Below are 115,343 nucleotides of genomic sequence, written 5' to 3'. Positions count from 1 at the left end.
CTCACTCGATCGCGTGCCCCGTTCGACGGTGCGCGCCAGGCCCGAGGAGCCTCCATGGCGAACCCCGCCCCTCCCCCCGACACCGCGTCCTACCAGTCGCTCGCCGCACTGGAGCGGACCGCGCCCTTCTCCGTACACCACATCGGACCGGACGCCGATGAGCTGTCGGAGCTGCTCTCCCACCGCGGCTTCGGTGCGCGGGACGAACTGATCGACGCCGCGGTGCCCGGTTCACAGTGCGACCGCCATGGGCTGCGGCTTCCCGCCACGGCGTCCGAGTCCCGGACCGAAGCCGAGCTGCGCGCCCTGTCCGAACGCAACCGGCAGACCCTCTCCATGATCGGGCTGGGGCACCACTGCACGATCCCGCTCGGGGCGGGCACCATGAAGCTCAACGCCCGCACAGAGCAGCCGCCCTTCACCTGGCCGCGGTGCGCTCAACTGCACCCGTCCTCAACGCGCTGCCGGGTCCGGCCAAGCCGGGGGAGTGCGGCGGCGACCTCAGTCGCCCCAACTCGCACTGGACGTTCGGGGGCGACAGCCCGCCGCTCAACGCGCCCCGCACGGCCCAGAGGCCGGCACGCGACGGAGGGCGCTCCTACAGCCGGAACACGGCGCCGTACCCGCTGACGGCGGCCGACCACAAGAAGCACTGGCCCCGCGTCCGCCGTGTCGACGGCGCGCACGGCGACCGCAGTCTCGTATGCACCGGCCCGTTGATCGAAGCCTACGAGGGCTGAGCGCCGTGCAAGGTCAGCGGTGAGTCGCTCCGCGACCACCGCCCTGCTTCCCTGCCCCAGTCCCCACACCTGCCTGAGCGGCACCGGAGCCGAACTGTCCGGCACGCCCAACGACCCACGGAGGATGGCGTGGCCATCAGCGTATTCGACCTCTTCTCCATCGGTATCGGACCGTCCAGTTCCCATACGGTCGGCCCGATGCGCGCCGCCCGGATGTTCGTGCTCGGTCTCGAACGCGACGGCCTCCTCCCGCGCACTGCCTGCGTACGCGCCGAACTCTTCGGTTCGCTGGGCGCAACAGGGCACGGACACGGCACGCCGAAGGCCGTCCTGCTGGGGCTGGAAGGGCACTCCCCGCGCAGCGTGGAGGTGGAACGTGCCGATGACGAGGTGGAGCGCATCCGCACCACCAAGCGGCTGCGACTGCTGGGCACGGAGACGGGCACCGATCACGAGATCGACTTCAATGAGTCGACCGAGCTGATCCTGCACCGGCGCCGGGCCCTGCCCCACCACGCCAACGGCATGACCCTCTTCGCCTACGACACCGCGGGCGCCCCGCTGCTGGAGAAGACGTACTACTCGGTGGGCGGCGGCTTCGTCGTGGACGAGGACGCGCTCGGCGAGGACCGCATCAAGCTCGACGACACCGTGCTGAAGTACCCCTTCCGTACCGGCGACGAGCTGCTGCGCCTGTCCGCGGAGACCGGCCTGTCCATCTCCGCGCTGATGCTGGAGAACGAGAAGGCCTGGCGCACCGAGGAGGAGATCCGGGCCGGGCTGCTGGAGATCTGGCACGTCATGCAGGCGTGTGTGACCCGGGGCATGTCCCGTGAGGGGATCCTGCCCGGTGGTCTGAAGGTGCGGCGGCGGGCCGCCACCGCCGCCCGGACCCTGCGCTCCGAGGGTGACGCGGCCGCGCGCGCCATGGAGTGGACCACCCTCTACGCCATGGCTGTGAACGAGGAGAATGCGGCCGGCGGACGGGTGGTGACCGCCCCCACCAACGGCGCGGCCGGCATCATCCCGGCGGTCCTGCACTACTACCTCAACTTTGTGCCGGGCGCGGATGAGGACGGCGTCGTCCGCTTCCTGCTCGCGGCCGGCGCCATCGGCATGCTCTTCAAGGAGAACGCCTCCATCTCCGGCGCCGAGGTCGGCTGCCAGGGCGAAGTCGGCTCCGCCTGTTCCATGGCCGCCGGCGGTCTGGCGGAGGTGCTGGGCGGCTCGGTGGAGCAGGTCGAGAACGCCGCCGAGATCGGTATGGAGCACAACCTGGGCCTGACCTGCGACCCCGTCGGCGGCCTCGTCCAGATCCCGTGCATCGAGCGCAACGGCATGGCCGCCGTCAAGGCCGTCACCGCCGCCCGCATGGCCCTGCGCGGCGACGGCCGCCACCACGTCTCCCTCGACAAGGTCATCAAGACCATGAAGGACACCGGCGCCGACATGAAGGTCAAGTACAAGGAGACCGCTCGCGGCGGACTCGCCGTCAACGTCATCGAATGCTGACCCGGCGGACCTCACCGCTCGTTCCGCTCCAGCCGTTGCCGTTTCGTCCCCCCTCCGCTCCTGACGATTCCTTCCGAGAGGAACCACACGCCCATGCCGTCCCCTGCTTCCACCCGTCTTTGTGGCGCCCCACCACCCACGGTCACGGACAATCCCGGAGACCTGCCCCCGCTCACCGACGTGGATCCCGAGGTCGCGGCGGCCATCGCGACGGAACTGACGGAACGACAGCAGTCCTTGGCGATGGTTGCTGTGGGAGAGAGCAATTTCTCCACGTCCCCGGCACAGGCGACCGTCGAACGCATCGCCGTCGGCCGGTCGAAGGCCCTCTTCGGGGGGAAATTCGCCCATGTGCTGCCGACGACGGGAGTCCCGGCTCACGAGGTCGCTCTGATCGCCCTGTTGGCCCCCGGAGACACCGTCCTCTGCCTGGACCACGCCGTTGGCGGCTATGGCGTGCACCGCACACTCGTCGACCTGCCCGGGCGTCCGTACGACGTCGTCCCGTACCCGCTCCGGGCATCCGACGGTCTGGTCGACATGGCGGAAGTGGCCCGCCTTGCCCGGGCCCACCTACCCACGGTGATCGTCGCGGGCGGGGCAGTCCACCCCCGCATCCCGGATCTGGCGCGCTTCCGACGGGTCGCGAACGAGGTCGGCGCCCTGCTGATGGTCGACATGACATGCTTCGCGGGCTTGGTGGCCGCCGGGCTGCAGCCGAGTCCGGTGTCCGGTGCCCACGTCGTCACCGCCGACCTGCGCGGGATCGTGGACGGTTCCGGGGTGGGGGTGCTGCTCACCGACGACAGACATCTCGCCACCCGGCTGACCTCGATCCCTGCCGCACGCCGGGTGGGCGGGCTTCCCGGGCAGTTGCTCGCGGCCTCAGCGGTCGCCCTCCGCGGGGCCGGCTCGTCGGCGTTCCGGGACCGGCAGGAGCGCGCGCTCCGCGGCGCCCGAATCCTCGCCGGGCGGCTCCTCGCCGATGACGTGGCCGAGACCGGGGCCCGGGTCGTCACCGGCTCGACCGAGACGCCCCTCGTGCTGATCGATTTCGTGCATTCCGTGCAGGACGCCGGCCGGGCCGGGAAGCGTCTGCGCTCGCTCGGCATCAGGCCGAACAGCGCGGGGGAGCACGGCCTGTGCCTCGGCACCACGGCACTGGCCGCCCGTGGATTCGGTGACGCGGCCTTCCGCGAGGTCGCCGATGTGATCGCCCGCGCCCTCACGCACGAACCCCACGCCACCGCAGTGGCCGAGCTAAGGGGTCGAGTCACCAATCTGGCGACCCGTCATCCCGGAACACCCGCAAATGCCCGCCCGGAAGAGGAACCCATATGAAGAAGCACTTCGACGTCCTCGTCATCGGCGGCGGACCCGGCGGCTACGTCGCCGCCATCCGCGCCGCCCAGCTCGGCCGCACGGTTGCCCTCGTCGACAAGGAGCGCCCCGGCGGCGTATGTCTCAACTGGGGCTGCATCCCGACCAAGGCCATGCTGCGATCGGCGGAAGTCCTGGAGACCGTCCGCAGCGCCGAGGAGTTCGGCGTGCTGACCGATGGTGTGCAGCTGGACTACTCCGCCGTTCTGAAGCGCAAGGACGGGATCGTCACCCGGCTGACGGAGGGCATCGCGCATCTCCTCAAGGCCAACGGCGTGACCGTGGTGAACGGCCATGCACGGTTCACCGATCCGCATACCGTCGCCGTCCACGAAACGGGCCCCTCACCCCTTGGCGGAGACGGCCCGCTCTACGCCGCACCCCCGACGTCGCAGCCGGCGCGGCAGACCCTCTCCGCGGAAGACATCATCATTGCCACCGGGTCTCAGCCGGTCATGCCGGATCTCCCGGGCTCCGACCTTCCCGGTGTCATCACCTCCGACGGCGCGTTCCTGCTACCGGAGGTCCCGGCGCGGGCCGTCGTGGTCGGAGGCAGCGCGGTCGGCGCGGAATGGGCGAGCCTGTTCCGCACGTTCGGCGCCGAGGTCACCCTCGTCGAGATGATGCCGACGCTCCTGCCGGCCGAGGACGTGGAGATCGGACGCGCGCTCACCCGGTCCTTCACCAAGCAGGGGATCAAGGTTCTGACCCGGCACACCGTCACGGCCATCGAAGGGGAGGGAGAGGGCAACGGCGTTCATCTCCGGGCTCTGGTGGCCGACGCCGACGGCCAACCGGCAGAGAGCTTCCCCGCCGACATCGTCCTCTTCGGTGTCGGACGCCGCCCCAACACTGCCGGCCTCGATCTGGAGAAGGCCGGAGTGCACACCGACGACCGGGGCTACGTCCCGGTCACCGACCAGTTGCGCACCAACGTCCCGCATATCTCGGCGATCGGTGATGTGACGGGCCGCCTCCAGCTCGCCCATGTCGCCTCCCATCAGGCCCTGGTGGCGGCGTCCGTGGTGAGCGGCCACGATGAACGCATCGACTACCGGGCCGTACCGGCAGCCACCTTCACCCGCCCGGAGGTGGCGAGCGTCGGCCTGACGGAGGCTCAAGCACGGGACGAGGGCCATGAGATCGCCACTGCCCGTTTCCCGTTCGCCGCTCTCGGGCGGGCACACGCATACGGCGCTACGGACGGCATGGTCAAGGTGGTCGCCGAGCGGTCGAGCGGCACGGTCCTGGGGGCCCACATCATCGGTCCCGGCGCGAGCGACCTGATAGCCGAGGCGGCGCTCGCCGTGACGCACGGTGTGACGCTGACGGGCCTGGCCGACACCATCCACGCGCACCCGACCCTTGGCGAGGCCACCATGGAGGCGGCCATGGGGGCCCTCGGCCTCCCGCTTCATACCGCGCCCGTTCGCCGCAGAGGATGAGCGGCGGTGGTCCCCTGAGGTAAGGACCGCAACGAGGCCGGGGCAGGATGCTGCCCCGGCCTCGTCTGTCGTACGGTTCAGGTGGCGCTGCAGCTCTCCAGGGAGCGGCCGAGGGTTTCCGGTGCCATGGCGACCGAGACCGTCACGCCGACCGCGGACACCGCTGCGGCCAGCAACATGGTGGGTCCGATACCCCAGTTGTCGAGGGCGATGGGGGTGAGGAAGGTGCCCACGGCTGCCGCGATTCGGCTGAAGCCTGTGCCCACGCCGACGGCTGTGGCCCGGATTTCGGTGGGGAAGAGCTCGTTCGGATAGATCCACTGCAGCAGGGTGGGGCCTCCGATGGCGATCGCGTACACCGCGAAGAGCAGGCCGCTGGCGACCGGGGGCAGACCCGGCAGGAGTCCCAGGAGCAACAGCGGCACGGTGGCGGTGGCGAACGAGGCGATCAGCAGGGGGCGGCGGCCGAATGTGCCGAGTACCGGCAGGAACGCCACGCAGCCGACCATGAAGACCAGGGCGATCGCGGCCGAGCCGAGGTTGCTGCTGCCCTCTCCGGCCAGACCGAGCGCGGTCAGCAGCTGAGGGGCGAAGGCGTAGATGGCGTAGATCGGCATGATCGAGCAGGCCCAGAACAGGGAGACGAAGAAGGTTCGCCTGCCGTACGCGCCGCGGAAGACGGCGGAGAATTTCGCGGGCTGCGTCGGTGCGCCCAGGTCCTCGGCGCTCGCGGACGGACCGAACACCTTCTTCATCACGGCGTCCGCCTCGGCCCGGCGGCCTTGGGACAGCAGCCAGCGCGGGGACTCGGGGGTGCCGAAGCGCAGGAGCACCAGGATCGCTGCGGGGACTGCGGGGCAGGCGAGCAGCCAGCGCCACCCCTCGTCGCCGAAGCCCAGCATCCAGTCGCCGGCGAGGTAGGCGGCTGCGCTGCCGACCGACCACATCACGGTGAGCAGGCCGAGCATGGCGCCGCGGTGCTTGCGCGGGGAGAACTCCGCCAGCAGCGAGGTGGCGATCGGATAGTCCGCGCCCACGGCCACGCCGATCAGGAACCGCAGTATCAGGAGCTGCTCCGGGCCGGTGACGAAGGCCTGGGCGATGGAGAAGACGACGATCGCGGCCAGATCGATGGTGTACATGAGGTGACGGCCGTAGCGGTCGGTGACCCAGCCGAAGACCGTGCCGCCGACCAGTAGTCCGACCAGGGCGGCGGCCGCGAGCAGCCCTTCCCAGGCGCCGCCGAGGCCCCATTGGGGGCCCAGCTGGGTGAGGGCGACGCCGATCACGCTGAGGATCAGGCCGTCGAGGAAGGGGCCGCCGGCGGAGTAGATCGTGAGCCGGCGATGGAATCCGCTGAGTTTGCTGTCTTCGAGCAGGTCGCGGCCGCTACGGGGCGCGGCCTCCGGGGCGAGCGGGGAAGAGGGCATGAGCCACCTCGGGGAGTCGAGAGGGGCCGGGACTGGTGGGGTCGAGAGAGGGCGGATTGCAGGTGGCGGATCTCGACGGCACTCAGGCCAGCAGTGGCGATGAAGCTAGAAATGATTGAACGATCCTGTCAAGGGTGAGGCGAAAATTCCGGCAGTGGACGCTCGATCTTTCGCCTTTTACCTGGACGAACATCCATAAATGGTCCGGCGGAGCTTCTGGCCTCACTATGGATTGATGAACAATCCTGAGGTAGCTTCCTCTCATGTCCGATGAAGAGAACGACGTCGCCGCGCCGCCTCCCTACCTCGCTGCCGAGGCGATCGCCGACCGGTTGCGCGAGGGGATCACCTCCGGTGCGCTCGCTCCCGGAAACCCGCTGCGCGACGCGGCCCTCGCCGAGGAGTTCGGCGTCTCGCGCAATACCCTGCGCGAAGCCGTGCGCCTGCTGGTGCACGAAGGCCTGGCGGTCCACCAGCTCTACAAGGGCGCTGCCGTCAAAGGCCTCGACGTCGCGGACGTCCATGACATCTACGCCGCCCGCCGCGCTCTTGAGCTCCGGGCGGCAGAGCAGAGCTTCACCGCCCCGCAGCAGGCGCTCGACGGCCTTGACCTGCATGTCTCGGCCGCCGAACGGGCGGCCGAGGCCGGTCAATGGAACGAGGCGGCCACCTGTTCCCTGGATTTCCACCGCGGTGTGGTGCACCTGATCGGCAGTGACCGGCTCGACCGCTTCTTCCGCACCACCGTCGCCCAGCTGCGCCTCGCCTTCTCCGAGGTGCCGATCGAAGCGGATTTCCAGAGCCAGTGGGTGCCGCGCGACCGCGAGCTGTGCGATCTGCTCCGCTCGGGCCGGCGCACCGAGGCCGCCGAAGGGCTGGCCCGCTACCTCGACGACTCCGAGCGCCAGGTCGTCGACATCGTGCGCGCGGTCCACAACGCCTGACGACCTCGTAAGACCGACACTCGCCCCCGGCCGCCCGGCCGGTCCCTCCGACCCTCCGCGAAACAGCGGACATGCCAGGAAAGAGAGCGCACAGATGGTCAGCACCGAAGCCGCGTACCAGGCCACCAAAGGCGGCCCCCTCGACGTCGACAAGGCCTTCTACGACCGGGTCGCCGGCAGCTCAGGCGGCCGCCGGCTGGTCGACAGCTTCACCATCCCGATCCGCTCCGGCCGTGCCTGGGAAGTGCCCGCCGGCCACCTGTGCCGCATCGTCACCGTGGACGGGCCGCAGGTCGGTGACTTCAACGTATGGAACCGCCACGACCCGCGCGAACGCCTCTGGGCGGCCCGTACCCGTCAGCTGCAGCGCGCCCACGTCAGCACCTACGACCGCCTGTGGTCCACCCTTCCCTTCCTGCGCCCGCTGCTGACCGTCACCGGCGACACGCTCGCCGACTACGGCACCGACGATGCGGGCGGCAGGGTCCACGACCTGCTGGGCACCCGCTGCGACCCGTACGTCAACCGCATGCTCACCGGCGAGGACTTCGACTACCACTGCCACTCGAACCTGGTCCGTGCCGTCCTGCCGTACGGGCTCACGGAGTTCGACGTACACGACGTCCTCAACGTCTTCCAGTGCACCGGACTCAACGCGGACGACCAGTACTTCATGAAGGCCTGCCCGGCCCGGCCCGGCGACCACTTCGAGTTCTTCGCCGAACTCGACCTGCTGTGCGCGCTGTCCACCTGCCCGGGCGGCGATCTGTCCGTGCCGCTGTGGGGACCGGACGCGGGGGACCCGCTGGAGGTGTGCCACCCGATCGGCATCGAGGTCTACGAGGTCGACAACGAACTCCTCGACGACTGGGCACCCCCGCAGCGCGCCGCCTACCGCAATCTGCACGGGATGCACCTCCCCGCCTGGAAGGCCTGATCATGGCGGCAGCCCTGACCGGCGACCCGGGCCGCGGTTTCGGCCCCGGTACGCTCGCCCTCCGATGAGCCCGGCCCCCGCACGGCCCACGGCCTGCGACATCCGCAGGGTGGGCAGCACGGCGCTGCTCGCGGAACTGGCCAGCCTCGACGACGTGCTCGCACTGCGTGCGGCGATGCAGCAGCGGACCCCGTGCGGTGCAGGGGAATTGGTCGCTGCCGCCCGGACGGCACCGGGTCAATTCTCTACACCGTCCTCACGGGGGCGCCCTGCCCGGCCCGCCTTGACGGTAGGCCCATCGCGATGAACGCCCCCGTCCCGGCGCTCGACGGGCAGCGCCTCGAACTCGGCGTGCCGACTTCGGGGTTGCGCACGTACCTCGCGGTACGCGGAGGACTGGACGTGCCCGACGCACTGGGCTCCCGATCGACGGATGTGCTGTCCAAGCTCGGGCCGCCGCCGCTGACCACCGGCGATGTCCTACCGGTGGCGCCCCCGGTGGGCCAGATACCGGGCGTGGACCTCGCGCCATGCACCGCGCCGCCGCGCACCTTCGTCCTCAGAGTGGTGCCGGGGCCGCGAGACGACTGGTTCGACGAGGCGTCGGTCGCGGCGCTCTACAGCGAGCGCTGGGAAGCCGACAGCCGCAGCAACCGGGTGGGTGTCCGGCTCTCCGGACCCGTCCTGGAACGGCGCAAGGCCGGCGAGATCCCGGCCGAGGGCATGATGCGCGGGGCTCTTCAGGTTCCGCCCAACGGCCAACCGGTGCTGTTCCTCGCTGACCATCCGGTGACCGGTGGCTATCCGGTGATCGGCGTCGTGCACGCGGAAGACCTGTCACTCGTCGGGCAACTGCCACCGGGCGCGGCCGTGCGATTCCGCCGGTACCGGTACCGGGGGCGACGCCGGTGCGCGATGGCCTCGGGTACGGCCGGCGCAGGGCCGTAGCCGCCACCGAGCACGGGTACCAGTCGGAGCCGGCGCACCTCGTATGGCCACCCGAAGGGTTCTTCGGTGGCCAACGTGGAACGCGCACGGGAGCCTCCGGCATTTGCCGTCATGAGACGCGCGAGGCGGGGAACTCGGCGGACGCCAGGGCTTGTTCGACCCAGCTGGTCTTGCCGGTAGGCGTGGAGCGCGTCCCTCATATGTCTGCCATCCGGGCGATGAGGAAGAGGCCGCGGCCGCCTTCGTCGTCGGTCGCGGCATGCCGCAGATGGGGGGAGGCGTGTCCGGTGTCGGAGACCTCGCAGACGAGGGTGGGGTCGGGGATGAGTCGCAGCTGGACCGCGCCGCCGGCGTAGCGGATGGCGTTGGTGACCAGTTCGCTGACGATCAGCTCGGTGGTGAACGACAGCTCCTCCAGGCGCCACACCTGAGCCGCTCGGGGGCCGCGGCCCGGGCGTGGGCGACCTCCGCGGGATCGGCCGGCAGTTCCCGCCCCGAGACCTGGTGCTCCCCGCGTGTGGATCAGGGGTTTTCTCCGGGCGGTGAATGCTGCTCCCACCTCTGTATTCAAGAGGCCGGACTCCAGCGGGACATGACCTTCCGTCCCTCCCGGCACGATGATGTGCGGACGGAAGGGACCCCGTGGGCCAGGCGCGTGCCCGCCTGCTTTCCAGAGTCCGCCTCCGCCGCGCGGTCACGAGGCCTGAGGGTCTCCGGGGAGGATGTGCTCCTTCGGCGCCGCACCTCGGGGGTGTGGACTCTCCCGCGCGGAATCGTCAGCGGTGTCTTCAGTTGTGTGGTCCTTGCCGGGGCCTCCTGTCGAGTGCTTGCTGGTACAGCCTTCCGGCGCGGTAGGAGGACCGGACCAGAGGTCCGGACAGCACTCCGGCGAAACCGATCTCCTCTGCTTCTTCCTCGAGTTCGATGAACTCCTCGGGCCGGACCCACCGGTCCACCGGGTGGTGCCGCGCCGAGGGGCGCAGGTACTGGGTGATGGTGACCAGGTCGCAGCCGGCGGCGTGCAGGTCGGCCAGCGCGGCGGAGATCTCCGCCCGGGTCTCGCCCAGGCCCAGGATCAGGTTCGACTTGGTGACCAGGCCGAACTCCCGCGCGGCGGTGAGCACTCCGAGCGACCGGTCGTAGCGGAACGCGGGCCGGATCCGTTTGAAGATCCGCGGCACCGTCTCCACGTTGTGGGCCAGCACTTCCGGACGCGACTCGAATACCTGGGCCAACAGCTCGGGGACACCGTTGAAGTCCGGGACCAGGTTCTCCACCCCGGTGCCCGGGTTCAGCGCGTGGATCTGTCGGACCGTTTCGGCGTAGAGCCAGGCACCACCGTCGGGCAGGTCGTCGCGGGCCACTCCGGTGATCGTGGCGTACCGCAGTTTCATTTTGGCCACCGACTCCGCCACCCGGCGCGGTTCCTCCCGGTCCAGCGTCTGAGGCTTGCCGGTGTCGATCTGGCAGAAGTCACAGCGCCGGGTGCACTGGTCACCGCCGATGAGGAAGGTGGCTTCGCGGTCCTCCCAGCACTCGAAGATGTTCGGGCAGCCCGCCTCCTGACATACGGTGTGCAACCCTTCGGCCTCCACCTGCGACCGCAACGCGTTGTACTCCGGTCCCATGCGTACCCGTGTCCTCATCCACTCGGGCTTGCGCTCGACCGGCGTCCGGCTGTTGCGCACCTCCAGCCGCAGCAGCCGGCGGCCGTCGGGCGAGGCGGACGAGGTAAGGGCGTCGCTCATGTCACAGCTCCGGGTACAGCGGATGGGCGTCGGCGAGCGCGGCCACGCGAGCCCGCAGCCCGGCGGCGAGGCTCGGGGTGTACCCCGGCTTGAGGGCCTCGGCGATGATGTCGGCGACCGCCGCGAACGCGGCCTCCGCGAAGCCGCGGGCGGCCAGCGCCGGCGTGCCGATCCGCAGTCCCGAGGTCACCATCGGCGGGCGGGGGTCGAACGGTACGGCGTTGCGGTTGACCGTGATGCCGATGTCGTGCAGGCGGTCCTCGCCTGCTGCCCGTCGAGCTCCGAACTCCGCAGGTCGACCAGGACCAGATGGACGTCGGTGCCACCGGACAGCACGGACACGCCCGCGTCCGCGACATCGGGTTCCCGCAGCCGTTCGGCGAGAAACCGGGCACCCGCGAGGGTGCGCTCCTGGCGACGGCGGAACGCCGGCTCGGACGCCATCTTGAACGCGACCGCCTTGGCCGCGATCACATGCTCCAGCGGCCCGCCCTGCTGTCCGGGGAAGACCGCACTGTTGACCTTCTTCGCCACGTCCGCACGGTTGGTCAGCACCACTCCGCCGCGCGGCCCGCCGAGCGTCTTGTGCGTGGTCGTGGTGACCACGTCGGCGTGCGGTACGGGGTTGGGGTGCAGGCCCGCGGCGACCAGACCGGCGAAGTGCGCCATGTCGACCATCAGGTACGCGCCGGCCTGGTCCGCGATCCGCCGGAAGGCGGCGAAGTCCAGTTGTCGGGGGTAGGCCGACCAGCCCGCGATGATCAGCTGCGGCCGGTGCTCCATGGCCAGCCGCTCGACCTCGGCCATGTCGACGCGGTTGTCCTCCGCGGAGACGTGGTAAGCGACGGTGTTGTAGAGCTTGCCGGAGAAGTTGATCCGCATGCCGTGGGTGAGGTGCCCGCCGTGCGCGAGGTCCAGGCCCAGGATGGTGTCTCCCGGTTGGAGGAGCGCCGTCATCGCGGCGGCGTTCGCCTGGGCGCCCGAATGCGGCTGCACATTGGCGAAGGACGCACCGAACAACGCCTTGATCCGGGTGAGGGCGAGCCGCTCGATGACGTCGACATGCTCACATCCTCCGTAGTAGCGGCGGCCCGGGTAGCCCTCGGCGTACTTGTTCGTCAGGACCGAGCCCTGCGCCTCCATGACCGAGACCGGTGCGAAGTTCTCGCTCGCGATCATCTCCAGCGTGCTCTGCTGCCGCTCCAGTTCGGCACGTACGGCAGTGTGCACTTCCGGGTCGAAGTCGGCGAGCCGACGGTCGAGTATCGACATGTCACGCTCCTGCCGTGAGTGCCGCGTAGGCGGCGGCGTCCAGCAGGTCCGGCGTACCGGCGATCCGCATCCGGAACAACCAACCGGCCCCGAACGGGTCGGTGTTGACCAGACCGGGGTCGGCCAGGGCGGCTTCGTTGATCTCGACGACCTCGCCGTCCGCGGGAGCGAACAGGTCGCTCACGGACTTGGTCGACTCGATCTCTCCGCACGTGTCGCCGGCCTTGATCGTCGTGCCGACGGCAGGCAGGTCGAGGTAGACGACGTCGCCGAGCGCGTCGGAGGCGTGTGCGGTGACGCCGACGGTCGACAGGTCGCCCTCGCTCGCGATCCATTCGTGGTCGCCGGTGTACATCAGGTCGGGGGGCAGGCTCATGATCTGTATCTCCTGTGGTGGTCAGGCTCGGCGGCGGTAGAAGGGCAGCTCGACGACCCGGGCGAGCTCCTGGCTGCCCCGGATGTCGACGAGCACCTCGGTGCCGGGTGCGCTCCGGCCGGTCGGCAGGTAGGCCATGGCCACGGGGTGGCCGAGGGTGGGCGACAGAGCGCCCGAGGTGACCTCGCCGATGCGTTCTTCGGTGTCCGGGGCGAGTACGCCACAGCCGGTGCGCGGGGCTCGTCGACCCGTCGAGGCCAGGCCGACCAGCACGTGGGACGAGCCCTGGTCACGTCGGGCGGCAAGAGCGGCCTCGCCGACGAACCCGCCGGGCTTCCCGAACGCCACGACTCGGCCCAGTCCCGCTTCGAACGGCGTGGTGCGGGCGGTGAGCTCCTTCCCGTACAACGGCATCCCGGCCTCCAGGCGCAGCGTGTCACGGCAGGCCAGGCCGCAGGGGAGGAGTCCGTGTCCGATACCCGCCGCGCTGAGGGCCTGCCAGACGGCCACGGCGTCCGTGGGACGGCAGTAGATCTCGAAGCCGTCCTCACCGGTGGAGCCGGTACGAGCGAGCAACACCTCGCGGCCCGCCAACCGCGCCGGGTCGATCGCCTCGTACTTCAGCGACACCACGTCGATGTCGGCCACTTCACCGACGATCGCCGGGGACGTCGGGCCCTGGACCGCGATCAGGGCCCACTGGCCGGACGCGTCCCGGATCGTGGCGGCGTAGCCGTCGATCCGGTCACGCAGTTGGGAGAGCACGACCAGCGCGTTTCCGGCGTTGGCCACGATGAGGTATCTCGCCTCGGCCAGACGGTGGACGACGAGGTCGTCGAGGACGCCGCCGGTCTCGTGGACCAGCATGGAGTAGCGCGCGCGGCCGACGGGGATCTTCGACGGCTGTCCGGCCAGGGCGTAGTCGAGGGCTCGCCCCGCCTCGTGGCCGGAAAGCTCGAGCTCTCCCATGTGGGTGAGGTCGAAGATACCGGCGGTGGTCCGTACCGCGTGGTGCTCGGCCGACTCGGAGGTGTAGCGCAGGGGCATGGACCAGCCGGCGAAGGCGGTGAACGACGCACCGAGCTTTGTGTGAAGGTCGTGCAGGGGTGTTTTCTTCAACATGGTGGTTCCTCTTCGGACCGCGACCGGTCGGGCGTCAGGACACGAACGCTTCGGGAGGCGGGCAGGAGCAGACCAGGTTCCGGTCGCCGTGCGCCTGGTCGATCCGGCCGACCGGTGGCCAGTACTTGTCGGGCGTGACGCCCGCCGGGAAGGCGGCCTGCTGGCGCGAGTAGGCCCGGTTCCACTTGCCGGCGATCGCGGCGGCGGTGTGCGGCGCCTGTCGCAGCGGGCTGTCCTCAAGGCCCCAGACGCCCTTGTCCACCAGGTCGATCTCCACCCGAATCGCGACCATCGCCTCGCAGAAGCGGTCCAGTTCAGCGACGTTTTCGCTCTCCGTCGGCTCGACCATCAGCGTGCCGGGGACCGGAAAGCTCATCGTCGGCGCGTGGAAGCCGTAGTCGATGAGCCGCTTGGCGATGTCATCGACCGTCACACCCGTGGCGGCGGTGAGGGGGCGTACGTCAAGGATGCACTCGTGCGCGACGAGGCCCGACTCCCCGGCGTACAGGACGGGGAAGTATGGCGCGAGGCGACGTGCCACGTAGTTGGCGCTCAGCACGGCCACCCGGGTTGCCTCGGTCAGCCCCTCCGCGCCCATCATCCGGATGTAGGCCCACGGGATCGGCAGGATGCCGGCGCTGCCGAACGGTGCGGCGCTCACCGCCCCGATGCCGTCGCGGCGCCCGGTGTCGGGGTGCAGCGTGTGGGTGGGCAGGTACGGCGCGAGGTGTGCGGCCACCGCGACCGGGCCGACCCCCGGCCCGCCGCCGCCGTGCGGGATGCAGAACGTCTTGTGCAGATTGAGGTGTGACACATCGCCACCGAACTCGCCGGGCTTGGCAACTCCGAGCAGCGCGTTGAGGTTGGCGCCGTCGACGTACACCTGTCCGCCGTGCTCGTGCACCAGCTCGCACAGCCGGGTGATGCCGGCCTCGTAGACGCCGTGCGTGGAGGGATAGGTCACCATGATCGCGGCCAGGTGGTCGGAGTGCTGCGCGCACTTCGCCTCCAGGTCCACGAGATCGACCGTGCCATCGGGCCGCGATGCCACCACGACGACGCGCATCCCGGCCATGGCGGCCGAGGCCGCGTTGGTGCCGTGCGCGCTTGCCGGGATCAGGCACACGTCGCGTCCGGCCTGTCCGTTGCTCTGGTGGTAACGGCGGATCGCCAGCAGGCCGGCGAGCTCGCCCTGCGATCCGGCGTTCGGCTGGAGGGAGACCTTGGCGTACCCGGTGACCTCTGCCAGCCACGTTTCGAGCTGCTCGACCAGGGCCAGGTACCCGGCAGCGTCCGTGAGGGGCGCGAAGGGGTGCAGGTCGGCGAAGCCGGGCCAACTGACCGGCTCCATCTCCGTGGTCGCGTTGAGCTTCATCGTGCAGGACCCGAGCGGGATCATCCCGCGGTCCAGCGCGAAGTCACGGTCGGAGAGCCTGCGCAGGTAACGCAGCATCGCGGTCTCCGACCGGTGCCGGTGGAAGACCGGGTGGGTGAGGAAGGGGGACGTGCGCCGCAGGCCCGGCGGAAGCGCCGCCGAAGCGCCCGCAGTTGGCCCGTCCAGGTCGTGCTCCGTCCGGCCGAAGGCATCGAGCACGAGACGGACGTGGTCTGGCGAGGTGACCTCGGAGCAGGAGATGCCGACGTGGTCACCGTCCACCAGCCGTAGGAGCAGCCCCTTGTCGTGCGCGGTCGCGACGACCTCCTCGGCACGGCCGGGGACCCGCACCAGCAGGGTGTCGAAGAACTCGCGGTGCACCACCGTGACCCCGCTGTTCCGCAGACCCGTGGCGATGAGCGTGGCGTGCCGGTGCGTCCGTTGGGCGATCTCGGTCAGACCGTCGGGGCCGTGGTAGACGGCGTACATCGACGCGACCACGGCGAGCAGGACCTGCGCCGTGCAGATGTTGGAGGTCGCCTTGTCGCGTCGGATGTGCTGCTCGCGGGTCTGTAGTGCGAGGCGGTACGCCGGCCGGCCGGCGTTGTCCACGGAGACGCCCACGAGCCGGCCGGGCAGGTGACGTTCGAGCCCTTCGCGGACCGCGATGTAGCCGGCGTGCGGCCCGCCGTAGAACAGGGGGACACCGAACCGCTGGGACGAGCCCACGACGATATCGGCGCCGTACTCACCCGGTGGCACGAGCAGCGTGAGCGCCAACAGGTCGGCGGTCACCGTGACCAGCGCCCCGCGCGCTCGCGCCGCGGCGGTCACCTCGCGCAGGTCGCGGACGGCTCCCGAGCAGCCGGGGTAGGACAGCACCACCCCGAAGAAGTCGTCCTCCGGCAGCGGCTCGGCGACGTCGATCTCGACGACCTCGATGCCGACCGCGGCTGTACGCGTGCGCAGGACGTCGAGGGTCTGCGGCAGGGTGTCGCGGTCGACCAGGACGCGGGGGCGGCTCTTGCCGGCGACGCGGCGCATGACCGTGACGGCCTCGGCGACCGCCGTAGCCTCGTCGAGCAGCGACGCGTTGGCGGTCGGCAGTCCGGTGAGGTCTCCGACCATGGTCTGGAAGTTGATCAATGCCTCGAGCCGGCCCTGGCTGATCTCCGGCTGGTAGGGCGTGTAGGCGGTGTACCACGACGGGTCTTCCAGCACATTGCGCCGGATCACCGCGGGCGTGGTGGTCGCGTGGTATCCAAGGCCGCTCATCGGAACGGCCACGGTGTTCCTGCTCGCGAGCTCCTGCAGCTCGGCGCGGGCCTCGGCCTCGGTGGCGGCGGCAGGCAGGTTCAGGTCGGAAGTGCTTCGGATACCGCCCGGGACGGCGGCGTCGATGAGGGCGGCCAGCGTCGGGTAACCGACTTCGGCCAGCATCCTGGCGCGGTCGGCGCCGCCGACGCCGATGTGGCGGGTGGCGAACTCACCCGACGCGGAGGACTCGGGGAAGGTCATGGTGGGAGGCTCCCTGTGGGGGCACCGCGAACGCGGCACCGTGGATGGGTGGCCTCCCCGCTCTGTCATCGGTACCTGAGAGCTTCACCACCGGGTCCGGCGGTTTGCACCGTGGGCGCAGGACATGACGTCCCGTCTTTCCAGAGTCGCCTAGCCGAAGCGGTAGTTGGGCCTGAGAGATTCTGGGGAGAGTTGCTCCTTCGGCGCCCCGCCAAGGGTGGGCGAGGGCTCTCCCGCTTCGGTTCGAACAGCGCGATGTGGAGTTGTGGGGCCCGACCGTAAGGCCGGGGGTGTTTCCGGGGAGGATCGGCTCCTTCGGCGCCACGTCGTCACATGACGTGGGCTCTCCCGCGCAGAATCGTCAGCGGTGTAGGTGCTGGCGGATCTTTCCGGAGGCAACGTACGGGCCTCGGAACACAGCCGTCAAGAGTCCGCTCGGTGTACGCGCCGGTAACGGATCGGCCCATGAAGCACGCCGTGAGCTGCACAAACACTGTCCCCCGCGGGCGAGTGCCGTACTACTGAAGGGTAATGTCCAGCGTTCGGTCGGTCCCTTGACCGGTCGCCGATGTGGACCTAACCTCACCGCACATTGCCGTTCACCCCGGAGCGGGAGAGCACTGGATCAGCCAGACCCAGTCGCCGAAGGAGCAAATCCTCCCCGGAAACTCTCAGGCATCCCTACCGCTCGGGCAGGCAACTCTGGAAAGCAGGCGCTGACGCGCCTCGCCCACGGTGCAAGCCGCGCGCTGAGCGCGGCGAAGCTCTCAGGCTCATGACAGAGGGGGAGGCTCACTCGGCCGCGCGGGCTCCTGCCCGTGCTCGACATTCGAGGAGCCCCCCTGATGGCCCTCCCGCCGCCTCTCCCCTGACCGCAATCCGCCTGCCGGCTTTCGGGCTGATCTTCGGTCTTCTCTGCGGGCCCGTTCAGCGTACCGACACCGCTCCGGTCGGCTGCCGCAAGTCCGCGCGCAGCCCCACCCTGCCGCTCGCCCCCCCTGTGGGCGCGTGGTCATTCTCCGAGATACCCCCTGTCCCGTGCCCACACGGGACGTGAGATCCGCGAGGTTTGCCCATGCCTGAACGCAGTGACACCGGCTCGACCACCGCGTCGACCCGACCGGAGGCCGGATCGACGCCCTCGCCCGAGGATGAGCAACACCTCTCCCGCCAATTGTCCAACCGGCACATCCAACTCATCGCGATCGGTGGTGCGATCGGAACCGGCCTGTTCATGGGCTCCGGCAAGACGATCTCGCTGGCCGGGCCCTCGGTGATCTTCGTCTACATGATCATCGGAGTGATGCTCTTCTTCGTGATGCGGGCGATGGGTGAGCTGCTGCTCTCCAACCTGCGCTACAAGTCCTTCGCCGACTTCGCGGCCGACCTGCTGGGGCCGTGGGCCGGCTTCTTCACCGGCTGGACCTACTGGTTCTGCTGGATCGTCACCGGCATCGCCGACGTCATCGCGATCTCCGGATATGTGTCCTACTGGTGGCACGACCTACCGCTGTGGATACCGGCGCTGGCCGCTGTCATCCTGTTGATCGCCTTGAACCTGCCCACCGTGAAGGCGTTCGGCGAGACCGAGTTCTGGTTCGCCCTCATCAAGATCGTCGCCATCGTGGCGCTGATCGTCGTCGGGCTGGTCATGGTGTTCGGTCATTTCCAGGCGCCCGGGGGAGCGGCGGCAAGCTTCTCCAACCTCTGGAACGACGGAGGGTTCTTCCCCACCGGCCCCATGGGGTTCGTCGCGGGATTCCAGATCGCGACCTTCGCCTTCGTCGGCATCGAACTGGTCGGCACCACCGCGGCCGAGGCGGAGAACCCGGAACGGAACCTGCCCAAGGCGATCAACTCGATCCCGGTACGCGTGATGTTGTTCTATGTCGTCGCACTGATCGTGATCATTTCGGTGACGCCCTGGCGCGAGATCAGTCCGGGCCACAGCCCGTTCGTCGTGATGTTCACTCTTGCCGGTCTGGGGATCGCCGCCTCGGTCATCAACTTCGTGGTGCTGACCTCCGCCACCTCGTCCGCGAACTCGGGCATCTACTCCACCTCACGGATGGTGTACGGGTTGGCCCGGGAGGGCGACGCCCCGGCGCGCTTCGGCAGACTCACCTCCAGGAGGGTACCGGCCAACGCCCTACTCCTCTCCGGGGTGTTTCTGCTCGCCGGTGTGGTCATGGTCGCCACGGACAACTCGATCATCGAGGCGTTCACCTTGGTGACCACGGTGTCCGCCGTACTCTTCATCTTCGTCTGGTCGATCATCCTGATCAGCTACCTCGTGTATCGCAAGCGCCGTCCGCACCTGCACGAGGCGTCGAAGTTCAAGATGCCCGGCGGCGTCGTCATGTGTTACGTCGTGCTCGCGTTCTTCGTGTTCCTCATCTGGGCATTGACCCAGGAGCCCGACACGCTGCGGGCCTTGCTGGTGACCCCGGTGTGGTTCGTCATCCTCGGCATCGCGTGGGCGGCGCTCCGCCGTCGCCCACGCCATGTGTCCCGTGAGGCCGCCTTCCGGTCCGAACTCGACCATCCGCAGCAGGACTGACACGGTCACCGGGTCCCTCGACAGGCACCGATCGCGAGCGCCGTTCTCGGCGGAGGGGAACGGCGCTCGCCTTCGGCGTGTTCGCCACTCTCACGGCAGCACACGTCTGACAAGCACTCGGCCCTTCATATGCCGCCGCTGGGTTGCACTTCCACCACGGACGACCGAGGCGAGGTCTGGCTAGGTCGTTCTTTCGGAACGCTGCCAGCTTCATCTGGTCAGTGAGGTGCCCCGAAGGAAACGGCCTGACCTCTGCGAAAGACTTGTCACCCCGGGGCAAAGTGAACTCGCATGCCTCTCGGAGTTCTCAGCCCGCACCGTGCATTCAAGCCCTCCTGGGCCGATGACGGCCCCGGTATGCCGCCGGCGTCATTCGCACCCGGGCCGCTCGTTGGCGGCTCGCGCCCCCGCGGCGGAATTCGTGCATGGGCCCGCGCCCCCCTTCAAGGGTGCCTATTCAGCCATGGCGAACATTTCAGCGACTGATCCTCGTGTTTCTGCGGGAGGCCGAAGGGCAGTCATTTTCATGAAGTTCGGTGGAGAGTTTCGCCGCGCAGAACATTTGTGTCTGTTCGGCCCGGGGGAGCTTGGCTCCAGGGAAGGAATCTGCATGACCACGGGAATCAGGGGCTGCGACAATCAGTCGAACTCCTACGTTTCTTTTGTCAATGAAGAACATTCCGGGGACAGCGAGTCCGTGAGTCCGAGGTCGCACAGTTCTGCCTACGCGTGGATCTCGCAGCACAAGGACAGGCCGCTGAGCGTTCAGACCGGACGGGGCCGGTGCATCATCTGGGACGACGACTGGAAGGTGAAAGGGGAGTGGGACGACGGCAAGGGCGAGTTCATCCTCGCCTCCGTCCGGCACAGCCCGCAGGACTACCAGATGACGGTCAGTATCACGGGTGACATCACGCTGTCCGAGGTCTGATCGAGGAACGGACCGAAAGAGGGGGATCATCGTGCCCATGCAGAATTGGCGTATCACAAACGCCATGGAGAATTTGACGGGAAACTGGGTGTACTACGTGTGCACCGCCGTCGCGGCGTTTGCGAATGTCCATTTCAGTCGCCACGTGGACAATCCGAGCGATGACCATATGGCGACGAATGACGGCGCCTACTATTACTACGGCGTGACCGGCACGTTCAATCAAGCCGCCCAACACGCTGATCAATCCGTCCGGCAGATGCTCGTCGACGCCTGGAACGACTACTTCAAGGTGTAGGGCGACCGTAGGCCGCGCCAGCCGGTCCGGGCCCCGCCTCCCCGCTGGGGCCCGGACCGGCTGGCGCGGCCCCCCATGTCTCCTCTTCGACACCTTGCAGGTGTCAACAGAGGTAGGCGCGTCCGGCGCCGTCCCCGCCTCGTCGGGCTCGGCACGTCTGCACGTGAAAGGCCGGGATACGGCCTGCGGCCTGTCCGTGGGCGGTGCAGAGTGGGGGTATGGGCTTGCGGCGCCGCGTTGCGGATCTGTGGCAGCCATGGCAGACGGGTCACGCGCTCTTGGCGATACCGCTCGGGCTGATCGTTGCGATCACGGTCGTGGACGTTCTGATCCCGGGTGACATCCATCTGGGGCCGCTCCTGATCGTCGCCCCCGCCATCACTCCCTGGTTCGCCGGCCCCTGGCTGACCGGACTGGTCGGCGCGCTCGCCGTGGTGGCCCAGGCGACCATCGGGGTCCTGCGCGACCCGAACGAACTGTTCTCGACCAACCACCAGGTACAGATAGCCGCCCTCGCGGTGCTCTCCCTCGTCATCGTGGTCTTCAGCCGCCAGCGCGAGCGCCGCCTACGCCAGCTGGAACAAGTACGGTCGGTGTCCGAAGCCACACAACGGGTGGTCCTGCCGCCGCTGCCCCATCGCCTGGGTCCACTGCGGATCGCCTCGGCCTACCGAGCAGCCGATGACGAGGCGCTGATCGGCGGGGACCTGTACGCGGCGACCCGGACCGGCAACGGCGCACGTCTGATCATCGGTGACGTCCGCGGCAAAGGTATGACCGCCATCAGCGACGCCTCCGTGATCATGGGGTCCTTCCGCGACGCCGCCCACCGGGCCGCCACCCTCGCGGACCTGGCCGCCGCTCTCGAGGAGAGCATCTGCCGGCACTTGGCCGAGCATGCCCCGCACCCCGAGGCGGACGAACTGTACGAGCAGTTCGTCACCATCCTGATGCTCGATATCCCCGACGAAGATCCTCTGGCTCAGATGATCAATTGCGGGCACCCGCCGCCCCTGTTGCTGCACCATCATCACGTCACCGCCCTCTACCCGCGCCGCGCAGCGCCCCCGCTGGGCATGTGCGATCTGCCCGGAACCGGCCTGACCGTCGACCCGTTCACCTTCGAGGGCGATGACACGCTCCTGCTCTACACCGACGGGATCATCGAGGCCCGCTCCTCCGACGGTTCGTTCTACCCGCTCGCCGAGCGCGTCGCCCAATGGACCGACAGCGGACCCGAAGCGCTGCTGCGCCACATCCGCGGCGACCTTATAGCCCACGTCGGAGGGCAGCTCAACGACGACGCGGCCGCAGTGGCGATCCAACGCTCCCCCAGACTCGCCCCCAGCCACCAGCTCAAGAAGATGGTCCACCTCACCGGCTCACCCGACCAGACCGACTGACCATCCGGCGGGTCTCGGCGACCCGCGGGCGACCGAGCGGCGACCGGAACCTGTCCATGTACTGCGCTGCGTCTTGGGTGAGGACGCATCAGCGTGCGCGCAGGCGTACCGGCACTGCGCGGTCAGTGAACCGCCGACTCTCTGAGTGCGGCGTTACGAAACCAGCGATGGATGCCGTGTGACAGGCAGGACCGACTGATCCTCGACGGTTCGCTCCGCCTGGCTGATCTCGGCCCAGACGGCGTCGAGAGACAGGCCGAGGGTGTCGGCGATCGCTGCGATGGTCGGGAAGGCGGGGGTAGCCACACGGCCGGATTCGATCTTCCGAAGAGTTTCCGGCGAGATGTGCGAAGCGAGCGCCACGTCCAGCATCGAGCGGCAGCCCCGGGCTCGGCGGAGCAGGGCGCCAAGGCGCTGTCCGCGTTCTACCTCGGCGGGGGTGAGCGGCAACCTGACCATGACCCCATTCTAATACCGGTATAGTTAGACCGGGATAGTTATTGGACATACATGAGAGGTCCCCCATGATTGAGATCCTGAACTCCGCGCGGCTTGAGCGGGCGAGGGACACCGGCGCCCTGGTCGGAAACATCCTGCACACGCTGAAGCAGCGCAGCACGGTCGGGACGAACCTGCTGGACATCGACCAGTGGGCCAAGGAGATGATCACCGAGGCGGGAGCGCAGTCCTGCTACGTCGACTACGCGCCTTCCTTCGGGCGCGGCCCGTTCGGGCACTACATCTGCACGGCCGTCAACGACGGAGTGCTCCATGGGCGGCCTCACAACTACACGCTGGCAGACGGGGATCTGCTGACTCTCGACCTCGCCGTAGCCAGGGGCGGGGTGGCCGCGGACGCCGCGATCAGCTTTCTGGTGGGCAAGGCCAGGCCGGCGGAGAGCGTCGCGATGATCGAGACGACCGAACGTGCACTCGCCGCCGGCATCGCCGCCGCCAAGCCTGGGGCGCGCATCGGCGACCTCTCCCACGCCATCGGCACGGTCCTCAGCAAGGCGGGCTACCCGATCAACACCGAGTTCGGAGGCCACGGCATCGGCTCGACCATGCACCAGGACCCACACATCGCGAACACCGGACGGCCAGGCCGCGGATACAAGCTGCGCCCCGGACTGCTGCTCGCCCTGGAGCCCTGGGTCATGGCCGACACCGCCACACTCGTCACCGACGCCGACGGTTGGACGCTGCGCAGCGCGACAGGCTGCCGGACCGCGCACAGCGAGCACACCATCGCCATCACCGACAGCGGAGCCGAAATTCTCACCCGACCGTAAGGGGGGTAGCGCCGAGTCCGCCAGATGCGGCTTGAGCTGGAGCTGCCGTCAGATCCGGCCCACGGTCGACTTCGACAGGCCACTGTGCTGCGCCATCGACGTTCGCACCCAGTAGGTGGCGTTTTTCGGCAGATGTTCCAGCGTGGTGACTACCACCACCTCCACCTGATCAACGCTGATGGTGGGCGGCCGCCCGGCCGGGGCTCGTCGACCAGTCCGTCCAGCCGCTCGGCAAGGGACGTCGCCGCCACTTGCGGACGGTGTTCGCGGTCACCCGCAGATCCCGGGTAACCGCGACACTCGGCGGTACTTCCGGCCCCGCACACGCCAGCACGATCCGGCGCTCGCAGAGCCAGGGCCTGGGCCGATGTCGCCCGACGCGTCCACCGCTCCCACTCAGCCCGCTCGTCATCAGACAGCAGCAACGGCTCCCACTTCGGGCCCCAGGCGGCCTGCGGCCCCAGGCGGGCTGCGGCCCCTGCGCGCCCTGGACGCCACCGACGACTAGGCGGTGTTTCTCGGATCTCCGGACGTGGGTGGGGTGTTGGGGTCAGGCTGGTTCCATGGGTCGTGGGGATTTAACGAATGCGGAGTGGCATCGACTGGAGTCGTTCTTGCCTCGTGGTGGTGCGCGTGGGGGTCGGTGGAGTGATCATCGGCGGGTGATTAACGGGGTGCTGTACCGGGTGCGGACGGGTGTGCAGTGGCGGGATCTTCCCGAGCGGTTCGGGCCGTGGGAGACGGTTTACAAACGTCATCGCCGCTGGTCAGCGGACGGCACGTGGGAGAGGCTGCTGTCCCTTGTCCAGGCTGCCGAGGACGCTCAGGGTCGAATCGACTGGGACGTGTCAGTGGACTCCACCGCGGTGCGGGCTCACCAGCACGCCGCCGGCGCGCGGAAGGTGCCCCGGCCGCGGTTCCTCAAAAGGGGGCCGGGCAGGGGACGAACCGGGTCGAACCGGTGCTGCGGAAACTGGTCGTCCGATTGGAGGAGGTGATCAGATCGGCGAATGCCTGGGACGCTCCCGCGGCGGCTTCACCACCAAAATCCACCTCGCCGCCGAGGGACGATGCCGGCCCCTCGGGCTCGTTCTGACACCCGGGCACTACGGTGACGGCCCCAGCTCGAGCGGGTGCTGGAGCAGGTTTCCGTGCCCCGCATCGGCGTCGGACGGCCCCGCAGCCGACCCGACCACGTCCTGGCGGACAAGGCCTACACCTCCCGCAAGAACCGCCGTTACCTGCGACGACGCGGAATCCGGCACACCATCCCCGAACGCCTCGACCAGCAACGACACCGGCACAACCGCGGCTCCGACGGCGGCCGGCCCACCGGATTCGACAGCGAACGCTACAAGAAACGCAACACTGTCGAGCGAGCCATCAACCGCCTCAAGGGCTTCCGGGCCGTGGCCACCCGCTACGAGAAACGCGCCTACGTCTACCTCGGAACCGTCACGGTCGCGACCCTCATGATCTGGCTCCGAACATGATCCGACGGTGCGCCTCCGCACGGTCATCGGCCAGCCGCTGGCGTCGGCCCTGCCACTCGTCCAGCGGGATGACTCCGAGGCTTCAGCACCCTGTGAAAGCGGGGGCCCAGGTGAGGAGGATCCCGCTGGCCTCAGCGAGTGAGGTCCACCTGGGGTCGGCTGGCTGCTTCTCCAGCACCAGAACAGGACGTACTCGACCGAACTTCTTTGCCAGTTGGAGCTGATGGGCATAGTCGAGGACCTGTCCGATCCCCAGTCGAATCTGCTGATCCTCACTTGCGCCGGTCAAGCTCTTCTCCTCGGCGTGAAGACGTCGTCATCACGCGACCAGCCCGCATCGAATCGAGGAGCATTGCGAGCGTGCCCGCGGTGTTCGATGTTCTGGCCGGACAGGTGGTCGATGAGTGCCGGGCTCTCGTCTTTGCGACCAACGAAGTCCAGCGATGACGGACGATCACGCGTCCACGATCACGCTCCCGATCAGCACGAGCACCGCCACCCGAACATCACACCAGCCCCGCTGACCAGCAAAGACCACGATGGTGGTCTCTCACTGGACGTCCAGCAGCACCTTCCCTTGCGCGCGGCGCTCGTCGAGTTCGAGCAGAGCCTGCGATGCCTGCTCAAGCGGGAAGCGCCGCCCCATCACGGGCTGAAGCTTGCCGGCCCGCAGGAGGGGCAGTAGCGCGGCCCACTGCTCTTGCAGATAGGAAGGCTGCTCCACCCAGAACGCGCCCCAGCCGACTCCTGAGAGGTTGAGGTTGTTGCGCATAAGGCTGTCGACCTTGATCTGGGCAACGTCGCCGCCCGTTGAGCCGACGACCAGAAGGCGGCCCTCGCGCGCGAGGATGCGCAGCGAGCCGGAGACCCGGCCGGCTCCGACCGGGTCCACGACGATGTCAACGCCGCGATTTCCGGTCAGTTCCAGCACCGCGTCCTCGAAGGCGTCGGCCAAGACGACCTCATCGGCGCCGGCAGCCTTCGCCGTATCGATCTTTCCCGGTGCGGACACGACCGCGATCACCCTGGTATCCAGTGCGGCGGCCAGCTGCACCGCGGCGGTGCCGACGCCGCCGGCTGCTCCGTGCACCAAAACCGTCTCACCCGGCTTCAGCTGCGCCCGGCGCACCAGGCCGAAGTGCATGGTCAGATAGTTCATGGGCAGGGCCGCGCCCGCGTCGAAGGACACATTGTCGGGGAGCGGGAAGACCGCCGTCGGCGGGGCGGTCACCGTCTCGGCGTATCCGCCGACCCCGGGGAAGGCCGCGACCCGCTGCCCGGCTGTCAGGCCGCTGTCCGAGGGGGCGGACCTGACGACTCCGGCGACCTCGGTGCCCGGGATGAAGGGAAGGGTCCGCCGCAGGTGGTACTCACCGCGGCTCTGCGAAACCTCCGGAAAGGTCACGCCGGCGACGTGCACGTCGATGACGACCGACTCGGCATCGACCGTCGGTTCATCGACTTCGACGAGCTCTATGGCGTCGGGACCCTTGAGGGTGGTGATGTGCATAGCACGCATGGGGGGGCTCCTGGGATGGGGCAACAGGATGGAACGGCACGGTTACTTCTCGCGCCTCGGTACTCTTTAAGAACCGTGACCAGCGTCGTGTACCAGCCGCATCCCGATCAATAAGGCACTTTTTGGTGTCCCGGTTCTCTGGAGGTAACGATGACCCCGGCTGATAGCCAGTCGCAGCAGGACGCGGGCCGGGCCCGCGTCGTCCTCGGCATGGTCGGGGACAAGTGGTCGCTCCTGGTCGTGTGCCGCCTCGATCCGGGGCCGCGCCGTTTCACCGAACTAAAGCGAACCGTCGACGGAATCAGCCAGCGCATGCTCACCGTGACCCTGCGGAGCCTGGAACGGGACGGCATCCTGATCCGCACCGTCCACAACGTCATGCCGCCTCACGTCACCTACGAGCTCACTCCGATGGGCAGAATGCTCTACGAAGCCACCGCGCCCCTCCGGAAGTGGACCATCGAGCACCTGGCGCATATCGACGACGCCCGCGCGGAATACGACGCCCGCGCCAACGCCCAGCCCGCCGAGGTCCGTTAAGGGTGGGCTGGCGTTCATTGCGGAGGCGGGTGTTGAAGCTGCCATTGAGGTGACATTTAGCCGTTCAGCAACCTGACCGCATCGGCCTCCGCAGCTACTGCGTCCGTTCCCTCCTGCGGAGAGATGCGCTCTCTCGTGCCCTTCCGGCGACGAATTCGCTGATCTTCAGCTTGCCGATTTCGGGGTCCACCTCGATGGCGCTACGCGGTCTCGCCGAACGAAGCAGCGTCCTTGTAGGGAGCGCGGCTTTGTGAGCACTGACTCCTGCGGAAACACCGGAATCCGCATGCGGTGAGCGGCGCACGTGTTGGCTGATCACGGGCAGAATCGCCTGCCAGGTTCTGAGCGATAGTCACCGCCGGTAGCGGGCCCTGGTGTCGGGGCCGTCGGGTATCAAGAAGGGTGCGCTTTCCATGTTCTCCGCGGGAAGCTCGGGGTGCGGGGTGAGCTTCAATGGTCGCGACGGTCGCCGGTTACCCAAACCGGCGATCGTCGGCTGTGAAGATCACTCGGCAGTGCGGTGCGTGGGCCCTGCTCCCTCGCGGGAGTGAGGGACGGCCTTGAACTGTTGGCGGACCCCCACCTTTTGAGCGAGAACGAGGTCGTTTGTTCTATGGGTGCGGGTCTCGTGCTGTCTGCCGTCGGATGGCGTTGATGGCGCCGAGCAGGGACAGTGCTTCGGCGTTGGGGCTGCCGGGTTCGGCGTGGTCGATGACGAGTTGTCGGCCGGGTGCGTCGCGGACGTCGAAGGCTTGGTAGGTGAGAGTGAGCGGACCGACGTCGGGGTGGTTGAGCTGTTTGGCGTCCTGGGTCTTGCCGCGCACGGTGTGGGCCTGCCACAGAGTCGAGAAGGCGGCGCTCCGCTCGGTCAATGTGCCGATGAGCGCGTTCAGCCGGGGGTTGTCGGGATCGATGCCGGCCGCATGACGAAGGGTGGCCACGGTGGCCTGTGCGGTCCAGTCCCAGCGGGTGTAGAAGTCCCGGCCAGCAGGGTCGAGGAAAGTCATGCAGGCGAGATTGTCCGCTGGGTTGAAGGGCGAGTACAAAGCGTCGGCCAGGGCGTTGGTGGCCAGGATGTCCAAGGTGCGGTTGAGGACGAAGGCCGGGGTATTGGGGTGGCCGTCCATGAGCTGGCGCAGTGCCGGGCTGACCACGTTCCGCTGCTGCACTGGGCGGTGATGCGGTGCGGCGCCGGCCAGCCGGTGGAGGTGGGCACGGGCGTCGGTGTCGAGGTGGAGGGCACGGCTGAGGGCGTCAAGGACCTGGGGCGAGGGGCGGCGTTCGCGGCCTTGTTCAAGGCGGGTGTAGTAGTCGACGTTCACTCCGGCCAGAACGGCGACTTCCTCACGACGTAGCCCGGCGACTCTCCGTACGCCGTAGCTCGCCATGCCGACGTCGTCGGGCCGCAGCCTGGAGCGTCGGGCGCGCAGGAAGTCTCCCAGGGCGTTGTCGGACATACCCCCAGGTTGAGCAGGCGATGGTTGCGCTGCCTGGGTGTGTGGCACCCAGGCGGCAAACGTTCTGGTTAGCGGCTTCTGGGGCGTCCAGACTCGGTGGCGAGAGGGACGACATCGGACGGGAGGAGGGCCTCGTGCCGCAGGCGAGTGAGGACAGCGTTGACGTGGTCGGGTGGTGGGTGACCGTGGACGGTGACATCCATCAGGAGCTACGGGCGGACGGTCGCTACGACGAAGCCCGCGGGAAGCGACCGAGCGCGTACACGGGCCGCTACACAGTGACCGGCAACCGTCTGCAGTACGTCGATGACTCCGGATTCACCGCGACCGGTGAGGTGCGTGATGGCGTGCTCTACCACGAGCACCTGGTGCTCCACCGCAAGGAGGAGCACCAGTCATGAGGGGCATCGGCAGCCGGCGGTCGCGAAGGCCGTGGCCCGCTCAGACAGCCGGCCGGCAGGGGCGACATCGACGAGATCGGGGCCGGCCCCGTCGCCAGTGCGCAGCAGCAGCGACCTTGGGCACGGCGGACAGTACGCGTGCGCCCATGGACGCCAGTACAGGCCCTTGAGCGGGAGAACGAAGATGACGACAGACACCGACCGACGCCCCACGCGGGATGGTGACGCCCTGCGTGGCACGGTTGCGGTGGTGACCGGCGCCGCGCGCGGCGTGGGCAGGGCAACCGTGGCGTGGTTGCACGCCCGTGGAGTACGCGTCCTGGCCGAGGACATCCGGCCCGAGGTGGAGGACCTGACCGCGGAGTTCGACGGTGTGACCACCCTGGTCGGCGACGTCTCCCGGGAGGAGACGGCCCTGCGTGCGGTAGAGCTGGCGCAGGAGCGTTTCGGTGGCCTGGACATTCTGGTCAACAACGCGGGGCGGACGCTGAACAAACCCTTCACCGAGACCACGGCAGAAGACTGGGACACCCTGATGGCCGTCAACGCCCGCGGCGCGTTCCTCCATGCCCGGGAGGCGTTCCGCGCCATGCGTGAGCACGGACGAGGCGGGGCGATCGTCAACGTCGGCTCCTACACCTGCACGGTCGCGCTGCCAGCGGGGTCGGCCTACACCGCGTCCAAAGGAGCCCTGGCACAGCTGACCAAGGTCATCGCGCTGGAGGGCGGCCCCCACAACATCCGGGCCAACGTCGTGGCACCGGGCGTGATCGAGACCGACATGCTCGACAACATCCGTGACGACAGCCGCGCCTACCTGCGCTCCTTCGCCGGCGCGCACCCGCTGGGCCGCGTGGCCCAGCCGGAGGAGATCGCCGAGATCATCGGATTCCTCGCCTCGGCGCGCTCCAGCTTCATGACCGGCGCCGTCGTCGCCGCCGACGGCGGCTTCACTGCCGCCTGACCCCACACACCGCCCGCCCCGTTCGAGCGCGGGGCGGTACTGCCCCGGCGAACCACGACCGAGAGAGAGGACGACAGCGCCATGACTGGCCAACGACTTGACGGCAAGGTCGCACTGATCACCGGTGCGACGGGAGGAATCGGCGCAGCGACCGCCAAGCTGTTCGCCCGCGAAGGCGCGCGGCTGGTCGTTACCGATGTCCGCCAGGAGCGCCTCACAGCACTCACGGAGGAGATTGAGGAGACCGGCGCGGAAATCGTCTCCGCTTGCCTGGATGTCTCCTCCGCCCAGCAATGGGACGGGGTGATCACCACCGTCCGCGAGCGGTTCGGCACTCTGGACACCCTCGTCAACCTCGCGGGCATCCTGGACTGGCCGGGCATCGAAGACACCCGGGAAGACGCGTGGAACCGCGTCATCGACGTGAACCAGAAAGGCACTTGGCTGGGGATGAAGGCTGCCCTACCCCTGCTGCGCGCCACCGGCAATGCCTCGGTGATCAATACCTCGTCCGTCCTGGGACTGGTGGGGAGCGGAGCAGCCGCGGCCTACCAGGCATCCAAGGGCGCGGTGCGCCTGCTCAGCAAAACCGCGGCGGTCGAGTACGCCCGCCAGGGAGTACGGGTCAACTCCATCCACCCCGGAGTCATCGCCACGCCGATGATCCAGGAACTCCTGGACGAGCAGGGCGACCAGCAGCCGGACATCGTGCGTACCCCGATGCGCCGCGCGGGCCGCGCCGACGAGATCGCCTCGGCCATGCTCTTCCTCGCCGGCGACGAGTCCTCGTTCGTCACCGGTACCGAGCTGGTGGTCGACGGCGGCCTCACCGCCCACTGACCCCTCCCCACGCGGACGGAGAAGATCAAATAGGTCGCTCACCAGCGACTCCCCGCACCGTCTGACCCCGTCGCCGCGATGCGATGTCGCCCAGCGGAGGTCGAGGAGGGTGTTCATATCCAGCTCGAACCCGCCGTAGGGGTTGACGTGCGCTCGGAACAGCGGGGACGGCGCCCGCCGGTCGGCCTCGGTGAGCTGGTCCGCCCACTGGTGAATCCGTCCGCCGGCATCTTCCTCTGTCCGCACGATGACCCAGACGAAACGGCCTAGCCGTGGAAGGCCGTAGTCGACTCGAGTGGAGCGCGTTCGGTCTTGACTCGATTGACCGGCGCGGTCTCGTCGGCATAGCCGAAGGAGATGCCGACGAGCAACTTCCCTCCGGTGACGCCGAGTTCGGCGCGGACGGTGTCGGCATAGAAGCTCAACAGCCCCTGCGGGCAACTGTCCACGCCGTACGCGGTCATCGCCAGGAGCAGCGTCTGCATGTAGGCGCCGGCATCCGCAGCCAGCCGCGCCTCTCCGTCACCGTGGACGAAGAGGAAAGCCGCGTGTGGCGCGCCGTAGAAGCGCAGGCTTTCCGCGTCGTAGGCCGCACGTGCCGTGTGATCGTCGGGGCCGATGCCCAGCACCCCGTACAGTTCGGCGCCGAACGCGGCCCGACGTGTCTGGTGCACCTGCGCATACATCCCCTCGGAATACGGGAAGTCCACCGAGGTACGCCTCTCGGCGCGGGCCGTCAGCAGGGCATCGGCCAGGCGCTGACGTGCCGCGCCGCTCACCACCTCCACCTGCCACGGTTGTGCGTTGGAGTTGGACGGCGCGGTGCCGGCCAGCGAGAAGATCGTGCGCATCGTGTCCTCGGGTACGCGTTCCGGACGGAACGCGCGGGTCGCGTGCCGGCCGCGTATCAGCTTCTCCGCGCAGCCGCTCAGCTCAGCGGGAACGAACCTGCTCATGGGACTCCTTGGTGACGGAGAGGTCATGTAAACGGTAGCGTTTACATGTGGAGGTCACCCTAGCGCGGCATGGCGAATGAAGTAAACGATTGCGTATACTTTCTTCATGGATGCAACGGTGAGTACGGCGGCCACGGCCTCCCAGCGGCGGGGGCGTGGCGGGCGGGAGCGTATTCTGGCTGCCGCCGCCCGACTGTTCGCGACCCAGGGCATCACCGCAACCGGCATGGAACAGGTCGCGGAGGAAGCTCCGGCGTCCAAGCGGACGCTCTACGCGCACTTTCGCACCAAGAACGATCTGGTCATCGCCCACTTGCAGGGCCTCGCACTGTCGGGGGCCACCCTGGAAGGCGTACTGACCCGCGAGGACATCCCTCCCCGTGACCGGATTCTCAAGTTGTTCGACCAGCCGGTGGCGGACGGCGCTCCGGTGCGCGGATGTCCGTTCATCGATGCTGCCGCTGAGTTCCCCGACCCGGAGAGCGCGGTGCACTCCTACGCCCGGGAGCAGAAGCTGCGCATGGTGCAACTGATCGTTGCCTTGGTGGCGGAGCTGGGCTGCCGCGAACCCCTCTCACTTGCCGAGCAACTGGCCACCCTCGCGGACGGGGCGGCCAGCCGCGCCATGGTGCTGGACGAGGCGGACTACGGCCGGCACGCGCGGGCGGCGGCGGAAGTCCTCCTCGATCAGGCTCTGCCGAGAAAGAGCTGATGAGGAAGATGTCGGGGCAGGCGTGGACGGCCATGGCCAGGGTCATGTGGCGGTGCCGGCCGGGAAAGCGACGGACCTGGTAGTCGTCCAGGCCGCACTCCTGCTTCGCGGTCTGGAAGCACTCCTCAACAGCCCACCGGCTACCCGCAATCGAGATCAGCTGGTCCAGGGTGGTCTCGGCGGGACAGTAGGCGACGTAGTAGGAGATCTCTTCGGGCCGGCTGACACTGCGGCGAGCGATGCCCCAGTGCCGACGGTCTTCGCGATGCCAGGGCGGACCTCGACGCGGGCCCAGTCATAGATCCGCGGGCCATGTGCCCCCTCGCTGCACGAACGGCGCTTCCGCTTCTGTCGTGGCAGGCCGGGGAACAAGTCGTGGACTGGACCAGCTTCCATTCCTGGTGCGGCCTGCTGACGTAGTCCCACTGCACGATCTTCGCGCCGTCAGCCGTGCTCTCCGCATTGACTGACAGCACCTTGCCGCTGTGTACGGCCCGCACGACGTAGTACGCGCCGCTGGTCGCCTGCAGGTTCCACTTCTGGTTGTCCCGCGTCTGGAACACGTACTGGATGACGGCCGCACCGTCGGCCGTTTCCTCCCCGTAAACCGACACCGCCTTGTCTCAGCCGGTGCCGGAGCCGAGCGAGGAGGCCATCGAGATGTTCCGCGCACTGTGCGCGCAGGAACTGGCGGAGTAGCCGCAGGCGGTGCGCGAGCCGCTCATCGAGCACCACCTCGCGCACTGGCGGACCGGCATGCGGGAGATGGAGAACCTCGACGAGGTCGGTAACGGGCTCCGCCACGCGGCGGACGCGCCCCATGCCCCCGACGCCCCCGATGCGCCCCTGATCGTGCTCTCCGCATCGGGCCACGACCCCGCCCGCGCGGCGCAGGTGCCCGCAGACCTCGAACGCGCCATCAACGAGGTCAAGCTCGCCCTGCACGCCGAGCTGGCCGACTCGGCCCCGGACGGACTGCACCGCGTACTCGACGAGGCCGGCCACAACTGGATGCACGTGGACCGCCCGGACGCGGTCCTGCGCGCCATCCACGAGTTGCTCGAACGGCCATGACCGCGAAGATTGACGTTTCTGCAGTTCGCAGCGCCCAAAACTCGCCAGAGGCCAGCCCCCGTCAGCATCCTTCTTTCTCGCTGCCGCACGCTGTCCTCCAGCCGGCATCGGCCTTCGCAGCCGCGGTGATCGAACCCTCCGAGCAGCGGCAGGGCGCTCTGCCTGCTTCACCGTCCCGAGTCCACTCCCTCGTGCCCCACGTCGACGTCTCCCTTTCGGTGAGGACGACCGAGCATCGTCGGCACGCGCACTCCCTGATCAGGTGCGCTCCGTCACTGCTGAGGTACCAACACGTGTTCGGCGGCCAAGGAGGTGCTGGTGGTGTCGGGGTGGAGGGTGAGTTTTCCTCCGGGCCAGAGTGCGACGAGGTCGTTCTGGCGGGCGGGACCACCAAAGGTGCCGGTGGTGGCCAGCAGCACTTCGCGCCAGGGGGACTTGGCAGGCAGCAGCCGGTGTTCGCGTCCGAAGGTTTCTGCGGTGATGTTCTCGTAGGCCGTGACCTCGCCGTCGCTCCAGCGGACGAAGAGGTCCTGGTCTCCCGTTGCGGGGCGGAAGTCGCCGGCTGCGATGCCCCGGGCGTGCGGCCAGGTGATGTTGGGTGGTTTGACGAGCTGCTTCTGGGCGTGCAGGCCCTTGGCGTCGACGTTGGTGTAGAGCGTCACTTCACCGTCGGTCCTGGTGACGATGAGGTCGTCGCTGCGCGTGTTTCCGCCGCCGAAGCGTCCGGCGGTCATGGTGCTCGCGTGGGTCCAGGTGTCGTTGGGGCCTTTGAGCTCCACCTTGTGCCTCAGCTTGGTGCTTTCGTTGACGTCCTTGTAGAGGGTCAGCCTGCCGTCGGTCCAGCGGACCAGGAGGTCGTAGTTCGCGTCACCGGTGAAGTCGCCGGCGGTGATGACCGCGGCCTGCTGCCATGCCTTGTCCTTGACGAGCTGGATGTCCTTGCCGAACCCGTATGCGCCGTTACCCGGGTAGAGGGAGAGCTCGCCGTCGGACCAGCGCACGATCAGGTCACTGACGTCGTCGCGCACAGAGGCGGTATGAAAGCGGCCGGTCGTCATGGCCCTGGCATGAGTCCAGGTGTCGGCGGAGCCCATGGACGCCCCGGTTTTGCCCGGGCCCGGATCCGACGGCATGCCCGTGACGGCCTGCCGGTAGAGCCGGAAGACGTCCTCGTCGAATTGAGAGGTGTAGCTGGTGTGATCGTAGGGGCCGCCGGTCTTGTAACCGCCGATGATGCCGATGAGGTCGCCCCGTCGGCCGTCGAAGTTCTCCAGGAACGGGCCACCGCTGACGCCGGTGCGGAAGCCCTCGCATCGGATTTCCATGAACCGGCCTTGGAAGGCGGTGGTGTCATTGGTGCACTGCAGAGGGATCTTCTGCCCGGGGTAGCCGACGAGCGTGACGGCTTTGCTCGCGAGCTTCGCCGTGGGTACGGAGGTGAGTTCGTTACCGCGTCCGACGGCATCCTCCAGGAGCTGTCCGCGGGCGTTCGGGCCGACGCTGAGGAAGGCGAAGTCGACATCGTCATCGGGAGTCGATGCTCGGTAGCGGGCATCGATCCAGGTTTTCCCCTCCTGGGCCGGGAAGATGCCGTAGGGAGCTTCCCCTGCTCGTCCGGTCGTCGATGTACCGGTGTGGTAGCCGGGCACGAACGCGAAGTTCCGGTGGTGGTTGCCCTGGAGGCAGTGCCCCGCCGTGATGACGAGGCTCTTGGTCGGCGAGGCCACTGCACTGGCGGTGCAGAACTGGTCCGGGGTGGCAGAGCCGTCGGTGGTACGAATCAGGAATACACCGACCGTGGCGATCCCCCCGGGCACCTGGCGGGATGGCTCGTTCACCAGTGAGCGATTCCGCCGCTGTCCAGAGCCCGGCCGCGATGGCGTATCCGTCTTACCGGACTGCGCGGCGTTCACCGGTACGGCAGCGCGAATGCGCTCCGGCGTCCAGTACCGCTGTGCCTCCCGCGCCGTGTCGACCTGCTCCTTGCTCACACCGTGTGCAGGGGCGTGGCCGGTACCTGGTGGAAGGGTGGTGGGGCTCGCGGGGCCGGGCCCGGTTCCGGGTGAACCCGGTCCCTCGTGGGGGAGAGCGGCCGCCGGGGCGGTGACGGCCAGTGATGCGCACAGAGCAATAAGGGTGGTGCGCATCCACGGTATGCGTCTCATGGAGCTTTCCGTTGCGGTGTCGGGACGGGGGAGGAGGGGCGGCCGGGCCGGGCCGGCCGCGTGCCGCGGTGCCGCGTGACGCGGCGGGGAGCTGCCGCTCCCGTCGCACCACGCGGCCTCGGGTCAATTGACGATCTTGATTTCTTCGTGTGTTCCCGAGGCGTCCACACCCGGGTAGAGGCTGACCGACCCGTTGGCCCAAGGGATGATGACATCGTTGGCCCGGTCGTTGGCGGCGTAGGCGCCGCCGGCCATCGCGTTCGTGTTCGTCCAGTAGGACTTCTTCGGGCGTACGTTGGTCTCGCCGTGGAAGCCCGCGGTGTCGACACCCGGGTAGAGGGTGGCCTCGCCGTCCGACCACCGCACCAGCAGGTCCATGGTCTTCGTGCCGGTGAACTCCCCGGCGCTGATATGGGTGGCGTGCGTCCAGGTGGTGTTCTTGTTGACGATCACCTTCTGGGCCTTGTCCGCCACGCCGTTGGTGTCGATGTCGGGGTGGAGGGTGACTCGGCCGTCGTCCCAGGTCACGAGCAGGTCGTCACGCTGCTGGTTGGCCGAGTACCGGCCGGCGGTGATCTGCTGGGCATGCGGCCAGAGGGTGTTCTTGGCCTTGGCGAGCATCTTCTCCCCGTGGAAGCCCTTGGCGTCGACGTGGGTGTACTGCGTCAGCTCACCGTCGCCCCAGCGCACCACCAGCCCGTCCGTACCGCCGCCGAAACTTGCGCCGGTGATCTGCTTGGCGTGCTGCCAGATGGTGGTCTTGCCCGGCTTCGGCGGCTCGGCCAGCTGGTACTCGGCGGCGAAGGGGTGGCGGGGGTCCTTGTCGTCGGAGCCCTGGTAGAGGGTGACTTCCGCGTCGTTCCAGCGCACGATCATGTCCATGTGCCGGGAACCGCCGGCCGAGCCGCCGGTGAAGTAGCCCGACGCGATGTGAGTGGCCTTCTCCCACGGCGCGGCGGCGAAGACCGGACGGTAGCGGACGTTCTGCACCCAGAGATTCAGGTTGTCCACGCGAGTGCTGGTCGCGTCCCTGCGTGTCTCGGCCGCGTCGGCACCGAAGCAGCCCGCCTGCCAGGAGGTGCTGTTGAGGGCGACCAGTTCCGGCCGTCCTGACACCGTCCGGAAAGCGGGGCCGCCGGTGTCGCCCGCGCAGATGGCGGCATTGGCGGGATCCGCCCCGCCAATCTTCAGCAAGGTGGTGTCCGCCGCCTTCACCGTGAACTCGGCGGAGTGCAGGCGCTCGGGTGCCCATTCGTCCTCGGTGCGACCGTAGCCCGTGACCCGCAACGTCTCGCCCTGCGCGGCGGCATTGGTCGCGACCGTCACGGGTGTGATCCCGGTGACCGGCTTGGCCAGCCTGGCCATGACGACATCCCGGTCCGCGCGGGGCACGAGTTCCACGATGTCCGCGGTCTGCCCCTCGTCACCGCTCATGTCGGTACGGCCGATGGTGGCGACGGTCTTCAACTTCGGGGCGCCGGGCTCGACTTCGGTGCTCTGATCGGGCCGGTCGGCGAAACACCGGGCGGCGGTTATCACCCATTGCGGGTCGACCAGTGCTCCGGTGCAGCTGCGCTGGCCACCGATGTCGAGCTGCGCGGTAAAGGCGTACTCACCGTCCTTGGCCGCCGGGCCGACCACGGCGTGGGCCGGTGCCGCGGTGAGCAGACCTGCCGCGATGCCGGTGGTGAGGACCCCGGTTAACCACGCCGAGCGTGGCTTCGTGCCGAACATCTCTGTCTCCCTCGGGAGTTGTGGGGTTGCAGCGAAAACTGCCGGGCAGGCAGCGGCGAACCGTGCCTGTTTCCGTCGGATCGGTACTGCGGGGCGTCACTCACCTGGTGGCGACGAGTTCCAGCAAGATGTGGTCACGGTGGGTGGGGTCCGCGGTCTCGCCCACCGGGGTCCAGGCGTTCTTCGTGATGTCGAAGGACGCCTCGCGGTTGTTCACCGTCATGTTGGCGCGGAGCTTGTAGCCGTTGCCCTTGACGCCGTAGACCCGCGGAAGCTCCATGCTCAGATAGCCCTTCTTCCCGGTGACGCGGAAGCAGAATCTCCCCGAGTCGCGGGAGAACACCTCGACCAGACCGGGACGGCTGTCGCAGGTGGCGAGCACGATGTGCCCGTCGCCGCGCTTGAGGAGGATGCCCTTCTCCTTGAAGATCTTGTCGGCCTGCGGATAGGCGAAGTCCTCGACCGCCGAAGGTTCCGCCGTGGTTCCCGGGTCGTCTGGCTGGTCTGCGGCCGTCGCCACGGCTGCGCCGTGCAGCACCGCGGCAGCGGCCACAATGCCGGCGGCCAGCAGTCGGGAAGATCGCTTCATGGTTCCTCGCCCTCATCACACAGTGCATGGAGATGCCGCACACGAGACACGTATGCGGGGCCCGACGCCGGGAACTCAGGAGCACGCTCCCGCGTCGCCGACCAAGTGACGGAAGGCGAACTCCTCGACCAATCAGGCTAATTCGGCCTATTGATATCACCCGGATCTACTCTCCATGACGCCTGCCAAGTGTGGCATGGGCCACACATTGCGACCGTGTTGCTGATTTCGGGTCCGAAGTATTCCGATCTGCTCCAATATCCGACTCCTGCTGATTACATTGCCGACGCCGCTTCGTTGCCTACTCGTGATGAGTCGTCTTACTTGGCTGGATCATCCGCAGATGATTCCTCTCGTCCCATTAGCTGTGGGAACATACGCGACCGCGACGCTTGGCGTCGGAAGACGGGCCCGTCGATGGGCCCTGCACAGTCTTGAGGGGATATGCGAAGACAGAGAGCTCGATTACTCAGAGCGGGCGGTACGCGATCCGCGGTGGTGATCGCCACGGTTCTGGCCCTCTGTACAGGGGCGTTGGGCACGTCCACGGCCATTGCGGCGCCGCCCTCGGCGGCGGCCGCCGAGGACCAGCCTCCCCTCAGCGAACGAGGCCGAGCGGTCGAGGCATGGCGGACGGGCGGCCGGGCCACCAGGGAGGCCGCGGAGCGGGCCCTGACCGGCTCCGACGCGGACATCACGGCGTTTCTCGGCGAAGGCCGGCGGCTCGCAGCCGAGGAGGACGACCGGCTGACGGTGCTGCGCATGCTGAACTCCAGCGGCAAGGGGGTGCGCGACGCCGCGCAGGAGGCGCTGAAGACGCCTGAAGCCACCCGGGAGTTTCTGGCCTCGGGGATTCGGAAGCCTTTCACCGACGACCAGCGGGTCGCCGTGCTGCAAGCCATGAACGACGGCGCCAAGGCGGTGAACGAGGCCGGGCAGAAGGCCCTCGACGACGGTTCCGCAAATGCGCTCGCGGGGTTCCTGGCCTCCGGGCAGTACAAGGCTCAGCGCGAGGACGACCGTGTCGAGACTCTGAAGATCCTGCACGACGGCGGACCCGAGGTGAAGAAGGCCGCCCAGGCGGCACTGGACGGCTCGGCCGAGGACATCAAGGAGTTCCTGGACAACGGCCAGCACGTGGCGCGCTCCCGCGATCAGGAGACACTGACCGTGGCTCAGCTCGCGGAAGCGGCGGCGGAAGCCGGGAAGCGGGCCAAGCGGGAAACCGATGCCGCCAAGGAGGCCGCCTCCCGCGCTGAGGACGCCGCGCGCCAGGCCAAGGAGGCCGCACAGCGCGCGGCCAGGGAAACCGCCGCGGCCAAGGACGATTCCCAGCGCGCGGCGGGAGCCGCGGGCCGGGCGGCGGATGCGGCGGACGCGGCCGCGAATGCCTCACGCACCGCCATTCAGGCGGCCAACACCGCCACTTCCGCGGCCCGCACAGCCGCGAACGCCGCTTCCGCGGCGGCCTCGGCAGCAGCCGCCGCCGGGCAGGCGGCGTCGCGCGCCTACCAGTCGGCGAACGCCGCGGCCCAGTACGCGAGCCAGGCGTCGACCGCCCGGAAGGCGGCCCAGGAAGCCCGTGCCGCCGCCTCCGGCGCACGCACCGCCGCGGATGCCGCGCTCAACGCGATGAAGGCCGTCTTCAACGCCGTCAACTCCGCGCAGTCGGCGGCCAGCGCCGGCACCCACGCGGCAGCGGCAGCGACGGCGGCGGCCGAGGCAGGGACCTATTCGGCGACGGCCGGTGCGGAGGCACACCGCGCAGCGGCGGCCGCGGCCAGAGCCCGCCGGGCAGCGGCCACCGCGACCCGGGCCGCCAACGCGGCCGAAACGCTGGCCAATACAGCCGCCGCTGCGGCGAAGGAAGCCCACAGCGCCGCGGACAGCGCCGCCAAGCACGCCGACGCGGCCGCCGACGCGGCCGAGGACGCCGCACAACACGCCGGTCAGGCCGACCGCTGGGCGGACAAGGCCAAGAAGTGCGCCACCGCGGCGATCGGCGCGGCCAACGACGCCGTCAAGGCGGCGCAGCAGGCTCGTACCGTCGAGCAGACCGCGCGCAAGGCTGAAGCCGCCCAGCTGGCCGCCGACAAGGAAGAGGCCGTCCAGTCCGCCGAGGACCTCAAGGACAAGGACAAGGAGCAGGACGAGGACCTCTCCTGGGAGCGGGCCGAATCGGCCCGGCGGGACAAGGAGACCGAACAGCTCCTCACCGAGGCGACAGCGAAGGACACGGACACCGGTACAGCCGTCGCCAAGGGCCGCCGGGCCGCCATGCGGCTGATGGTCGCCGGCGGCCCCTGGACGCAGCAGGCCGCGGCCGATGCGCTGTCCGGTGCCGGCGCCGACGTCCAGCAGTGGTTACTCACCGGCCGCAGGACCGCGGCCGAGCAGGACGATCGTGCCCGGGTCGGTCACCTGGCGGACTCCGACAGGCCGAAGCTGAAGAAGGCGGCACTGGCTGCCCTGTCCGGATCGCCCGCCGAGATCGAGGAGTTCCTCACCACCGGTCAGCACACGGCACAGGCCGACGACTACCGTGTCGAGGTCCTGCGGCTCATGCAGGACGGTGGGTCGTCGGTCAACAGGCAGGGCAGCGCGGCCATCGAGGCCGGGACCACCGACCGGCTGCGGGACTTCCTCGAAGTGGGCCAGTACGCCGCTCGCGAGGTGGACGACCGCGCCGAAACCTTAACGATCATGAACCAGGGCGGCGCCCATGTGAAGGCAGCGGCCGAGGTCGCGCTGGCCGGTCCGCCGTCCATGCTTCGGGACTTCGTCGGCGTCGCCCACTTCAAGGCGGCCAAGCAGGATTTCGACGCCGCGGTCCACTTGGCGGAGGTCAACCGCCTGGTCGCCAACGCGCAGCGTTCCGCCGCCACGGCCAAGCGGAATGCCGCGCAGGCAGCCGAAGCCGAAGCCAGGGCCCGGCATGTGGCGGACGAGGCGGACAAGTACGCCAAGCAGGCACGGGACTCGGCCACCGAGGCCCAGGGGTATGCCGACGACGCGAAGAAGTCGGCGCACGACGCCGATGTGTCCGCCGAAAGCGCCGCCGACTCCGCCCGCAAGGCCAAGCAGGCCGCCGCATCCGCGGGCAGGGCGGCAGTTGCCGCCACTGCGTCCGCCAACCGGGCGTCGTCGTCCGCGGCTCAGGCCCGCACCTACGCGGACCTGGCCTACGCCTCGGCGGAGTCGGCCCGCAAGTCCGCCCGCGACGCGAACAAGGACGCCGCCGAAGCGGCCAAGGCCGCCACTGAAGCCGTCGAAATCGCGGCCGAGAAGTGGCGTAAGGAAGACGCGGAACGGCGCAAGGACACCTCCGAGCCTTCCGGCGGCAAGGGTGCCGGAACCGTGGACGCCCTCAAGGGCTATGAGAACGGCTCGGCTCTGCTGTCCTTCGACGGCACCTGTTACCTCAACGGCGTCCCGCTCCCCGACAAGCTGGGCATCGGCTCCTGCGAGGCGCTGGCCGCGGACTTCGACAGGTGGATGGGGGACAACGCCGACCACCTCAGGATCGACACCTTCAAGGACCGCGACGACGCGGCCGCGATGCTCCTGGCCGGGTACTGCTCGTGGACGAGCAACAGCATCTTCTCCGACGCGGGCAACAGCGACAAATGCGGCCCGGAGCTGATGAAGCAGCTCCAGAACACCCCGGCCGTCGAGCCGTACCTGGAAGGCGGTATCGGGTCCGGGCTGGCCAAACTTTTCAAGCCGCTCGGCAGGAAGTTTGGTTGGAAGTGGCTCGCCGGCGAGTTGCGCCCCATGGACCAGCTGGCGCACAACCGATTCCTGCACGAGCAGTACAAGGCGATCCTCCGTTCTGAAATGTCCAAGCCGCTCGTTTCCGATCCTGATTTGGCACGCCAGGTGGATAAAATGTTCCGGCCGAACGCCGTAGTGGGAAATGGAAGCACTGCGGCCGCTGCACGTTGGGAGATTCTCACCAATGGTAAGGTGGGCGGTCGAGGGCATCTGCAAAAGGCCCAGGACAACATCAACTTTCTGCGGAAGTGGATGCGCGCCAACCCAGACGAAAAGTTGCCCGACTACAAGGTCGCTACCGACCTGCTTCGGGACCTGGAAAACGCTCTAGAGGGAAAGCCGTGACTGTGATGCCCGAACCCCAATGGTGGACCTCCCTGCTGGACATCAGTCCGGAGCTCGCAGCGGAGGACGTGCAGAGCCAGGCCAGATGGCGACGCCTCGCCTCGCATCAGGAGGAAGAACAACCGCTCACCATCCGACTGGGCGACCTCGGGCAGGCGTTCGTCACGAATTTCGCGAGCATTTCTCCCGACCAGCGGCGCCGCATTCTCTCGATATTGGAGGATGTGCAGGCCTCTGGAAGCGAACAGGAAGGTACGGCCGTGGCGACCGGCTTCTTCGAAGCGGTACTCGGGGCCTGGGACGAGGGCTTCGACCTCCGGGCCATATGGGAAGACATGGGCCTCGAATCGCGCACGTACTGCATTTCGTTGAATGAGTTTCACGGAGTGAAAACTCCGGACTGGATGAACAGGAAGTAGGAGAGTCGCGAGCGGGCTCGGGGAGTGGGGTGTTGCCCGCGCGGTAGCATCCCACTTTTGCCGTGGAACGTGATCCGCGAGCGAGCCGCCGAATTCACGGGAGGGCAAGCCCTGATGTCCACACCTGCCTGGTGGAGTGAACTGCTCGGCGCGAGCGAGGTGCTCGCCGAGAGCGACCGCGAGGAAGTCCGCGAGTGGCAGAACGAACCTGATAATGAAGACCCGGTTAGTCCCACGGAGCGGGACGAGGAGGACGTTCCGCCACTGACCGCACGCCTGGGTTTGCTCGCCGGCGCATTCCGTAGAAATGTTCCCACGATGCCCGCAGAGGAGCGCAGGGAAGCCCTCGGAGTCCTGGAACGCATTATGGCCACCGAAGGTCACGCGGACCGCACCGCGGTGGGAACCGGATTCCTTGAGCCGCTGCTGATGGCTTGGGACAGAGGCTTTGATCTTCACCTGATCTGGGGGGAACTGGGCCGGGAATCCCGTTCTTTCTGCCTGGCACTCAACGAGTTCTGGGGCGTGAAATCGCCCGACTGGATGCGCGGGGAGTAACCCTCCGCGCAACGGAATGACCCCTTCGTATCTGCCCGCTGCACCTCGACAAAGGCACGCTCCGCATGCCTTTGCAAGCGCTGTACCTCCGATGGAAGTCCCCATGGCTCGTGCATACCGCTCACCACCCTCTGCAGCCGTTGCATGCTCGTCATGGCAGTAACCAGCCTGCTCGCAGCCGCCAAGGGGGGCCTACCGAAGGGGGCTCTTCTTGGACGGTGTGCTCCAGCACCCCGCCCGGACGGCCTCGCTGATCGGCCCCTACCTCGTGCACCAGCACGACCACCGGATCGCGGGGAAGAAGAAGGGCGAGCAGTGCGGGGAGCAGGAGAAGCTCAACGACACAGTTCGCAGCGCTCATGAGCGACTCGGCGTCGGTGCGGAAGTTGAGCAGCGTCATGTAGTGGTCCTGGAGGCCCTGCCCCGCCGGCGGATCGCGGACGACCTCGATGCCGAAGGCCGACAGGGCGGGGCGGGACCGATGCCGGACGGCATCAGCAGCTTCGGGGACTCGTAGGCCCCCGCGGAGAGGATCACCTCGCGCTCGGCCCGCACGACCTCCACACCGCCGCCCCGCTCGACCTCGACACCCGCTGCCCGACCGCCCTCGATCTCCACGCGGTTGGCGCGGGACGAGGACAGCACGGTGAGGTTGGGCCGGTCGAGGGCGGGGTGCAGGTAGGCGACAGCGGCGCTGCAGCGAAGAGCGCCGCGCTGCGTCAACTGGTAGCGGCCGACGCCGAACTGCGTATCGCCCCTGAAATCCTCGTTGGCCTTGTGTCCGGCCTGTTCGGCGGCCCGCACGAACGCCGAGGAGCGCGGGTGCCCGGACCTGCCGTCGCTGACCGTCAGCGGCCCGCCCACCCCGTGGTAGAGGCCCGCGCCCCGCTCGTTCTCCTCCGAACGCCGGAAATACGGCAGCACGTCGGCGTACGACCAGCCTGTCGCCCCGGCGGAGGCCCAGCCGTCGTCTGGACCGCGGGGTGCCGGTTCGCGGGACTGCGCGCGTTCGCCTGCCTGCCGCTCGTACAAGTACGGCATATGCGTCATGGGGCGAAGCATCCATATTTAGGGCGCTCAGCGATCTCATCTCATCTTGTTTGAGCAAGTGAGCGAGCTGTCATTCGATTGAGCGATACGCATGGAGTCGTGATTACTCTCCAAGCGCATTTTCGGCGATGGAATTGTCATTCCTGCAAGAACGGTGAGTCGGAGAGCGGCTCCCCGTCGGACCACTCCACCCGAAGGGGCGACCATGAATGAATTGGCTCATGTTCTGGGAGCTGGTCCTTTCTACGTCCCGGCCGGAACGGTGTCCGGGAACGAAGTCCCTTATCCTCCCCAGGGCCTGCCGACCGACTGGCGAAACACCCTCTCCGGAATGTGGCGGCAATGGCATCCGGGCGGCGGCCCGCACGTCGAGGCGCAGGGTTGGAAGGTGCACATCAGCGCCCGCGCCCATCGGGCGCAGCAGGTGCTCGACATAGTGGCGCCGCTCTGCGCGGAGCACGGAGTGGTGTTCAAACACCTGGCCACACCGCTCGACTTCGTGGTGATGCACCACAAGCACGCCGCGCGGTCGCAGGCGGGCAAGTTCATCGCCGCGTATCCCGGCGACCCACGGACCGCCTTGGGGCTGATGCGCGATCTCAAGGAGGCGCTGGCCGGCGAAGAGGGCCCGTACGTTCTGACCGATCGTGCATTCGAGGGCTCGGCCTGCGTGTACTACCGCTACGGTGCCTTCACTTCGCAGGGCCGTATACGACCGGACGGTTCCTTTGAGGGAACGGTCATCGATGCGAACGGACACGCCGTCGTGGACGGCCGAGGCATCGGATTCGGACTTCCACCCGGCATCGCCGACCCGTTCCAGGAGCCGATGGCGGCCCGGACCCCCCGGGCCGGCGAGGTGTCGGTGGGGGGCTGCACGATCGAGCGCGTGGTGCGGTTCAGTAACAGCGGCGGAACGTACCAGGGCATCCGGCAATCCACCGGGCGGCGGGTGTTCCTGAAAGAGGCCCGGCCGTACGTCGGCCTGGTCAGCCTGGAAAGCGACGCACGCCGGCGGCTGCAATCAGAATTCCGGACTTTGACGGCACTGCACTCCATGCATCCGGGACTGTGTCCCGAGCCCGTCGACTACTTCACCGAGGGTGGACACGAATTCCTGGTGACGGAGTTCGTCGAGGGGGAGACCCTCCATGGATGGACGGTGCGGAACAATCCCGTTGTCAACAGCACCGTCACCGCAGCGGAGTTCGCGCAGTATTTCGCGGCCTGCGAGAAACTGATCGACGCACTGCGCGAAGATCTCAGGCACCTCCACGCTGCGGGCCACGCCTTCATCGACCTCGGTCCGGACAACATCCTGGTCCAGGACGGCGGCGTGCCACGGCTGGTGGACTTCGAGACCGTCGCCCCCGTCGACCGGCTTCCGGCGCTGATCGGCGCGGTCGGATTCTTCGATCCGGACCTCGCCAGAACCGACCCTTTCGCGCAGGACGAGCACGCCCTGTCCTCCGTGGCGCTGTACCTGCTGGCCCCGGTCCAGGCGACCGCGGACCGCAACCCCGCCGTGCTCGGGCATCTGCGGGCCCTGCTGGAACGGGTGAACCCGCCCCCGAACGCGCTATGGGACCAGGTCCTGCGCCGACGGGCGCCCCTGCGGCTGTCCGCACCCACGCCGTTCGTGTCCCCGGAGCGGCTGGCGGCCGCCCCCGCGGGGCAGCTGAGCGTCGTCAGGGACGATCTGGTGCGGGGCATCCTGAGCGCGGCGGATACCGAGAACGGGGTCACGCTCTTCCCCACCGTTCCCGATGGCTTCGCGACCAACACGTTGGCGGTTCGGCACGGTTCGGCAGGCGTGCTGCACGCGCTGCAGCGGTCCGGGACGGAGGTTCCGGACGCGATCCTCGCCCGTTTCACCAGGGATGCCCTCGCGTCCCGGGCCGTCCTGCCCCCGGGACTCTTCAGCGGTTCGGCGGGCCTGAGTTGGGTCCTCGCCGAAGCCGGCCGTCTCGACGAGGCGGCGGCGCTGCTGGGGTGCGCCGTGGACCACCCGGTGCTGCGCGACTGCCCCGACTTCGCCCATGGGCGTGCCGGAGTGGCGATGGCGTGTCTGCGGCTCCATGCGGCGACGGGCGAGTGCGGCTACCTGGAACGAGCCGACGAGTTGCTCGCACCCTCGCGCGACGGGACCCCCGGCGACCTGGCGACCACCGGGCTGGCCACCGGACCCGCGGGCCTCGCCCTGGCCCTCTCCTACCTGTACCGGCTCACCGGTGACGAACCGGCTCGTGCGCGGGGGAGAGGACTGCTGGACCGCGACCTCGCGCGGGGCACGTACGACCATAGCGGTCTGCTGTTCCCGGTATCGGCGAAGGACCGCAGGCTCATGCCGTATCTCTGGAGCGGGAGCGCCGGGATCGGCATGGTGGTCGAACGCTACCGCTCGCTCGGGGACGACGAGGAACTGTCCCGCGCCGCAGCCGGGATCCGAACGGCCGCGAGCTGCCTGTTCACCCGAGCCGGCGGTCTGTTCCAGGGGCTTGCGGGACTGGGGGCCTACTGGTCCGACGCCGCCCGGCGCACCGGCGACGAGTCGGCCCGCGCGATGGCCGAGGACGTGGCGGCGCGCTTGTTCGTGCACCTCGTCCCCACCGAAGACGGCACGTACCTGCACGGGGACCCGGGGATACGGCTGAGCTGCGACCTCGGCAGCGGCTCCGCGGGCGTGCTGCTCTTCCTCGACCACCTTCTACGAGGCACCGCCGACCCGCTGTTCACCCTCGACGCACACGTCGAGCGCGACCCGGTACTGGCGTGTTCCCTCCCCTCAGACTTCCCGGGGTGATCTCTCCGGGAGAGGCGGTCCATCCGACCGTCGTTCGTTCGAGAAGAAGGATAACGATCATGATCAACGTCATTGAGCTGCAGCAGCTGGCCACCGAGACCGACGACGCTCCGATGCCGCCGGAGAAGAGCACGCTCTCCGTCGCCTGCTGATGCCCGGCCGTGGGCCGGGCGCCCCATGACAGTGCGCCCGGCCCATGGCCCTCGGAGAACCAAGGACGGAGACCGCCCCGATGAGCAGCACGGACTTCCGCAGATACTGGTGGGCCGAGGTGGCCTCGCAGTTCGGGACGGTCCTCACCTTCGTCGCCGGCACCACGATCGCGGTGGAGTCCCTCAACGCCTCGACCACGCAGACCGGGTTGCTGACCGCGGCGGGATATCTTCCCGCAGCCCTCTTCGGCCCCTGGGTGGGCGGCGCCGCGGACCGGACCCGGCGGCCTCGCAGGCAGCTCGTCCGCTGTGATGTCGTCGCCGGAAGTCTGCTGGCGGCCACAGCTCTTGTGGCCGCGACGGGCCACCTCTCGGTCCTCTGGCTGGTCGGCCTCACCCTGCTGCTGGGCGGCATCGCCGTATCGGCGGAGACCCTGTACTTCCTGCACCTCCAGAGTGTGGTGCCGGCCGGAGAACTGCCCCGAGCGCGGGCCACGCTGCAGAGCGGAGAGTACGGGGCCAGGCTTGCGGGCAACGCGCTGGCCGGCCTCACCGTCGCCGCACTGGGCGGCGCCGCCGCCTACGGCCTCGACGCCCTCACCTATGCGCTCAGCGCCGTGCTGCTGCTGAGCATCCGCCGGCCCGACGCCCCTGTCTTCGAAGACCGGGCGACGTCGGAAGGCTCGCCCTCTCGCCGTGGGACAAGGCTCCACGGCCTGCTCCGCCAGGGTTCGTTCCTGAAAGCGGTCTTCGGCCTGCTCATGCTGCAGTCGGCCGCGACCGCCGCAGGCGCCGCACTGCTGGGCCCCTTCCTGCTGCGCGATCTGCACGTCCCGGCCTCCCTGTTCGGCCTCGCCTTCGTGGCGACCGGCCTGGCGGGCATGCTCGGCTCATGGGCCGGGCCACGCCTGACCCGGAGGGGCGGCACCCCTCGTTGGTTCCTCCTGGCGAACGCCGCACAGCTGCTGGCGTCCGCAGTGCTCGCCACCGCCGGCGGGCCCCTTCCGCTGGCCGTCGCCACGGCCGGATGCGGCCTCGCCACGGCGAAGTTCTCCGGGGCGATCGCCAACATCTGCCTCTCCACCGTGGTCCTGGCCGACAGCGCTCCCGGCAGCCTGGGCCGCACCGTTGCCCTCCTGCGCAGCGCCTCGACCGCGTGCCAAGTGGGGGGCGCACTCGGCGCCGGACTGCTGGCCTCCGTCATCGGCACCCGGACAACCCTGTGGTGTGCCGCGGCCCTTCCGCTGCTCACTCTCCCCTGGCTGATCAGGGTCGTACGCACCCCCATCGGCAAGGGCCCGGATCCTGCCCCCACAACACTCACGGAGAAGGCGGTGTCATGACCCCCACGCCTCGGCCCGGGCCGGCACGCCCGGACAGCGTTCCGTACGCGCCCGACCACCCGGACGACTCGCACCGTCGCGCACACCGGCACGGCACCGACAGGACCGAGAGCCGGGGCGGCCCCGACGGCGCCGCGCCCCCCGTGAGCCCGCCTGCAGCGTTCCGTGAGGTCCTCCACGGTCATACCGTGGACGACCCGTTCCGGTGGCTGGAAGACGGCGCCTCGCATGCCACCCGCGACTGGCTGGATCGCCAACAGCATGTCTCTCACGCCGTGTTGACCGCTCTTCCCGGCAGGGATGCCGTGGAGCGGACCCTGACGCATCTCATGGCCCAAGGGGCGCGGAGCCCGGAACGCGTCGTCGGTACCCGGGTCTTCCGGGAAGTGATCGACGCCGAGGAGGAACACCCGGTCCTGGGCGTGTTCGAGGCGGCGCGCGAGGTCGATGCCGTCGTCCTGTGGCGGCAGTCGGCCCTGGCGTCATGGGAACCCTCTCCCGACGGCCGCACCGTCGCCTGCCAGATCCTGGAGGGCGGACGGGAGGACCGCACTCCGCTGCTGCTCCTGGACGCGACGACCGGACACCGGCGCAACCGGATCCCGCGTACGCGTCACAGCCCGGTCGCGTGGCTGCCGGACGGGAGCGGCTTCTTCTACGCCGGCACCGATGAAGACGGCGGGAGTCAGGACCTCTGGCTGCATCGACACGGCCGGGACCGGCGGGTGTTGCGCGGTACCGACGATCTGGACCGCTTCCGGGCCCGGGTGTGGCACGGGCGGTGGCTGACGGTGGAGATCCGCCGCGGCAGCGAGACCCGCAACCGGCTGTGGCTCGCCGAACTGGGCGAGGAACCGGCCCGTCCCCTCTGGACGCCGTTGCAGGAATCGGCCGACGCCGTCTCCACGGCCCATGTCGCACGAAGCGGAGTCGTCTTCCTCGCCACCACGCACGGGGCGTCGGACGGGCAGGTCGTGGTGGTGGACCCGAACCGGCCGGGCCCGGAGCACCGGACGACCGTGGTCCCGGAGGAACCGGGGGCCCCGCTGACACACCTGTGTCTGCTGGACGGCGCCCAGGAGCGCCGCCCGACCCGGCTGCTGGTCGCCCGCACACGAGCCGGGAAACCTGTGCTCTCCGTGCACCTACTCGGTGGGAACGTCCCGCCGCGCACGCTGCCTCTCCCTTCCTCCGGCACCGTGCTCTCCCTGGAGTCCGCACCGCACGGCGGGGCACGACTGGGCTGGACGAGCTGGACGACACCGCCGATCGCGGTCCCCCTCGACCCGGACTCCTCGCCCGCCGTGACGTTCCCGGACGCCGGACCGGAGCCCCTGGAAGAGTGGCGGGAGTTCGCGCCCTCCGCCGACGGGACCGGCGTTCCGCTGACCCTGCTCGCCCGACGCGGCCGGCCCTCCGGGCCGCTGCCCACCCTCCTGCTGGGCTACGGCGGCTTCGGCCACGCACTGACCTCGTCGTACGAGTCGCTGGTCCTGGCCTGGGTGCGGGCGGGCGGACTCGTCGCGGTCCCCGATCTGCGGGGGCCCACCGCGAGGGCGGGCAAGCACAGCACCTTCGAGGACCTGGAGGGGGCGGCCGACCACCTCCGCCGGCGGGGGCTCAGTGCCCCCGACCGGCTGGCACTCCTCGGGATGAGCAACGGCGGGCTGACGATGGCCGCTGCCATGGTGCGCGATCCCGGCCGGTACGCCGCGGTGGTCGCCATCGCTCCGCTCACCGACATGGTGCGCTACGAGCAGAGCGGACTGGGGCGCTCCTGGCGGCACGAGTTCGGATCCGCCGCCGATCCCGATCAGTTCCGGCACCTGCTCTCCTACTCGCCGTACCACCGCATCGAGCACGGGCGGCCGTACCCGCCGACGCTGCTCATCACCCTGCACGGGGACACCCGCGTCGACCCGCTGCACGCCCGGAAGTTCTGTGCCCGGCTGCAGAGCGCGTCGAGCGGCAACGGCCCGTACCTCCTGCGCTCCTACGGCGACAGCGGGCACACCTCGATGGCCCGCAGCGCACGCCACCGGATGAGCTGCGACGTGTTGTCCTTCGCCGGGCATCACACCGGACTCGCCCCCACCCGGGCGGTCACCGCATGAGGGCGGGTACCTCCCCGAGCAGCGCCTCCCCGCGTGTCGTCGTCATCGGCGCGGGCCCGCGAGGCATCGGCATCGTCGAACGCCTGGCGGCACGACACCCGCAGGGGCCGGGAATCCTGCACCTGGTGGACCCCCACCCCGACGGCGGCAGGGTCTGGCGGCAGGACCAGTCCTCGCTGCTGTGGATGAACTCGCGCTGCGGCGACGTCACGCTCCTCCCCGACGAGAGCGTCCGGACCACCGGCCCCCTGGCAGTGGGGCCGACGCTGTACGCATGGGCGTCGCGCATCGCACCCCGGTGGTGCACCGATCCCGCGCTGCTCGCCGAGGCGGGGCTCCTGACGCCCCACAGCTACGCGAGCCGCCGCCTGTGCGGCGCGTATCTGTCCTGGTGCCTGCGGACGTCACTGGACACGCTGTCCTCCGGGTGGACGGTGGTGACACACGCCGTGCGCGCACGGCACGTCCGCGAACGATCCGACGGTGCGCTCGACGTCCACCTGGAGGGCGGCCGCCGCCTGACGGCGGACCGTGTGGTCCTCGCCCTGGGCAACCTCGACGGCGCTCCCTCGCCCGAGCAGCGGGCGCTGGGGACCTTCGCCGAACAGTACGGAGGCCGGTACTTCCCGCCCTCCTACACCGCGGACCTCGACCTGTCCGGTATACCGGCCCGGGACCCGCTCCTCGTACGAGGGCTTGGCCTGGCGTTCCTGGACCTGCTGATCCTGCTGACAGAGGGGCGAGGAGGCGTCTTCCGCCGGGACGCGTCCGGAGTACTGGCCTACGAGCCGTCCGGCCGCGAACCGACGTTCGTCATCGCCTCGCGCCGGGGGCTGCCACCTCGCGCCCGCCCCGCCGTGCCACCGCTCACGCCGGAGCGGACCGCGCCCGTCCTGCTGGCCGACGCAGAGATCCGAGCAGCTGCGGAGCGCATGACGAGCGGTGGCGAGGCCGGGCGGCGGGCCGCCCTGGCGGAGCTGTGGCAGGCCGTGGTGCGGGAGATGGCCTGGGCCCACTACGAGGAGCTCTTCACCAGGGATCCGCGGGCCGGACACATGGGGTGGGAGGCGTTCGCGGCCGTACTGCGGGCCACCCCCGTCGAGAGCCCCGCCTGGTCCCTCCTCGCCCGGCACATCACCGACCCCGCCGACCGGTTCGTCGAACCCGGCCTCGCCCCGGCCGTGTTGCCGGTCATGCCCTCCGCCGACCGGCTCACGACCTGGATGCAGCGGCACCTTCACGCCGCGGTACGACGGGCCGACGACCCCCGGCGCACCACCGACGGCGCAGCCCAACAGGCCATGGTGCGAGCGGTCGAGACCATCATCGGCGTGCTGATGAGGGAGCGGGCCGCGGTGGACACGCAAGCGCGCCTGCTCGTCGCGACGCTGACCGGACTCGCTCGGCGCGCCGCCGCCGGCGCGCCCGCACTGCGGATCGAGCAGCTCACCGCGCTGGCAGGATGCGGCCTGGTCCGCTTCGCCGGAGGGGAGCCGGCCGTGGCGACCGAGCCGACCACCGGGACCTTCGTCCTGCGCACCCGCACACTGCCGGGTGAGGAGTTCCGGGCGGCACGCCTCGTGGACGCCTGGCTGCCTGATTCCGACGCCATCGCGGACGCCTCGGGGCTGCTGCGCCGTTTGGCAGGAGACGGACTTGTCCGGGTGACCACACCGGCCTCGCCCGCCCACGGGGCGAAGCTTGCCACCTGCGGGAAGACGTTCCACGTCCTCGACCGCCACGGGACGCGGGACGAGCGGATCGTCGCTCTCGGCGATCATGCGGCCTCGGGCGCGCTGGGGTCGCTGTCGCGGCCGCACACGAACGCCGCGTTCTTCCGGCAGAACGACAAGGTCGTCGACTGGCTGTGCGCGCCGGCCGAGGCAAGGGCGGGGTCCTCGACGAGGAACGTTCCCCGGGGCGCCGATCAGGGATGAGCAGAGGAGCGGGGCGTTGTTTCCCCGAGCTTCCGGGCGAGTTCGCGCCTGTTGGTCACCCCGAGCTTGGCGTAGATGCTCTGCAGATGGTTGTCGACCGTCCGGACCGAGATGGTCAGGAGCTCGGCGATCTCGCGGCTGCGCAGAGTGGCTGCCGCGAGGTGGGCGATCTCGGCCTCCCGTTTGGTGAGCGCCGCTGCGGAAGCGGAGAGCACGAGGGCGGGAGTCTGCGCGCCCTCGCACTTCCCGGCCAGTGCGAGGGCTCGGTGGGCCGCGGAGGTCGACCGCCGTGGTTCGCCCGCCAGTTGCCAGGCCGTACCGGCCTGGGCCATCGCCTCGGCGGCCAGTAGCGGTGCGCCCATGGCGTCACACTCGTCCGACACCTCGCTGAGAGCACCGGGGGACTGGTCCGCCAGCGCTGCGGCGAGACGCGCACGAGCCGGTGCCAGGCGACCGTCGCACAGGTCCGCGAGTTCACCCAGGCGTCCGCTCACCTCCCGGGGCGCGCCAAGCCGCGCGACATCGGTGAGCAGCAGCCCTTCGGACATCAGCTGCCCTGCGTCGCGCGCCGAGCGGGCCGCCGACATCAGTACGGACCGTGCCTGACTCAACCGCCCCTGGGCGGCGAGCAGCCACGCCTCACCCAGATGTTCCTGACCGGCGAAGAACCCCATGGGGGGTTGGTCGGCGATGTCCCTGAGAGCCGCCGCCGCGCTTTCCGTGTCGCCCTGCACAGCGGCCGAGGCCGCCAGTCCGGAGAGGACGATCTGCAGTGCCTTGGTGTGGCGGCGCGCGCGGGCCATCGCGAGAGCCTCCGCGAACAGTCGGCGAGCTGTACCCGGACGGCCGGCCATCCAGGCCGACCTGCCCATGTGCAGGCAGAGCCACAGGTATTGCATGGGTTCAGCGGAGCGCACCACGTCCTCGTGCGTAGCCGCACCGACCGCTGCCGCCTCGTCGAAGCGGCCCGCCTCCGACAGGGCCATGACCAGGGTGAGTGCCTGCGATCCCGGATGCGGCAGATCTCCGGTCCCCTGGGCGGCCTTGGCCTGCTTCACCGCGTGCTCAGCGAACTCGATGGCGCGAGCGGTCCTGCCGACGGCGGCGGAGGCGGCGGCCTTCCACGTGGCGCAGAGGAGCCAGAGCACGGGGTCCGCGGCGTCGTCGATGCGGTCGGGCAGCTCGGACAGCAGAGCGAGACCACGGACCGGGTCTCCCGAAGCGGCGAGCATATGGCCCTTGTTGGTGAGCAGCATCGTGGTGCTCCCGGAGCCGGACAGGCGCGTCAGGGCCTCGTCGTTCACGGCCAGTGCCCGGTCGACCTGAGCGCCCGACCAGAAGAGATTGAAGGTGCGTGCACCCGCCGTCATGAGCAGTTCCCGCTCACTGCGCGCATGCCGGTTCGCCCGCGCATACGCGGTCTCGGCCTCCTCCCACGCACCCAGATTTCGTTGGGCGTTGCCCAGCAGAAGGTCCGACCGCAGATTCCTGCTGCGTGCCGGAAGCTTTTCGAGCAGGGTGACGACCTGCTGGTTGTCGTTGCCGAAGGCCGCGAAGGCGGCTGCCTTGACCAGCAGCGCCGGATCGGTGGTTCCGTTGACGGAGAGTTCCCAGGACGCGAGCCGGATGGCGTCACCGCGGCGGCGGCTTCCGTATCCGCGGGTGCGCGCGATCTGCTCCTGCAGCAGGGTCCGTCGGCGCATCGTCGGCAGGGCATCTCGCAGCACTTCGCCGTAGACGGGGTGAGCCAGAGCCACGGTGGTGCGGCGCCCCTCCGCGGTGGCGACGAGGAGACCGGAGCCTTCGAGGCTCTGCAGCATGTCGCGGGAGGTCATGTCGACCGCATCGGCCTCGGACACCTGCTCGCAGAGCGCGAGTGCCTCCAGCAGGTGGCGGGCGGCCGGCGGCAGGTGGAGCAGGCGGCCCTGGACCAGATCGCGCAGACGCCGCGTCACGCCGGTATGTGTCTCGGCGAGATGCCAGACCTCCCCGTCGAAGGAGAGCGCTCCGGTGCCGAGGGTGCCGTGGACCAACTCCCTGAGATAGAGCGGGTTTCCGCGGCTGGCGGAGAAGAGGTGGTGCTGGGTCGAGAGGGACACCGGGGCCCCGAGAGCGGCTTCGAGCAGAGTGGCGGTCTCCGACGCGGAGAGTTCGTCGAGATCGAAGCGGTGAAGATTCGCCGCAAGGCCGCTGATGGCTTCGCCGGGGGCGGTCTCGCTCCGGACCGTCGCGACGAGGAACACCGTTCCGGCATCCAGCAGCTGCCGCAGGAGCACGACGGAGGTCGTGTCCAAGAGGTCCAGGTCGTCGAGCCAGAGCACCGGCTTTCCGCCCTTCGAACCGGCGAAGGACCGCGCGGCCGACTGAAAGGCCCGAACCGGCTGCTCCGGGTCCAGGTCCGCGGGAAGCAGATGGGCCAGGGCTCCGAACGGCACTTGAGCGGCACCGACGGTGGCTATCGCCTTCCGGGTGGGCGTTCCGGAATTTTGGGCGATCCGCCAGAATTCAGCGGCGAGCCGAGATTTCCCGACCCCGGACATGCCGTGTATGACACAGCCTTCCGAGTCCGTTGCCCGCAGAATACGTCGAAAGCTGCGCAATTCATCCGACCTCGCCACGAGCGGCCATTCTCGGGCAACGTCCGGAATTTCCATGTCGTCTCCACGTGGCAGGGGATCGCGTAGTGCCTCCGCCGGGTGCGAGGGACAAAACGCAGCGTCCACGCGCGTCACTCTCAGCCACCGCATCGCGACGCCGCGACCTGGCCCAACAATAGCTTTCCGGCTCCGGCCGGGCATCGGGAGAACGTGCTTGGCCGCGACGCCACCGCCTGCGGTGTCGGCCTCGGCCCGTGGTGGGGGACATGACGTCCTGGTGGTCATATCCGAGCTGGTGACCAACGCGGTGGAGCACGCGACACCCCCGGTTCATCTGTGTCTTGACCCCGTCGGGGGCGCCGCGGCGCAGGGGGCGGTCCGTATCTCGGTGGCCGACGGCGGCCCCGCGCTCACCCGCGGCGAAGGGGTTGCCGGCTGCGGGGCCGATGAGCGCGGTCGAGGGCTGGCCATCGTGGAGGCCCTGGCCTCCGGGTCGGGCCGGCCGGAGCCGGGCCGGTGCGCATACCGCGTGGAGTGACGGGGTGGCGGTCGGGCGCGGCCGGGTGGTCCTTGTGACGGCGGGGTGCGGTGACGGGGCCGCTACGGGGGCGCCCCCCAGATATATGCAACCAAGGTTGAGAATCTAAGGTTGTGCAACTATGGTTGTGTGTAATACGAGATGGGGCGAGCCCCATCCGCGAAGGCAAGGAGTGCCCCCTCATGGCTACCGCCACCGATGCCACCGGCAGGGTTGCCCGCGTTTTCGGGCCGGTCGTGGACGTGCAATTCCCCCAGGACGGACTTCCGGAGATTCACCATGCGCTGCATGTGGATGTGGATTTCGCGGGCGAGCGGCGCACTTTGACCCTTGAGGTGGCCCATCATTTGGCGGACGGCCTGGTGCGATGCATTGCCATGCAGATCACCGACGGTTTGGTCCGCCGGGCCCCGGTGACCGATACCGGCGCCCCGATCACGGTCCCGGTCGGCGATTTCACCAAGGGCAAGGTGTTCAATCTTCTCGGCGACGTCCTGAACGGGGCGGAGGAGCACGCAGGCACTGTCGAGCGCCGGCCGATTCACCGCCATCCGCCCCGTTTCGATGAACTCGAGTCGAAAACGGAGATGTTCGAGACCGGCGTCAAGGTCATCGACCTGCTGACCCCGTACGTCAAGGGCGGCAAGATCGGTCTGTTCGGTGGTGCCGGTGTCGGCAAGACCGTGCTCATCCAGGAGATGATCTACCGCGTCGCCACCGACCACGACGGCGTCTCGGTGTTCGCCGGAGTGGGCGAGCGCACCCGTGAGGGCAACGACCTCATCGAGGAAATGACGGACTCCGGCGTCATCGACAAGACCGCGCTGGTCTTCGGTCAGATGGACGAGCCGCCGGGCACCCGCCTGCGCGTCGCCCTGGCCGGTCTGACCATGGCCGAGTACTTCCGCGATGTGCAGAAGCAGGACGTGCTGTTCTTCGTCGACAACATCTTCCGCTTCACCCAGGCCGGTTCCGAGGTCTCCACCCTGCTCGGCCGCATGCCCTCCGCGGTGGGCTATCAGCCGAATCTGGCGGACGAGATGGGCCTGCTGCAGGAGCGCATCACCTCGACCCGCGGTCACTCGATCACCTCGATGCAGGCGATCTTCGTCCCCGCTGACGACTTGACCGATCCGGCTCCGGCCACCGCCTTCGCCCACCTCGACGCCACGACGGTCCTGTCCCGTCCGATCTCGGAGAAGGGCATCTACCCGGCGGTCGACCCACTGGACTCCACGTCCCGCATCCTGGACCCGCGCTACATCTCGCAGGAGCACTACGACTGCGCCTCACGCGTCAAAAGCATCCTGCAGAAGTACACGGACCTTCAGGACATCATCGCGATTCTGGGTATCGAAGAGCTCGGCGAGGAGGACAGGACCACTGTCCACCGAGCGCGTCGGATCGAGCGCTTCCTGTCGCAGAACACCTACGTTGCCAAGCAGTTCACCGGCATGGACGGCTCGACCGTACCGCTGAACGAGTCGATTCATGCCTTCAACGCCATCGCCGACGGGGCCTACGACCACTTCCCGGAGCAGGCGTTCTTCCTGTGCGGCGGCATCGAGGACCTTGAGCGGAACGCCAAGGCGCTGCTCTGAAGGAGCCCCGGCGGGGGGACGCTTGAGTGCGGCCCCGGGTCCGGTGGGACCACCGTCCCGGTTACCTCCGCCGGACGCGGTCCCCGACTGTCCGCTGCGCGCGGCGACCTGCCAGGACGGGGCTGACCGGAGCGGAGTCGCGGCTCTGCTCTGGGGGTGGGAATGCGCCGGTGTGCTGTTCCCCGGCCCGGCGTGAGGCGGACACGATGTTCTGGAGGGCTATGAGATGACCCTCCAGGGCGCGTCGTCCCGCGTCCGAGAGGTTGAGCCAGGTTCGGGGCCGATTGCCGACATGGCCACGCTTCACCTCGACGTACCCGCGGTCCTCCAGCTTGCTGACCTGTTTGGACAGGGCGGAGTCGGAGAGCCCGACGGTGTCGCGCACGAAGGCGAACTCTGCCCACTGTGCCGAGGACAGCACGGACACGATCGATAGACGGGTGGGATCCACCAGCGCGGGATCCACCTGCGTCGGATCCTCGGGAGTGTCGGTCACCTGGCTGCCTGTTTCTGTGTGCGTGCCAGCAGCCGGGCCCGCAACCGCCGGTCCTCCGGGCTGAGCACGGTGGCCACGACGATCAGGGCGAGGATGCCGAGTGTGTGCCAGAAGGCTACGTGATCGCCTCTTTGCCACGGGGGCCGGGACGGTCTCCCGTAGCCGGCTCTCGTGGACCGCATGGGCCGTCCCGGGGCCCATCCGTGTGGACAGCGGAGCCGGGGAGAGAGGCGCATCGCGCTGCCGGCGTCGTGGATCCGGCACCACGGGAGCAACCCTTACTCATGTGCTGATGGCCGGCAGCGGACAAGCTAGGGGGTGGGCCGGCCGAGGTCCGCCCCCGCGGGGCGGCCGGTCGCTCACCAGCGCAGGGCCACGACGAGCAGGGAGCATGAGGTGGCGTCCCCCCGGTCATCCTCGGGACCGAACGACAACGCACATGAGGGCCCGGCGGCCGGTGCCCGTGACGGGGCGCTCCCCGCCGCGGCCGCTCGGCGCCACCGCTGGCCGTTCGCGTGCCGCGCCGAAGAGCTGGCCGCCTTCCGGACCCACCTCGACAGCGCCGAGGCCGGTGTCCTGTTGCTGTACGGCCCGGCCGGTGTGGGCAAGAGCCGGCTCGCGGAGGAGTTTCTGCGCGACGCGCAACGGTCCGGTCATCGCACCGAGCGAGTGGTGGCCACCACCGCGGATGCCGCGCTGCCGCTCGGGGCGCTCGGGCATCTGCTGCCGCCCGACGCGCCTGTCCACGACCCGGTGCGGACCTTCCACGCCGCGGCGGAAGCCTTCGCCTCGCACCCCGCGGACGGAGGCTCCCGGCGCACCGTGGTCCTGGTCGACGACCTCCCCCTGCTGGACAACGCCTCCGCCGTGCTGCTGGGGCACCTGGTGCGGACCGGAGCCGTCCTCCTGGTGGGCACGGTGCGCACTCCGGTGCCACCGTCGGACGTGGTGGAGTCCTTCGAGCACGAAGAGGGAAGTCACCGCCTGGACCTGGCCGCGTTCGACGCGACGGAAACGGCCGAACTCGTCCGCGGAGTGCTCGGCGGGGCGGTGGAGCACGCCACGCTCCGCACCCTGAGCCACGCCTCACGCGGCAACGCGCTGGTCCTGCGCGAACTGGTCGCCGGTGCCCTCGACTCGGCCGGGCTGGTGCGCGAGAACGGGCTGTGGCACCTCACCGGCCCGCTGACCGGTACGCGCCGGCTCACCGAAATCGTCCACAGCCGACTGGCCGGCCTCGACGGACGCCGGCGCCGGGTGCTGGAGCTCCTCGCCCTGTGCGAACCTCTCTCACCCGACGCCCTGGCGCACGGAGGCCACCGGGCGGAGGACGTCGAGGTGTTGGAGGAGGACGGGCTGATCCGCGTCCGGATGGACCGCAGGCGCGTCGTGTGCGTGCTGGACCACCCGCTCTACGGCCAGGTGCTGCGCCGCGGCATCTCCGCCGCGCGCCGCCGGGCGATCTACCGCGACCAGGCCGCCCACCTTGTCGAAATGGGCGCCCGCCGGCGTGAGGACGCACTGCGCCTCGCCTCCTGGCGGCTGGCCGCCGGACTTCCCGTCGGCCTGGAGACGCTGCTCCCCGCGGCCCGCATGGCGCGCCACGTACGCGACTACCCCAAGGTGGTCGAACTCCTCGCAGGTGTCCCGCGGAGCGACGCGGTCCTGGAGGTCTGGCTGCTGCGCGGGGAGGCATACCACCACACCGGCCGATGGGTGGCTGCCGAGGAGGCCCTGAGTGCCGCCGAACGCCTCGCGGAGTGCCACGAGGACGTACTCACCGTCGCCATGGAACGCACCCAGAACCTCTACTGGGGGCTGGGCGACACCGCTCGCACCCTGGAGGTCAACGCCCGTGCCGCCACCCGGCTGGACGCCGGCGGACGGCGGGTGCTGCGCGTCAACGAGGCCGCCTATCGGCTCAACGCGGGCGCGGTTCCCGACGCACTGCGGCTGTTGGCCGACGCCGAGGACATCACCGTCCCGCGGCTGCGGCTGTGGGCACAGCTGCAACGCTCCCTCGCCCTCGGCTACGCCGGCCGCACCGGTGAGGCCGTGGACCTGGCCCGCGACGTGCACGACGAACTCGTCGCGGCCGAGCGCGAACAGCGGCCGGGCAGCCCCTCGTCGCACGCCAGTGGGCCGGCCATCTATCGCGTCGCGGCGCTGACCGATGCCGGGCGAGGCGGGGAGGCGCGGGCGGTGGGCCGAGCGGCCTTCGCCCAAGCGGTGGCGGCCCGGGCCCTGGCACCGCAGATCTGGATCGCCGCGCACCTGGGGCGCTGCGAACTGATCGCCGGTCACCTCGGTGCCGCGCACGACTGGTTCACCGAGTCGTTGAGCCTGGCGCGGGGCCACGGCTTCCGGCGGGCCGTGGTGTTCGCGGGCGCCGGGCTGGCCGCGGTGCACGCCCAGACCGGGCGTGCCGACCTGGTCGAGCGCGAACTTGCCGCCACCAGCGGCCCGGAGGGCGAACGCCAACAGGCGTCCCGGCTCATCCGGCAGCTCGCGACGGCCTGGCAGAACGCGGCCCGAGGAGCCCGCCCGGCGGCACAGCGGCTGTTGCTGGAGGCTGCCGCCGGTGCCCGAGCGACGGGCATGGCCTCGTACGAGGGGTGGCTTCTGGCGGACGCCGCGCGGCTGGGCGCCGCCCGCGAGGTGCGCACCCGGCTCGCGGAACTGGCCGCGGCCGGCGACAGCCCGCTCGCCGGGTCCAGGGCGGAGCTGGCCGCGGGGCTCGCCGACGAGGACCACCGGATGCTGCACGCGGCCGCCGAACGATGCGCTCGGCTGGGTTCCGACATGACGGGAGCCGAGGCCGCCGCCGGGGCGGCGGCGCTCGCGGCCCGGGCGGGGGAGTCGCGTACCGCCGCGGCCGCCGCGGTGTTGTCCCGGAGGCTGCTGGAGCGCTGCGGTACGGACCGTGTGAGCGCGCCACTGCCGCACCGGATCGAGGCCGTCCCGCTCACCGACCGCGAGCGGGACGTCGCGCACCTGGCGGCGGGCGGGCTGACCAGCCAGGAGATCGCCGCTCGGCTCGTGCTGTCGGTGCGCACCGTCGACAACCATCTGCAACGGGCCTACGCAAAGCTCGGAGTGAGCTCGCGAGGTGAACTCGACCGCGTGCTGCGATGGTGGGAATGACCGCAGGGCGCCCTGGAACCGCCCCGGTTGCGGCGGAGCGGGTGGGGGCCCGTCAGCGTCACGGCGACGGGCGGCCTGCTCCGGCCCCGCGGCCGCGCGCCTGACGACGCCGCGTCAGCCCGCGGCAGGCTCCCCGGGCGTGCGGTGCATCGCGGTCCGCAGCATCGTCCGGTCGTTGATCTCCAGCTTGGCGCAGATCCGCTGGACGTGATTGACGACGGTGCGGACCGCCAGGGACAGCCGCCGGGCGATCTCCTCACTGCTCAGACCGCTCGCCGCAGCCAGCGCCACGTCCAGCTCACGTCCGGTCAGCCGGCAGCGCACCGCCGGCGGTACCAGTCCGGGAGTACGGGCGCCACCGGGGCCCGTGAGCGCCAGCGCGCGCTCCCGGGCGGCGCGTGCCGACGCTGCGGCGCCGGCCCTGGTGTGCACGGTGGCGGCGGTGTTCCAGGCTTCCGCGGCGAGCAGCCCGGCCCCCAGCGAGGACAGCCGGCCGGCACACCACTCCAGTTGACCGGACTGCCCGGTGGCCAGCGCCCGCGCCAGGTCCGCGCGTGCGGCGGCCAGCGCACTGTCCGAGCCGGCCGCCAACTCCGCCAGCGGGGCCACCGCCTCCCGCGCCGCGCCCAGCCGGGCCGCGTCACACCACAGGTGGGACTCCGCGGTGCGCACCCCCCGCCGAGAGGCGTCCCCGGCGGCCTCGACGAGCTCGGCCCGGGCACGGGCCGGCCGGCCGGTCGCTGCCGCGAGCCAGGCGCTGACCATCGCCGCCTCCGGACGCCACCAGCGGCCCGGGCGCAGCGACCGCGCCTGCTCCCACCACAGTTCCGCGCGGTCGACCTCGCCGCACACCGCCGCGGTCAGCGCCTGTCCGCACAGACCCACCCACTCACCGGAGCGCAGCCCCACCTCGCGAGCGTGCGCGAGCACGCTGCTGTACCAGACCCGGGACTCGCCCAGCCTGCCTCCGAGGTAGCAGATCCAGCCCAGGTGTTCCGACAACCAGGTCTGGGCGAGCCCCGCGCCGGCATCGACCGCCTGGTCGTAAGCCTGCCGAGCCAGTTCCTCCGCCGCTGACAGTGCCCCGGCCTCTGCCAGCGCACGGGCCTCGGCGCCGATCAACAGCGCCGGGTGTGCCCCGTCGTCGGCACCTCCCTCCGCCCGGCCGTGGGCCCGCGTCTGCCGGGCGGCCCGCACCGCGTCGCCCGTGCGGCCCGACTCCGTCAGGCTGTACACGCGCGGCACCGCCGCGAGTGCGGAAGCGGGGGTTCCGGGCGCCGCAGGGACGTTCCGCAGGGACCGCTCGGCGCGCCGTACGTCTCCCAACAGGCTCCACAGCGCGGCCTCGTTCGCCTCCAGAACGGCCACGTCCGGGTGACCGGCGAACGCCCGCCGGGCCGCGGAGTTGACCGCGAGCGCCTCGTCCACCCGCAGCAGGCCGAACGCCAGACTCTGGACGTGCACCACCACGGCGAGCAACCGGTCGTCGTCCTGAGTGGCCTCTTCGAGCGCCCGTCGCACCGTGCGCTCGGCCTCCCGGGGATGGCCGCCCTCGTACAGTTCCTCGGCCAGCAGCAGCAGTGTGCGGGGCTCCGGGCGCACGTGGGCCAGCTCCCGGGCCAGCCGCAGCGTGACCGCATGGTCCTGGGCCCGGCGGGCCAGTACGACCGCCCGTTCAAGCTCGCCCGGGTCCACGGCGTCGGCAGCTTCGAGGCGCCAGCACACCGAGCGCAGCAGTCCGGCGGGACCGGGGTCCAGCGCCCGCGGGCGTGCGGCCTGGTCCCGCAGGATGCGACGGATTCGCTGCGCGGGAAGCCCCGCGCGCAGCACCTCCGGGTACAGCGGACCGGTCGGCTCGGCGCACTGCTGCGACCCCTCCGCCACGACGCGGAGCCAGCCCTCGTCCGCCAGTACCTCCGCAGAGGCCCGTTCCGCGGAGTCCAGCGCGAGGCGCCCGCACACCGCCAACCGCTGGAGGAACGCGCTGTGCGGCGGGTCGAGGCGACGCAGGCGGCTCTCGACCAGGGCGTGGAGCCTCGGGGTGGCGGTGAGCGGGCCCACCAGCCGCCACAGCGGCCCTTCCGGCACCAGCGCCCGTCGCCGCACCGCGTCGTCCACCAGTTCCCGCAGGTCGCGCGGTCGCCCCCCGCTGGCCTCGTGGAACAGACGCACCGCCCTGCGTTCGACCGAGCCGTCCAGCACCCGTTCCAGGAGTTCTCCCACCACGGCCTGCGGTAGAGCCGCCAGGCGGACGGCGTGCAGGGCGTGCTCCGGCCACGGAGCGGCGGCACCCCGTGCGTCGGTCGTGGCGACCAGGGCGATCCGCCCACCACGCAGCCAGGAAGCGAGCAGCCGGGCCGACGCGTCGTCGAGATGATGTGCGTCGTCCAGAAGCAGCACGGGCCGTCCCCGTCCCGGCAACCCGTCGGTGTCGAGGGCGGGCGCACCGTCGGAGCCGCGCCGGAGCAGCGGGGCCAGAGCACCGAGGGGCACCGAGCGCGCGGCGGCGGTCGCCGTGACGCGGAGCCGGGGGTGTCCTCGGTGCCCGGCCCGCTGCCAGCACTCCCGAGCCAGTCTGCTGCGGCCGGTGCCGGAGGGCCCGGTCACCAACACCCCACCGTGGTGGGTGTCCTCGATGACGCGGCCCGCCTCGGCCAGCTCCGCGTCGCGGCCGAGCAGCGGCCAGCACTGCTCGTGCCGGGGGCGGTCGGGAGTCGTCGTCTTCATCGGTGCTTCCTGCCATCGGCGATGCCAGGACACCGCGGCGGTCGGCCGGTGGCACCGCAGGCTGCGGCTCATCGTGGGGGCAACGGCCGGGCCCGAAGACCTGCCACGAGCATGGGTACCCCGCACACCTGTCGGCCGTCAATGCCATGCGCCGCGGCCGGGCCACCCGCCGCGCGCCGGGCCGCCCGCGGCCCACGGGGCCCGGACGACGGCTCAGCGGGCATGGATCACCCACCGTCCCGCTGCGTCATCAGCACGCGAAGGTCCCGGCGGTTCACCGCCCCGACCTTCTGGTAGACCCGGTAAAGGGTGTTGCTGACCGTACGCACGGACAGGCACAGCTGCCCCGCGATCTCCTTGTCCGGCAACCCGCGGGCCGCCAGCCCGGCGATCAATCGCTCGCGGTCCGACAGGAGCGCCGAACGGCCGAGGAAGCGTAGCGGTGGAGTGTCCACCGGTCCGCAGTCGCGCAGCAGCTCCCGGGCCCGCGCGGTGGCCGCGGTGGCCGCCTTGACGCCCCCGCAACGCTGGTGGAAGCGGGCCAGTTCGGCGTACGCCTCGGCCGCGAACAGGCCGGCACCCATCTCCGCGAAGGCCCGCGCCACCCGTCCCATCAACTTGGGCTCACGGGCGGCGTACGCCTCCGCGTATGCCGCCCGCGTCTGCAGAAAGGCTCCCTCCAAGTGCAGCTCGGTAGCCGGGGGCGCCGGGGTCGGCAGGGACAGCCGCGCGCACTCGTGCAGTCCGATGGCCGCGTCGGCATGTGCCGCGTCCTCCAGCGCCCGCGCCACCGCGTCGTGCAGGACCCGCTCGGCGAGGGCCGTCTCCCCTCGCTCGTGGTGCCGCCGGGCCCGCACCACCGCCAGGAACATCGCGCAGTGACCGGCCTCGTCCGCGGTCAGGTCGTCGGGCAGCCGGTCCGCCACCCGCCGGTCCAGCGGCAGTGAGCTGATCGCGAGGGCGGCGTGGATCCCCGCCTTGACGTGCCACTGCCGCCATCCCACCCGGTAACTGGAGGTGAACGTGAAGCACTTCAGGGCTCCCTCGATGTTGCCGCGATCGTGCAGCAGGTGTCCCAGCGCCAGGCCACGCTGTGCATCGATGCGCACGTGGTGGTTCTCCACGGCCTGCGCGTACTCGCGCCAGTAGATCTGTTCCGCCTCGTCGAACCTGCCGCAGTAGTGAAGAGCGGAGGCGTGCAGCTCCTCCAGGGAGTCGGCGTGGAATTTGGCGGGGCCGCCGGGCGTGCGGTCCAGCTCCGAGCGGAGCGTGCGGTACAGGCACAGCGCCTGGTCCGGCAGCCCCATGTGACACAGCGAGCCCATCATGATGAGCCCGGCCTCCAGGGCGTGGACGTCGGGCCCGTTGCGGCGCAGGGCCTCCGCCCGCGCGTGCGCCTCGCCGAAGCGGCCCTGGAAGTACCGGGCGGCCATGCGGTAGTAGTCCTGTTCGCCCTCCGGCAGGAGCGGGAGCACGGCGTCCAGCTCCGCGTACCGGGCCTGGAGCAGCAGTGCGCGGGCCTCGGCCCGCTCCAGGGCACGGGCGTATTGGGGAGCACTGCTGTGGACTGTCGCGACGAACTCCGTCAGCTGCGCGAACTCGGCGCCGGCGGTCAGCGCCCGGGCGTGGAGTTCGGCGGTGTCCTCACCCGGGTAGTGCTGCCAGCCCGCCTTCGTGAGCCGGATCGCGCTCGGCAGCACCTGCTCGCGCAGACTCTGCTCGACCGCCCGGTCCAGCAGCGCCCTGGGCGGCCGTTCGAGGGCGTCCAGATGCCATTCGGCCAGGCGCAGGCAGTCGTCGTGCCGCATCATCTCCGCCGGTCCGCCGTGCGCCGCGAGCCAGTCCCGCAGCCGGCGCCGTCGGCGCAGCGGCGGAAGGCCGCAGGACAGCGCGTAGCGGACCAGCGGGTGGGTGATGCGTACGCGCGGTTCACCGCAGCCGGCAGGGGAGCCGTCGACGGTGCGCAGCAGATCGCGCTGCTCCAGTTCCTCCAGCTGTTCGGCATCGCAGAAGCGCTCGATCGCCGCCAGGAGCGGTTCCCCGGCCAGGGCCACCAGCTCCAGGACCTCCTGGCCCACCGGCCCGAGCTGCTGCAACCGAGGGTCCACGAGCTCCAGTACGGACGGCGGTACGGGCAGTCGTTCATGGAGGAAATGCCAGCAGCCCTCCGACCGCACCAGCAAGCGCTGCTCGACGGCCGTGCGGGTAACCTCCCGCAGGAGCCGCGGGTTGCCGGCACACAACTGGGCCAGTCGGGCCGCGCTGGTCTGCCCCAGCCCGTCTTCGAGCAGTGAATCCGTCAGTTCCTTGACGGTCGTCGCGTCGAGCGGTTGCAGGTCCATGCGCACCAGCGCGTGGTCGCTCCACAGTGCCTGGATCTCCGGTGGGAGGGGCTGCCCGTCGCCCGTCACCGAGAGCAGCACCTTGCCCGCCGGATGACGCGCCGCCTCGTACACCAGGGGCCACACCGCGGACCCCAGCAGGTCCGCGTCGTCGATGCTCAGCAGCCAGGCGCACGCCGGGTCCCGCCCCGTGGCCCGGACCAGATCGGCCAGGACCCGGGCAGCGGGGGAGGGGCGCCGGCCCGTGTCGTGGCCGGAGACCGTGGCATCGGCGCGCGGGTGCAGGCTGACGAGCTGCCGGCGCGGGGCCAAGGCCCGGGCCTCGTGCAGCAACCGGGACTTGCCGATGCCGGCCGGGCCGGCGACCAGAACGCCGCGCGGACCCTGCCGGGACGACAACACGCGACGGATCTGCTCCAGTTCGCCGACCCTGCCGACGAAGGGCGAGCCGGTGGCGAGCACCGGCTGCGGGCGGGCGACCGGGGAGTGAGGGGGCAGCGGAAGAGTATTCATGAGTTCCTGTGCTGAGAATCAGGACCGGCCCGTCGACGGCCGGGCAGCACGACGCGTGCGGAAGACGGGAGCAGGCCACCGGGGTGACGGGACGCTTCGGGGCCGGGTACGGAGCAGGGGCGCGCAGCGGCTGCCGGGGCGTACGCGCCGCAGCGGTCGGGCGCCGGGGTGTGCGTGACCGGGCGGCGAACCGGAAGCTCAGCGCGGTGACGGACGGATGCGGAGACGATGGCGCCGACCCCGCGGCGGCCCACCGACCGCCCGTCCCGGCGTCGGTGGGGTGCGCCGGATTCGGTGGCGTGCTGGTGCGGACATGTCCCCACCTCCTCCTCGGGTCCGGGGCGGCCGCGCGGGTGGTACGGGGCGGCGCCAAGTGATCAATGGTCCCGGCCAGTCTCGGTATCCGTCCCGGCACCGACCAGGGGAGCGATTACTCAACTCCGTACGAATACTCCGGGTACGGGCGGCGGAACTGCCCGTACCCGCGGCATTGTGGCGCCCGGCAGCCCCTCGGCCAGTACCTCGGGCCCCGGACCCGGCGGAATGCCGGGCCGCGCCGCCCCGGGCGGGGTTCCGGCGACGAAATGCCCGCCGGACGCACGCCTTTGAGTAGCCGTTGCTCCATCGGGGACCGCTTTCCGGGCCGACCCTGGGGCCACCGCACCTGCCGGGGACCTGTCGGCAGCACCACGGCGGCGTCCCGGCGGACGCAGAGGCCCCCGGTCCGAACCGCCGGGCCCGGCGCGGGTGCGTCCGGCCTCGGTGTCCCCGGGCGACGTGCGCCCCCACACCTCTCGATCCGAAGGCACCGAATCCCATGCGCCGAGCCAGACCCCGCCCCCTCGCCATGTCCCATGTCCTTGCCCTGCTGTGCATCGCGGCCGCGACCTGTGTGACACCCGCCCGGGCCGAGGCGGCGCCGACCGGGCCGACCACCGTCGTCTCACTGGGCGACAGTTACATCGCGGGCAACGCCGGCCGGTGGCGCGGCAACAGCGACGACCCCTTCGGCGACCGCAGCGGTACCGACCGCGCGGCGGTGCCCAACGGATACGACCCGGGCAAGGTCTACGGGACCACCGACGGGGGCTGCTTCCGTTCGGACGTCGCCGAGATCAAGAGCACGGGTATCCCGGTGGACCAGGCCGTCAACCTCGCCTGTTCCGGTGCCGAGTCCCCGAACATCTGGCGGCTCTCGCACGGCGGGCAGTCTCTTGAGGGCGAGCGGCCCCAGGCGGATGCCCTGGCCGAGGTCGCGCGTGCGCACCGTGTGCAGATGGTGGTGCTGTCGGTCGGCGGCAACGACGTCGGATTCGGCGACATTCTCCAGGCGTGCATGACCGGCTACCTGACCGGCTCCGGCAGCTGTCGCACCGCCCAGCAGGCCCGGGTGCAGGCGCGGTTCGCCACCGCCATGGCGGCGGTCGACAGGTCGGTCAAGGAAATCCGGGCGGCGATGGCCGGGGCGGGATACGCCCCCGCGGACTACCACCTGGTCGTGCAGTCCTACCCGTCCCCGCTGCCGCGCGGGGCGGAGATGCGCTATCCGGAGTCCGGGGCGCGGACATACGAGGGCTGCCCGATGTTCAACGCCGACCTCGACTGGGCCCGCGACACCCTGATGCCACGCATCACCGACGGACTCCGGTCCGTGGCCCAGGCCAACGGCACCGACTTCCTCGACCTGAGCGACGCACTGCAGGGACGCGAGGCCTGCTCCCAGCGCACGCACATGGCCGACGCGGCACACCCGCCCTCCGCCGCCGGCAGTGACTGGGCCCGCTACTTCAACACCGGAGCGCTGCAGGGCGAGCTCAAGGAATCCCTGCATCCCAACGCCTACGGACAGATCGCGCTGGGCCGCTGCCTGGGCCGCATCTGGAACGCCGGAGGCGGCATGTGGAAGTGCCGCAACACTCCTGGCCAAGGCCATGACGCCATGTACCTGACTGCCGGCTGAAGCCGTTCCCCACTCCCTCGTCCCGCGTTCTCGATCCCCCACACAAGACAAGGCAACAGCATGCATCACAAGGCCCGCGCCGCCTCCCGAATACGGCGTACTCCCGTCCTCCTCACCGCTCTGCTGGGCGTGGTCGCCACGATGAGCGCGTCGCCCGCCCGTGCGGGCGAGGTACACCACAGCCTGGACTACGAGTGGCAGCCGGGATTCTCCCGGATCAGCATCGGCGACAAGACCGTCGTCCGGGATCTCGGCCCCGCCGGCAAGGTCTCCGTGACCGACAAGGTCTTCCGGGACGGCACCGGCCGGGAAGTGTCCCTGCGCGGCTGGAACGCCTCCGGTGAGACGAAGACCGCCGAGGCGGGCTTCAAGCCGTTCAAGACCACCGAGGAGGCCGCGGCCGCCTTCCAGCAGATGCGCAACCTCACGGGAACCAACGTCGTCCGCTTCCTGATCTCCTGGGAGGGCGTCAACCCGAAGCCGGGCGTCATCGACCACGACTACCTGGACAAGGTCGCCGCACAGATCAAGGAGGCCACCGGTCGCGGACTGTACGTCCTGCTGGACTGGCACCAGGATCTGTACTCCCGGCACCTGTGGCACAAGGACTCCTGGTTCACGGGAAACGGCGCGCCGCGGTGGGCGGTGCCCGGGGGAAAGGAGTACTGCGGGGTCGTGTGTCCGCACTGGGCGATGAACCTGCAGACCAACGATCTGATCCGGAGTGCCTACCGCAGCTTCTGGAAGAACTCTCCTGTCAAGGACCTCGGCGGCCCGGCCGGGCCGCTCCCCGCGGGCACCCCGGTGGAGCAGACGCGGGTCCAGGACGCCTTCGTGTGGCAGGTGTCCCAGGCGCTGGAGTACCTCGGGTCCCAACTGCACGCCGAGGATCGTGATCACTTCCTCGGCGTGGACCCGTTCAACGAGCCGGCCGACGGCGGTGTCGTCGGCAGCGACTGGTCGAAGTTCGACAACGACTTCCTGTGGCCGTTCTACAAGCGGGTCCGCAAGGTCATGGACGACACCGGATTCAGCACCCAGCAGGTCTTCGCCGAACCTCTGGTCTTCTGGAACTCCCAGGCCGGCGTCTTCGCCCCGGCGACCGGCGGTCACTACCTCAAGCAGAAGCCCGGCCCCGGCTTCGTCTTCAACAGCCACTTCTACGACTCCGGCCGCATGGGGCCGAATCCCGACGGGGTCGACAACAACACCTACCTGCCCCAGCTTCAGGACGTCCGCAACGAGGCCCGGTATCTGGGCATTCCGATGTTCCTCTCCGAGTACGGGATGTGGCTCAACGGCATCGGCGCCAAGGACACCGACCGGATCATCAAGGCCACTTATCAGGGCATGGAACAGAGCGACCAGTGGAAGGCCGCCAACGGCCCGAACCGCATCGACCCGTACACCCCGCTGATCTCCGGTACCCAGTGGCACTGGGACATCTACCACGACAAGCACCACGAGATCATGAACGGCAATCCGGACAAGGTCATCACCAAGGGCGACGGCTGGAACGACGAGAACTTCTCCGTCGTGAACAAGGGCAGCGGACCGGTGTCGTTCACCATCGACCCGGCCAGCGCCGAGCGGGTCTACCCCCGTGCCGTGCAGGGCGACCTGATGAACTTCACCTACAACGACATGGCGAAGGACGGCTGGCAGGCCCCGCTCGACTGGTACGGAATCGCTCCGCAGGGCACCGACGCCCACTACTTCAAGGGCAAGAGGTTCGCCCTCGTCACCTGGCGGAGCCGGCACTCCAGCGCCCCGACCGAAATCACTCTGCCGCCGCAGTTCCACCCCGCGTCGACTGCGGTGATCACCGAGAAGACCACCCGGTTCGGCTTCGGTGTGCAGGACGAGACGCCCGGGAATCTCCCGGACGAGGTGATGATCACGCAGGACTCCGGAACGGATGCCTCGACCGCACGAGGCCACCGGCTCATGGTCTGGGACGACCCGGAAACCGGCGAGACCGACGACACCTGGCACTACGCGGTCGTCGTCGCCGACCCGAGCGCGAGCGACAAGGCCGACCTGACCCGCATCCAGTCGCAGCTCAACCAGAGCATCGTCCGGGACCACAAGAATCCCGTCGAGCTGCTCGGCAAGCTCGATCACTGACGAACGGTCCGCCGGAGCAGGCGCCCGGCCGGGACCTCCGGACCGGGCGCAAGTCCTGCCTGCCGTTCCGTGCCCCGGCCCGTGAGCCCCGCACCGCGGCTCACCACTCCTCCGTGACGTAGGCGAGGAGTGCGGTACCGAGACCTGCCGTGCTCCTCGCCGGCCCCCCTGCTCAGGAGACGTACATGTCAACTGTGCCGCGCCCGCGCTCTGCCCTCCGGCCCCTGTTCCGCGGTCGGCACGCCGAACACGAGCGAGGGCGTCCCTAGGCGGGCGGGCGGACGCTGCGACGCCGGACGTCGGTCGTGCCGCCGAGTTCGTCCAGCAACTGGGCCAGCAGAGCGCGGTGTTCGGCCAGCCGATCCGCGCCGAACCGGGCGGCCAGGCGTTCATCGACGGCGCTCCGGGCGCGTCGCGCCGCGGCGACCGCTGCGCGCCCGTGGGCGGTCAGCGCCACACGGCGGGCGCGGGCATCCTGCGGATCGGCGACCCGCTCGACGTACCCGAGGCGTTCCAGTTCGACGACGGCCTTGGAGGCGCCCTGCTGGGTCATGTCCAGTTTGGCGGCCAGTTCCCCGACGGTGGGCCGGGCGTCGTCGACGAGGTGCTGGAAGACGTAGCCGTGCGAGAAGCGGAGATCGCCGAAGCCCTGTTCGGCGAGCTGCTCCTGAACCAGCTGGGAGGAGGCGAAGCCGACGAAGAGCGCGAGGCTGCCGGTGTCCAGATCGTCGCTGGCAAGGGCATGTGAGGAAGGTTCGGGCACAGCGCCATTGTGTATTCGACAACTCTGGTTGCGCAAATGTGGTTGTGCTAATGGGGAGGGGGGGCGGCGGGTCGGCCGATTGCCACGAGGGTGAAGCGGCACCTGCCGCCGGAGGCTCCCGGCTGTGGCCCGTGGGGCCGCGACGGGTGGGCGGGGATGCGTGCGAAGCGGGCAACGGCGGCTCCGCGTCAAGCGGTTCGTCCGCGCCGAACGCAAGGGCGGGGAAGGGCGGGAGCGTCTTGTCAGGGGCATTCGATAGTGGTTGAGTGGCTGAGCCACTAACCACTGGGTGAGGTCTTCGGCGAGCGGCGGTGTGTGCGTCGGACCCCCGGTACACGGATCAATCGGAGGCAGAAGCGATGGGTGGCCGGTCGACGGAATTCAGGGAAACCATGAGGGGCTCGGTGCGACTTGCAGGAGAATCCGCCGGGCGACGGATGCGGTTCGACCTCGCGGTGCGCACCGACCGGATGTTGCTGCCGCATCGCACGACGGAAGGCCGGATCAAAGGGCGGGTGCGGATCGAGGGCCTCGCCGTGGACGTGCCGGTGTGCGGGGAGATGGAGATATCGCCCCTCGCCCGGCGCCGCATTCGCTACCGCATGCGGTTCACCGTGAGGGGACGCCACTACACGCTCGACGGCTGGAAATCCGTCTCCCCCCGACGACCGCTGGCCTCCTTGACGGTCCTTCCGTTCGTCCTGCTCGACGGCGGGCAGGAGGCCGGACACGGTCAGCTGCGGTTCGAAGTGGCGCGCTCCCTGGTGCCGTTCGTGACGAGCTTCCGATGGCCCCGCCTGAGCGATGAACCGGCCTCCCTGCACGCCCGCCGCTGGGAGGGTGAGCCCGGCCGGACCGAGGTCTGGTACACGACCGTGACGGACCCGGTGACCGGTACCGGCCTGTGGCTGCACCACGAACTGACCGCACCCTCCGACGGATCGTCCGCCTACGCGCACGGATGGGTCGGGCTCTTCCCGCCGGACGCACCCCCGCAACACGCCCGGTTCGGACCGGATCCGGTGGCGCCATCGGCAGGACCCGTACCGCAGTCCTTCGCGGCCGAAAGGGTCGAAGCCGGCCCGGACAGGCTGCGGGGCACGGCAGGGGCGTTCGCCTGGGACCTCACCAGGCACTCCCGAAGCGCCGCGCTGTACACCTTTCCCCGCTGGGCCTGGCGGCGCGGGCTGCTTCCCGCCGCCCACCTCGTCAGCGCACCGTCCGCCACCTACACCGGCAGCGTCACGCACGAGGGACGACGGCTGCCCCTCGAAGCGGCACCGGGCGCCGACGCCCGGATCTACGGCGAGGGCAACGCCCTGCGATGGGCCTGGCTGCACGCGGACCTCGGAGCGGGGGACATTCTGGAAATAGTGGCCGCGGTCTCGAAGAAGGCGGGACTGCGCAGGCTGCCGCCGACCGTGTTCCTCCGGCTGCGCAGGAATGGGGGCACCTGGCCGCGGACGGCGGAGCGCAGCGCCGTCGGCTGGCTGGGGGCCGGCCGTTTCCGCGCCCGGATCGGACTGCCGTCGTGGACGGTCACCGGGCGGTCCGGCCTGCATCGCATCCGGGTCCGGGTGACCCAGCCGGTGGACCGGACCCTGGCCCTTGAGTACACCGACCCCGACGGCAGCACGGCGGTGTGCCGCAACAGCGAGACGTCGGACGCACGAATCGAGTGGGAGCGCTGGTGGGGCCGTTGGCGCACCGAAGCCACGTGGAGCCTGAGCGGCACCGCGCACGCCGAAGTGGGGGAGCGATGAGCCGCGCACTGGAGGGCTTGGTCGCCACGTTGCTGGCGGAGGACGAGCACTCGCCCTGGGCGGCTTCGGTGCCTGCGCGGCTCACGACCCTGCTCGGCAGGATGCCGGTCGCGGCGCGTGCGGCGGTCCACGGCGCCGCATCGGCCGTCGATGCCTACGCCGCCCTGCGGACCGGCCGCCGGCTCGGCGAACTGCTGCCCGCCGAGCGGGAGGACCTGCTCGCCGCGATCAGTCGGCGGCCCGGACTGCTGGCGCAGTTCGACGTGCTGAAGATGCCGGTACTCCTGGCCGCGGGCACGGCACGCATGCTCCACCAGACCCCTGCCGCCGACTCCGCCGCCACGACACCGGAGGACCCGCCGCTGGACTGCGTGCCTTCGGGCGCGTGGCCGGACCGCTCGACCGCCGACGCCGTGGTGGTCGGGTCAGGTGCCGGCGGGGCGATGGCCGCGCGCACGCTCGCCCAGGCCGGCTTGCGGGTGCTCGTGCTGGAGGAGGGGCGGCAGCACACCACCGCGGAATTCGCCCGGCGGGTGCCCCTCGACAGGTTCGGGGAGTTGTACCGCGACGGAGGGGCCACCTTCGCCGTCGGGAATCCGCCTGTACTGATTCCCGTGGGGCGCGCAGTGGGCGGCACCACCGTCGTCAACTCCGGGACGTGCTTCCGCACACCCGACCATGTACTGGCCCGCTGGCGCGACGTCTACGGACTGGGCATCGCTGACACGGCCGCGTTCGGCGCCTGCCTCGATGACGTGGAACGCACCCTGAGGGTGACGACCCCACCCGTCGACCTCCTGGGCCGAAACGGCCGTACCGCCCTGCGCGGCGCCGAGCGCCTCGGGTGGCAGGCAGCGCCGCTGCGGCGCAACGCGACCGGCTGCAAGGGCTCGTGCCAATGCGTGGTCGGCTGCCCGACCGGCGCCAAGCAGAGCGTCCAGCTCTCCGTGCTCCCCGACGCGTGCCGGGCCGGCGCCCGGATCGTCACCGGGGCCAGGGCGCTGCGCATCCTGACGGAGCCGGATCGTCCGGGCGGGCCGCGAGCCTGCGGTGTGGTCGTCCGGCGGACGGACGGCAGCGAATGCGAGATCCTCGCCCCGCTGGTGGTGGTGGCGGCAGGTGCGATGCAGTCCCCGCCCCTGCTGTGGCGATCCGGACTCGCCCGCCATCCGCGGCTGGGACGGAATCTGGCGATCCACCCCGCAACCAGCGTCGCCGGTCGGTTTCCGGAGCCCGTCGAGTCATGGCGGGGGGTGCTCCAGAGCGTCGGCGTGGAGGAACTGCACAGCGACGGGATCCTCATCGAGGCGACCGGAGGGCCGCCGGGCATGAGCTCGTTCATCCTCCCCGGCCTCGGACGAGAACTCCGCGCGGAGTTGGCGGACGCGGGCTCTCTGGCGACCCTCGGCGCGATGGTCGCCGACCGCCCCTCCGGACGGGTGGGCGGCCGCGGACTGATCCGGTACGCACTCCACCCGCGTGACGGGGACCGCCTGCTGAGGGCGGTCCGCGCCATGGGACGGCTGCTGTTCGCCGCGGGCGCGGAGGAGGTCCTCACGGGCGTCACCACCGCCCCGCGGGCCCGGTCCGCGGACGAACTCGACGAGACGGTGCGCACGCTCTCCGCCCGGCAGCTTCACCTCTCCGCCTTCCATCCCACCGGAACGGTCGCGATCGGCACCGACGCGCAGGTATGCCCCGCGGACGAGGACGGTTGGCTCCGAGGGATCTCCGGCGTGCTCATCGCAGACGGGTCCGCCCTGCCCAGCTGCCCGGAGGTGAATCCCCAACTCTCCATCATGGCCACAGCCCTCGCCGTGAGCCGCAAGGCACTGCTCAAGGTGGGTGCCACCTGACCGGCGAGCCGAAGACCGCCCGCCGGTCCCGCCTGGCAGGGGCCCGGCGGGACCGGCCTGCCGATCAGCGTGAGGTCTCCAGGGAACGGAGCATCTGCTTCTCCGTGGCCCGCAGATAGCGCTCCGCTGCGCGCTCGGCGTCCTCCGGCCGGCCGTCGCGCACCGCCTCCACGAGCGGGGCGAGTCGCGCGGCGGCCTCGGCGGGCTGCTCGAAGGGCGCACGCAGGGCGAGCCGCACGGGCAGATAGGCATTGAACAAGGTGTTGGTGAGCAGCAGATAGACCCTGTTGCCGGTGGCCCGGGCGAGTTCCCGGTGCACTTCGACGTCGGCGAGCTGCGCGGCGTCACCGTCCGCCGCCTCGGCCACTGTCGCCAGCAGTGCGGACAGCCGTCGCCCCTGGGCAGCGGTGCGCCGAGCGGCGGCGCGCCGGGCGATGAGGGTGCCGATGTGCCGGCGGGCCTCGAAGACTTCCGCGAGCCAGGTGCTGTCCCGCGCCACCAGCATCGGCAGCAGCTCGGCGCCGCCTACCTTCAGGACGTCCCGGACCTTGGTGCCGATGCCGTGCCGGGTACGCAGCATGCCGGCCTGTTCCAAGCGGGTGAGGGCGTGCTTGAGCGTCGTACGGGTGACGCCGTATCGCGCGGCGAGATCGCGTTCCGGGGGGAGCAGCGCCCCCGGCTGGTGTGCACCGTCCAGGATGTCGTCGCGCAGTCGCGCTTCCAGCAGGTCGACCACCGACTGACGTGCGAGGGTCTCGTCAGGCATGGGGAAGTCTCCAGGAGTCCGGTGGCTGAATCAGTGGCTCAGCCACTGGGATTCCGTAGTGAAGCAATGACGCAGCGGCCCGTCAACTCCGCCCGCTGACCGCTCCCGTCGGCACCGGCGGCGGTGCCGTTCTGCTCGTGGCCACTCATGCACCCGCCCACCTCTCGATGAAGGCCGCCGCGTCTGCGGCGGGCCTTCATCGAGAGGTGGGCGGGTGCGCCGGAAACCCCTCTCAGGTCTTGGGGATGAATACGTTGCTCAGCCCGAGGGAGATGTTGCCGCCGGCGCCGGAGTACGTCAGGCCGGCGTCGCCGGAGCTCTGCGCCCTGGCGATGGCAGCGTGGCTGACCGAGTACACCTGGTCCAGCTCATCCGTCTCATCGGTCCACCACGTCTCCGGAATGGCGTCCATGATGGTGTTGGCGAGAGGGATGCCGGTCGTGCCGTAGCCGGTGACCGTCAGCAGCGCGTCGACGATCGCCTTGGTGAGGTCCCGGTAGTTGGTCCCGTCGTCTTCCTCCAGGAACACCAGGTCGGCGGAGTCGTAGCCGAAGTGGCTCCAGTCGATCAGGTTCTGGTTGGGGTGGTAGGCGACGCCCGTCGAGTCGAGGTAGGGCATCTGCAGGGTCGGCTCGGCGAACGCCTTGTCGTTCTTGTCCCAGCCGCCGACGACGGCGAACGCCTCGGCGCCGCCCTTCCAGAACGGCTCCTCGTTGCTCTGGAGCAACGAGACGTCGTTGATGCGGGTGACGTCCTTGCCCTGCGAGGGGTCGGTTGCCTTGGCCGTGGCGGTGCCGGACGCGTCTGCCGCCGGCACCTCGCGGCCGGCCGGCCGGGGGAGCGGCGCCGTGCGTGAGGCGGCCCGGGCCGCGGCCGCGGTCCGCGGTTTCAGGGCGGAGTGGCCGCCGCTGGAGTCGGCACCCGCCTGCGGCCAGGCGGCCTTGAAGCCCTCGCTCATCACCTTCGTGCCGGCAGCCACGATCCGGTCGCCGTCGGTCCCCACGATCAGCACCGGGACGTCGGCGGGCGCCGTGGCTCCGAGCTTCACCGCGGTGCCGTCGGGCCGGTACGCGGTCAGTGAACCGGCCCGACGGTCGGAGGGCTCCGCGGCGATCAGCGGCTGCACGCCCTTGGCCAGTGCGGCGCGCGCCTGGGGGTTGGCCAGCCGTACCTGCAGGACGTTGCCGGTCGAGGCGGGCAGTCCCTTGGCCGCGAGGATCGCGTTGTTGGAGGACTTCACCGACGCGCGGAAGTTGCTGGTCGACCGGACCGGCAGTCGATCGAGTCCCACCTCGTCCGCCGAGGCCGACAGGCCCGACATCGCCTCCTCGACCTGGCCGGCGGCGTACGCCTCCCGCAGGCTCCGCGCCGCCGCCTGTTTCGCGTCCTGCACGGCGTCCGCCCGCGTGGGCTGTGCCCCGGACGGCGCGGTACGTGCGCCGGGCTGTGCCCACGCCCCCGCAGCTCCGCTCACCAGGCACACGGACGACGCGGCCACTGCCACCGCCGTCCTGATCAGTCCAGACCGGTACATGGTTTTCTCTCCATTGCTCGCGGCGGCGCGTTCGGATGCCGCGTCCGCCTCGGTCCACGATTCGGCGCGGCAGCGGGACGGTCACCACCTTGTGGGCCGTGACCGTCCCGGACGCACACCCACACCGCGTTCCGCACCGAGGTCTCATTAAGGCCACGAGGGGGACACCTGTCATGGGTATCTGTTACTCAACTACGGCTCACTGCAAGAGAATTGAAGCGACATTGCGCATCCTCGGCCGGAGACGCGCATGATCGCTGCAGGAGTCTGGTCACTGCGCCCCAAGCCCCCTATGTTCGCTTCAGATCAACGCGTCATGGACGCAACGGCCCGTGCTGCGCAGGCACTTCTCCGCCTCCCGCGGGTTACCCCCTACCACTCCCGGTCCCTCGGACCACACCATCGGAAGGCATCCCCACATGCCCCTGTCTCCACGTCGACGCCCCCACAGTGCCCTGCGCACAGCGCTGCTCACCGCCCTCGCCACCGTCACCGCCACCGCGACGCTCCTGACCCTCCCACCGCCCGCGCAGGCCGCGGCGTCCGGGCACGGCATCTCCGCCGCGGCCGGTGCCGAAGAGGTCCCCGGGATGGACGTGAGCCGCCACCAGGGCACGGTCGACTGGCAGGGCGCCTGGGACGACGGAGCCCGCTGGGCCTACGTCAAGGCGACCGAAGGAGCCACCTTCCAGAGCCCCACCTTCCCGGAGCAATTCCAGGGCGCCCACGATGCCGACATGATCCGCGGCGCGTACCACTTCGCCCGTCCGGACACCTCCGGCGCGGCGGAGCAGGCCACACACTTCGTCGACCACGGCGGGAACTGGACGGCGGACGGCAACACGCTGCCACCGGCTCTCGACCTGGAACACAACCCGTACGGCCCGGACGCCTGCTACGGCAGGGGGCAGGCCGACATGGTGTCCTGGATAAGAGAGTTCAGCGACACGGTGAAGGCCCGCACCGGACGCGCCCCCGTCCTCTACACCACCAGCGACTGGTGGACCCGATGCACCGGAGGCGACACCAGCTTCGGCGCGACCAACCCGCTGTGGGTCGCCCGGTATGCCGCGTCCCCCGGCACCCTCCCGGCCGGCTGGTCGGCTCACACCTTCTGGCAGTTTGCCGACTCCGGTACGTTCCCCGGCGACCAAGACCTCTTCCACGGTTCCTACGACGAGCTGAAGGCCTTCGCCCAGGGGTGACGACACCCCCGGCGCGAGTGGTCGGCCAACTCCGCCGTCGGACGGCGGCGGAGTACTGGACCGACGAGCAGGCGTCCCCGTAAGGGAAGTTCAACGAGGAGCCGACCCGGCCGGCCGGATCCGGGGCGGTCTTCGACCTCCGCGCCAACGCGCTGCGCCCAGAGGGCTGGACCTCGGCGGACGCGGCAGGTCTGCCGATCCTGCCGGGACTCGTGCGCTGTGACGAGGTGGCAGCCGGGGAGATCGACCACGCCCTGCGGATCACCGTGCCCCGGTCGGACACCTGGCATCTCTGGCCGGCCCGCCACGACGCCGGATCCGCGACCGGCGACAGCCTGCCGCCGAGGGGCCTCCGGCTGCGCTTGAAAGCTCTGTGTACACCGCAGCCCTGCCGCCGCAGGCACGCGTTATCGCCAAGGCGCTCCAGCGCTACGGCGCCTTCGTCGCGGACAACGGTTCGAGCTGGTTCGTCTCCGGCGACGAGGACGAGCGGTGGGACAACGATCAGTTGAACGCGCTCAAGCAGCTGCGCGGCGACGACTTCGAAGCCGTCGGCGAAGCTTCCCTCAAGGTCGGCGACAGCTCGGGCGCCGCCCGCTGATCCATCCGAAACCGCCTGGTGATCCGGGTCGGAGATTCGTTGCTGGTGGGGTGTGTGTCGTCCGGGGCCGAACGCCACCCACCGGCCGACCAGGTCCACGGCGGTGGCCACGGGCATGTCCTGGTCCGCCGTCACGCGGATCTCGGCCCGGGGTGGCCCCGCTGTTGGCGGGAGTAGACGACGACGGGTCCGGATCTCCAACAGGCGGGAGGTCCGGACCCGTTCGGCATGCGGCCCATTGCGCGTCGCCGCCCGCTGGTGTGCGTGGACGGCCGTGATCCGCTGTGCAAGGTCGGAGCGGAGCTCCGCCCGCTCCATGCAGGGGTACCTGACTGAGGGGCGCACTTTGCTGCACGTTTTGTGGGCTTCGGACGGCGACGAGGTCACCATGGGTCAGTACGACAGCATCCGTTTCGCGGTGCTGGACGAGTTCCGCTCTGCCTCTAGGTTCTGGCCGACGGAGGGGCGTGTGCCTCGCCGGCCGCTCGGGCCTGGGTGACGATCTCTTGCAGAGCCGAGATGTGGCTCTCCAGGACTTGTTGTCCGGCCGGTGCAAGGTTGACCCAGGTGCGGCCCCGATTCCCGACGTATCCGCGCCGAACCGCTACGTATCCGTGGTCGCTCAGCTTCGCGACCTGTTTCGACAACGCCGAGTCGGACAGGCCGACCGTGTCGCGGACGAAGGCGAACTCCGCCCACCGCGCCGTGCTCAGCAGGGACAGGATCGACAGCCGCGTCGGATCGACCAGAAGAGGGTCGAGGGACGTCGCGGCCACTACACCCCCCGCTTCGCGGTCAGCTTGAACAGCCACATCCGAAAGCGCGCATCGAGCGGAGCCAGGGCGGTGATCACCCCAATCAGAAGCAGCATGCCCATCGTGTGCCAGTAGGGCACGTGGTCGTCCAGGTATGCCGTGTGGGGGCTGATGCTGAAGTAGCCGATGGCCATCAGTAGAGCGACCACGGTGAGCACTCCCAGGACGTAGGCAGGAGGTCGGTTGCGGACCCCGGCAGTGCCGTAGCCGAGCAGAGCTGCTCCGCGCGGAGTTCTGGAAACGATCCCGTGTGTCCAGGTCGCGGCGGCCACCGCCAGGACGGGGATCGAACCGGGGTCGTTGAACACGTCGTAACAGGTGCCGAACGCCAGCCCTGCCACGCCGAACGCCACCTTCACCCGCATTGGCTCCCGGCGCCCCGTCAATGCCGCACCCTGATGCTCTCGTGCCCCCTGCAATGCGAGAGCGGCCTGCTCCGGACTCGGTCGATCGGTCATTCGAGCTCCTTGTTTTCCGTACGAGCAATCCCTTGCCTGACGAGAAAGTTACTGGCCTCTTTCCTTCTGGGCAAGTACTTTCCTGGAGGGGAAGTGTGATCACCCCCTGACCGCTTCGGCGCGTCCGTCGCACCCCGCAGGCTTCCGGTACACGAGCGCCACGGACGTGCCGCGGAGCAGTCGACGGCCACCGGAGCCGGACCGCGAGGTGCAGGCGTTGACCAGGGCACCCGCACCGAGTTGGGAGGAACGCGCGAGCATCGTGCGTCGCTTCCCTGTGCCTTTGGTCTTTCCTCGCAGGGCCGCGGCGTTCGATGACGCACACCCGGGCACGGTCTGCGATCCGCTCGCACCACGCGTACGGACTGCTGCCCCTAAGGCCGACTTCCCAGCCTGGATGTTGAGCACGACCGTGTCCTGAGCAATGCCTACTCGGGCAGGCCGCGGACGGCTCGGTAGCGTTCAGGGGAGAGGCACTCGGGAAAGCCGATTGCTGTCGGCACAGGGAGCAGTGGACCGACCGAGAGGATGCATGAGCACAACATCTGGTCGGGAGCGGGAGCGGGAGCGGGAGCGGGAGACGGCGTGCGCAGGACGACCGTCCCTCGGCCTGCCGTCACTGAACGCGCCACCCGACGCCGCGAAAGACTGCTGCTCGCGCTGCTCCTTGCGGTCTCCTGCCGTGTCGGTTGGGTTGTGGGCCCCGTCACCGAACCCCCGCTGGAGCCTTGGCCGCGATGGGCGCTGTGTTCTGCGGACGCCGCTGGATGGACCGGTACCGGTGATCCACTGCGCCCCGGAGCGGCGCGCCGGACCTTGCCGAGGGTTACCGCCACCACGGCGCTTCGGAGTCTCCCGTTGCCCGCGCAGGCGGCGGCGTCCGGCCACGGGCACCGCAACCACGGCCGAGACCGAACAGGCCCCGGAGTGGACGTGAGCCGCTACCAGGGCACCGTCGATCGTAAGGACACATGGGCCGACGGAGCGCGATGAGCCCGTGTCAAGGTCACCGAGCGGACTACGTTCGAGAGCTCGCCTTCCCGGTGCAGTTCGGGGGCCTACGACGCCAGCCGGATCCGTGGCGCGAACCATCTCGTCCGTCCGTACGCCTTTGCGTCCGCGGCCCGCCCGGAAACCCCACCGATGATTGAGTAAAGATCACTTCCCCCGGAGCGCCAGGACGGTGATCTATCACGCACCTGGCAGGCCCGTGTGAGCAGGAGCGGTAGGTTCACGCGATGGCTTCCAGGATGCGGCGGTGGTCGCCCACCGCCGCACCCGCACCGGATCGGCCGGCATCAACAGCTCGATCCGATGCCGCATCGCATTACTGATCGTTGCTCGGACAGCCACATCCGAGCAACTGACCACCCCCCAACTGATACGCACTGGCTGCGCTGCGGCGACTCTTTGTCGTCTCCCGGTGTCTGGACTGTCAGTCGTCAGGCCTGGTGACCTATGACCGGGATCCGGACATGACCGGTGTCGTGCGGGTCGGCACCCGAGCCAACCTCTGTACTGCGGTTCGTTTTGCTGTCGAAGTGGAGCAGTTCCCAGAGTGTGCGTCCCTGCACGGTCTCCACTTCTTCGCTCCCGTCGGCCGCCGCACGCTGCAGAGTCACCTCACCGAGGAACCGGTGGTAGGCACCAGCCGTTCCGAAGTTCAGCAGGAAGGCGTCCTGGTCGCGCTGGAAGGTGATCGTGAACGTGGAATCGTCCCCGGCACACCGGTACTCGAGGCGATCGGCCACCTGGACCTTGCTGTCGTCGTGGACGAAGACCTCCTTCTCGGTGCAGCCAACGGCGTCCGCGCCGACCGCGGAGGCGATGATCCGGCCTGACTTGGCCACCAGCACGGCGGGAAGAACTGCCTTGTCGTAGCGTTCGTGGCCGGCGAACATCAACGTGACGACCGTGTACTCGCCCAGCCGGGCGCGGCCCCAGTACCAGTGATCGAGCACCTTGCGAGGAGCGATGTTTCCCCAGTTGTGGTCGTGATAGCCGGAGCCGGTGAGCTCTTGGGTTTCGCCGTCAATGGTCAGCCTCGCCTCGACCTTGCCGTGGGCGACGACGGGCAGCCACGCGATGTAGTGCTCCTCGTCAGGGCCGAAGAAGGCGTGCCCGGTCTCCGGCCGCCAGGGCGGTACCTGCGCGGTGAGGGTGAGATCAACGACGGTGTCCTCGATCTCGACATGAATGGTGTAGCCGTCGGGGCCGGAGCGGAAGGTGTGGGGGCCGATCACCACGTCGCACTCTTCCCGTGAAGCGGTGAAGTCCGCGGGTTCCCCGGTGTATTGCCTGTCGGTCCGGGAACCGTCCGGGCGGGTCAGCGTCAGCAGGACGAACGGAGTGAGCGGTGCCCGGGGGGAGACGAACGGCGGCTTGGTGTGGAATTCGACGGTCAGGGTGGAGCCGTCGGCGAGATGGGCGTCGCAGTACCACCACTCGAACGTTCCCTGTGCGGGGTCCGTGCGTAGTCCGTCCTCCCATGGCTGGATGACGTCAGGTGTGAGGTTCAGCCGCTGGTAGTGGCGCGGCAGGCTGCCGATGACGGCGTGCATGACGGGTTCCTTCGGTGAGGGTGAGGTGGGGTTCAGGCGCCGGTGTAGACCGGAGTGCGACGCTCGATCAGGGCGCTGATCCCTTCGGTGGCGTCGGCAGTCGCGAAGAGCCGGGGGCCCACCTCACCGCGCAGGCTGGCGGCGGACGCGGCGATCGGTCCGCGAAGGGCCGCGCGGGCATCGGCGAGAGTGGCCTGGACGGCCAGCGGTGCCTGTTGCGCGATGCGGTGGGCGAGTGCCGTCGCACGGTCGAACTGTTCGCCGGGGTCGACGACTTCCTGGACGACGCCCATACGCCACGCTTCTTGAGCGTCGAACCGGTCGCCGGTGAGCAGGTAGCGCATGGCGTTGCCCCAGCCGGCACGGCGCGGCAGCCTGACCGTGGCACCGCCCAGGGCAACGATGCCGCGGGTGACCTCCTGCTGGCCGAAGAGGGTGTCGGCCGCGGCGACGCACAGATCGGCGTTGAGCACGAGTTCCAGACCTGCCGTGAAACAGCGCCCGTGAACGGCGACCACGACGGGCTTCGTGGCCGGCTCCCCGTACATGCCCCAGGGGTCGCGACCGGTGTCCGGGATGAGTCCCTCGCCGCCGGTCGCCAGGCGTGGGGCGAGCGAGGCCAGGTCGAGTCCGCCGGTGAAATGAGGGCCATTGCTGCGGACGACTGCCACTCGCAGGGTGGGGTCGTCGGACAGCCGGGCGTAGGCATGAGACAGACCCTCGATCATGTCGGCGTCTATCGCGTTGGCCTTCTCCGGCCGGTTGAGGGTGATCGTGAGCACCGCGCCTTCCTGGCCGACGAGCACCTTCTCGGTGGGGGCGGCTGCGGTGGGAGTGGGGTTTCTTGTCGAGGACATGGGCTTACCGTAGGAAGGGCAACGGCAGCGATTGCGACGTCGGACGGAGCTCTTGCGACATGCATATCGGAGTGGTGGCGCTCCCCGGTTGCTGGGACTCGGGGCTGACCACCGTCCTGGATGTCCTGCGGACGGCGAACGCCGCCCGCCGGCAGGTCGACCGGGAGATCCCCGCCATCACCGCGGTGACGGTTGCTCCCGGGTGCGACCCGGTGCCGACCGCGGGGGGACTGCTCGTACCGGTCGCCCGCACCCTGGACGACTGTGTGGCCACGACCGACCTGGACCTGCTGCTGGTACCCGCGCTCGCCGCGGAGAGCCCCGCCACGATGGTGGATGCTCTGATGCGCACCGAAGTACGGGCGCTGCGCACGGCCTTGCTCGACTGGTCCGCCGACGGTCGTGAACTCGCCGCGGCGTGCACGGGCACCTTTGTTCTTGCCGAGGCCGGGCTGCTCGACGACCGGCAGGCCACGACGAGCTGGTGGCTGTGGGATCTCTTCCGCCGACGCTATCCCCGGGTCGGACTGGACGTGTCCCGCATGGTGGTCCGGGACGGCACTGTCGCCACCGCCGGTGCGGCTTTCGCCCATATCGATCTGGCCATGAGCCTGGTGGCGAGGGTCAGTCCGCAGCTCGCCCACGTCACGGCGACTGCCTTGCTCATCGACGAGCGTCCCGCGGGCAGCGTCACCTCGGTCACCGGGCACCTCGCCGAGAACGACCAGTTGGTCAATGACTTCGAGAGCTGGGTACGGTCCCATCTCCAGCACGACATCGCAGTGGTGGACGCCGCGCTCGCCCTCGGCACCACCCGCCGGACTCTCGAGCGGCGGGTGCGGGAGCGCCTCAGCACCACCCCGTACGGCTTGGTGCGCAGGCTGCGGGCCGAGCGGGCCGGTCACCTGCGTCGGACGACCGATCTCACGATGACGGACATCGCCCGGTTGGTCGGATACCGCAACGCCTCTTCGCTCCGAGCCCTGCTCAGGGCGGAGTCCGAGAGCCCGGACGGTGTGTGACGGGCCGGCGACGTCGCATCCGTGCCCCGCCACCGGGCTCTGCGGCGATCGTCATGCCCCACCCGCTTTTGTCCCCTTCCGCCGACCGACGGCACCCTGCCGCCGCTGTGGACGTTCAGCGCAGCACCAAAAGGACGGCCAACGCGATCAGCAGGGAGTCGATCCGGTCCAACAGGCCTCCGGAGCCGGGCAGCCAGCGGCCGGCGTCCTTGCTCTGCGTGCCCCGTTTGACCATCGATTCGAAGAGGTCGCCGACCGGACCGCCGACCGCCACCGCCGTCGCCATCGGCAGGCTCCACGCGGACAGTACGGCGAGCACGCCCACACCGGTCGCGGCCCCCGCCAGGGTTCCGCTCCACCGCTTGGCCGGGGAGAGCGGTGACAGTCGTGGCCCTCCCAGGCGCCGGCCCGCGAAGTACGCCACGATGTCCGCGACCGAAACCGCCACGAAGAGAGCGAGCGCGTCGGCCCCGAGCGGCACCAGAGCGGCCAGCAACCCGACCCAGCCGAGCCCCAACAGCCCGGCACCGACCCGGCGCAATCCCTGTTCGGCGTCGCCGGCCAGCAGGGGCACCGCGGCGACCGCGAGTGCCCCGGCGCCGACCACCCTGGGCAGCTGCCCCGGCATCAGCCAGGCAGCCAGGACCACGCAGACCACCGCCGTGGCCAGCACGGCCCGGTCCGGCCGGCCAAGCCGCAGCAGCGCGCAGAATTCTACCGTCGCCACCACGCCCGCTGCCGCGGCAAGGGCCGCGGCGCCCGGGCGGCCCAGCCAGAACGCACCGGTGACCAGCGGCACACCAACCACCCAGGCGCACCACCGGATCCACAGCTCGCGCTTTCGGGACGTGAGCACCGCGATGCCGCCGAGCAGGAGACCCCCACCCAGGAAGGGCGCCAGGCGGGCCACGGTTGTCACCGGCCGCCCCCGGCGTCCGACCCGCCCCACGGCGGTGTCCAGGGCATGCGACCCGGAGGCCGCAGCGCATCGAGTGAGTCTGCGTACACGGCCACGATGCGCGCGTTCTCATCGGTGTCCCTGACGGCGATCCGGACGCAGCGCCCTTCATAACCGGGCGAGAGCGGCGACAGGTCCCGCAGGTAGACGTCGCGCCGGCGGCATTCGTGGACCAGCTGGGCGGCGCTCGGCCCGGAGCGGGGCAGGGTCACGGTGAGGTGGTTGGCCACGGACTCGTCGATCACGGCCGAGGCGTCCGCACCGGCCAGGTCGGCGGCCAGTCGGCGGCGCAAGGTGTGCGTGCGGTCCCAGCAGCCGGCGTAGTAGGCGGGGTCGCGCAGCGCCGCCACCGCAGCCATCTGCGCCGGCAGGCTGACGGCCCAGGGAGGTGTCCAGCGGCGCAGGTGAGCCGCCGTGTCCGGTTCGGCCACCAGGAAGGCGGCCCGCACCCCGGACAGCGCGTACATCTTTGAGAGCGAACTGCAGACCACCACCCGTGGGTCGGCGGTAGCCACCTCGGCCAGTGACTCCGCCATGTCGACGTAGCCCAGGTATGCCTCGTCGATCCACCACCGGGTGCTGCCCGGGGTTGCCGCGATCACCCGTCGCAGGTCCGCCGCCGGCAGGTGCCTTCCGGTGGGGTTGTTCGGGTTGACCACTACCACCAGGTCGTAGGTGCCGGCACGGGTGCACGCGGCGAGCCGGTCCGGATCGATGTGCCAGCCGTCTTCCCGGCGCAACCGGAAGCGGTCCACCCGGCACCCGATCACGTCCTCGGTGACATGCGCGTACTCGCCGTAGCCCGGGTCGATGAGCAGCACTCTGCTCCGGGGGGTCAGCCACCGGCCGAATGCCCGGAAGATGAGATCGGACGAGCCTGCGCCCACCGCGAGCGTCTCTGCCGGGAGGGAGCGGGCCGTAGAGACCTCGGCCAGCAGCCCTTCGGCGCCGGTGGGCGGAGAGGTCCGCGACATCCACGCCAGGTCTTCCGCGAGCAGGGCCCGGACACCGGGGGCCGGCGGGAACCAGGCATCCAGGACGTCTGCCGCCACGATCTTGTGGCGCCGGCCCAGATCACGGAAGTCCGCGCCGATGGCGGTGAAGGAGGCGCCGCCGTGCTCGCAACCATCCGGCCGCGGAGCGAACGCCGCGTCCAGATGCCAGTCCACATCGCTCCCCATGCGTCGCACCGTGGGGCCGTAACGGTCCAGAGTGGCCCTCGTCAGGTCTTTCACGGTGCCGGTCAGCACCTCGAAGGTCACCGCGCCGCACCGCACGGTGTGACCGGTCGGCTGAAGGCCGGCGGCCGTATACATGGTGAGGAGCTGGGTGCGGCCCATGGCCACCACCCGGCGGCCACCCCGGGCGGCGATCCAGCGCAGTGCCGCGTACATCAGCAGCGGCGCCGCCATGGTGTTCCGCCGGTGCGGCTCGACGGTGAGGAGACGAACCTCGAACAGGTCCTCCTCGGCCAGCAGCGGCAACTCTTCGCGGGTCAGGTACTTCTCCAGCGCGTACCGGCCCACCCAGGGCGGGGTGATGCTGACACAGCCGATCCGGTCCTCGCCGCGCGCCACGACGAGGTAGACGTTCTCCCCGTCCAGCCCGTCGCGCAGCCGTCCTTCCGGAACCGGGGCATGCTGGCCGAGTTCCTGCGCGTACACCCGGTGCCGCACCTCGTGGATCCAGTCGGCATCCTCCGGAGTGGCAGCACGCAGCTGCAGAGCACGTTCCACAAGCAACCTTTCGATGTGACGGGCGGCGGCCGCGCCGGATCCGGGGACGGCGTGAAGGATGGTCCGCCCTCGCCGCCCGGCCATGGTGCGGCACACCGCTCGGCCGCGCCTGAGTAGCGGTACTCAGACGTGGGCCGCCAGCCCGCGCGTCACGAAGGCGTGGGCCGGTACCGGCTACCGCCCCAAGGCCATCGACCACGGAGCCACCCTCGGCATCGACGTCGAGATCGCCCCCCGTCACCCGACCAGAAGGGATTCAAGGTCAACTCGCGGCGCTGGGTCGTCGAGCGGACCTTCGGCCGACTCATGCACCACTGCCGCCTCGCCCGCGATGACGAGAACCACCCCCCCCGCATCGCTCCGAAGTCATGATCCGCCTTGCGGTGATCGACGAGCTGACGTCGACGATTCCCCTGAGCCAGATCCCACCTGAGGCGATGGCTCCGCGAGCGCGGCATCACTCATCGCCGAGTCGGAGGCAACAGACGAGGGTTGCGGCTGTGCCGACGAAGGCGAGGAACTACTGCTCGGCCTTGCGTTCGTAGCGTGGAGGACCAAGTAGGTGGTGCATCAGCCGCCGCCACTGCCTCGCCGATCAACTGAGCGCGCCCGCCGGGGAAGTGGTGGTGGACCGAACCGCGGGGCGCGCCGCTGTGCGCGAGCACCCGGTCGATGCTGGTCGCGCCGGCGCCGTACTCGCGCAACAGGGCCGCCGTGACGAGAACCATCCGATCACGGCTGTCGCTCCTGCGTGGACTCATGAGCCCACCGCCCCGGCAATCCGAGGGGCAGACAGCCACACGGGGTGCGAAAGAGTCGTCGGACATGCCGCTGTGCCTCCCTGACGTCGGCGAGCAGACGCTCCGATCACGGAGCTACCGATCGGTAACTTATGGTGCGTGGAGAACATGCAAGAGTCCGGGCCTCGCCGGTAGAGCTACCGAACGCCGGTGGTGCAGCGCCCCGACGCCCAATGTGCCGCAGGGCGACCGCGCGACCGCTCCGCCAGGCGGACTCCAGTCCGCCGGAGCGGGGCCCTGCCGCCGCCGGGGGCGGAGCCCTGCCCGGCGGAATGCGGATATCGACCGGAGCCGGGAGGTATTCCAGCCCCGGATCATCCCAAGGACCCGCATTTTCCCGGCGGTTGAGCAGCAAGTACTCAGCTCCAACGGGACGGCATCGGCGAAGATTCCGTAAAGCGGCTGACATTGCACGTGAGGTGCTCTGCGGACGCTTCAAGAACAGAAGGTCTCCATGTCTTTCAAGAAACGTGCCGTTGTCGCATTCGTCACCGCGGCCACCTTTTGCGTAACACTCGGAACCGCCACCTCGGCGGTGGCCGCGCCGGGATACGAGCATATGGGTACGTGCACTGGCGACTACCAGCTCGTGAGCGTCTTCCACAATGCCCTCTGGCACTACAGGATCGAGTATTCGATTCGTGGCGGAAGCAACGACCACGCCGAGTGGTTCGAAAATTCGCTGGCCGTTCCGTTCCATGATTCCGGTGAGTTCAACACCTGGGGCGACGTGCTCATTCTCCCTACTCCTTCCGCATGGGTCTACATGAAATGTGCCAAGGGTGCCGAAATCTACTCCCGGGACTCGGTCAATCACGTCTGAGCAGTATCCGTGAATGATCTCTGGTCTGTCCGGACAGCGACGGGTTGTCTTTCGTATCGCTCTTCCTCGCTGTGTGCATCACAGCACCCCCTCCGGGCCCAGGTCCCGGACGGATCACGCGAGATCGGGTGACCGACCGCATCGGCACCGCACATCGAAAAGGAGTACTCATGAGGAAGCGCACTCGCATCAGAGCCCTGCTCACCACCGCGGCGGTGGGGACCGGCATCCTGCTGGGCACGGCGGCACCTGCCCAGGCGGCCGACACGGAGGGAAAGTGCACCGGCGGCTGGGCCTACGCCGGCGATTACCACAATCTCGCGTGGGCGTACTTCGCCACCGCATCTTCGTCCGACGACAAGGCCGAATGGTCCTACATCTCCTTGGCTGCTCCGTTCTACCAGCAGGGAAAACTGGTAGGAGCAACGCACATAATTTTCCCGCCCACCCCGGCCGCCACGCTTTCGGTGAAGTGCGCGGTCGGTGAGACGTTCTTCGTTCAGAATCTCTGAACTTCCGGAAGCGGGCGCCGTGCTGAGCGCCCGGCTGAAACGAGCAAGCTCGCCCGGCCGGGCCCGAGGGGGCGGTCCTTCTTACGGAGGGCCGCCCCCTCGGGGCAGGGAGGCTCCCCCTGCGGGCGCTGGCGGACCCGTCGGGTGCGACGCCGTAAGCAGCCAAGGCCCAACGGCCTGACGTGGGGATGACCTCCCCCAAGCCGTCGAAATCCGCGACGGCTACCCCCCGAGTCCCGCCGATCAGCCGCACGTATGCAGGAGGCGGTCCCGAGGCGTGACAAGCGCCGACCACCTGTTTGTGAAGTCGGCGGCCACGAGATGGTTACCAGCCCGGGGGAGCGGGCTCGCTTCGCCTGCACCCGTCCCGGTGGGGAACCGGTCGGCTCTGTCGTCGACATTATCCGCGAACCGGCGGGGCCCACTGCGCGTGCACTTGAAGGCGCAGTGGCCCCCCGGCGTGGGTTGAGAAATGGCCCCCCGGCGTGGGATGAGAAAGTGGAGCCGGGCTGAAGAAGGCGTGACCGGGCCAGCTGACCCGCCTGGCTGCCCAGGGCCAAGGCCCGTGGACGTCGGGGACACGGACATCTACGAGGACCGGACGGACCGAACGAATGCGAGGGCCGCGAAGGCTCGGCGCTCTGCGTCGAGGACGGCGGTGAGCCGGCTCTGCAGACGGCGTCCGGAACGGAGGTTACGGGCGCGGTCGTACCGCTCCCGTTCCTCGTCGCGCCCGCCCTCGTCGCCCTCTTCCTCCTCCTCGTCGCTAGAGATGGTGGCGTGGGGTGGGTATTCGCCGGTGGCGAGGGCGATGGCGGCGTCACGCTCGGCCTCGATGTCCTCTTCGTCCTTGGAATCCCGGTCGAGCCAGATGGTGAGCGATTCCACCTCGTTCACCGCGGCGCCGAGCGGAAGGACGGGGCTGCCTGGCGGCAGAGGCCACCGGCAGTTCGCACAGAACCGCTCCACGGCTTCGCCGAGCGGGATGTCGATCCGGTCCACGGAGGCGGCTGACCGCAGCGTGCGGCACTCGGGGCTCCCGTGGAGCCTTCCCTTTCCCTTTCCCTTGCCCGTTGCTGAGACGTGGCAGGTGACGAGGGCATCCCGGGTCGGTCCCAGGGGAACCTCGGGCGTGAAGATGGAACCGGGCATGACGTGACGGAGCTCACCGTTAGGCGAGGACATGTCGGCAGGCTATGCGCAGGCACTGACAGTCCGCCGGGTAATCGGTCCCATCATCCCTGCGGTGCGTAGACGCACCAGGCCAGGCACGCGGCCGCCAGCACGACGGCCTCGGGGGCCAGTTCGGGACCATGCGATGGAAGCGGTGGTGCACGAAGCACCGAAGGCGGGGTGCTCACTGTTCGCTCCGCATTACGCGGTGGTCCTCCGGTCGGCCCGTGCCCGCCCGCTTTGCGCCTGTCGTTCGTTCCGCACTCGCGGGGACCACTTGCCTTCCAACGTGGTGACGCGGCAGGCGACGACGGGAACAGCCCACCCGTGCGGGATTCCTTGTTTGCGGGCGGCCAAAGGGCAGGCAGCGTCCGGCCGGCCCGGCTGAGAGGACTCGTTCGGCCGGTGCGGCCCGCGCCGGAACGACGGGACGGGCTCAGGTGTTTTCGGCCATGACATCGTCCAGCCAGTCGTACACACGGGCGAAAGCCAGGCGCTGGGCGCCGGCCTGGCAGTGCGCGTCCGCGCCCAGTGCGCCGGTGAACTCCAGCAGAGTCTTCGGGCAGGTCAGGTGCTTGTGGAGCAGTTCGGGCTGGCCCTCGAAGAACACGTCGTCCGAGGCCGAGCAGACCAGGGTGGGGCAGGTGATCTTCTGGGCGATGCCGTCGCGCAGGTGGTATTCGAGGAAGGTGCTGAAGACCCCGCGCGGGGTCTCGGCGCCCATGACGTACATGCCCTGGTCGACGAGCCAGCGAATCTTGGGGCTGGCGGCGATGGCCGCCTCCACGGCGGCGTCGAGCTCGGGGTCGTGGTCGGCGCGCAGCCTCCATTCGGCCTCGGCGCGGTCGAGGGACAGGGCGCCGGCGGCCATGTCGCCCAGGTCGTAGACGCCGTCGAGGGCGATGACGGCGGCGAGTCGGTGATCGAAGGCCGCGGCACGCGGTGCGAGCAGGCCGCCCATGCTGTTGCCCAGTAGGGCTATCCGGGCGGGATCGACCTCGGGACGGGTGAGGGCGTGGTCGAGGACGGGGCCGACCACGTTCTCCCAGTCGGGACGGAACACCAGGCCGTGGTGGTGGCGGGTACCCGGCTGGCCGGGGCCGTCGAAGGACAGGACGTGGTAGCCGCGCTCGACGGCCGCGGCGGCGCCGCCGAAGTGCATTTCCTCGGCCGTACCGTCGAATCCGTTGAACATGACTACGGTCGGCCGGGCGGTGCCCGAGTCGTCGGCGCGGTACAGGTACCCCGGCAGCGTGGTGTCCTCGTAAGGGATCTCCACCGGCTCGACAACCGGGGTGAACAGTGCGGCTGCCTGGCGGAAACACCTCACCGACGCGTCGTATGCGTGCAGGATGCGCGGGTCCGTGGCGTCGCCGTGCAGGAAGAACTCGGCGCTTCGGTAGTAGTTCGACGCCCGCAGGAAGGCGTCGCGGGCGCTGACGCGGTGCCCGCCGGCCAGGGCCGTACGTCCCTCATCGGCCACCCGGTCGGCGGTGGCGAGCCACTCGTCGTGCCAGCTGTCGTAGTCGTCGACGGTGATCCGTTCGGTGGTCACCACGACCTCGCCGAAGTCGGCGCCGCCGTAGGCGATGTGGCCGAAGGACCGCAGCGTCTCGAACCAGAACGAAGGGTTGTGCGGGAAGAACAGGGACTTCATCGAAACTCCTAAAGCAGTGATTGACTGCGTTAGCGAGACTGTAGGAGCGCCGAGATGAAAAACGCAAGTGGCGGCTGCGTTAAGGTGAGGGCATGGAGAAGGAAAGGGAGCCGGTCCGCCGGCCCGGTGGCCGTGCGGCCCGGGTCCGCGCGACAGTGCATCAGGCAGTCGCGGACCTGGTCGGCGATCGCGGCTACGGGAACTTCACGGTCGGCGATGTCGCCGCCCGTGCGGGCGTGGCCGACTCCAGCGTCTACCGTCGCTGGGGAAACCTGGAAGCCCTCCTCTCGGACGTGGCCGCCACCCGGCTCGCCGCCACTTCCCCCGTCCCTGACACCGGTAGCCTGGAGGGCGACCTACGCACCTACGCGGCCACCGCCGCCCGCGACGTCGCCGGACCGGACGGGACGGCGATACTGCGCCTGGCCATCTCGCTGTCCAACTCGGGACAGCCGGGCCTGGAGGCCCGCGACGCGTTCCTCGCCGAACGCACCCGTCAACTGCAGGTCATGCTCGACCGGGCCCGCGACCGAGGCGAACACCCGCCAGATGTCCTCCAGGTGCTCGACCTCATCCTGTCCCCGCTGTACCTCCGCATCCTGTTCGGAACGGGCCCGCTCACCCCCGCCTACGTCGACGAACTGGTCGATCGCCTGCTCATCCTCCGCACCGCCACCGGAGGATGAGACCCCGACGCAAACCACCGGTCCGCTCGCACCCCCGGTGCACCGCCGGGAACTGCCCGTCCAGTCGCCGCAGGACTCGGCCCGGCCCTCCCGGCCGCCGCCGAGCCGGCCCGTACTCGCGGGCCTCGTTCCCCTGCAAACCAACAAGTCCGGCCCCGGCCCAGCGGTCCGAGAGCACACCCCCCACATCTTCAGCGAACTTCTGACCTCACCGACCTCGCCCCGAAGTACGGCGACGACTGGATCACCGGGGCCACCCACGCCGCTCTGCTCCGGATCGTGCAGACTCGCCCGCGTTGCGACCGCGCACCCAAGACCGCTACGAACGCTGCATCAAGGACGGCAAGTCCCGACGTGACATCGCCGGTTACCTCAGCCTGTATTCGCCGCAGTGCACGAAACCCAGATGTCCTCCCGAGCCTGACCGACGACTGGGACACACATCCCCGGGCCAGGGAAAGCAATCGGCGAAGAAGACCCGGTGCGAAGGATTCCGACGGTCTACTACTCATCCGTGCAACTCTGCTGCACTGCCGAGGTGATCGATTCCCCGCAGGTTGAACTCGACGTGCTCCGCAACCGGATACGGCGCATCGAACCGGACAGCGAGCTCGCCGACCCTTCCGTACGCAGCCACCGGCTGCGGGAAATCCGCGCACTGCGCCTGACGATCAGCGAGGTCACCGGAGAGTGCAAGTTCGGGGGCAACGTGGACGAGGCACCGCACGGCAGTAGCCACCCGGCTGCCGGCCCGGAATGAGCCACGGGGCAGAGCAGCATGTGAGCATCTGCTGCACAGGCCGACTAAAGCGTGGCGCTGTTCTACTGTACGAAGGTCGTCGGCCGCTGGGCCGACGAGGCTGATCCCAAGCTCGCGCCAGCCCGGATCGCGGCTGAACGGATCGTGGGCGAACTTCAGGCCCGTTGACGACGCGAGTGGTCGCGCAGCAGCTTCCGGTACTGGCGCACTGTCGCCTCGTTGGCATTGCGGTGCAGTGCGTCGACCAGCTCACGCAGGTGTTCTGCGTCGTCCGAGCCCACCGCGACCGAGGCGACAGGGGGCAGGAGGTAGGCGGCGCGGAACGCGGCCTGCACCCGCGAGGCTCCGCGGTGCTCAGGCTGCAGGAACATACGGGCATCTGTGACTCAGTTCACAGTAGATCCAGAACCTGCGCGCCGCACCGGGCGTCTGGCTGGTGTGAGATCACGCAGGAGAGCACTGGACGAACTGGACGAGGAACGCCTTGTCCGGCTGGTGGCCAGAGGTGACCGCGGGGCGTTCGACGAGTTGTACCGGCGCACCTCGCCGTGGCTGGCGGTGCGGTTGCGCCGCCGCTGCGCGGACGAGCAGATCGTCGCCGAGGTCATGCAGGAGACCTATCTGGCGGTGTGGCGCGCGGCCGGCGCGTTCGCCGGGAGCGCGGTCGGCGGGACGGCCGTCGGGTGGCTGTGGACGATCGCGGCGCGTCGCCTCGTCGACGCGTTCCGGCGCCGTGCCCACCACGCCGAACCGCCGGTCGCCGCCGCCGAGCGGGCGGTGGTGCCCGCGGCGGAGGAAGAGGCACTCGCCGGGACCGTCGGCGGCGACGTCGGCGACGCCCTGCGGCGGCTGGCGCCGGAACTCCGAGAAGTGCTACGGGCCACAGTGCTCGACGGGCTCTCCATCCGGGAGACCGCCGTCCTGCTCAGACTGCCCGAAGGCACGGTCAAGACCCGCGCCCGCCGGGCCCGGATCGCGATGCGGGAGGCGCTGACATGAGCGGGGAACACGCGTCGAGGCAGTTGATCGACGACTACGCACGTGGTGACGCGACGATGGCCCCGGACACGGTATGGGCGTTGGAGGCCCATCTGGAGACCTGCGCGTTGTGCCGGAGCCACCTGGCGGCCTGTGTGGCCACCGAGGCGCCCGGCATCGCCGCGCTCGTCGACACCGTCCGGGCCGGTCTGGAACCGCAGTTGGACGCGGCCGTCAGGGCGCCCTCGCGGCGACACCGCCCGAGGGGGGTCGCTGCCTGGCTGACGCCGGTCATGGCCCCGTGGTTGGTCATGACCGTCCTCGTCACCCTGATGGCGCTGCTGCTGGACGCAGTGGCGCGGCCCATGTTCCTCGGCGGCGTCTCTCCCGTGTTGGCGATCGCACCCGTGCTGCCGCTGTGCGGTGTCGCCGCATCGTGGTCGCGCGGCCTGGACCCGGCGCACGAACTGACGGCCTCGACCGCCCGAGCCGGCCTGCCCCTGCTCCTCCGGCGCACCGCGGCGGTTCTCCTGGTGGTCCTGCCCGCGCTCGTGGTGGAGGGATGGCTGACCGGAACGATGTCGGCCGCGCAGTGGCTGCTGCCCTCCCTGGCCTTCACCTCCACCGCCCTGGCGCTGGGCAGCGTGGTCGGCGTGACCCGCGCCGCCACCGGGCTGGTGGGCGCCTGGGGCGTCGTCGTGGTACTCGCGTGGGCCACCGACCACGGCCCCGTGGACCTGGAGCGTGTCCTACAGCCGGACCAACTGCCCGCGTGGACGCTGTTCTTGGCGCTCGGCATCGGCGCCGTGATCGCCCGCAGAAATGCGTACTCAACGCTGTGAAACCATCGTCGACCCTCGCAAGGGACTACCGCATGACGCCCACCACGAGCGCAGCCGACACCGCGCCGAAAACCTACGCCTGGCAGATCCGGGCCAGTGACCTAAGAGTACGCGTCGGACGGAAGAAGATGGCCGTCGACGGGCTCGACCTCTCCCTGGGCATCGGCACCCACGGCCTCCTGGGGCCCAACGGTGCGGGAAAGACCACCCTGATCCGGACGCTGGCCACCGTGCTGCGCCCCACCGAGGGCGAACTGGAGCTGCTCGGCACCTCCCTGGGCAGGATGGTCGACCACCGGGCCCTGCGTCGCCGGATCGGCTACCTGCCGCAGGAATTCGGCTACTACAAGCGCTTCACGGTGCGCGAGTTCGTCGAGTACATGGCCTGGTTGAAGGAGGTCCCGAAGGCGGACGTCCCCGCGGCCGTCCAGCGGGCCGTGGAACGGGTGGGCCTGGCGGACCGCGCCGACCATCGGATGAAGACCCTGTCCGGCGGCATGGTGCGGCGGGCCGGCATCGCCCAGGCCATCGTCAACGACCCCGCGGTGCTGCTGCTGGACGAGCCGACGGCCGGCCTGGACCCGGCGCAGCGACTGCGCTTTCGCGAGCTGCTCCAGGAACTGGGCCGCGACACCTGTGTGGTCGTCTCCACCCACCTGGTCGAGGACGTCGCGGCCGCCTGCTCCGACGTGGTGCTCTTCGCCGACGGCCGCCTCGTCTTCCAGGGCACGCCGGAGGACCTGGCCGCGGCGGGCAGCACCGATTTCCCGGGCGACAGCCCCCTGGAGCGCGGCTACTCGGCGCTGCTCCGCAACTCCGGGCAGCGGGGAGGCGCCTGGTGACCGGACGTGTTCTGCGCATCGAGCTGAAGCGCTCCGTCGCCCCGTGGCCCGGCATCGTCGTCCTGGGCGGCAGCCTGGCGATCTTCTGTCTGTACGACGGGCTCTGGTGGAGGGGCACCGCGGGGTGGACGGCCCAGTGGACCTCCATGGCCCTGTGGACCCGGTCCCTGCTGACCTTCTTGTGGCCGCTCGCGGTGGGCACGGGAGCGGTGTACGGGCTGCGCGAACCCCGCTCGCGGATGGCCGAACTGCTGACGACCGTGCCGCGACCGGCCTGGCGCCGTGCGGCGCTGCCGGCCGGTGCGATGGCGCTCGCGCTGGCGTCGGGCTTCGGCCTCCTGGTCCTCGTGGGCGGGGTCCAGGTGGCCCTCGGCCGGACCACCTACACGCCGCTCGATTGGCTGCCGATCTCACTCGTGGCGGCGCTGGCCCTCGTCGCGGGGGCCGTGTTCGGCATGGGCGTCGCGCGAGCCCTGCCCTCCGTGCTCACCCCGCCGGGCCTGGTCTTGTTCTTCCTCATGCTGACGGCCCTTCTACAGCAGAACAGTGACGAGACACTGCCGTCGAGCATCGCGCCGAACCGGCTCGCCCAGCTGCTCCCGGTGACCGCGGAGCCGCGGGAGATGCTGCTGACCCTGTCCGGCTCCGTGCACCTCGGTCAGACGCTCTGGCTGCTCGGCCTGCTCGCCACCGGCTTCGCACTGCTGTCGGCCGTGACCCGCCGGGCCCGGCTGCTCGCGGTGATCCCCGTCCTGGCCGGTGCGGCCCTGGCCCTGCTGGTCCTCCCGGCCGCTGCACGCGACACCTACGTCGTCGACAAGGCCGCCGCCGCCCTGGTCTGCGACGGACCGGTGTGCGTGACGCAGGCAAACCGCTCACGCCTGCCCGAGCTCGCACGGCGCGGCAAGGAGGCGCTGCGCGTGCTGCACGAGGTCCTGGGCGACAAGGCGCCGAACGCGGTGCGGGAGGACACCAGGCTGCGCGCGATCGCCGACAAACGCGAACCCTCCGGCGACGTGGTGCTGGTCGACTTCGACGACCGGCTGCTCGCCGATGCGACAGGTGAGAAACTGACCCGCGCGCTGATCGCCCAGGGGCTGGCACCCAGCTGTTACGGGAACGACGACTGGGAGGGCGGGGGGCAAGGCAACCTCCCTGTCCAGAGCGTCGCCGTGAGCTGGGCCCTGCACGATTCCCGGCTCCAACCGCTGGCGGAGAGGGGCAGCGACGCGTACTTGCGCACGATCTGGCCGGACGCCGACGTCGCCTGGCAGAGGCTGACGGCGCTGTCACCGGCCGAGCAGCGCTCGCGGATCGCCGAACTGCACACCGCCGGCCTCTCCTGCGCGGCGGACCACCAGCTTGCGGTGCTGGCGGGGAAGGCGACGCGATGAGGTGGCTGATCCTGCACGCCCGTTCACGGCAGGTGCCCGCCTCGGCCGCCGCGGTCGCGCTCGTCGCGCTGGCGGTGTGGGCCCTCCACGGCCCAGGACCGGTGGATCAGGCGATGGCGGTCCTGGTCCTCACCGCGAACGTGGCGGCCGCTTCCGTCGGGCTCGGTGGGTGGGACGTCGTGCTGGAGAGGACGGCCGCGATCCGGTGGGTGCCCCGCCGGGCGGCGCACGTGCTGCTGGCCGGCGCGTGCGCCGGTGCGGCGCTGTTGACGGTCCAGGCGGCGGGAGTGCAGCTCGCCCCCGCCGAGGTCGTCGTCCGGGACAGTGCGGGCCTGGTCGGCCTGGCCGCGCTCGGGGCGGCGCTGTGCGGGGCACGGTTCGCATGGACCCTGCCGACCGGCTGGCTCGCGTTCACCCTCTTCGGACCGTCTCCGGGCGGCACCGCGGGAGACGTGGTCATGTGGATGATCTATTCCCCTGCCACGACGGCGTCCACCGGGACCGCGTGGGCCCTGTTCGCGAGCGGCACCGTGGTGTACGCCATCGCAGGACCAAGACGGTAACGGACACGCCCCGCGCCGAGCGCTTCAGCCGGCGAAGCTCGCCGGCTGAAGCGCTCAGTCACCGCGACGACGCCCGGGCACCGCGCAACCGCCGCCCCGGGTCAGGGGCGGCGGGTCCGTGCCCGTGCCTCAGGCGTGCTGCGGAATCTCGTCCTTCAGTGCCGCCCTGATCTGCTCCCGCAGCTCCGGGCTGTCCGTGTGGCCGTGGACGGAGACGGCGTGCTCGCCGGCGGCGCGGACCACTTCCTCCTCCTCGCCGGCGATGACGAGGTGCAGGTCATCTCGCTCGGGTAGTCCCGGCAGTCGACCTTCTTCCGCACGGTGCACCTCCTCCTCTCCCAGTGTCGGCCGGTCGCGGCCCCGGTCGTATACGGCGAATCCCGTATGGCGCGGGGCGGCGTACTTACGGGCGCAGCCACTTCGGCCTGCTGCGGCAGTTCACCCTGGCCGACTCCCACCACCGCAGCCACCCCGCGCAGACCCGGGCTCTGCATGCCTACCTGCGCTGGCGCAACGCCAACGCCCGCCACCCCGACGTGCTCGCCGCCCAGCGCAAGGAACGCGCCTGCATCCGCAGCGAGAAAGGTATCCGCTGGGGAGGTCGACCGCTTCCAGCAGCAGCTTGAACAGACAGGTACTTCACATATGAGTTCGAGGCGGTCTTCCTCGTCCCATTGCTCTCCGACCTCGACGAAGTCAAGTCCAGAAATCGTGGCCAGGGATGCCGTGTTGTCAGGACTGATCGTCACCCGCACGGTCCTGACTCGGGCTTCTGCAACGGCCCGACGTACCAATGCGCTCAGCATCGCTCTAGCGTAGCCCTGACGACGGTAGACGGGGATCACCGAATAGCCGAGCTCCACCATGCCCGCCTCATCCGGCGGCCCATGGAACCCGGCATAGCCCACGACGGCACCTGCCGGCCCGGCTACCACGATCTGCGTGAGCCACCCCGCGCAACCCGGGCCCGAGGTCAGCTGATTGACCCGGTACTGCCACACCCACCTTGCCGTGTCGGTGACGAAGTACTCGGTGAGAGCGACACCTGCTTCGGCACTGGCTTGAGCCAGATCGTCCTTCAGTAAGGCGATCATGGTCGTGCTCGACAACTCAACAAATCGCACGGACTCCCCCCTCGTGGAGGCTGGGGTCCGGCGCTCGGATTTGTCTGACACAGCTGAAATCTTCGTGGCGCGTCCAGGAGGTGTCCAACGGCTTTCGCAGCGGCTAATGCATACCCCGGCCAGATTGCGGCCCCGTCCCATCGACCTTAGCCGCGCCCCGGTGAACCTTCCCGGTCAGAGCACCAGGCGTGTACGGACGAAGGGGCCCCCTTCACCGCCCGTGCGGTGAAGGGGGCCCCGGTCTTGCTCGGGCGCAGTGTTACCTGATGCGCACGTAGAATTCGTCGTTTTCTCCCTCGCCCAGGGATTCGTCCCAGTTCTTGTTGCCGTTCTTGAGGATCTTGTCCATCTTGAGCGGCTCGTTGGCGAAGTTGGGCTTCCGCCCTTCGGCGCGGGCCTTCTTGGCTTCCGTGCGGATGGCATCGAGCTTGTCCTTGTCGATGCCGACCTTGATGTGGATGCCGTTGGGGGCGTCCTTGATGCCGGTGGTGGTCTGCTCGGCCGGTGCCGGCTTGGCCTCGGGTGCGCTGTCAGAAGCGGCTGCGGTGGTGGGGATGATGAAGGCTCCGGCGACGAGGGCCGCGAGCGGACTTCGGCGCGTGGTATACCTCGCAACGACACGCGTTGGTTCTTCCCCCTTGTGTTTGCCGGGGTTCCGGTCGGGCCTGGTTTCCCCCGCGGCCCCGGTGTTCGGCTAACAGCTCATCGAGCGTTCCCGATCTCCACCATGACCTCAAGATGGTTTTAGGCCCCGGGTCAGAAGACGCCGCCGGTCCAGGGGCCCTCGAAGTCGGCTGCAGTGAGGGTGACTCCGGTCAGGACACGTACGGCGAGGATGAGGCAGCCTTCGGGCTCTTCGGTGTCGGCTTCACCGGTGGGCTCGCAGTCGTCGGAGGCGTCGAAGCCGACGGCGGTGAGGGAGCGGACGACGCGGTGGGCGGTGTCGACGTTGCCGGAGGGGCCGTCGAAGTAGCGACCGGACAGTTCGAGGCGGCCGAGGATGGCGCCGTTGTGGGCGATGGTGGCCGTCCTCGTGTCGGGGTCGCGGTAGGCGCTGATGGCGGTGCGGCCGTCGGCGGCGAGGGTGCGCAGGACATCGTTAGCGAAGCCGATCGAGCTTTCGAATTCGATGGTGAGGGTCCAGCCGCCGGGCATTTCGCGGCCGAGGATGAAGGCGCCGTCGCCCTGGTGCTCTTGGAGGAAGTCTGCGGCTTGGTTCAGGCCCTCGGGGCAGGGGACGGGGTTGGCGACGCCCATGAGATGGAGGGTTTCGGTGAGTGGGTGGGGGGCGAGGGTTACGCACCAGCCTTCGCCGAACATCTCGTCCAGGTCCACGGTGTGGGGCTTTTCTACGCGGGTTCGTTGGTCAGTGTGCCCAGGTGGTGTGGGGCTGCTATCTGCTGGGGTTTCGATAGCGAATCTCTGCGTTCCTCAAGTGGTGTTGCTGGCGGTCTGGTTGTCAGTGGTGGTCCATAGGCTGGTCGGGCGAGTCATCAGCAGGGGCTTCGGTTCGAACGTGCCCCCACCTCGCAGCAGGGGATGAAGGCGCAGCAGGAGGTGGAGAAGACCTACGGCATCACCGGAGACGATCCGACCAAGGTTCCTGGTCTGTGACGTCGCTGGAGAAGGAATGGCGGGCCGTCCATCCCGAGCGCTACCCGTGGTTCGCTGAAGGCAAGCTGTCCTCCCGCATCCTGAAAGAAGCCTGCCGGGTGTGGCCGTGGCCGCCTTGCTGCGGGCCGAATCGTCCGCCATGTCAGGGCACGGTGAGGACGATTTTGCCGCGCGCGTGGCCGGTGGCGCTGACGTCATGAGCTGTGGCGGCCTCCTTCAGCGGGAACACGGCGTGCAGCGGGACGGTGAGGCGGCCGTGGTCGGCGAGGTCGGCCGCCAGCGGCAGTCCTGCCCAGCCCGGCGACTCGCCGGCTTCGGAGCGGAGGTACCGCACTCCGTGCCGGTAGGCGTCGAAGTCTGCGATGGTCACCACGCGGTGCGGGTCGCCGGCGATGGCCACCAGTTCGGCAAGAGAGCCCTTACCGGCCGCGTCCAGAACCACATCGACACCGTGCGGAGCCAGTGAGGCAAGGCGATCGGCCAGCTCCGCCCCGTAGGCGACCGGTACGACGCCGAGCTGGTCGAGGAAGCCGTGGTTGCCTTCGCTCGCGGTGCCGATCACGGTGAGGCCGCGGGCCCGGGCGAGTTGCGCGGTGATGGTGCCGACGCCTCCGGCGGCGCCCTCGATCAGCAACGTCATGCCGTCGCAGGCTCCCAGGGCCTCCAGTACGCGCGTGGCTGTGTCGATGTTGCCTGCGGCGCCGCCCGCTTCTTCGAAGGACCACGAGCGCGGCTTGGGTGCCCATGCCTCCAGCACGGCGTACTGGGCCGCGGCGCCTCCCTGATCCACGAAGGGGACGAGGCCGAAGACCGCGTCGCCCGCGGCGGTGCCGGTCACCCCCTCTCCCACCTCGTCGACAATTCCCGCGGCATCCATCCCGGGTATGTGGGGGAAGTCCACGGTGGCGATGTCCCGCAGCATCCCTGCGCGCAGGTACCAGTCAGCAGGGGTGACTCCGGTGGCACGCACCGTGATGCGGACCTGACCTGGCCCGGCGTGTGGCTCTTCGACCTCCTCGACGCCAAGGACCTCGGAACCGCCATAGCGGTGGTACTGCACAGCAAACACGGACAACAACCTCCGTACACATGCACGTCGTTCAGCAAGAGAACTCGTAGCCGCTCACCTCTGCGGCAGAGCGGTGACCGCGGGGCACCGCGGCACCAAGTCACGCTAACCCGCTAAACGGTCGACCCCTTCCGTTTGTGATTAAGTGGGAGACATGCCTGGCCAACTGTCTCGGAACTCGCCCCCCTCCGCCTCCGGCCCGCCCGCCCCCGGACAGAGAGCCGACGCCCGGCACAACCGCGCCCGGCTCCTCCAGGCCGCCCGCGAGGCGTACGCCCTCAACGGCACCGACGTATCTTCCAGCGCAATCGCCCGCAGAGCGGGCGTGGGCGCCGCCACTCTCTACCGGCACTTCCCGACACGCGGCTCGCTGATCGCCGCTGCGTTCTCCGAACAACTCAGCCAGTGCGTCGCAGCCCTCGACGAGGCCCTTCAGGACGACGATCCCTGGCGCGGACTTCGCAACGTCCTCACCAAGGTGTGCATGATGCAGGCCCAGGACCGCGGGTTCAGCGCCGCGTTCCTCTCCCAATTCCCCGACGCGCCCGACGTCGATCGTGAGCGTGCCCGCGCCGAGGCATGCCTCGCCCAGCTGGTACAGCGTGCGAAGGACACCGGACAACTGCGCAACGACTTCGACCCCAGCGACGTCACCCTCCTGCTCCTGGCCAACAACGGCGTCGCGCGAGAGTCCCCGGCGGCCTCCATGGCCGCATCCCGCCGCCTGCTCGCCTACTTCCTCCAGTCCTGCCTGCCGACGGACGGCACACCCCTGCCCCAGCCCGCGCCACTCCGCCTTGACGACCTCTACAAGCCACCGCATCGAACGGGGTGACCGCCAGCGTCCGCCAGGGGGCACGCGCCCTGACGTGGATGTTCCTCAGACTCCACCACCGGCGCTGCCGTCATTTCTGCTCGACATCTCAGAGCCTCATGATCGCCAACCGCCTCCGAAGACCGTCGACACACGCGCTGGTCGAAGCGTGCGACGACTTCGCCCAGTACGACTCTTGTCAGCGCGCAGAGGTGGCGACGATCGTGGATCTCGACGGCCTCGCCGTCATGGTCATGAATTGCCCGCTCATTGACACGGAGGGACGGATGACCGAGGAATCGGGGCAGGTCGTTGCCGACGTCGAGGCCCGACTGCGGGCGATGGAACCGAAGGGTGAGTTCCGTACCTCGGCTTCGAGACTGGTGGCGCGGCCGAGCCGCAACGGGGCTTGCGCTGAGCGATCAGGGCGACCTCGGCGGATGTCGATCGCCAGTGGCTACCGATGTCTGGCACAGACAACGTGCAAAGGCGCCCGATCGTAAGAGAAGGCACCAAGGCAGCCTTGCTGTCAGAGGAGGAAGTCCGGGCACTCTTCGCCAAAACCTGCGAGACGGGCTGCCATAAGTCGTGATCCCTACGCACGCTCAGTCCGTGGCATGCTGCTCAACTCCTAGCATGCCGTGGCCGGTCCGACAGACAGACAGACAGACAGGCCGAGGCGGAGCTGATCGCGGAGGTTACCGCGCTTCGCGGAACGCTCCCCTTCGCCAACCGCAACCGGGCTCGTCGATCTGAGGAACCGTAAACGCTGGAACGCCTCCGGCCTGGTCGCCGAAGTGGCCTCCGGCCGACTGGCATTCGTCGCCATCGACGCCGAAGGCGCACCTCGCCACCGCGCGCAGCTGCTCCCAGTCGATTTCGGGGTGGTCGGGGACGAGCGCGTCGACGGACGCTGTGGTGTAGAGGGCGACGGCCCCGGCCCGGCTGGTGCCGATGCGGACCTCGATTGACTGGGGAGAGCGGACCCAGCCGAGCCGCACCATGTGGTCGAAGTCGGCACGGCGCACCCGCCATCGTGTGGCGGCCTGCTCGGGTCCGATCGGGGTATCCGCGGCGACCAGGGCCGCCAGGTCCTGCCGCTGGCAGACCTCCGCGACCTGGTCGGGGTGGTGCAGCGTCCCGCCGGGGTTCGCGCTCAGGTCGACCAGCAGGCCGCGGTCGACGCCAGACCTCGTCGACTTCGCTTGCCGCCCGATCACCACCGGTGGCCGGGCACGCGATCCTCGGTGCATGCGGGCCCAGTTGCTGCGGCATCCGACGCACTGTCAGGCTGGATTCTCCTCGAGATTGGCGACAAGCCTTCTCAGCAGGTCCACAAGGAGATCGATTTCTTCGGCGCTGAAGCCTCGCAAAGCCTGATCGTTGGTCTCGAACAACGCCGAGCGCACTTGTGCGAGGTTCGCCAGTCCGGTCTCGGTCAGTGAGATCAGGCTGACCCGTCGATCATGCTCGGCGGGGGTGCGCCGGATGAGGCCGTCACGGTCCATCCGGGCGAGCAGCTGGGCCATGGACGGCTGCTCGATCCGGGCCAGCCCCGCCAATTCCTTCTGGGAGAGCGCGTCGGCCTTGCTCAGTGCCGCCAGTACGGGCATCTGCGCGAAAGTCAACCCCAGCGGCTGCAGTCGCCGGTCGTTGAGCCGAGACAGCGCACGCGAGGCGATGTTGATCAACGCGGCGGGCGCGGAGCCGAAGCTGGAGTGCATCACGCGTCAAGTGTATAGGCCCCTATTGACCAACTACATAGGCGCCTATACAGTCTGATACATAGGACCCTATGTAGTCGGGGTGTCAAACAAGGAGATGTCCGTGATCATTCGCAACGTGACCGTCATCGACGGGCAGGAGGCCGCCCCCATCGCCGATGCCGAAGTGGTGGTGACCGACGGACGGTTCAGCGCCATCCGGCCGGCGGTCGACGCGCGGGCAGCGACCGGTGGCGCTCCCGTGCTCGACGGGCGGGGTGGCTACCTGGTGCCGGGCCTGTGGGAGAGCCACACTCATCTGGGTGGACACGCCTACTCCAAGCCCGAGAACGAGCGGGCGAAGTACGTCTCCCAGCTACTCACCGACTTCCTGAATGCCGGGGTGACCAGCGTCGTCGACCTCGGCGGTCCACTGGAGATCGAGCTCGCCGCCCGCGACTACTGCGACAAGGCCACCGACGCCGCTGCCGGGTTGTTCTTCGCCGGGCCGGTGTTCACCGGTGTGGAGGGCTGGCCGGTCCTGGACGATCCGGCACGGGCCCCCATCGCCTACCAGACCGACAATGCCGACGTCGCCTATCGTCAAGCACTGGAGCTGGCCGATCAGGTCGACTTCATCAAGTGCATCTACGACGGCGAGCCCGGCGCCCCGGACAAGCTGCCCCTCGACGCCCTCAAAGCCATCGTCGCGGCCGGGCACGAGAAGGGCAAGAAGGTACTCGTGCATGTCCACGAACGCATCGATCTGGAGGAGGCGGTGGCGTCCGGCGCGGACGGCATCGAACACGCTTTCCTGCCGCAGGACCCCGGTAGTACCGCAGAGGCCCGCGACGTCGCCGCACTACTGGCGGAGACCAACACCTATTACTGCCCCACCCTGGTCACCTGGGAGCAGATCGCGCACAACGGCGCGGCCGGCTATTTGCAACAGTTGGTCGATGATGGTTTCGCCACGCACGACGACATCCCGCAGATCACCAGCCGCCCGATCTACGGGCGCCAGTTCCCCCGGCATTCCGCGCAGGACTCCCACATCCGTTTCGACTATGCGATGCGCACGCTGGCGCTGATGCACGACGCGGGAGTGAAGATCACCGCGGGCAGCGACGTGGCCATCCTGATGCCCTCGCCACCCATCGCCCTGCTGCGAGAACTGCAATTGCTGGCAAAGGCAGGCCTGCCGCTGCCCGCGGTCCTGGCGGCCGGTACCCGGCATTCGGCCGAGAAGATCGGTCAGCAGGCGACGACACCGGGGACGATCACCGTCGGATCCACTGCCGATGCACTGTTGCTCGATGCCGACCCCTACGTGGACATCGCGCACCTGGTCGACCGTTCCCACCACATCGGGACGTTGCGGGCTGGGCGGCCAAGCTGGGATGAGAGCCACCCCCGAGCCTGACACGGGCCGATAGCCGCGCCTTCTGGTCGCGATGGCGGCGAAGACGGATCCGGCGAAGTTGGCGCGTCAGGCCCGGGATCTGATCGAGGAGTTCAACCGCGTGGTGCTGGACGATGCGAAGGACCTGCCGGCGCCCGCTGTGTCGGACGCCGTCCAGGCGCTGAAGTCGTTGGTCGACCGGCTTCCCGAAGGACCTTTCGCACCCGGCGTCGGCCCTGCTCCGGCCTGGCTCCGGTGTTTGCCGGAGTAGGAGACCATGCCTGCGTAGCGTGGATTACGGAGCATTTTGGCGACCATGGTGGAGGGCCAGGTGCGAGCAGCGGGAGGCTGTATCCCTTCGACGTTGAAGGATTTGGCGAGGCTGTAGGCCGATTCCCCCGACATGAAGTCCTGGAAGATCCGGACGACGGCATCGGCCTCGTTCGGGACCAGCTGCCCTTTGCGCTCGCCTTTGCGGACCCAGCCATATGCGATGCGGCCCTGGGCGAGTCCGTTCTGGGCGGCGGAGAGGTGTTGGCGGGCGACGCGGCGGGCGGTGTCCTCGGAGGACTTGAGCGCCATCACGCATCTCATGCGAGCCATGTGGCGGTCGCTGTCGTTGATGAGGTTCATGCGGCCGCCGGTGGCTCCGGTGACCGGGTGCTTGACGTACTCGACGTTGTCGATGAGGTCTTCGAGGTCCCGGGGCTGGTGCACCGGCCGGCCGAGGTCGTAGAAGATCAGGCCGTCGACACCGTTGGCCAGGTCGGCCAGGTCGGCCAGGTCGGCCAGGAGCTGGCGGAACTCAGGGCGCAGGACGGTCCAGTCGATGGAGCCGTCCGGCTTGACGACCTTGCGCTTCTTGAAGGCCGAGGTGTCGTTTTCTCGGTAGATCTTGGCGAAGGGGCCCCATTGCAGTCGGGCCCGGGTGTCTTGGGCGTCTTCGAGCTGGCGGTCGACGCCGGCTTCGAGGTCGAAGCGGTCGGAGGAGATGCGCAGGTAGGCACCTGGGCGTTTGGGTGCGTATGCCGGCAGGTGTGGTCGTGGAGGTTGAGGGTGACTTGTCCGCCGCGGGCATGGGCGGGGACCTCGAAGTCCTCCCAGACGGTGGGGGCTGCTGTGGGCACGGTGTCGGCTCCTGGTGCTCGGGTGGCTCCGATACCGGGCACTTTCCGCCGAACTCAGGGGTTTGGTGATTTTGTGGATCCGCTGTACGGTCCGGGGCCACGCACCTGGATACTGATCAGCATGCGCACTGACTTCGATCCCGCTGCCATGTCCCGCAACGAGTTCTACAAGCTGCTGACCGCGGTCGTCGTGCCGCGGCCCATCGCTTGGGTGTCGACCATGTCGGCGGACGGGACGCACAACCTCGCACCCCATTCCTTCTTCACGATCGCCAGCGTTGCGCCGCCCGTTGTGCAGTTCAGCTCCGTCGGACGCAAGGACACCCTGCGCAATATTGAGGCGACCGGGGAGTTCGTCGTCAACCTTGCGCCGGAGGGGTACTTCGAGCAGGTCAACGACACGGGCACCGACTTCCCGCACGGGGTGAGCGAGTTCGAGGCGGCAGGGATCGATGTCGAGCCGAGCCTGCGAGTCAAGCCTCGGCGGGTGGCGGCCTCGCCGGTGGCGCTGGAGTGCGAGGTGCACAGCACGCTGGGCATCGGAGATTCCACCGTTGTGTTCGGGCGTGTGGTGCATGCGGCCGTCTCGCAGGACGTGCTGGTCGACGGGCATCCCGAGATCGCCCGGCTGAAGCCCCTGTCGCGACTGGGCAAGGACGAATGGGGCACGGTCGGCGGGGTGCGGGAGATCTCCCGTATCCGGCATGCGGACTGGCAGGGGCCCGCCGGCGCACGCTAAGGGCCGGGGAGCGCGGGGGACGACCCAGGAGGGAACGGGGCGGGGGAGCCCCGCAGGAGCGGGGGAGGGGAGTGGCTCGGGGGCGGGCATTGCGTACGCGGGGGGTTGGAACCCCTATCCCTACCCTTTGCGTACGGTCGGTGTCCGTGTGATCGCCCAGCGGTACGAGGCGTCATGCCGAGGGCTGGCGATGGTGCTGTCGCCGGTGATGGGGCCGGTGATTCAGGCGGGTGGCCAGGTGGCCAGCTGGTGGTCGAGCGGTGGTTCAGGGACGGGAGGGCCGGCGGGCGGCGGAGCCGCGGATCTGCAGGCCGTCGAGGAGTTCCCGGGTCGCGGCGGCCACGGCGTCCACGGCCTGGTCGAACACCTCGCGGTTGTGTGCGGCCGGGGCGCGGAATCCGGAGACCTTGCGGACGTACTGCAAGGCAGCGGCCCGGACGTCCTCGTCGGTGACCTCGGGGGTGATGGGCGGACGGAGCGTCTTGATGCTGCGGCACATGAGTCCAGTCTGCCTCGCGGTGCGGCGGTTATCCGTCGAGTCCGGTCACCCGCATGGTGATGTTGAGGCGCCCGGCACTCAGGCCGGACGCGGGGTCGCCGGTGCCCGGCCTGACCTTCGGCACCCCGTGGTACGCGAAGCGGGACGGGCCCCCGAAGACGAAGAGATCACCGGAGGCCAGCTCGATGTCGGTGTACGGCTTGGTGCGCGTCTCGGTATTGCCGAACCGGAAGACGCAGGTGTCGCCGATGCTGAGGGAGACCACCGGCGCGCCGGAGCGCTCTTCCTTGTCCTGGTGCATGCCGAGCTTCGCCTGGCCGTCATAGAAGTTGATCAGTGCGGTATCCGGCGTGTAACCGTTGCCCGCGGCGGCGTCCTGATACGCCTCGATCAGTGCCCGGCGGCCCAACTCGACCAGCCAGTCAGGGAATTCGGCCACTCGGACGCCATTCACGTCATCGGCCGTACGGGTGTACGCGTACGGCTGCCAGTGCCAGCCGATGCACACGGTCTGCACGGACATCACCCCGCCGCGCGGCAGCTTGGTGTGCCGGATCGGGGCCGGGCCGCGCGCCCAGTCGCGACAGGCGGTGACGAGCTCGCGTTGCTGGGTCATGGTCAGCCAGCCGGGGACATGGACGGCGCCGGGGGCGATCCGCCTGGCATGCCCGCCGGGCCCGTCAGTCCCACCACGTCCTCTGGGGTCCGCAGGTTCTGGTTCTCCGAAGCCCTCGAAGCCGGGAAGTGGCGCGCTCATGTACTCCTGCCTTGCCTCATCGCTCGCTGATTACAGCGTGCCACGGGGAGGAGCCGTCGGCCGTCGGGCCGGTGGCCGGTGGGTGCCCCAGCGGTGGTGACCCAGCCGCGGTCGATGGTCCAGGTGCTGCCGTCGGCGGCGGCACCGCGCATGCCCTGCAGGGTCGCCGGGCCGGCCAGGGCGGGTACGCGGGAGTCCCCGAGAGCCGCGAAGCCGTAGGTGCGCGCCGGGTCCCAGCCGGTGCTGTGACGCAGCCGGCGGCTCATCTGGGCCCAGCCGAGCGGCGCGGCGGCCACCACCCAGGCGTCCGGCTCCTCGGCCGTGAACCGACGCGCTGCCCGGAGCCAGGACGCGGCGGATTCCGGCCAGTCGACCGCGGTGAGCACCGGCAGCCTCCCGAGGGCACGCCAGGCTTCGGCGAACGCCGCCGCTGCCGACCGCGACGCGGTGTCCCGGCTGTGCCCGACGACCACCGTGGCGATACGAGCCGCGGGCGTGGTCAACAGATTGAGCAGGGCGGCAAGTTCGGCGTCGCAGTGCGGGGCGGGGGCGGGGAGTTCGGCGTATGCGGCCGCCTCCGCAGGGGAAATGAGGGGAGAAGTCATGATCTAAGGGATGCCAGGTGAGGCCGGGCTCAGATGAGCGTCGGCTGGAGGGCGCCCTCGTGCGTGAGCAGCGCGGTTTTGCGTTCGACCCCCGCCGCGTAGCCGCGCATCGAGCCATCCGCGCCGATCACACGATGACAAGGGCGCAGGATCAGCAGGGGATTCGCGCCGATCGCCGCCCCCAGGGCCGGTACGTCGGCCCGCGGTACGCCGAGGTCCTCGGCGAGTCGGCCATAGGTGGTCGTGGTGCCGTACGGGATGGTTTCGAGGGCCTGCCAGACGCGCTCCTGGAATTCCGTACCGGTGGTGCGGAACTCGAGATCGAAGCGGAAGAGCTCGCCGGCGAAGTAGGCGCGGAGCCGGCGGACGACCTCGGTGAAGGGGCGGGGGTCGCGGCGCCAGTGCGGCTGCACGGTGGCGGCGCCCCGCTGCTGAGGCATGGAGAGGGAGGCCAGAGCGGTGCCGCCGGGCGCGGTGGACGATTCTTCGCCGACGAGCAGTAGCTCGCCCAGGGGGCTGTCGAGGGTGGTGCACCTGGTGGTGGCGGTGGACGCCGCGGGGGAGTTCATGGCGCTCCTCGGTCGTGTGTATTGCTTTCACTTCCCGAGTGTGCGGGGTCGCCCGCGCCATGGCTGGCGGAAATCGGACGTCACGATTGCGCCGCGGTCAGCCACAGCCGTCGGCTGCAGCCCACCAGTCACCCATCGATACCCACGATCACCCATCCCCCATCCCCCATCACCCACAGGCCACCGGCGATCGTTCGCCATCCCTACCGCACACCGGCCACCGGCTACCGGCCACCGGCCACCGGCGTGTCGCCCCCGCCGTACACGAAGAGAGTTGAGGCCGTAGCCGTAGCCTCGATGCTCAGGGGTGGTAGTGCTCGACGACCTTCGTCGCGACGCCGCCCTCGATGATGACCCGGACGTTGAGGGAGTTCATCTTTGCAGCCTCCTCCAACTGCGCTTCGGTGCAGGGGGAGGTTCCGTAACTCTCTGCGTCGATAGTGACATTGCCGTTCGATGCGCACATGGCAGCAGCCCCCAAGGCCTTGGTTTGCGCACCGACGAAGAACGCCTGCTCGCTTCCGGAGGCCGGGGCCACGGTCAGCTTGCCGGGGGCCACGTACTTGAGGACGCCGTTCCAGGTGCCGCTGACGCCCTTGCCATGGGGCGCAGATCCGGTACCGGCCGCCGAGCCCGAGCCCGAGCCGGTACCACTCGTGCTGCCTGTGCCGCTGCTGCCGCTCGTCCCGCTGTCGTGACTGGCCTTGCCGCCACCTGCCCCGGAGCCGTCGTCGTTGCTCTTCCCGGCGTCAGATGTCTTCGGGCTCGGTGCCGACTTGTCCTTGGTCCCCGGTTCGGCCGCTGCGTTGCCGAGTGCTGCTGCCTCTTTGGCCAGATCCTCGGGATTGGGCCTCGACGAGACCTTGGTGCTCGCCTTCGTGTCGTCACCGCCGCTGCCGCAGGCGGTCAACGAGAGCGCAGCAAGGGCGACCAGCGAAGCGGCAGCGATCCGGCGCCCACGGTGTAAAGCGGAGCCTACGGTGGTGAGGGACGTGGACGTGACGGTGCCGTTGGCGTCTGCGTCGCCCTCGGAGGCCTTGTTCCAGGACATGAGTCCTCTTTCTGCGCGTTGCTTTCGGCCATGGGCTTTGGCGGACATGGCGTGGGTGCCGCCTTCGTCAGCGGGACGCGCTCCAGCGTGGTGCCGGCCGCTGCCGATCTACTAACGCACCACTAACGCAGCCTTGGCATCCGCTTGTTCACCGGCAACCGCCCTTCGGGCGGCGTCACGGACAGCTGCTGCCCAGGGGAAGCCAGAAGCCAACGAGCCAGGAGGCAGAAGTCAGGAACCAGGAACGAGGAACCAGGAACCAGGAACCAGGGACCAGGAACGAGGAACCAGGGACCAGGAAGGCCGGGCACAGGCCGTCGCATTGGCCGTGGGTGGGGCTACGCAGCCTCGACGACCTCCGAGCGCACCGCCAGTGTCCAGATCTCCAGCAGCACCGCATACTCCGCCATGTCCTGAGCCGACCACGCCATACCGCGACGGGCGCGTACGAATCGCCGGATCGATTCATTCGCCTCGGAAGCAGGAACGGGCGTACCCGTAGGGGCAGAAGGAGTTGGGGACATATGAGCCATGCTAGGGGCAGACACTGACAACGCAGACCCGCGCGCGACGCACCCCCGCCCGCAGTGGGTGCCCCGGCCGTTGCCTCTCAGCCATCTCAACTTCCTGACCAGCAAGGACAGTCGGCGTTTCCCTCCGCCCTCGCTTCCTGTATGTGTCCCTTCCCACACGCTCTGCGGTCGCCCTGGTTACGAAGGAAGCCCGTACTCCTGCTCCAGGCCGGCACCATTCAACAGGCCCAACAGGCCCAACAGGCCCAACAGGCCCAACAGGCCCAACAGGCCCAACAGGCCCAACAGGCCCAACAGGCCCAACAGGCCCAACAGGCCGACAGCTCCCTCCTTCAATGAAGGAAGAGGCAGAACGGATGCCCCGCCGGGTCAAAAAGCACCCGAACATCGTCCTGCGGCTGGCATTCGGCGCGTGACGCACCCGCTGCCACGGCATACGCCTCGGCCTCTGCAAGGTCATCGACCCGGATGTCGAGATGCAGCATCTTCTGCTGCTCCTGGGGCCGTTCCGGCCATACGGGGGCCCGATACCCAGGCTCGGACTGGAACGAGATCCCCATGCCTCCGTCCGGGCGCCTGAGCAGCACCCAGTCCGGTTCACTGGATTTCACTTCCCAGTTGAGGAGTCGCTGATAGAACTCGGCAAGCGCATGGGCATCCGGGCAATCCAGAACCACCGTCGCAAGCGAAAACCAAGGCTTTCCCGCCACCCCTGCCCCCTTCGAGCCACCTGCACCTGCACCTGTCCGTACGGCTCGGCCCTGTGTTCGTGGCCTGCCCAGGCCGACGAGGATCGCACCGTGGCCGGGCGGGCGCTACCCCGATCGGGTGAGGTCTGAAGTCCGTCGCCGTGGTTGGTGCCGTGGCCACATCCTCGGCGTCGCCGCATGCGCAAGCCGTCGCCGCCCCACCGTTCCCGGGCGAGGTGGCTGTCCCCGTCCTCCCCGTTGACTCCGCCGGACCCGCCGTTGTCAGTGGTGCCCCCTACCGTGGCTCTCGTAACTATCCGAGCTGCTGGCGCTTCTCGGACCTGCCCCGCTCCCGTGACAGCGCACGGGAGCGGGGCCCACGCATCCGGTCGGCCTCGGCCTCGGCCTCGCGTGGGGCGCGACGCCGCTGGTACGACCTTGATCTCAAGCCCGGATGGCGAGGTCAGATGTGCCGGCGCATGGATTCCCAAGGATTCCACTCCGCAAGGATTCCACTCCGCAAGGATTCCGTCCCGCATGGATTGCGTCCCGCTGGATTCCGCTCCGCGTGGATTCCGTCCCGCACGCCGACATGGGTTCCGGTCATCTCGGTGTCCTCCTCAGGCGCGCCGGGCGGGTGTGGGTGACGATGGAAGGGCCGAGGTGCAGCGGCGGTGGGGGAGCGACGCCCGGAGCACCTGCCGAGTCGTGTCGGGAGGCCCCGATGGATTACGCGGAATGCTATGAGCTGGTATTTCAAGCACCTGCCGTCGAGGATGACGTGGTGATTGTGCGTCGTACCGAGCGCGCAGGAGCGGGCGGCTATCCGGTCTACGAGGACGAGTCGGGGATCGTACGCGCGGAGATCAGTGACCGGGGTGAAGTCCGCATGCTGGCCAGCGGGGGGCATCAGATGCTCAAGACGCCGCTCCTGGCGCGACCCCTGACTCCATGAGGTTTGAGGGATTTCGCCCGGCTGATGTCCCCGGGCACACGTTCGCAGGGCGAGGGATATCACGCTATGTGTGTATGTGATTGCGCTCCGCGCCGTTCCGGGTAGAGGGCCCGGACCCTTCCGGTCAGGGGGCTCGCGGGGCGTGCCCGGTAGAGCCTGCCTGGCACGGAGAAGCCTGGCGCGGAGGAGGAGGCCGGGTGGGGACGACAGCGTGGGCGCCGCCCGGTGCTTCGTCTGGGCGGTGGGCGGTGGGCGGTGGGGAGCCGTCAGTCTGAGGGGGTACGCCGGTCCGGTGTCCGGTCGAGGAGGTGCGTGACCCTGTCCGCGACGATCGCCGGCTGCTCGGCCTGGATGAAGTGCCCCGAGTCGACCTCTTCGAAGCGCCCGTCCGGCAGCGTCTCGGTCCAGCGTCGTTGGTGTTCGGCGATGACGGCGTGCTGCTGTTCCCGGCCCTTCACGGGACGGGATGCCGAGAGCAGGACCGTCGGACAGGTCGGGGAGCCGGGCGGCTCGGCGCGGAACCGGGGGATGGCCGCGGCTGCGGCTTTGAACTCCTTCCTCGTCTGCGCGATGCCGGCCGGGACGAAGCCCTCGGCGAGCATGGTCGCGTAGGTGTCCGCGGGGAAGACGCGGCGGACGTTTCCGCTGACCAGGCGGGCCAGTGGGCGGAACCGGACCAGCGCCTGTGCCACGCCCATGACGCGGTCGACGTTGGCAACGGTCCGGTCGTACGTGTCGTAGACGGGCGCACGCTCCGGTGTCGGGTCGAGCAGCAACAGGCCCCGTGGTCGTGGTCCCAGGTTCTCCACGGCGCGACGGGCGACCAGCCCGCCCATGCTGTGCGCAACAAGAACCAGCGGGGCCCGCTCCGGTACCACCGCGTCGACCAGCGCGACCAGGTCGGCAGCCATGTCGTCGACTGTCAACTGCTGCGTGGTCCGGCTGCTGCGACCGAACCCGGCGCGGTCGTAGGTCACCAGCCGAGCCCGGTCGGCCAGCAGCGGCACCACCGCATCCCAGCAGGTCCGCCCCAAGCCCCCACCGGCCTCGAAGGCGACGAAGTCGGTGCCCCGGCCGGACTCCTCCACATGGACCGACCGCCCGTTCACGGACATCGCTCGCCCCGTCGTCTGCCTCATCTCAGCCCCTCCGCAGGCTAACGATTTCAATTTCGATAACGGTATCACTCGTGAAAGAGTAGTGGTGTGGATACTGTTGATCTCCTTCTCCATCCGGTTCGCCTGCGTATGGTTCACGCTCTGTCCGGCGGGCTTGAGCTCACCACGGGTGAGCTGTGCGCCCGGATGCCCCAGGTATCGAAAGTGACCGTTTACCGGCATGTCGCCCTGCTGGTGGAGGCCGGCTTCTTCGAAGTGGCCGAGGAGCACCGCGTGCGCGGCGCGGTCGAGCGCCGGTACCGGCTGCGCAAGGACCGCCCCTCGATCGACGGCGACGCCGCCGCGGCCATGTCCCTGGAGGACCACCGCCGTGGCTTCGCGGCCGCCATGGCCGTCCTCATCGCCGAATTCAACGCCTACCTCGACCGCGACGGCGCGAACCCGGTCGGCGACTCGGTCTCCTACCGTCAGGGCACACTCTGGCTCAGCCCGGACGAACTCACCGGGCTCCTCGGGAAGCTGATCGAGGCCGTGCAGCCCTCCCTCGGCAACGAGCCCATCCCCGGCCGCGCGCCCTACCTCCTCAGCCCCATCCTGTTCCCCGCCGAGCCGCCGGCGCCCTGACGGAGCGCGATGCGCCGTGGGAGCCGAGAGTCGCACGCCACCACCGTGATCGACCGGCCAGTGCCTGGCGGTGGATGCGGTGGTGAATGCAGTGGTGGACGCAGTGGCGATGGCAGCGGTGGACGCCTTCGGTAATCGACCGCCTGCCATGCGTCGCTGCGCTTGCCGCACATGCAAGGACGTGTGGCGCTCCCGCGTGGCGCTCACGGGT

93 protein-coding genes, 8 pseudogenes and 4 riboswitches are annotated in these 115,343 nt (G+C 69.6%); of the genes and pseudogenes, 51 read left to right on the top strand and 50 right to left on the bottom strand.

Going from position 1 to position 115,343, the window contains the following annotated elements:
• Positions 1-54: 54 nt before the first annotated feature.
• The 4 genes from ACF088_RS15745 (at position 55) to lpdA (ending at position 5,077) form a co-directional block, all read left to right on the top strand.
• Positions 55-630 (top strand): hypothetical protein, encoded by a 576-nt coding sequence (locus ACF088_RS15745; protein ID WP_392376326.1) that lies wholly within the window; start codon positions 55-57, stop codon positions 628-630.
• 239 nt (positions 631-869) lie between these two features.
• Positions 870-2,252 carry an L-serine ammonia-lyase gene (locus ACF088_RS15740; protein ID WP_392376325.1) on the top strand — a complete coding sequence of 461 codons (1,383 nt, stop codon included), beginning with the start codon at positions 870-872 and terminating at the stop codon, positions 2,250-2,252.
• Between the two features lie 93 nt (positions 2,253-2,345).
• Positions 2,346-3,593: a serine hydroxymethyltransferase gene (locus ACF088_RS15735; protein WP_392376324.1), complete on the top strand. Its 1,248-nt coding sequence runs from the start codon at positions 2,346-2,348 to the stop codon at positions 3,591-3,593.
• Positions 3,590-5,077: a dihydrolipoyl dehydrogenase gene (lpdA, locus tag ACF088_RS15730; protein WP_392376323.1), complete on the top strand. Its 1,488-nt coding sequence runs from the start codon at positions 3,590-3,592 to the stop codon at positions 5,075-5,077. The genes ACF088_RS15735 and lpdA overlap by 4 nt, the downstream gene beginning before the upstream one ends.
• Before the next feature lie 77 nt (positions 5,078-5,154).
• Here lpdA and ACF088_RS15725 read toward each other — a convergent pair whose 3' ends face one another.
• Positions 5,155-6,507, bottom strand: a complete 1,353-nt coding sequence (locus ACF088_RS15725) for an MFS transporter (protein ID WP_392376322.1) — start codon at positions 6,505-6,507, stop codon at positions 5,155-5,157.
• 263 nt (positions 6,508-6,770) lie between these two features.
• Between ACF088_RS15725 and ACF088_RS15720 the strand changes: the two genes are divergently transcribed.
• The 3 genes from ACF088_RS15720 to ACF088_RS15710 all read left to right on the top strand — a co-directional run bounded on the left by ACF088_RS15720 (position 6,771) and on the right by ACF088_RS15710 (position 9,336).
• Positions 6,771-7,451, top strand: a complete 681-nt coding sequence (locus tag ACF088_RS15720; RefSeq protein WP_392376321.1) for a GntR family transcriptional regulator — start codon at positions 6,771-6,773, stop codon at positions 7,449-7,451.
• A 94-nt stretch (positions 7,452-7,545) separates the two neighbouring features.
• The gene (locus ACF088_RS15715) at positions 7,546-8,388 is read left to right on the top strand and encodes an urea carboxylase-associated family protein (RefSeq protein ID WP_392376320.1); all 843 of its coding nucleotides are present in this window, start codon (positions 7,546-7,548) and stop codon (positions 8,386-8,388) included.
• 303 nt (positions 8,389-8,691) lie between these two features.
• The gene (locus ACF088_RS15710) at positions 8,692-9,336 is read left to right on the top strand and encodes a biotin-dependent carboxyltransferase family protein (RefSeq protein WP_392376319.1); all 645 of its coding nucleotides are present in this window, start codon (positions 8,692-8,694) and stop codon (positions 9,334-9,336) included.
• Between the two features lie 196 nt (positions 9,337-9,532).
• Here the strand turns inward: ACF088_RS15710 and ACF088_RS15705 are convergent, their stop codons facing one another.
• The 6 genes and pseudogenes from ACF088_RS15705 to gcvP all read right to left on the bottom strand — a co-directional run bounded on the left by ACF088_RS15705 (position 9,533) and on the right by gcvP (position 16,747).
• Entirely contained in the window at positions 9,533-9,763 is a 231-nt protein-coding gene (locus ACF088_RS15705; RefSeq protein ID WP_392376318.1) for an ATP-binding protein, read from the bottom strand.
• Between the two features lie 254 nt (positions 9,764-10,017).
• Positions 10,018-10,112, bottom strand: a riboswitch (glycine riboswitch).
• A gap of 12 nt (positions 10,113-10,124) precedes the next feature.
• A complete protein-coding gene (lipA, locus tag ACF088_RS15700; protein ID WP_392376317.1) occupies positions 10,125-11,084 on the bottom strand; it encodes a lipoyl synthase in 960 nt (319 codons plus the stop codon).
• A gap of 1 nt (position 11,085) precedes the next feature.
• Positions 11,086-12,356: pseudogene (gene glyA / locus ACF088_RS15695) on the bottom strand (serine hydroxymethyltransferase).
• 1 nt (position 12,357) lies between these two features.
• Complete coding sequence (gcvH, locus tag ACF088_RS15690; RefSeq protein WP_392376316.1) at positions 12,358-12,732, bottom strand: glycine cleavage system protein GcvH; 375 nt, start codon at positions 12,730-12,732, stop codon at positions 12,358-12,360.
• Positions 12,733-12,753: 21 nt separating this feature from the next.
• Positions 12,754-13,854, bottom strand: coding sequence for a glycine cleavage system aminomethyltransferase GcvT (gcvT, locus tag ACF088_RS15685; protein ID WP_392376315.1), 1,101 nt, complete (start codon positions 13,852-13,854; stop codon positions 12,754-12,756).
• Between the two features lie 34 nt (positions 13,855-13,888).
• Complete coding sequence (gene gcvP, locus ACF088_RS15680) at positions 13,889-16,747, bottom strand: aminomethyl-transferring glycine dehydrogenase (protein ID WP_392376314.1); 2,859 nt, start codon at positions 16,745-16,747, stop codon at positions 13,889-13,891.
• A gap of 150 nt (positions 16,748-16,897) precedes the next feature.
• Positions 16,898-16,993, bottom strand: a riboswitch (glycine riboswitch).
• Between the two features lie 354 nt (positions 16,994-17,347).
• Positions 17,348-17,444: riboswitch (glycine riboswitch) on the top strand.
• A riboswitch (glycine riboswitch) is annotated at positions 17,445-17,536 on the top strand.
• Between the two features lie 286 nt (positions 17,537-17,822).
• On the opposite strand from gcvP, the gene cycA reads away from it, so the two are divergent.
• From cycA to ACF088_RS15660, 4 genes are all read left to right on the top strand, one after another.
• Entirely contained in the window at positions 17,823-19,307 is a 1,485-nt protein-coding gene (gene cycA, locus ACF088_RS15675) for a D-serine/D-alanine/glycine transporter (protein ID WP_392376313.1), read from the top strand.
• A gap of 610 nt (positions 19,308-19,917) precedes the next feature.
• Positions 19,918-20,238, top strand: a complete 321-nt coding sequence (locus tag ACF088_RS15670) for a hypothetical protein (RefSeq protein ID WP_030987758.1) — start codon at positions 19,918-19,920, stop codon at positions 20,236-20,238.
• 37 nt (positions 20,239-20,275) lie between these two features.
• Complete coding sequence (locus ACF088_RS15665; RefSeq protein ID WP_327700516.1) at positions 20,276-20,536, top strand: hypothetical protein; 261 nt, start codon at positions 20,276-20,278, stop codon at positions 20,534-20,536.
• A 218-nt stretch (positions 20,537-20,754) separates the two neighbouring features.
• Positions 20,755-21,939 (top strand): PP2C family protein-serine/threonine phosphatase, encoded by a 1,185-nt coding sequence (locus ACF088_RS15660; RefSeq protein ID WP_392376312.1) that lies wholly within the window; start codon positions 20,755-20,757, stop codon positions 21,937-21,939.
• 153 nt (positions 21,940-22,092) lie between these two features.
• Here the strand turns inward: ACF088_RS15660 and ACF088_RS15655 are convergent, their stop codons facing one another.
• On the bottom strand, positions 22,093-22,398 hold the full coding sequence (locus ACF088_RS15655) for a helix-turn-helix domain-containing protein (protein WP_010983415.1): 306 nt from the start codon (positions 22,396-22,398) through the stop codon (positions 22,093-22,095).
• A 65-nt stretch (positions 22,399-22,463) separates the two neighbouring features.
• Between ACF088_RS15655 and map the strand changes: the two genes are divergently transcribed.
• Both map and ACF088_RS15645 read left to right on the top strand, forming a co-directional pair.
• Positions 22,464-23,231, top strand: coding sequence for a type I methionyl aminopeptidase (gene map / locus ACF088_RS15650; RefSeq protein ID WP_030987746.1), 768 nt, complete (start codon positions 22,464-22,466; stop codon positions 23,229-23,231).
• Between the two features lie 563 nt (positions 23,232-23,794).
• Positions 23,795-24,724: pseudogene (locus tag ACF088_RS15645) on the top strand (IS5 family transposase).
• 550 nt (positions 24,725-25,274) lie between these two features.
• Here the strand turns inward: ACF088_RS15645 and ACF088_RS15640 are convergent.
• Complete coding sequence (locus ACF088_RS15640; protein ID WP_392376311.1) at positions 25,275-26,243, bottom strand: NADPH:quinone oxidoreductase family protein; 969 nt, start codon at positions 26,241-26,243, stop codon at positions 25,275-25,277.
• A 150-nt stretch (positions 26,244-26,393) separates the two neighbouring features.
• Here ACF088_RS15640 and ACF088_RS15635 point away from each other — a divergent pair, with 150 nt between their 5' ends.
• The gene (locus tag ACF088_RS15635) at positions 26,394-26,783 is read left to right on the top strand and encodes a winged helix-turn-helix transcriptional regulator (protein WP_392376310.1); all 390 of its coding nucleotides are present in this window, start codon (positions 26,394-26,396) and stop codon (positions 26,781-26,783) included.
• Positions 26,784-27,394: 611 nt separating this feature from the next.
• Here the strand turns inward: ACF088_RS15635 and ACF088_RS15630 are convergent.
• A complete protein-coding gene (locus tag ACF088_RS15630) occupies positions 27,395-28,240 on the bottom strand; it encodes a helix-turn-helix transcriptional regulator (RefSeq protein ID WP_392376309.1) in 846 nt (281 codons plus the stop codon).
• A 134-nt stretch (positions 28,241-28,374) separates the two neighbouring features.
• Between ACF088_RS15630 and ACF088_RS15625 the strand changes: the two genes are divergently transcribed.
• The 3 genes from ACF088_RS15625 (at position 28,375) to ACF088_RS15615 (ending at position 30,445) form a co-directional block, all read left to right on the top strand.
• The gene (locus tag ACF088_RS15625; protein ID WP_392376308.1) at positions 28,375-28,641 is read left to right on the top strand and encodes an Atu4866 domain-containing protein; all 267 of its coding nucleotides are present in this window, start codon (positions 28,375-28,377) and stop codon (positions 28,639-28,641) included.
• 184 nt (positions 28,642-28,825) lie between these two features.
• Entirely contained in the window at positions 28,826-29,605 is a 780-nt protein-coding gene (locus ACF088_RS15620) for an SDR family NAD(P)-dependent oxidoreductase (RefSeq protein ID WP_392376307.1), read from the top strand.
• A gap of 81 nt (positions 29,606-29,686) precedes the next feature.
• On the top strand, positions 29,687-30,445 hold the full coding sequence (locus ACF088_RS15615; RefSeq protein WP_392376306.1) for an SDR family NAD(P)-dependent oxidoreductase: 759 nt from the start codon (positions 29,687-29,689) through the stop codon (positions 30,443-30,445).
• Between the two features lie 266 nt (positions 30,446-30,711).
• Here ACF088_RS15615 and ACF088_RS15610 read toward each other — a convergent pair whose 3' ends face one another.
• Positions 30,712-31,401, bottom strand: a complete 690-nt coding sequence (locus tag ACF088_RS15610) for a nitroreductase family protein (protein WP_392376305.1) — start codon at positions 31,399-31,401, stop codon at positions 30,712-30,714.
• Between the two features lie 106 nt (positions 31,402-31,507).
• On the opposite strand from ACF088_RS15610, the gene ACF088_RS15605 reads away from it, so the two are divergent.
• Entirely contained in the window at positions 31,508-32,113 is a 606-nt protein-coding gene (locus ACF088_RS15605) for a TetR family transcriptional regulator (protein WP_392376304.1), read from the top strand.
• Positions 32,114-32,129: 16 nt separating this feature from the next.
• Here ACF088_RS15605 and ACF088_RS15600 read toward each other — a convergent pair.
• Positions 32,130-32,497 (bottom strand): annotated as a pseudogene (locus tag ACF088_RS15600) (transposase); the annotation flags it as partial.
• A 50-nt stretch (positions 32,498-32,547) separates the two neighbouring features.
• Positions 32,548-32,727: pseudogene (locus tag ACF088_RS15595) on the bottom strand (RICIN domain-containing protein); the annotation flags it as partial.
• 94 nt (positions 32,728-32,821) lie between these two features.
• Here ACF088_RS15595 and ACF088_RS15590 point away from each other — a divergent pair.
• Positions 32,822-33,187 carry a hypothetical protein gene (locus ACF088_RS15590; protein ID WP_392376303.1) on the top strand — a complete coding sequence of 122 codons (366 nt, stop codon included), beginning with the start codon at positions 32,822-32,824 and terminating at the stop codon, positions 33,185-33,187.
• A 272-nt stretch (positions 33,188-33,459) separates the two neighbouring features.
• On the opposite strand, the gene ACF088_RS15585 is transcribed toward ACF088_RS15590, so the two are convergent.
• From ACF088_RS15585 to ACF088_RS15575, 3 genes are all read right to left on the bottom strand, one after another.
• Positions 33,460-35,025, bottom strand: a complete 1,566-nt coding sequence (locus tag ACF088_RS15585) for a trypsin-like serine peptidase (RefSeq protein WP_392376302.1) — start codon at positions 35,023-35,025, stop codon at positions 33,460-33,462.
• Between the two features lie 450 nt (positions 35,026-35,475).
• A complete protein-coding gene (locus ACF088_RS15580) occupies positions 35,476-37,086 on the bottom strand; it encodes a S1 family peptidase (protein ID WP_392376301.1) in 1,611 nt (536 codons plus the stop codon).
• Positions 37,087-37,186: 100 nt separating this feature from the next.
• Positions 37,187-37,675 (bottom strand): hypothetical protein, encoded by a 489-nt coding sequence (locus ACF088_RS15575; RefSeq protein WP_392376300.1) that lies wholly within the window; start codon positions 37,673-37,675, stop codon positions 37,187-37,189.
• 495 nt (positions 37,676-38,170) lie between these two features.
• Between ACF088_RS15575 and ACF088_RS15570 the strand changes: the two genes are divergently transcribed.
• From ACF088_RS15570 to ACF088_RS15560, 3 genes are read left to right on the top strand one after another with little or no spacing between them, the layout of a single operon-like run.
• Complete coding sequence (locus tag ACF088_RS15570; RefSeq protein WP_392376299.1) at positions 38,171-41,794, top strand: ALF repeat-containing protein; 3,624 nt, start codon at positions 38,171-38,173, stop codon at positions 41,792-41,794.
• Positions 41,791-42,213: a hypothetical protein gene (locus tag ACF088_RS15565; protein WP_392376298.1), complete on the top strand. Its 423-nt coding sequence runs from the start codon at positions 41,791-41,793 to the stop codon at positions 42,211-42,213. The genes ACF088_RS15570 and ACF088_RS15565 overlap by 4 nt, the downstream gene beginning before the upstream one ends.
• A 57-nt stretch (positions 42,214-42,270) precedes the next feature.
• Complete coding sequence (locus tag ACF088_RS15560) at positions 42,271-42,771, top strand: hypothetical protein (protein WP_392376297.1); 501 nt, start codon at positions 42,271-42,273, stop codon at positions 42,769-42,771.
• Between the two features lie 151 nt (positions 42,772-42,922).
• Here the strand turns inward: ACF088_RS15560 and ACF088_RS15555 are convergent, their stop codons facing one another.
• The gene (locus ACF088_RS15555) at positions 42,923-43,171 is read right to left on the bottom strand and encodes a hypothetical protein (RefSeq protein WP_392376296.1); all 249 of its coding nucleotides are present in this window, start codon (positions 43,169-43,171) and stop codon (positions 42,923-42,925) included.
• Positions 43,168-43,821 carry a GMC family oxidoreductase gene (locus ACF088_RS15550; RefSeq protein ID WP_392376295.1) on the bottom strand — a complete coding sequence of 218 codons (654 nt, stop codon included), beginning with the start codon at positions 43,819-43,821 and terminating at the stop codon, positions 43,168-43,170. Before ACF088_RS15550 ends, ACF088_RS15555 begins: the two co-directional genes overlap by 4 nt.
• Positions 43,822-44,026: 205 nt before the next feature.
• On the opposite strand from ACF088_RS15550, the gene lanKC reads away from it, so the two are divergent.
• The 4 genes from lanKC (at position 44,027) to ACF088_RS15530 (ending at position 52,170) form a co-directional block, all read left to right on the top strand.
• Positions 44,027-46,624: a class III lanthionine synthetase LanKC gene (gene lanKC, locus ACF088_RS15545; protein WP_392376294.1), complete on the top strand. Its 2,598-nt coding sequence runs from the start codon at positions 44,027-44,029 to the stop codon at positions 46,622-46,624.
• A gap of 232 nt (positions 46,625-46,856) precedes the next feature.
• Positions 46,857-48,119: an MFS transporter gene (locus ACF088_RS15540; protein ID WP_392376293.1), complete on the top strand. Its 1,263-nt coding sequence runs from the start codon at positions 46,857-46,859 to the stop codon at positions 48,117-48,119.
• Positions 48,116-50,233 carry a prolyl oligopeptidase family serine peptidase gene (locus ACF088_RS15535; protein ID WP_392376292.1) on the top strand — a complete coding sequence of 706 codons (2,118 nt, stop codon included), beginning with the start codon at positions 48,116-48,118 and terminating at the stop codon, positions 50,231-50,233. The genes ACF088_RS15540 and ACF088_RS15535 overlap by 4 nt, the downstream gene beginning before the upstream one ends.
• Entirely contained in the window at positions 50,230-52,170 is a 1,941-nt protein-coding gene (locus tag ACF088_RS15530; protein ID WP_392376291.1) for an FAD/NAD(P)-binding protein, read from the top strand. The genes ACF088_RS15535 and ACF088_RS15530 overlap by 4 nt, the downstream gene beginning before the upstream one ends.
• Here the strand turns inward: ACF088_RS15530 and ACF088_RS15525 are convergent.
• Positions 52,161-54,824, bottom strand: coding sequence for a LuxR C-terminal-related transcriptional regulator (locus tag ACF088_RS15525; protein WP_392376290.1), 2,664 nt, complete (start codon positions 54,822-54,824; stop codon positions 52,161-52,163). The genes ACF088_RS15530 and ACF088_RS15525 overlap by 10 nt on opposite strands.
• Before the next feature lie 157 nt (positions 54,825-54,981).
• Here ACF088_RS15525 and ACF088_RS15520 point away from each other — a divergent pair, with 157 nt between their 5' ends.
• Both ACF088_RS15520 and atpD read left to right on the top strand, forming a co-directional pair.
• Positions 54,982-55,305, top strand: a complete 324-nt coding sequence (locus tag ACF088_RS15520; RefSeq protein ID WP_392376289.1) for an ATP-binding protein — start codon at positions 54,982-54,984, stop codon at positions 55,303-55,305.
• A 182-nt stretch (positions 55,306-55,487) separates the two neighbouring features.
• Positions 55,488-56,906 (top strand): F0F1 ATP synthase subunit beta, encoded by a 1,419-nt coding sequence (gene atpD / locus ACF088_RS15515; RefSeq protein ID WP_392376288.1) that lies wholly within the window; start codon positions 55,488-55,490, stop codon positions 56,904-56,906.
• A gap of 61 nt (positions 56,907-56,967) precedes the next feature.
• Here atpD and ACF088_RS15510 read toward each other — a convergent pair whose 3' ends face one another.
• Positions 56,968-57,402 (bottom strand): winged helix-turn-helix domain-containing protein, encoded by a 435-nt coding sequence (locus tag ACF088_RS15510; RefSeq protein ID WP_392376287.1) that lies wholly within the window; start codon positions 57,400-57,402, stop codon positions 56,968-56,970.
• A 396-nt stretch (positions 57,403-57,798) separates the two neighbouring features.
• On the opposite strand from ACF088_RS15510, the gene ACF088_RS15505 reads away from it, so the two are divergent.
• Complete coding sequence (locus ACF088_RS15505; RefSeq protein WP_392376286.1) at positions 57,799-60,546, top strand: LuxR C-terminal-related transcriptional regulator; 2,748 nt, start codon at positions 57,799-57,801, stop codon at positions 60,544-60,546.
• A gap of 114 nt (positions 60,547-60,660) precedes the next feature.
• Here the strand turns inward: ACF088_RS15505 and ACF088_RS15500 are convergent, their stop codons facing one another.
• Complete coding sequence (locus tag ACF088_RS15500; RefSeq protein ID WP_392376285.1) at positions 60,661-63,273, bottom strand: LuxR C-terminal-related transcriptional regulator; 2,613 nt, start codon at positions 63,271-63,273, stop codon at positions 60,661-60,663.
• Between the two features lie 227 nt (positions 63,274-63,500).
• Positions 63,501-66,128, bottom strand: coding sequence for a LuxR C-terminal-related transcriptional regulator (locus tag ACF088_RS15495; RefSeq protein ID WP_392376284.1), 2,628 nt, complete (start codon positions 66,126-66,128; stop codon positions 63,501-63,503).
• Between the two features lie 817 nt (positions 66,129-66,945).
• Here ACF088_RS15495 and ACF088_RS15490 point away from each other — a divergent pair.
• Together ACF088_RS15490 and ACF088_RS15485 are read left to right on the top strand one after the other, a co-directional pair.
• Positions 66,946-68,088, top strand: a complete 1,143-nt coding sequence (locus tag ACF088_RS15490) for a GDSL-type esterase/lipase family protein (protein WP_392376283.1) — start codon at positions 66,946-66,948, stop codon at positions 68,086-68,088.
• Positions 68,089-68,148: 60 nt separating this feature from the next.
• Positions 68,149-70,215: a cellulase family glycosylhydrolase gene (locus ACF088_RS15485; protein WP_392376282.1), complete on the top strand. Its 2,067-nt coding sequence runs from the start codon at positions 68,149-68,151 to the stop codon at positions 70,213-70,215.
• Positions 70,216-70,480: 265 nt separating this feature from the next.
• Here ACF088_RS15485 and ACF088_RS15480 read toward each other — a convergent pair whose 3' ends face one another.
• Positions 70,481-70,978, bottom strand: coding sequence for a MarR family winged helix-turn-helix transcriptional regulator (locus ACF088_RS15480; RefSeq protein WP_392376281.1), 498 nt, complete (start codon positions 70,976-70,978; stop codon positions 70,481-70,483).
• 404 nt (positions 70,979-71,382) lie between these two features.
• On the opposite strand from ACF088_RS15480, the gene ACF088_RS15475 reads away from it, so the two are divergent.
• Positions 71,383-72,741, top strand: a complete 1,359-nt coding sequence (locus ACF088_RS15475; protein WP_392376280.1) for a hypothetical protein — start codon at positions 71,383-71,385, stop codon at positions 72,739-72,741.
• On the top strand, positions 72,738-74,597 hold the full coding sequence (locus tag ACF088_RS15470) for a GMC family oxidoreductase N-terminal domain-containing protein (RefSeq protein ID WP_392376279.1): 1,860 nt from the start codon (positions 72,738-72,740) through the stop codon (positions 74,595-74,597). The genes ACF088_RS15475 and ACF088_RS15470 overlap by 4 nt, the downstream gene beginning before the upstream one ends.
• Before the next feature lie 64 nt (positions 74,598-74,661).
• Here ACF088_RS15470 and ACF088_RS15465 read toward each other — a convergent pair whose 3' ends face one another.
• The gene (locus ACF088_RS15465; RefSeq protein ID WP_392376278.1) at positions 74,662-75,363 is read right to left on the bottom strand and encodes a FadR/GntR family transcriptional regulator; all 702 of its coding nucleotides are present in this window, start codon (positions 75,361-75,363) and stop codon (positions 74,662-74,664) included.
• 232 nt (positions 75,364-75,595) lie between these two features.
• Positions 75,596-76,897 carry a DUF3103 family protein gene (locus tag ACF088_RS15460; protein WP_392376277.1) on the bottom strand — a complete coding sequence of 434 codons (1,302 nt, stop codon included), beginning with the start codon at positions 76,895-76,897 and terminating at the stop codon, positions 75,596-75,598.
• Positions 76,898-77,316: 419 nt separating this feature from the next.
• On the opposite strand from ACF088_RS15460, the gene ACF088_RS15455 reads away from it, so the two are divergent.
• Entirely contained in the window at positions 77,317-78,102 is a 786-nt protein-coding gene (locus tag ACF088_RS15455; protein WP_392376276.1) for a lysozyme, read from the top strand.
• 373 nt (positions 78,103-78,475) lie between these two features.
• Complete coding sequence (locus ACF088_RS15450) at positions 78,476-78,703, top strand: hypothetical protein (RefSeq protein ID WP_392376275.1); 228 nt, start codon at positions 78,476-78,478, stop codon at positions 78,701-78,703.
• A gap of 443 nt (positions 78,704-79,146) precedes the next feature.
• Here the strand turns inward: ACF088_RS15450 and ACF088_RS15445 are convergent, their stop codons facing one another.
• From ACF088_RS15445 to ACF088_RS15425, 5 genes and pseudogenes are all read right to left on the bottom strand, one after another.
• The gene (locus tag ACF088_RS15445; protein ID WP_392376274.1) at positions 79,147-79,479 is read right to left on the bottom strand and encodes a winged helix-turn-helix domain-containing protein; all 333 of its coding nucleotides are present in this window, start codon (positions 79,477-79,479) and stop codon (positions 79,147-79,149) included.
• Positions 79,479-79,976 (bottom strand): hypothetical protein, encoded by a 498-nt coding sequence (locus ACF088_RS15440; RefSeq protein WP_392376273.1) that lies wholly within the window; start codon positions 79,974-79,976, stop codon positions 79,479-79,481. Before ACF088_RS15440 ends, ACF088_RS15445 begins: the two co-directional genes overlap by 1 nt.
• A 1,234-nt stretch (positions 79,977-81,210) precedes the next feature.
• A pseudogene (locus ACF088_RS15435) lies at positions 81,211-81,329 on the bottom strand (IS5/IS1182 family transposase); the annotation flags it as partial.
• 89 nt (positions 81,330-81,418) lie between these two features.
• Positions 81,419-82,537: a lipocalin-like domain-containing protein gene (locus tag ACF088_RS15430; protein WP_392376272.1), complete on the bottom strand. Its 1,119-nt coding sequence runs from the start codon at positions 82,535-82,537 to the stop codon at positions 81,419-81,421.
• A gap of 32 nt (positions 82,538-82,569) precedes the next feature.
• Positions 82,570-83,394: a crotonase/enoyl-CoA hydratase family protein gene (locus ACF088_RS15425; protein ID WP_392376271.1), complete on the bottom strand. Its 825-nt coding sequence runs from the start codon at positions 83,392-83,394 to the stop codon at positions 82,570-82,572.
• 59 nt (positions 83,395-83,453) lie between these two features.
• Between ACF088_RS15425 and ACF088_RS15420 the strand changes: the two genes are divergently transcribed.
• Positions 83,454-84,416 carry a GlxA family transcriptional regulator gene (locus ACF088_RS15420; protein ID WP_392376270.1) on the top strand — a complete coding sequence of 321 codons (963 nt, stop codon included), beginning with the start codon at positions 83,454-83,456 and terminating at the stop codon, positions 84,414-84,416.
• 115 nt (positions 84,417-84,531) lie between these two features.
• On the opposite strand, the gene ACF088_RS15415 is transcribed toward ACF088_RS15420, so the two are convergent.
• The 3 genes from ACF088_RS15415 to ACF088_RS15405 all read right to left on the bottom strand — a co-directional run bounded on the left by ACF088_RS15415 (position 84,532) and on the right by ACF088_RS15405 (position 87,838).
• The gene (locus ACF088_RS15415) at positions 84,532-85,335 is read right to left on the bottom strand and encodes a phosphatidate cytidylyltransferase (protein WP_392376269.1); all 804 of its coding nucleotides are present in this window, start codon (positions 85,333-85,335) and stop codon (positions 84,532-84,534) included.
• Positions 85,332-87,110 carry an aminotransferase class I/II-fold pyridoxal phosphate-dependent enzyme gene (locus tag ACF088_RS15410; RefSeq protein WP_392376268.1) on the bottom strand — a complete coding sequence of 593 codons (1,779 nt, stop codon included), beginning with the start codon at positions 87,108-87,110 and terminating at the stop codon, positions 85,332-85,334. The genes ACF088_RS15415 and ACF088_RS15410 overlap by 4 nt, the downstream gene beginning before the upstream one ends.
• 461 nt (positions 87,111-87,571) lie before the next feature.
• Positions 87,572-87,838, bottom strand: a complete 267-nt coding sequence (locus ACF088_RS15405; RefSeq protein WP_392376267.1) for a TetR/AcrR family transcriptional regulator — start codon at positions 87,836-87,838, stop codon at positions 87,572-87,574.
• A gap of 526 nt (positions 87,839-88,364) precedes the next feature.
• Here ACF088_RS15405 and ACF088_RS15400 point away from each other — a divergent pair.
• Together ACF088_RS15400 and ACF088_RS15395 are read left to right on the top strand one after the other, a co-directional pair.
• On the top strand, positions 88,365-88,733 hold the full coding sequence (locus tag ACF088_RS15400) for a hypothetical protein (RefSeq protein WP_392376266.1): 369 nt from the start codon (positions 88,365-88,367) through the stop codon (positions 88,731-88,733).
• A gap of 170 nt (positions 88,734-88,903) precedes the next feature.
• Positions 88,904-89,245 (top strand): hypothetical protein, encoded by a 342-nt coding sequence (locus ACF088_RS15395; RefSeq protein WP_392376265.1) that lies wholly within the window; start codon positions 88,904-88,906, stop codon positions 89,243-89,245.
• Between the two features lie 588 nt (positions 89,246-89,833).
• Here ACF088_RS15395 and ACF088_RS15390 read toward each other — a convergent pair.
• Both ACF088_RS15390 and ACF088_RS15385 read right to left on the bottom strand, forming a co-directional pair.
• On the bottom strand, positions 89,834-90,430 hold the full coding sequence (locus ACF088_RS15390) for a hypothetical protein (RefSeq protein WP_392376264.1): 597 nt from the start codon (positions 90,428-90,430) through the stop codon (positions 89,834-89,836).
• Between the two features lie 424 nt (positions 90,431-90,854).
• Positions 90,855-92,075: an alpha/beta hydrolase family protein gene (locus tag ACF088_RS15385; RefSeq protein ID WP_392376263.1), complete on the bottom strand. Its 1,221-nt coding sequence runs from the start codon at positions 92,073-92,075 to the stop codon at positions 90,855-90,857.
• A gap of 92 nt (positions 92,076-92,167) precedes the next feature.
• Between ACF088_RS15385 and ACF088_RS15380 the strand changes: the two genes are divergently transcribed.
• Together ACF088_RS15380 and ACF088_RS15375 are read left to right on the top strand one after the other, a co-directional pair.
• Positions 92,168-92,761, top strand: coding sequence for a TetR/AcrR family transcriptional regulator (locus ACF088_RS15380; RefSeq protein ID WP_392376262.1), 594 nt, complete (start codon positions 92,168-92,170; stop codon positions 92,759-92,761).
• Between the two features lie 481 nt (positions 92,762-93,242).
• A complete protein-coding gene (locus tag ACF088_RS15375; RefSeq protein ID WP_392376261.1) occupies positions 93,243-93,521 on the top strand; it encodes an FMN-binding negative transcriptional regulator in 279 nt (92 codons plus the stop codon).
• A gap of 155 nt (positions 93,522-93,676) precedes the next feature.
• Here ACF088_RS15375 and ACF088_RS15370 read toward each other — a convergent pair whose 3' ends face one another.
• Positions 93,677-93,892 (bottom strand): hypothetical protein, encoded by a 216-nt coding sequence (locus ACF088_RS15370; protein WP_392376260.1) that lies wholly within the window; start codon positions 93,890-93,892, stop codon positions 93,677-93,679.
• A gap of 67 nt (positions 93,893-93,959) precedes the next feature.
• Between ACF088_RS15370 and ACF088_RS15365 the strand changes: the two genes are divergently transcribed.
• The 5 genes from ACF088_RS15365 to ACF088_RS15345 are packed head-to-tail and all read left to right on the top strand — an operon-like array spanning position 93,960 to position 98,140.
• Positions 93,960-94,520 (top strand): RNA polymerase sigma factor, encoded by a 561-nt coding sequence (locus tag ACF088_RS15365; RefSeq protein WP_026169289.1) that lies wholly within the window; start codon positions 93,960-93,962, stop codon positions 94,518-94,520.
• Complete coding sequence (locus ACF088_RS15360) at positions 94,517-95,341, top strand: zf-HC2 domain-containing protein (RefSeq protein ID WP_392376259.1); 825 nt, start codon at positions 94,517-94,519, stop codon at positions 95,339-95,341. The genes ACF088_RS15365 and ACF088_RS15360 overlap by 4 nt, the downstream gene beginning before the upstream one ends.
• A 32-nt stretch (positions 95,342-95,373) precedes the next feature.
• Positions 95,374-96,183, top strand: coding sequence for an ABC transporter ATP-binding protein (locus ACF088_RS15355; RefSeq protein WP_392376258.1), 810 nt, complete (start codon positions 95,374-95,376; stop codon positions 96,181-96,183).
• Positions 96,180-97,577 (top strand): hypothetical protein, encoded by a 1,398-nt coding sequence (locus ACF088_RS15350; protein ID WP_392376257.1) that lies wholly within the window; start codon positions 96,180-96,182, stop codon positions 97,575-97,577. Before ACF088_RS15355 ends, ACF088_RS15350 begins: the two co-directional genes overlap by 4 nt.
• Entirely contained in the window at positions 97,574-98,140 is a 567-nt protein-coding gene (locus tag ACF088_RS15345; protein WP_392376256.1) for a hypothetical protein, read from the top strand. Before ACF088_RS15350 ends, ACF088_RS15345 begins: the two co-directional genes overlap by 4 nt.
• 129 nt (positions 98,141-98,269) lie before the next feature.
• Here ACF088_RS15345 and ACF088_RS15340 read toward each other — a convergent pair.
• A pseudogene (locus tag ACF088_RS15340) lies at positions 98,270-98,460 on the bottom strand (DUF1059 domain-containing protein).
• 93 nt (positions 98,461-98,553) lie between these two features.
• Here ACF088_RS15340 and ACF088_RS15335 point away from each other — a divergent pair.
• Positions 98,554-98,766 (top strand): annotated as a pseudogene (locus tag ACF088_RS15335) (IS630 family transposase); the annotation flags it as partial.
• Positions 98,767-98,769: 3 nt separating this feature from the next.
• Here the strand turns inward: ACF088_RS15335 and ACF088_RS15330 are convergent.
• The 3 genes and pseudogenes from ACF088_RS15330 to ACF088_RS15320 all read right to left on the bottom strand — a co-directional run.
• Positions 98,770-99,234: pseudogene (locus tag ACF088_RS15330) on the bottom strand (GNAT family N-acetyltransferase); the annotation flags it as partial.
• Between the two features lie 786 nt (positions 99,235-100,020).
• Positions 100,021-100,599, bottom strand: coding sequence for a DUF6461 domain-containing protein (locus tag ACF088_RS15325; RefSeq protein ID WP_392376255.1), 579 nt, complete (start codon positions 100,597-100,599; stop codon positions 100,021-100,023).
• 421 nt (positions 100,600-101,020) lie between these two features.
• Positions 101,021-101,947, bottom strand: a complete 927-nt coding sequence (locus tag ACF088_RS15320; RefSeq protein WP_392376254.1) for an NADP-dependent oxidoreductase — start codon at positions 101,945-101,947, stop codon at positions 101,021-101,023.
• 154 nt (positions 101,948-102,101) lie between these two features.
• Here ACF088_RS15320 and ACF088_RS15315 point away from each other — a divergent pair, with 154 nt between their 5' ends.
• Entirely contained in the window at positions 102,102-102,782 is a 681-nt protein-coding gene (locus ACF088_RS15315) for a TetR/AcrR family transcriptional regulator (RefSeq protein ID WP_392376253.1), read from the top strand.
• A gap of 677 nt (positions 102,783-103,459) precedes the next feature.
• Here the strand turns inward: ACF088_RS15315 and ACF088_RS15310 are convergent.
• Positions 103,460-104,014, bottom strand: coding sequence for a hypothetical protein (locus ACF088_RS15310; protein ID WP_392376252.1), 555 nt, complete (start codon positions 104,012-104,014; stop codon positions 103,460-103,462).
• 33 nt (positions 104,015-104,047) lie between these two features.
• Positions 104,048-104,485, bottom strand: coding sequence for a MarR family winged helix-turn-helix transcriptional regulator (locus tag ACF088_RS15305; protein WP_392376355.1), 438 nt, complete (start codon positions 104,483-104,485; stop codon positions 104,048-104,050).
• 103 nt (positions 104,486-104,588) lie between these two features.
• Between ACF088_RS15305 and ACF088_RS15300 the strand changes: the two genes are divergently transcribed.
• Positions 104,589-105,887, top strand: coding sequence for an amidohydrolase family protein (locus tag ACF088_RS15300; RefSeq protein WP_392376251.1), 1,299 nt, complete (start codon positions 104,589-104,591; stop codon positions 105,885-105,887).
• A gap of 66 nt (positions 105,888-105,953) precedes the next feature.
• On the opposite strand, the gene ACF088_RS15295 is transcribed toward ACF088_RS15300, so the two are convergent.
• Entirely contained in the window at positions 105,954-106,583 is a 630-nt protein-coding gene (locus tag ACF088_RS15295) for a recombinase family protein (RefSeq protein ID WP_392376250.1), read from the bottom strand.
• 531 nt (positions 106,584-107,114) lie between these two features.
• Here ACF088_RS15295 and ACF088_RS15290 point away from each other — a divergent pair.
• A complete protein-coding gene (locus ACF088_RS15290) occupies positions 107,115-107,732 on the top strand; it encodes a flavin reductase family protein (protein ID WP_392376249.1) in 618 nt (205 codons plus the stop codon).
• 265 nt (positions 107,733-107,997) lie between these two features.
• Here the strand turns inward: ACF088_RS15290 and ACF088_RS15285 are convergent, their stop codons facing one another.
• The 6 genes from ACF088_RS15285 to ACF088_RS15260 form a co-directional block, all read right to left on the bottom strand.
• The gene (locus tag ACF088_RS15285; protein WP_392376248.1) at positions 107,998-108,231 is read right to left on the bottom strand and encodes a DUF2277 domain-containing protein; all 234 of its coding nucleotides are present in this window, start codon (positions 108,229-108,231) and stop codon (positions 107,998-108,000) included.
• A gap of 28 nt (positions 108,232-108,259) precedes the next feature.
• A complete protein-coding gene (locus ACF088_RS15280; RefSeq protein ID WP_392376247.1) occupies positions 108,260-108,988 on the bottom strand; it encodes an alpha-ketoglutarate-dependent dioxygenase AlkB family protein in 729 nt (242 codons plus the stop codon).
• Complete coding sequence (locus tag ACF088_RS15275) at positions 108,985-109,593, bottom strand: hypothetical protein (RefSeq protein WP_392376246.1); 609 nt, start codon at positions 109,591-109,593, stop codon at positions 108,985-108,987. Before ACF088_RS15275 ends, ACF088_RS15280 begins: the two co-directional genes overlap by 4 nt.
• Positions 109,594-109,622: 29 nt before the next feature.
• Positions 109,623-110,162 (bottom strand): methylated-DNA--[protein]-cysteine S-methyltransferase, encoded by a 540-nt coding sequence (locus ACF088_RS15270; RefSeq protein ID WP_392376245.1) that lies wholly within the window; start codon positions 110,160-110,162, stop codon positions 109,623-109,625.
• A gap of 301 nt (positions 110,163-110,463) precedes the next feature.
• Positions 110,464-111,213: a hypothetical protein gene (locus tag ACF088_RS15265; protein ID WP_392376244.1), complete on the bottom strand. Its 750-nt coding sequence runs from the start codon at positions 111,211-111,213 to the stop codon at positions 110,464-110,466.
• A gap of 865 nt (positions 111,214-112,078) precedes the next feature.
• Positions 112,079-112,456, bottom strand: coding sequence for a VOC family protein (locus tag ACF088_RS15260; RefSeq protein ID WP_392376243.1), 378 nt, complete (start codon positions 112,454-112,456; stop codon positions 112,079-112,081).
• Between the two features lie 703 nt (positions 112,457-113,159).
• On the opposite strand from ACF088_RS15260, the gene ACF088_RS15255 reads away from it, so the two are divergent.
• Positions 113,160-113,390, top strand: a complete 231-nt coding sequence (locus ACF088_RS15255) for a DUF6296 family protein (protein WP_392376242.1) — start codon at positions 113,160-113,162, stop codon at positions 113,388-113,390.
• Positions 113,391-113,656: 266 nt separating this feature from the next.
• Here the strand turns inward: ACF088_RS15255 and ACF088_RS15250 are convergent, their stop codons facing one another.
• Positions 113,657-114,529: an alpha/beta fold hydrolase gene (locus ACF088_RS15250; protein WP_392376241.1), complete on the bottom strand. Its 873-nt coding sequence runs from the start codon at positions 114,527-114,529 to the stop codon at positions 113,657-113,659.
• Between the two features lie 66 nt (positions 114,530-114,595).
• Here ACF088_RS15250 and ACF088_RS15245 point away from each other — a divergent pair, with 66 nt between their 5' ends.
• A complete protein-coding gene (locus ACF088_RS15245; protein ID WP_392376240.1) occupies positions 114,596-115,132 on the top strand; it encodes a helix-turn-helix domain-containing protein in 537 nt (178 codons plus the stop codon).
• The last annotated feature ends 211 nt before the right edge of the window (positions 115,133-115,343 follow it).

The organism is Streptomyces sp. NPDC015125 (assembly GCF_043080045.1).
GTDB lineage: Bacteria > Actinomycetota > Actinomycetes > Streptomycetales > Streptomycetaceae > Streptomyces.
Note: the sequence above shows the minus strand (reverse complement) of the source record. Positions and strands in the feature narration are given on the sequence as shown.

Excerpts from the sequence above, each read along its gene's own strand:
- ACF088_RS15500 (WP_392376285.1), bottom strand. The coding sequence starts at position 63,273 with ATGAAGACGACGACTCCCGACCGCCCCCGGCACGAGCAGTGCTGGCCG.
- ACF088_RS15715 (WP_392376320.1), top strand. The coding sequence starts at position 7,546 with ATGGTCAGCACCGAAGCCGCGTACCAGGCCACCAAAGGCGGCCCCCTC.
- ACF088_RS15455 (WP_392376276.1), top strand. The coding sequence starts at position 77,317 with ATGCCCCTGTCTCCACGTCGACGCCCCCACAGTGCCCTGCGCACAGCG.
- ACF088_RS15630 (WP_392376309.1), bottom strand. The coding sequence starts at position 28,240 with ATGTCCGACAACGCCCTGGGAGACTTCCTGCGCGCCCGACGCTCCAGG.
- ACF088_RS15495 (WP_392376284.1), bottom strand. The coding sequence starts at position 66,128 with ATGAATACTCTTCCGCTGCCCCCTCACTCCCCGGTCGCCCGCCCGCAG.
- ACF088_RS15265 (WP_392376244.1), bottom strand. The coding sequence starts at position 111,213 with ATGTCCTGGAACAAGGCCTCCGAGGGCGACGCAGACGCCAACGGCACC.
- gcvT (WP_392376315.1), bottom strand. The coding sequence starts at position 13,854 with ATGTTGAAGAAAACACCCCTGCACGACCTTCACACAAAGCTCGGTGCG.
- ACF088_RS15440 (WP_392376273.1), bottom strand. The coding sequence starts at position 79,976 with ATGACCGATCGACCGAGTCCGGAGCAGGCCGCTCTCGCATTGCAGGGG.
- ACF088_RS15370 (WP_392376260.1), bottom strand. The coding sequence starts at position 93,892 with ATGTTCCTGCAGCCTGAGCACCGCGGAGCCTCGCGGGTGCAGGCCGCG.
- ACF088_RS15385 (WP_392376263.1), bottom strand. The coding sequence starts at position 92,075 with ATGAAGTCCCTGTTCTTCCCGCACAACCCTTCGTTCTGGTTCGAGACG.
- ACF088_RS15580 (WP_392376301.1), bottom strand. The coding sequence starts at position 37,086 with ATGTTCGGCACGAAGCCACGCTCGGCGTGGTTAACCGGGGTCCTCACC.
- ACF088_RS15615 (WP_392376306.1), top strand. The coding sequence starts at position 29,687 with ATGACTGGCCAACGACTTGACGGCAAGGTCGCACTGATCACCGGTGCG.
- ACF088_RS15670 (WP_030987758.1), top strand. The coding sequence starts at position 19,918 with ATGACCACGGGAATCAGGGGCTGCGACAATCAGTCGAACTCCTACGTT.
- ACF088_RS15425 (WP_392376271.1), bottom strand. The coding sequence starts at position 83,394 with ATGTCCTCGACAAGAAACCCCACTCCCACCGCAGCCGCCCCCACCGAG.
- ACF088_RS15360 (WP_392376259.1), top strand. The coding sequence starts at position 94,517 with ATGAGCGGGGAACACGCGTCGAGGCAGTTGATCGACGACTACGCACGT.
- lanKC (WP_392376294.1), top strand. The coding sequence starts at position 44,027 with ATGAATGAATTGGCTCATGTTCTGGGAGCTGGTCCTTTCTACGTCCCG.
- ACF088_RS15745 (WP_392376326.1), top strand. The coding sequence starts at position 55 with ATGGCGAACCCCGCCCCTCCCCCCGACACCGCGTCCTACCAGTCGCTC.
- ACF088_RS15460 (WP_392376277.1), bottom strand. The coding sequence starts at position 76,897 with ATGTACCGGTCTGGACTGATCAGGACGGCGGTGGCAGTGGCCGCGTCG.
- ACF088_RS15655 (WP_010983415.1), bottom strand. The coding sequence starts at position 22,398 with ATGGTCAGGTTGCCGCTCACCCCCGCCGAGGTAGAACGCGGACAGCGC.
- ACF088_RS15725 (WP_392376322.1), bottom strand. The coding sequence starts at position 6,507 with ATGCCCTCTTCCCCGCTCGCCCCGGAGGCCGCGCCCCGTAGCGGCCGC.
- ACF088_RS15550 (WP_392376295.1), bottom strand. The coding sequence starts at position 43,821 with ATGACGCATATGCCGTACTTGTACGAGCGGCAGGCAGGCGAACGCGCG.
- ACF088_RS15470 (WP_392376279.1), top strand. The coding sequence starts at position 72,738 with ATGAGCCGCGCACTGGAGGGCTTGGTCGCCACGTTGCTGGCGGAGGAC.
- ACF088_RS15640 (WP_392376311.1), bottom strand. The coding sequence starts at position 26,243 with ATGCGTGCTATGCACATCACCACCCTCAAGGGTCCCGACGCCATAGAG.
- ACF088_RS15660 (WP_392376312.1), top strand. The coding sequence starts at position 20,755 with ATGGGCTTGCGGCGCCGCGTTGCGGATCTGTGGCAGCCATGGCAGACG.
- ACF088_RS15720 (WP_392376321.1), top strand. The coding sequence starts at position 6,771 with ATGTCCGATGAAGAGAACGACGTCGCCGCGCCGCCTCCCTACCTCGCT.
- ACF088_RS15530 (WP_392376291.1), top strand. The coding sequence starts at position 50,230 with ATGAGGGCGGGTACCTCCCCGAGCAGCGCCTCCCCGCGTGTCGTCGTC.
- ACF088_RS15250 (WP_392376241.1), bottom strand. The coding sequence starts at position 114,529 with ATGAGGCAGACGACGGGGCGAGCGATGTCCGTGAACGGGCGGTCGGTC.
- ACF088_RS15430 (WP_392376272.1), bottom strand. The coding sequence starts at position 82,537 with ATGCACGCCGTCATCGGCAGCCTGCCGCGCCACTACCAGCGGCTGAAC.
- ACF088_RS15485 (WP_392376282.1), top strand. The coding sequence starts at position 68,149 with ATGCATCACAAGGCCCGCGCCGCCTCCCGAATACGGCGTACTCCCGTC.
- ACF088_RS15465 (WP_392376278.1), bottom strand. The coding sequence starts at position 75,363 with ATGCCTGACGAGACCCTCGCACGTCAGTCGGTGGTCGACCTGCTGGAA.
- ACF088_RS15395 (WP_392376265.1), top strand. The coding sequence starts at position 88,904 with ATGAGGAAGCGCACTCGCATCAGAGCCCTGCTCACCACCGCGGCGGTG.
- ACF088_RS15665 (WP_327700516.1), top strand. The coding sequence starts at position 20,276 with ATGCAGAATTGGCGTATCACAAACGCCATGGAGAATTTGACGGGAAAC.
- map (WP_030987746.1), top strand. The coding sequence starts at position 22,464 with ATGATTGAGATCCTGAACTCCGCGCGGCTTGAGCGGGCGAGGGACACC.
- ACF088_RS15710 (WP_392376319.1), top strand. The coding sequence starts at position 8,692 with ATGAACGCCCCCGTCCCGGCGCTCGACGGGCAGCGCCTCGAACTCGGC.
- ACF088_RS15400 (WP_392376266.1), top strand. The coding sequence starts at position 88,365 with ATGTCTTTCAAGAAACGTGCCGTTGTCGCATTCGTCACCGCGGCCACC.
- ACF088_RS15380 (WP_392376262.1), top strand. The coding sequence starts at position 92,168 with ATGGAGAAGGAAAGGGAGCCGGTCCGCCGGCCCGGTGGCCGTGCGGCC.
- ACF088_RS15390 (WP_392376264.1), bottom strand. The coding sequence starts at position 90,430 with ATGTCCTCGCCTAACGGTGAGCTCCGTCACGTCATGCCCGGTTCCATC.
- ACF088_RS15635 (WP_392376310.1), top strand. The coding sequence starts at position 26,394 with ATGACCCCGGCTGATAGCCAGTCGCAGCAGGACGCGGGCCGGGCCCGC.
- atpD (WP_392376288.1), top strand. The coding sequence starts at position 55,488 with ATGGCTACCGCCACCGATGCCACCGGCAGGGTTGCCCGCGTTTTCGGG.
- ACF088_RS15555 (WP_392376296.1), bottom strand. The coding sequence starts at position 43,171 with ATGACGCTGCTCAACTTCCGCACCGACGCCGAGTCGCTCATGAGCGCT.
- cycA (WP_392376313.1), top strand. The coding sequence starts at position 17,823 with ATGCCTGAACGCAGTGACACCGGCTCGACCACCGCGTCGACCCGACCG.
- ACF088_RS15605 (WP_392376304.1), top strand. The coding sequence starts at position 31,508 with ATGGATGCAACGGTGAGTACGGCGGCCACGGCCTCCCAGCGGCGGGGG.
- ACF088_RS15610 (WP_392376305.1), bottom strand. The coding sequence starts at position 31,401 with ATGAGCAGGTTCGTTCCCGCTGAGCTGAGCGGCTGCGCGGAGAAGCTG.
- lpdA (WP_392376323.1), top strand. The coding sequence starts at position 3,590 with ATGAAGAAGCACTTCGACGTCCTCGTCATCGGCGGCGGACCCGGCGGC.
- gcvP (WP_392376314.1), bottom strand. The coding sequence starts at position 16,747 with ATGACCTTCCCCGAGTCCTCCGCGTCGGGTGAGTTCGCCACCCGCCAC.
- ACF088_RS15305 (WP_392376355.1), bottom strand. The coding sequence starts at position 104,485 with ATGCACTCCAGCTTCGGCTCCGCGCCCGCCGCGTTGATCAACATCGCC.
- ACF088_RS15315 (WP_392376253.1), top strand. The coding sequence starts at position 102,102 with ATGCCTGGCCAACTGTCTCGGAACTCGCCCCCCTCCGCCTCCGGCCCG.
- ACF088_RS15355 (WP_392376258.1), top strand. The coding sequence starts at position 95,374 with ATGACGCCCACCACGAGCGCAGCCGACACCGCGCCGAAAACCTACGCC.
- ACF088_RS15735 (WP_392376324.1), top strand. The coding sequence starts at position 2,346 with ATGCCGTCCCCTGCTTCCACCCGTCTTTGTGGCGCCCCACCACCCACG.
- ACF088_RS15285 (WP_392376248.1), bottom strand. The coding sequence starts at position 108,231 with ATGTGCCGCAGCATCAAGACGCTCCGTCCGCCCATCACCCCCGAGGTC.
- ACF088_RS15405 (WP_392376267.1), bottom strand. The coding sequence starts at position 87,838 with ATGGTTCTCGTCACGGCGGCCCTGTTGCGCGAGTACGGCGCCGGCGCG.
- ACF088_RS15270 (WP_392376245.1), bottom strand. The coding sequence starts at position 110,162 with ATGAACTCCCCCGCGGCGTCCACCGCCACCACCAGGTGCACCACCCTC.
- ACF088_RS15420 (WP_392376270.1), top strand. The coding sequence starts at position 83,454 with ATGCATATCGGAGTGGTGGCGCTCCCCGGTTGCTGGGACTCGGGGCTG.
- gcvH (WP_392376316.1), bottom strand. The coding sequence starts at position 12,732 with ATGAGCCTGCCCCCCGACCTGATGTACACCGGCGACCACGAATGGATC.
- ACF088_RS15310 (WP_392376252.1), bottom strand. The coding sequence starts at position 104,014 with ATGCACCGAGGATCGCGTGCCCGGCCACCGGTGGTGATCGGGCGGCAA.
- ACF088_RS15540 (WP_392376293.1), top strand. The coding sequence starts at position 46,857 with ATGAGCAGCACGGACTTCCGCAGATACTGGTGGGCCGAGGTGGCCTCG.
- ACF088_RS15535 (WP_392376292.1), top strand. The coding sequence starts at position 48,116 with ATGACCCCCACGCCTCGGCCCGGGCCGGCACGCCCGGACAGCGTTCCG.
- ACF088_RS15255 (WP_392376242.1), top strand. The coding sequence starts at position 113,160 with ATGGATTACGCGGAATGCTATGAGCTGGTATTTCAAGCACCTGCCGTC.
- ACF088_RS15525 (WP_392376290.1), bottom strand. The coding sequence starts at position 54,824 with ATGGAAATTCCGGACGTTGCCCGAGAATGGCCGCTCGTGGCGAGGTCG.
- ACF088_RS15280 (WP_392376247.1), bottom strand. The coding sequence starts at position 108,988 with ATGAGCGCGCCACTTCCCGGCTTCGAGGGCTTCGGAGAACCAGAACCT.
- ACF088_RS15290 (WP_392376249.1), top strand. The coding sequence starts at position 107,115 with ATGCGCACTGACTTCGATCCCGCTGCCATGTCCCGCAACGAGTTCTAC.
- lipA (WP_392376317.1), bottom strand. The coding sequence starts at position 11,084 with ATGAGCGACGCCCTTACCTCGTCCGCCTCGCCCGACGGCCGCCGGCTG.
- ACF088_RS15575 (WP_392376300.1), bottom strand. The coding sequence starts at position 37,675 with ATGAAGCGATCTTCCCGACTGCTGGCCGCCGGCATTGTGGCCGCTGCC.
- ACF088_RS15490 (WP_392376283.1), top strand. The coding sequence starts at position 66,946 with ATGCGCCGAGCCAGACCCCGCCCCCTCGCCATGTCCCATGTCCTTGCC.
- ACF088_RS15620 (WP_392376307.1), top strand. The coding sequence starts at position 28,826 with ATGACGACAGACACCGACCGACGCCCCACGCGGGATGGTGACGCCCTG.
- ACF088_RS15275 (WP_392376246.1), bottom strand. The coding sequence starts at position 109,593 with ATGACTTCTCCCCTCATTTCCCCTGCGGAGGCGGCCGCATACGCCGAA.
- ACF088_RS15345 (WP_392376256.1), top strand. The coding sequence starts at position 97,574 with ATGAGGTGGCTGATCCTGCACGCCCGTTCACGGCAGGTGCCCGCCTCG.